Origin of the sequence: Colwellia sp. BRX9-1, assembly GCF_014077195.1 — a bacterium.
GTDB lineage: Bacteria > Pseudomonadota > Gammaproteobacteria > Enterobacterales > Alteromonadaceae > Colwellia_A.
On record NZ_JACGVM010000014.1, the window covers coordinates 1 to 115,343 of the forward strand.

General features: G+C 37.7%; 104 protein-coding genes, 1 tRNA gene and 1 pseudogene (1 of these 106 running past the window's edge). 65 read left to right on the forward strand and 41 right to left on the reverse strand.

Annotated features, from left to right (window positions below):
- Window positions 1-395: 395 nt before the first annotated feature.
- The 4 genes from H4J76_RS13170 (at window position 396) to H4J76_RS13185 (ending at window position 5,726) form a co-directional block, all read left to right on the forward strand.
- Complete coding sequence (locus H4J76_RS13170; protein WP_182216149.1) at window positions 396-2,216, forward strand: acyl-CoA dehydrogenase C-terminal domain-containing protein; 1,821 nt, start codon at window positions 396-398, stop codon at window positions 2,214-2,216.
- A gap of 729 nt (window positions 2,217-2,945) precedes the next feature.
- Window positions 2,946-3,959 (forward strand): M23 family metallopeptidase, encoded by a 1,014-nt coding sequence (locus tag H4J76_RS13175; protein WP_182216145.1) that lies wholly within the window; start codon window positions 2,946-2,948, stop codon window positions 3,957-3,959.
- Window positions 3,960-4,397: 438 nt separating this feature from the next.
- A complete protein-coding gene (locus tag H4J76_RS13180; protein ID WP_182216143.1) occupies window positions 4,398-4,850 on the forward strand; it encodes a hypothetical protein in 453 nt (150 codons plus the stop codon).
- A gap of 624 nt (window positions 4,851-5,474) precedes the next feature.
- Entirely contained in the window at window positions 5,475-5,726 is a 252-nt protein-coding gene (locus H4J76_RS13185) for a hypothetical protein (protein WP_182216141.1), read from the forward strand.
- A gap of 213 nt (window positions 5,727-5,939) precedes the next feature.
- Here H4J76_RS13185 and H4J76_RS13190 read toward each other — a convergent pair whose 3' ends face one another.
- Together H4J76_RS13190 and H4J76_RS13195 are read right to left on the reverse strand one after the other, a co-directional pair.
- Window positions 5,940-7,343 (reverse strand): hypothetical protein, encoded by a 1,404-nt coding sequence (locus tag H4J76_RS13190; RefSeq protein WP_182216139.1) that lies wholly within the window; start codon window positions 7,341-7,343, stop codon window positions 5,940-5,942.
- On the reverse strand, window positions 7,343-8,428 hold the full coding sequence (locus tag H4J76_RS13195) for a hypothetical protein (RefSeq protein WP_182216137.1): 1,086 nt from the start codon (window positions 8,426-8,428) through the stop codon (window positions 7,343-7,345). Before H4J76_RS13195 ends, H4J76_RS13190 begins: the two co-directional genes overlap by 1 nt.
- Before the next feature lie 245 nt (window positions 8,429-8,673).
- Here H4J76_RS13195 and H4J76_RS13200 point away from each other — a divergent pair, with 245 nt between their 5' ends.
- On the forward strand, window positions 8,674-11,457 hold the full coding sequence (locus H4J76_RS13200; RefSeq protein ID WP_182216135.1) for an AAA family ATPase: 2,784 nt from the start codon (window positions 8,674-8,676) through the stop codon (window positions 11,455-11,457).
- Window positions 11,458-12,305: 848 nt separating this feature from the next.
- On the opposite strand, the gene H4J76_RS13205 is transcribed toward H4J76_RS13200, so the two are convergent.
- The 3 genes from H4J76_RS13205 to fadE all read right to left on the reverse strand — a co-directional run bounded on the left by H4J76_RS13205 (window position 12,306) and on the right by fadE (window position 17,155).
- Window positions 12,306-13,673 (reverse strand): aldehyde dehydrogenase family protein, encoded by a 1,368-nt coding sequence (locus tag H4J76_RS13205; protein WP_182216133.1) that lies wholly within the window; start codon window positions 13,671-13,673, stop codon window positions 12,306-12,308.
- A 112-nt stretch (window positions 13,674-13,785) separates the two neighbouring features.
- Window positions 13,786-14,499: a TetR/AcrR family transcriptional regulator gene (locus tag H4J76_RS13210; protein ID WP_070373898.1), complete on the reverse strand. Its 714-nt coding sequence runs from the start codon at window positions 14,497-14,499 to the stop codon at window positions 13,786-13,788.
- Window positions 14,500-14,725: 226 nt separating this feature from the next.
- Window positions 14,726-17,155 carry an acyl-CoA dehydrogenase FadE gene (fadE, locus tag H4J76_RS13215; RefSeq protein ID WP_182230791.1) on the reverse strand — a complete coding sequence of 810 codons (2,430 nt, stop codon included), beginning with the start codon at window positions 17,153-17,155 and terminating at the stop codon, window positions 14,726-14,728.
- Window positions 17,156-17,312: 157 nt separating this feature from the next.
- Here fadE and H4J76_RS13220 point away from each other — a divergent pair, with 157 nt between their 5' ends.
- Window positions 17,313-18,113: a class II glutamine amidotransferase gene (locus H4J76_RS13220; protein ID WP_182216129.1), complete on the forward strand. Its 801-nt coding sequence runs from the start codon at window positions 17,313-17,315 to the stop codon at window positions 18,111-18,113.
- Here H4J76_RS13220 and H4J76_RS13225 read toward each other — a convergent pair.
- The 3 genes from H4J76_RS13225 to purM are packed head-to-tail and all read right to left on the reverse strand — an operon-like array spanning window position 18,110 to window position 20,600.
- Entirely contained in the window at window positions 18,110-18,850 is a 741-nt protein-coding gene (locus tag H4J76_RS13225; protein ID WP_182216127.1) for a DUF3108 domain-containing protein, read from the reverse strand. The two genes, H4J76_RS13220 and H4J76_RS13225, sit on opposite strands and share 4 nt — an antisense overlap.
- A 27-nt stretch (window positions 18,851-18,877) precedes the next feature.
- A complete protein-coding gene (gene purN, locus H4J76_RS13230; protein WP_259364965.1) occupies window positions 18,878-19,549 on the reverse strand; it encodes a phosphoribosylglycinamide formyltransferase in 672 nt (223 codons plus the stop codon).
- A gap of 4 nt (window positions 19,550-19,553) precedes the next feature.
- Window positions 19,554-20,600 (reverse strand): phosphoribosylformylglycinamidine cyclo-ligase, encoded by a 1,047-nt coding sequence (purM, locus tag H4J76_RS13235; RefSeq protein ID WP_070373894.1) that lies wholly within the window; start codon window positions 20,598-20,600, stop codon window positions 19,554-19,556.
- A 159-nt stretch (window positions 20,601-20,759) separates the two neighbouring features.
- Here purM and H4J76_RS13240 point away from each other — a divergent pair, with 159 nt between their 5' ends.
- On the forward strand, window positions 20,760-21,932 hold the full coding sequence (locus tag H4J76_RS13240; protein WP_182230792.1) for a DUF2066 domain-containing protein: 1,173 nt from the start codon (window positions 20,760-20,762) through the stop codon (window positions 21,930-21,932).
- Window positions 21,932-22,648, forward strand: a complete 717-nt coding sequence (gene hda, locus H4J76_RS13245) for a DnaA regulatory inactivator Hda (protein ID WP_182169642.1) — start codon at window positions 21,932-21,934, stop codon at window positions 22,646-22,648. Before H4J76_RS13240 ends, hda begins: the two co-directional genes overlap by 1 nt.
- Here the strand turns inward: hda and H4J76_RS13250 are convergent.
- The 5 genes from H4J76_RS13250 to H4J76_RS13270 form a co-directional block, all read right to left on the reverse strand.
- Window positions 22,640-24,490 (reverse strand): hypothetical protein, encoded by a 1,851-nt coding sequence (locus tag H4J76_RS13250; protein ID WP_182230793.1) that lies wholly within the window; start codon window positions 24,488-24,490, stop codon window positions 22,640-22,642. The two genes, hda and H4J76_RS13250, sit on opposite strands and share 9 nt — an antisense overlap.
- Before the next feature lie 52 nt (window positions 24,491-24,542).
- The gene (locus H4J76_RS13255; RefSeq protein ID WP_182230794.1) at window positions 24,543-24,941 is read right to left on the reverse strand and encodes a DUF2069 domain-containing protein; all 399 of its coding nucleotides are present in this window, start codon (window positions 24,939-24,941) and stop codon (window positions 24,543-24,545) included.
- Between the two features lie 64 nt (window positions 24,942-25,005).
- Window positions 25,006-25,344 carry an arsenate reductase (glutaredoxin) gene (gene arsC / locus H4J76_RS13260; RefSeq protein ID WP_070373889.1) on the reverse strand — a complete coding sequence of 113 codons (339 nt, stop codon included), beginning with the start codon at window positions 25,342-25,344 and terminating at the stop codon, window positions 25,006-25,008.
- Between the two features lie 98 nt (window positions 25,345-25,442).
- Complete coding sequence (locus tag H4J76_RS13265) at window positions 25,443-26,912, reverse strand: M48 family metalloprotease (protein ID WP_259364976.1); 1,470 nt, start codon at window positions 26,910-26,912, stop codon at window positions 25,443-25,445.
- A 5-nt stretch (window positions 26,913-26,917) separates the two neighbouring features.
- Window positions 26,918-27,553 carry a hypothetical protein gene (locus H4J76_RS13270; RefSeq protein WP_182216119.1) on the reverse strand — a complete coding sequence of 212 codons (636 nt, stop codon included), beginning with the start codon at window positions 27,551-27,553 and terminating at the stop codon, window positions 26,918-26,920.
- A gap of 153 nt (window positions 27,554-27,706) precedes the next feature.
- On the opposite strand from H4J76_RS13270, the gene H4J76_RS13275 reads away from it, so the two are divergent.
- Both H4J76_RS13275 and H4J76_RS13280 read left to right on the forward strand, forming a co-directional pair.
- A complete protein-coding gene (locus H4J76_RS13275; RefSeq protein ID WP_182216117.1) occupies window positions 27,707-27,952 on the forward strand; it encodes a sulfurtransferase TusA family protein in 246 nt (81 codons plus the stop codon).
- 9 nt (window positions 27,953-27,961) lie between these two features.
- On the forward strand, window positions 27,962-29,035 hold the full coding sequence (locus tag H4J76_RS13280) for an AI-2E family transporter (protein ID WP_182216115.1): 1,074 nt from the start codon (window positions 27,962-27,964) through the stop codon (window positions 29,033-29,035).
- A 21-nt stretch (window positions 29,036-29,056) separates the two neighbouring features.
- On the opposite strand, the gene H4J76_RS13285 is transcribed toward H4J76_RS13280, so the two are convergent.
- Genes H4J76_RS13285 through H4J76_RS13300 form a run of 4 tightly spaced genes read right to left on the reverse strand, consistent with a single transcriptional unit; the run spans window position 29,057 to window position 31,312 of the window.
- On the reverse strand, window positions 29,057-29,659 hold the full coding sequence (locus H4J76_RS13285; protein ID WP_182216113.1) for an AAA family ATPase: 603 nt from the start codon (window positions 29,657-29,659) through the stop codon (window positions 29,057-29,059).
- Window positions 29,660-29,718: 59 nt separating this feature from the next.
- Window positions 29,719-30,228: a YgjP-like metallopeptidase domain-containing protein gene (locus H4J76_RS13290; RefSeq protein ID WP_070373884.1), complete on the reverse strand. Its 510-nt coding sequence runs from the start codon at window positions 30,226-30,228 to the stop codon at window positions 29,719-29,721.
- Window positions 30,229-30,288: 60 nt separating this feature from the next.
- Complete coding sequence (bcp, locus tag H4J76_RS13295; protein ID WP_182222244.1) at window positions 30,289-30,762, reverse strand: thioredoxin-dependent thiol peroxidase; 474 nt, start codon at window positions 30,760-30,762, stop codon at window positions 30,289-30,291.
- A 22-nt stretch (window positions 30,763-30,784) separates the two neighbouring features.
- On the reverse strand, window positions 30,785-31,312 hold the full coding sequence (locus tag H4J76_RS13300; protein ID WP_182222245.1) for a glycine cleavage system protein R: 528 nt from the start codon (window positions 31,310-31,312) through the stop codon (window positions 30,785-30,787).
- A gap of 356 nt (window positions 31,313-31,668) precedes the next feature.
- Between H4J76_RS13300 and bamC the strand changes: the two genes are divergently transcribed.
- Window positions 31,669-32,754 (forward strand): outer membrane protein assembly factor BamC, encoded by a 1,086-nt coding sequence (bamC, locus tag H4J76_RS13305; RefSeq protein ID WP_182215752.1) that lies wholly within the window; start codon window positions 31,669-31,671, stop codon window positions 32,752-32,754.
- Between the two features lie 174 nt (window positions 32,755-32,928).
- On the opposite strand, the gene H4J76_RS13310 is transcribed toward bamC, so the two are convergent.
- The 7 genes from H4J76_RS13310 to H4J76_RS13340 all read right to left on the reverse strand — a co-directional run bounded on the left by H4J76_RS13310 (window position 32,929) and on the right by H4J76_RS13340 (window position 39,641).
- The gene (locus tag H4J76_RS13310) at window positions 32,929-33,159 is read right to left on the reverse strand and encodes a hypothetical protein (RefSeq protein ID WP_182215754.1); all 231 of its coding nucleotides are present in this window, start codon (window positions 33,157-33,159) and stop codon (window positions 32,929-32,931) included.
- On the reverse strand, window positions 33,152-33,844 hold the full coding sequence (locus H4J76_RS13315) for a M15 family metallopeptidase (RefSeq protein WP_182230795.1): 693 nt from the start codon (window positions 33,842-33,844) through the stop codon (window positions 33,152-33,154). The genes H4J76_RS13310 and H4J76_RS13315 overlap by 8 nt, the downstream gene beginning before the upstream one ends.
- A gap of 5 nt (window positions 33,845-33,849) precedes the next feature.
- Window positions 33,850-35,013 (reverse strand): succinyl-diaminopimelate desuccinylase, encoded by a 1,164-nt coding sequence (gene dapE / locus H4J76_RS13320; RefSeq protein WP_182230796.1) that lies wholly within the window; start codon window positions 35,011-35,013, stop codon window positions 33,850-33,852.
- Window positions 35,010-35,357: an arsenate reductase gene (locus H4J76_RS13325; RefSeq protein ID WP_182230797.1), complete on the reverse strand. Its 348-nt coding sequence runs from the start codon at window positions 35,355-35,357 to the stop codon at window positions 35,010-35,012. The genes dapE and H4J76_RS13325 overlap by 4 nt, the downstream gene beginning before the upstream one ends.
- Window positions 35,358-35,371: 14 nt before the next feature.
- Window positions 35,372-35,752, reverse strand: a complete 381-nt coding sequence (locus H4J76_RS13330) for an ACT domain-containing protein (protein ID WP_182215761.1) — start codon at window positions 35,750-35,752, stop codon at window positions 35,372-35,374.
- Between the two features lie 546 nt (window positions 35,753-36,298).
- Window positions 36,299-38,422 (reverse strand): phosphate acetyltransferase, encoded by a 2,124-nt coding sequence (gene pta / locus H4J76_RS13335; protein WP_182230798.1) that lies wholly within the window; start codon window positions 38,420-38,422, stop codon window positions 36,299-36,301.
- 4 nt (window positions 38,423-38,426) lie between these two features.
- The gene (locus H4J76_RS13340; RefSeq protein ID WP_182230799.1) at window positions 38,427-39,641 is read right to left on the reverse strand and encodes an acetate/propionate family kinase; all 1,215 of its coding nucleotides are present in this window, start codon (window positions 39,639-39,641) and stop codon (window positions 38,427-38,429) included.
- Between the two features lie 191 nt (window positions 39,642-39,832).
- Between H4J76_RS13340 and yfbV the strand changes: the two genes are divergently transcribed.
- Window positions 39,833-40,264, forward strand: a complete 432-nt coding sequence (gene yfbV, locus H4J76_RS13345) for a terminus macrodomain insulation protein YfbV (RefSeq protein ID WP_182230800.1) — start codon at window positions 39,833-39,835, stop codon at window positions 40,262-40,264.
- A 23-nt stretch (window positions 40,265-40,287) separates the two neighbouring features.
- Here the strand turns inward: yfbV and rlmA are convergent, their stop codons facing one another.
- Window positions 40,288-41,103: a 23S rRNA (guanine(745)-N(1))-methyltransferase gene (rlmA, locus tag H4J76_RS13350; RefSeq protein ID WP_182230801.1), complete on the reverse strand. Its 816-nt coding sequence runs from the start codon at window positions 41,101-41,103 to the stop codon at window positions 40,288-40,290.
- Between the two features lie 16 nt (window positions 41,104-41,119).
- A complete protein-coding gene (gene xthA, locus H4J76_RS13355) occupies window positions 41,120-41,926 on the reverse strand; it encodes an exodeoxyribonuclease III (protein ID WP_182215767.1) in 807 nt (268 codons plus the stop codon).
- A 204-nt stretch (window positions 41,927-42,130) separates the two neighbouring features.
- On the opposite strand from xthA, the gene H4J76_RS13360 reads away from it, so the two are divergent.
- Window positions 42,131-42,676, forward strand: coding sequence for a VC2046/SO_2500 family protein (locus tag H4J76_RS13360; protein ID WP_182222253.1), 546 nt, complete (start codon window positions 42,131-42,133; stop codon window positions 42,674-42,676).
- 206 nt (window positions 42,677-42,882) lie between these two features.
- Here the strand turns inward: H4J76_RS13360 and H4J76_RS13365 are convergent, their stop codons facing one another.
- Window positions 42,883-43,392: a YchJ family protein gene (locus tag H4J76_RS13365; RefSeq protein WP_182222254.1), complete on the reverse strand. Its 510-nt coding sequence runs from the start codon at window positions 43,390-43,392 to the stop codon at window positions 42,883-42,885.
- A gap of 95 nt (window positions 43,393-43,487) precedes the next feature.
- The gene (locus tag H4J76_RS13370; RefSeq protein WP_182222255.1) at window positions 43,488-43,979 is read right to left on the reverse strand and encodes a hypothetical protein; all 492 of its coding nucleotides are present in this window, start codon (window positions 43,977-43,979) and stop codon (window positions 43,488-43,490) included.
- Between the two features lie 527 nt (window positions 43,980-44,506).
- Between H4J76_RS13370 and H4J76_RS13375 the strand changes: the two genes are divergently transcribed.
- The 6 genes from H4J76_RS13375 to H4J76_RS13400 are packed head-to-tail and all read left to right on the forward strand — an operon-like array spanning window position 44,507 to window position 49,229.
- Entirely contained in the window at window positions 44,507-45,166 is a 660-nt protein-coding gene (locus H4J76_RS13375; RefSeq protein WP_182215775.1) for a response regulator, read from the forward strand.
- A complete protein-coding gene (locus H4J76_RS13380; RefSeq protein ID WP_182215776.1) occupies window positions 45,166-46,581 on the forward strand; it encodes an ATP-binding protein in 1,416 nt (471 codons plus the stop codon). The genes H4J76_RS13375 and H4J76_RS13380 overlap by 1 nt, the downstream gene beginning before the upstream one ends.
- Before the next feature lie 32 nt (window positions 46,582-46,613).
- Window positions 46,614-46,988, forward strand: coding sequence for a cupredoxin domain-containing protein (locus H4J76_RS13385; RefSeq protein ID WP_182215869.1), 375 nt, complete (start codon window positions 46,614-46,616; stop codon window positions 46,986-46,988).
- Window positions 46,988-47,785, forward strand: a complete 798-nt coding sequence (locus H4J76_RS13390) for a hypothetical protein (RefSeq protein ID WP_182215778.1) — start codon at window positions 46,988-46,990, stop codon at window positions 47,783-47,785. Before H4J76_RS13385 ends, H4J76_RS13390 begins: the two co-directional genes overlap by 1 nt.
- A complete protein-coding gene (locus H4J76_RS13395; RefSeq protein ID WP_182215780.1) occupies window positions 47,782-48,486 on the forward strand; it encodes a hypothetical protein in 705 nt (234 codons plus the stop codon). The genes H4J76_RS13390 and H4J76_RS13395 overlap by 4 nt, the downstream gene beginning before the upstream one ends.
- Window positions 48,486-49,229, forward strand: a complete 744-nt coding sequence (locus H4J76_RS13400) for a DUF1461 domain-containing protein (protein ID WP_182215782.1) — start codon at window positions 48,486-48,488, stop codon at window positions 49,227-49,229. The genes H4J76_RS13395 and H4J76_RS13400 overlap by 1 nt, the downstream gene beginning before the upstream one ends.
- A 206-nt stretch (window positions 49,230-49,435) precedes the next feature.
- On the opposite strand, the gene H4J76_RS13405 is transcribed toward H4J76_RS13400, so the two are convergent.
- From H4J76_RS13405 to H4J76_RS13425, 5 genes are all read right to left on the reverse strand, one after another.
- Window positions 49,436-49,837, reverse strand: a complete 402-nt coding sequence (locus tag H4J76_RS13405; RefSeq protein WP_182215784.1) for a lysozyme inhibitor LprI family protein — start codon at window positions 49,835-49,837, stop codon at window positions 49,436-49,438.
- A gap of 71 nt (window positions 49,838-49,908) precedes the next feature.
- Window positions 49,909-50,211, reverse strand: a complete 303-nt coding sequence (locus H4J76_RS13410; RefSeq protein ID WP_182215786.1) for a YciI family protein — start codon at window positions 50,209-50,211, stop codon at window positions 49,909-49,911.
- A 42-nt stretch (window positions 50,212-50,253) separates the two neighbouring features.
- Window positions 50,254-50,820 (reverse strand): septation protein A, encoded by a 567-nt coding sequence (locus tag H4J76_RS13415; protein ID WP_182230802.1) that lies wholly within the window; start codon window positions 50,818-50,820, stop codon window positions 50,254-50,256.
- Between the two features lie 166 nt (window positions 50,821-50,986).
- On the reverse strand, window positions 50,987-52,219 hold the full coding sequence (locus H4J76_RS13420) for a Xaa-Pro peptidase family protein (protein WP_182215871.1): 1,233 nt from the start codon (window positions 52,217-52,219) through the stop codon (window positions 50,987-50,989).
- 131 nt (window positions 52,220-52,350) lie between these two features.
- Window positions 52,351-53,178: a tetratricopeptide repeat protein gene (locus H4J76_RS13425; protein WP_182215789.1), complete on the reverse strand. Its 828-nt coding sequence runs from the start codon at window positions 53,176-53,178 to the stop codon at window positions 52,351-52,353.
- A 220-nt stretch (window positions 53,179-53,398) separates the two neighbouring features.
- Here H4J76_RS13425 and H4J76_RS13430 point away from each other — a divergent pair, with 220 nt between their 5' ends.
- The 17 genes from H4J76_RS13430 to H4J76_RS13510 all read left to right on the forward strand — a co-directional run bounded on the left by H4J76_RS13430 (window position 53,399) and on the right by H4J76_RS13510 (window position 76,700).
- Window positions 53,399-53,674: a lipid asymmetry maintenance protein MlaB gene (locus tag H4J76_RS13430; RefSeq protein WP_182215791.1), complete on the forward strand. Its 276-nt coding sequence runs from the start codon at window positions 53,399-53,401 to the stop codon at window positions 53,672-53,674.
- 78 nt (window positions 53,675-53,752) lie between these two features.
- Window positions 53,753-54,115 carry a response regulator gene (locus tag H4J76_RS13435; RefSeq protein WP_070373857.1) on the forward strand — a complete coding sequence of 121 codons (363 nt, stop codon included), beginning with the start codon at window positions 53,753-53,755 and terminating at the stop codon, window positions 54,113-54,115.
- 5 nt (window positions 54,116-54,120) lie between these two features.
- The gene (locus tag H4J76_RS13440; RefSeq protein ID WP_182215793.1) at window positions 54,121-56,241 is read left to right on the forward strand and encodes a chemotaxis protein CheA; all 2,121 of its coding nucleotides are present in this window, start codon (window positions 54,121-54,123) and stop codon (window positions 56,239-56,241) included.
- Window positions 56,241-56,765, forward strand: coding sequence for a chemotaxis protein CheW (locus H4J76_RS13445; protein WP_182215795.1), 525 nt, complete (start codon window positions 56,241-56,243; stop codon window positions 56,763-56,765). Before H4J76_RS13440 ends, H4J76_RS13445 begins: the two co-directional genes overlap by 1 nt.
- Before the next feature lie 15 nt (window positions 56,766-56,780).
- Window positions 56,781-57,269: a chemotaxis protein CheW gene (locus H4J76_RS13450; protein ID WP_182215796.1), complete on the forward strand. Its 489-nt coding sequence runs from the start codon at window positions 56,781-56,783 to the stop codon at window positions 57,267-57,269.
- 67 nt (window positions 57,270-57,336) lie between these two features.
- Window positions 57,337-60,030: a methyl-accepting chemotaxis protein gene (locus tag H4J76_RS20195; protein WP_310733737.1), complete on the forward strand. Its 2,694-nt coding sequence runs from the start codon at window positions 57,337-57,339 to the stop codon at window positions 60,028-60,030.
- A 12-nt stretch (window positions 60,031-60,042) separates the two neighbouring features.
- Window positions 60,043-60,888 carry a protein-glutamate O-methyltransferase CheR gene (locus H4J76_RS13460; protein WP_182215798.1) on the forward strand — a complete coding sequence of 282 codons (846 nt, stop codon included), beginning with the start codon at window positions 60,043-60,045 and terminating at the stop codon, window positions 60,886-60,888.
- A gap of 28 nt (window positions 60,889-60,916) precedes the next feature.
- Window positions 60,917-61,582: a chemoreceptor glutamine deamidase CheD gene (cheD, locus tag H4J76_RS13465; protein ID WP_182215800.1), complete on the forward strand. Its 666-nt coding sequence runs from the start codon at window positions 60,917-60,919 to the stop codon at window positions 61,580-61,582.
- Between the two features lie 270 nt (window positions 61,583-61,852).
- Window positions 61,853-62,938, forward strand: a complete 1,086-nt coding sequence (locus H4J76_RS13470) for a chemotaxis response regulator protein-glutamate methylesterase (protein WP_182230803.1) — start codon at window positions 61,853-61,855, stop codon at window positions 62,936-62,938.
- Window positions 62,928-64,127: a methyl-accepting chemotaxis protein gene (locus H4J76_RS20200; RefSeq protein ID WP_182215804.1), complete on the forward strand. Its 1,200-nt coding sequence runs from the start codon at window positions 62,928-62,930 to the stop codon at window positions 64,125-64,127. Before H4J76_RS13470 ends, H4J76_RS20200 begins: the two co-directional genes overlap by 11 nt.
- A gap of 22 nt (window positions 64,128-64,149) precedes the next feature.
- Entirely contained in the window at window positions 64,150-64,458 is a 309-nt protein-coding gene (locus H4J76_RS13480) for an STAS domain-containing protein (protein WP_182215806.1), read from the forward strand.
- A gap of 9 nt (window positions 64,459-64,467) precedes the next feature.
- The gene (locus H4J76_RS20205; RefSeq protein WP_310733516.1) at window positions 64,468-66,195 is read left to right on the forward strand and encodes a SpoIIE family protein phosphatase; all 1,728 of its coding nucleotides are present in this window, start codon (window positions 64,468-64,470) and stop codon (window positions 66,193-66,195) included.
- Between the two features lie 43 nt (window positions 66,196-66,238).
- Window positions 66,239-67,162 carry a diguanylate cyclase gene (locus H4J76_RS20210; RefSeq protein WP_182215808.1) on the forward strand — a complete coding sequence of 308 codons (924 nt, stop codon included), beginning with the start codon at window positions 66,239-66,241 and terminating at the stop codon, window positions 67,160-67,162.
- A gap of 46 nt (window positions 67,163-67,208) precedes the next feature.
- Window positions 67,209-68,369 (forward strand): response regulator, encoded by a 1,161-nt coding sequence (locus H4J76_RS13495; RefSeq protein ID WP_182215810.1) that lies wholly within the window; start codon window positions 67,209-67,211, stop codon window positions 68,367-68,369.
- The gene (locus H4J76_RS13500) at window positions 68,366-70,939 is read left to right on the forward strand and encodes an ATP-binding protein (RefSeq protein ID WP_182230804.1); all 2,574 of its coding nucleotides are present in this window, start codon (window positions 68,366-68,368) and stop codon (window positions 70,937-70,939) included. Before H4J76_RS13495 ends, H4J76_RS13500 begins: the two co-directional genes overlap by 4 nt.
- A gap of 235 nt (window positions 70,940-71,174) precedes the next feature.
- Window positions 71,175-75,365: a response regulator gene (locus H4J76_RS13505; RefSeq protein ID WP_182215814.1), complete on the forward strand. Its 4,191-nt coding sequence runs from the start codon at window positions 71,175-71,177 to the stop codon at window positions 75,363-75,365.
- 21 nt (window positions 75,366-75,386) lie between these two features.
- A complete protein-coding gene (locus tag H4J76_RS13510; protein ID WP_182215816.1) occupies window positions 75,387-76,700 on the forward strand; it encodes a diguanylate cyclase in 1,314 nt (437 codons plus the stop codon).
- 110 nt (window positions 76,701-76,810) lie between these two features.
- Here H4J76_RS13510 and yfaE read toward each other — a convergent pair whose 3' ends face one another.
- The 4 genes from yfaE to H4J76_RS13530 form a co-directional block, all read right to left on the reverse strand.
- A complete protein-coding gene (gene yfaE / locus H4J76_RS13515; RefSeq protein ID WP_259364623.1) occupies window positions 76,811-77,122 on the reverse strand; it encodes a class I ribonucleotide reductase maintenance protein YfaE in 312 nt (103 codons plus the stop codon).
- An 82-nt stretch (window positions 77,123-77,204) separates the two neighbouring features.
- Window positions 77,205-78,335, reverse strand: coding sequence for a class Ia ribonucleoside-diphosphate reductase subunit beta (gene nrdB / locus H4J76_RS13520; protein WP_182215818.1), 1,131 nt, complete (start codon window positions 78,333-78,335; stop codon window positions 77,205-77,207).
- 134 nt (window positions 78,336-78,469) lie between these two features.
- Window positions 78,470-80,743, reverse strand: a complete 2,274-nt coding sequence (gene nrdA, locus H4J76_RS13525; RefSeq protein ID WP_182215820.1) for a class 1a ribonucleoside-diphosphate reductase subunit alpha — start codon at window positions 80,741-80,743, stop codon at window positions 78,470-78,472.
- Between the two features lie 577 nt (window positions 80,744-81,320).
- On the reverse strand, window positions 81,321-82,232 hold the full coding sequence (locus H4J76_RS13530) for a LysR family transcriptional regulator (RefSeq protein ID WP_070373843.1): 912 nt from the start codon (window positions 82,230-82,232) through the stop codon (window positions 81,321-81,323).
- A gap of 179 nt (window positions 82,233-82,411) precedes the next feature.
- Here H4J76_RS13530 and H4J76_RS13535 point away from each other — a divergent pair, with 179 nt between their 5' ends.
- The 3 genes from H4J76_RS13535 to H4J76_RS13545 all read left to right on the forward strand — a co-directional run bounded on the left by H4J76_RS13535 (window position 82,412) and on the right by H4J76_RS13545 (window position 85,515).
- On the forward strand, window positions 82,412-83,098 hold the full coding sequence (locus tag H4J76_RS13535) for a type 1 glutamine amidotransferase domain-containing protein (RefSeq protein WP_070373842.1): 687 nt from the start codon (window positions 82,412-82,414) through the stop codon (window positions 83,096-83,098).
- A gap of 76 nt (window positions 83,099-83,174) precedes the next feature.
- Window positions 83,175-84,332 carry an iron-containing alcohol dehydrogenase gene (locus H4J76_RS13540; RefSeq protein ID WP_182215821.1) on the forward strand — a complete coding sequence of 386 codons (1,158 nt, stop codon included), beginning with the start codon at window positions 83,175-83,177 and terminating at the stop codon, window positions 84,330-84,332.
- A 139-nt stretch (window positions 84,333-84,471) separates the two neighbouring features.
- A complete protein-coding gene (locus H4J76_RS13545) occupies window positions 84,472-85,515 on the forward strand; it encodes an NADP-dependent oxidoreductase (protein WP_182215823.1) in 1,044 nt (347 codons plus the stop codon).
- A gap of 147 nt (window positions 85,516-85,662) precedes the next feature.
- Here H4J76_RS13545 and H4J76_RS13550 read toward each other — a convergent pair whose 3' ends face one another.
- Together H4J76_RS13550 and ubiG are read right to left on the reverse strand one after the other, a co-directional pair.
- Entirely contained in the window at window positions 85,663-86,322 is a 660-nt protein-coding gene (locus H4J76_RS13550; RefSeq protein ID WP_220465306.1) for an HAD family hydrolase, read from the reverse strand.
- A gap of 15 nt (window positions 86,323-86,337) precedes the next feature.
- A complete protein-coding gene (gene ubiG / locus H4J76_RS13555) occupies window positions 86,338-87,060 on the reverse strand; it encodes a bifunctional 2-polyprenyl-6-hydroxyphenol methylase/3-demethylubiquinol 3-O-methyltransferase UbiG (RefSeq protein WP_182215825.1) in 723 nt (240 codons plus the stop codon).
- Window positions 87,061-87,521: 461 nt separating this feature from the next.
- Here ubiG and H4J76_RS13560 point away from each other — a divergent pair, with 461 nt between their 5' ends.
- From H4J76_RS13560 to H4J76_RS13615, 12 genes are all read left to right on the forward strand, one after another.
- The gene (locus tag H4J76_RS13560) at window positions 87,522-89,861 is read left to right on the forward strand and encodes a S8 family serine peptidase (protein WP_182215827.1); all 2,340 of its coding nucleotides are present in this window, start codon (window positions 87,522-87,524) and stop codon (window positions 89,859-89,861) included.
- 203 nt (window positions 89,862-90,064) lie between these two features.
- On the forward strand, window positions 90,065-90,616 hold the full coding sequence (locus H4J76_RS13565) for a DUF962 domain-containing protein (RefSeq protein WP_182215829.1): 552 nt from the start codon (window positions 90,065-90,067) through the stop codon (window positions 90,614-90,616).
- A 204-nt stretch (window positions 90,617-90,820) separates the two neighbouring features.
- Entirely contained in the window at window positions 90,821-93,544 is a 2,724-nt protein-coding gene (gyrA, locus tag H4J76_RS13570; protein WP_182215830.1) for a DNA topoisomerase (ATP-hydrolyzing) subunit A, read from the forward strand.
- Window positions 93,545-93,819: 275 nt separating this feature from the next.
- Window positions 93,820-94,908: a 3-phosphoserine/phosphohydroxythreonine transaminase gene (serC, locus tag H4J76_RS13575; RefSeq protein WP_182215832.1), complete on the forward strand. Its 1,089-nt coding sequence runs from the start codon at window positions 93,820-93,822 to the stop codon at window positions 94,906-94,908.
- A gap of 145 nt (window positions 94,909-95,053) precedes the next feature.
- Window positions 95,054-96,397, forward strand: coding sequence for a 3-phosphoshikimate 1-carboxyvinyltransferase (gene aroA / locus H4J76_RS13580; RefSeq protein ID WP_182215833.1), 1,344 nt, complete (start codon window positions 95,054-95,056; stop codon window positions 96,395-96,397).
- Window positions 96,398-96,443: 46 nt separating this feature from the next.
- Window positions 96,444-97,124, forward strand: coding sequence for a (d)CMP kinase (gene cmk / locus H4J76_RS13585; protein ID WP_182215835.1), 681 nt, complete (start codon window positions 96,444-96,446; stop codon window positions 97,122-97,124).
- Between the two features lie 122 nt (window positions 97,125-97,246).
- Window positions 97,247-98,908 carry a 30S ribosomal protein S1 gene (rpsA, locus tag H4J76_RS13590; RefSeq protein ID WP_070376968.1) on the forward strand — a complete coding sequence of 554 codons (1,662 nt, stop codon included), beginning with the start codon at window positions 97,247-97,249 and terminating at the stop codon, window positions 98,906-98,908.
- A 109-nt stretch (window positions 98,909-99,017) separates the two neighbouring features.
- On the forward strand, window positions 99,018-99,305 hold the full coding sequence (gene ihfB, locus H4J76_RS13595; RefSeq protein ID WP_070373831.1) for an integration host factor subunit beta: 288 nt from the start codon (window positions 99,018-99,020) through the stop codon (window positions 99,303-99,305).
- Between the two features lie 80 nt (window positions 99,306-99,385).
- Window positions 99,386-99,628 (forward strand): lipopolysaccharide assembly protein LapA domain-containing protein, encoded by a 243-nt coding sequence (locus tag H4J76_RS13600; protein WP_182215837.1) that lies wholly within the window; start codon window positions 99,386-99,388, stop codon window positions 99,626-99,628.
- Between the two features lie 5 nt (window positions 99,629-99,633).
- Window positions 99,634-100,803, forward strand: a complete 1,170-nt coding sequence (gene lapB / locus H4J76_RS13605) for a lipopolysaccharide assembly protein LapB (protein WP_182215838.1) — start codon at window positions 99,634-99,636, stop codon at window positions 100,801-100,803.
- A 171-nt stretch (window positions 100,804-100,974) separates the two neighbouring features.
- Window positions 100,975-101,670, forward strand: a complete 696-nt coding sequence (gene pyrF / locus H4J76_RS13610; RefSeq protein ID WP_182215840.1) for an orotidine-5'-phosphate decarboxylase — start codon at window positions 100,975-100,977, stop codon at window positions 101,668-101,670.
- A 142-nt stretch (window positions 101,671-101,812) separates the two neighbouring features.
- Window positions 101,813-102,118 (forward strand): helix-hairpin-helix domain-containing protein, encoded by a 306-nt coding sequence (locus H4J76_RS13615; RefSeq protein WP_182215842.1) that lies wholly within the window; start codon window positions 101,813-101,815, stop codon window positions 102,116-102,118.
- A 92-nt stretch (window positions 102,119-102,210) separates the two neighbouring features.
- Here the strand turns inward: H4J76_RS13615 and H4J76_RS13620 are convergent, their stop codons facing one another.
- Both H4J76_RS13620 and yhbY read right to left on the reverse strand, forming a co-directional pair.
- Window positions 102,211-102,564: a rhodanese-like domain-containing protein gene (locus H4J76_RS13620; protein WP_182215843.1), complete on the reverse strand. Its 354-nt coding sequence runs from the start codon at window positions 102,562-102,564 to the stop codon at window positions 102,211-102,213.
- Between the two features lie 179 nt (window positions 102,565-102,743).
- Complete coding sequence (yhbY, locus tag H4J76_RS13625; RefSeq protein WP_070373826.1) at window positions 102,744-103,040, reverse strand: ribosome assembly RNA-binding protein YhbY; 297 nt, start codon at window positions 103,038-103,040, stop codon at window positions 102,744-102,746.
- A gap of 117 nt (window positions 103,041-103,157) precedes the next feature.
- Between yhbY and rlmE the strand changes: the two genes are divergently transcribed.
- From rlmE to H4J76_RS13695, 14 genes and pseudogenes are all read left to right on the forward strand, one after another.
- Entirely contained in the window at window positions 103,158-103,784 is a 627-nt protein-coding gene (rlmE, locus tag H4J76_RS13630; protein WP_182215844.1) for a 23S rRNA (uridine(2552)-2'-O)-methyltransferase RlmE, read from the forward strand.
- A 131-nt stretch (window positions 103,785-103,915) separates the two neighbouring features.
- Window positions 103,916-105,877, forward strand: coding sequence for an ATP-dependent zinc metalloprotease FtsH (gene ftsH / locus H4J76_RS13635; RefSeq protein ID WP_070373824.1), 1,962 nt, complete (start codon window positions 103,916-103,918; stop codon window positions 105,875-105,877).
- Window positions 105,878-106,058: 181 nt separating this feature from the next.
- Complete coding sequence (gene folP, locus H4J76_RS13640; RefSeq protein ID WP_182215879.1) at window positions 106,059-106,841, forward strand: dihydropteroate synthase; 783 nt, start codon at window positions 106,059-106,061, stop codon at window positions 106,839-106,841.
- A 46-nt stretch (window positions 106,842-106,887) separates the two neighbouring features.
- A complete protein-coding gene (gene glmM, locus H4J76_RS13645) occupies window positions 106,888-108,225 on the forward strand; it encodes a phosphoglucosamine mutase (RefSeq protein ID WP_182215846.1) in 1,338 nt (445 codons plus the stop codon).
- Window positions 108,226-108,339: 114 nt separating this feature from the next.
- Complete coding sequence (tpiA, locus tag H4J76_RS13650; protein WP_182215847.1) at window positions 108,340-109,110, forward strand: triose-phosphate isomerase; 771 nt, start codon at window positions 108,340-108,342, stop codon at window positions 109,108-109,110.
- 4 nt (window positions 109,111-109,114) lie between these two features.
- Window positions 109,115-109,510 (forward strand): preprotein translocase subunit SecG, encoded by a 396-nt coding sequence (gene secG / locus H4J76_RS13655; RefSeq protein ID WP_182215881.1) that lies wholly within the window; start codon window positions 109,115-109,117, stop codon window positions 109,508-109,510.
- A gap of 12 nt (window positions 109,511-109,522) precedes the next feature.
- Window positions 109,523-109,607: transfer RNA gene (locus tag H4J76_RS13660), tRNA-Leu, on the forward strand.
- A gap of 495 nt (window positions 109,608-110,102) precedes the next feature.
- Entirely contained in the window at window positions 110,103-110,420 is a 318-nt protein-coding gene (locus tag H4J76_RS13665) for a VF530 family DNA-binding protein (RefSeq protein WP_182215849.1), read from the forward strand.
- Window positions 110,421-110,548: 128 nt separating this feature from the next.
- Window positions 110,549-110,761, forward strand: a pseudogene (locus H4J76_RS13670) (transposase); the annotation flags it as partial.
- Window positions 110,762-110,863: 102 nt separating this feature from the next.
- Window positions 110,864-111,253: a BlaI/MecI/CopY family transcriptional regulator gene (locus H4J76_RS13675; protein ID WP_182215851.1), complete on the forward strand. Its 390-nt coding sequence runs from the start codon at window positions 110,864-110,866 to the stop codon at window positions 111,251-111,253.
- Window positions 111,250-112,218, forward strand: coding sequence for a M56 family metallopeptidase (locus tag H4J76_RS13680; RefSeq protein WP_182215853.1), 969 nt, complete (start codon window positions 111,250-111,252; stop codon window positions 112,216-112,218). Before H4J76_RS13675 ends, H4J76_RS13680 begins: the two co-directional genes overlap by 4 nt.
- Window positions 112,219-112,265: 47 nt before the next feature.
- Window positions 112,266-113,681, forward strand: coding sequence for a TolC family protein (locus H4J76_RS13685; RefSeq protein ID WP_259364933.1), 1,416 nt, complete (start codon window positions 112,266-112,268; stop codon window positions 113,679-113,681).
- A gap of 2 nt (window positions 113,682-113,683) precedes the next feature.
- Complete coding sequence (locus H4J76_RS13690; RefSeq protein ID WP_182215855.1) at window positions 113,684-114,919, forward strand: efflux RND transporter periplasmic adaptor subunit; 1,236 nt, start codon at window positions 113,684-113,686, stop codon at window positions 114,917-114,919.
- 72 nt (window positions 114,920-114,991) lie between these two features.
- Window positions 114,992-115,343, forward strand: the 5' end (the start) of a protein-coding gene (locus tag H4J76_RS13695; protein ID WP_182215857.1) for an efflux RND transporter permease subunit. 2,792 nt of this gene lie beyond the right edge of the window; 352 of the gene's 3,144 nt are visible here — the first part of the coding sequence; it begins with the start codon at window positions 114,992-114,994; the stop codon falls past the right edge of the window.

Consider the following 115,343-nt stretch of genomic DNA (forward strand, 5'->3'; position numbering starts at 1 on the left):
CCTCAAGACCTCAAGACCTCAAGACCTCAAGACCTCAAGACCTCAAATTCTATAAAACAAATGACTAAACATATAACCGTTCAATTTGATTTCCTTCCTATATGCGAAGCAGCCTGTTGCAGCGATTGTTGTTATCACGGCTTAAAATACAAGCTACAGAGCTAATATTATTGTTAATATGCTATTTATTTCTTATATAGAAAAGCTTAAATTTTTATTATTAATTAAAATTGCACACACTTATTCCCTTCAATAAATTCAGTTGTCTTCTACACTTAAGTTCTATTTACAAATATATAAATATTTATTAGCAAAAAACAGTGGTATGACCAGTTGGTTTTCTGTTATATTCGAAAGAAGTTAAATAAATAGTTTAAAAAGCACTGGAGAGATACATGCTCAGTTATAAAGCACCGATCACAGACATGAAGTTTTTATTTGAAGATGTCTTTAATTATTATGACCATTATAAGCAGTATCCAGAATTTGAAGAAGCGACACCTGACTTGGTTGATGCGATATTCCAAGAGTGTGCAAAATTCTGTGAAAATGAATTATTACCAATAAATCAAAGTGGCGATAAAGAAGGCTGTACTTTTGATAATGGTAAAGTAACCACGCCTACAGGCTTTAAAGAAGCTTATCAGAAATATGTTGACGGTGGTTGGCAGAGTTTGTCTCACCCTGTTGAACATGGTGGCCAAGGGCTTCCTGCTTCGCTAGGCATGGTAAAGTCAGAGATGATGGGTACGGCAAACTGGTCGTGGGCTATGTATCCTGGTCTAAGCCACGGTGCTATGGATACGGTACAGTTACACGGTACTGAAGAACAGAAGCAGCTTTACTTAACTAAGCTTACCGAAGGTACTTGGACCGGCACTATGTGTTTAACTGAACCACAATGTGGTACAGATTTAGGTCAAGTTAAAACAAAAGCTGAGTTAAACGATGATGGTACATTTAGTATTAGTGGTACTAAAATATTTATTTCAGCTGGTGAGCATGACTTAACTGAAAACATAGTTCATATCGTTTTAGCAAGATTACCCAATGCGCCAAAAGGTACGCGTGGTATCTCATTATTTATTGTTCCTAAGATGCAAGTTGATGAACAAGGTAACATTGGCGAAAGTAACAATGTTGTTTGTGGCTCTATTGAAGATAAAATGGGTATCAAAGGTTCAGCTACCGCTGTTTTAAATTTTGATGGTGCAAAAGGCGTACTTATCGGTAAAGAAAATAAAGGTTTAGAATGTATGTTCACCTTTATGAATACCGCACGTGTTGGTACCGCTTTACAAGGTATCTGTGCTGCAGAACTTGCTTATCAAAACTCGTTAATTTACGCAAAAGAACGATTGTCGATGCGTTCACTTACCGGTGCTAAAAAACCTGAATTAGTTGCTGACCCAATTATTGTTCACCCTGATGTTCGTAAAATGCTAATGACGCAAAAAGCGATCACTGAAGGTGGCCGTGCTATGATTTATTATACGGCGAAGATAGTTGACGACATCCAAATGTTGAAAGATGATAAGCAACGCCGTAAAGCTGATAACCGTTTAGGTTTTATTACGCCAATTCTAAAAGCATTCCTCACTGAACTAGGTTCAGAAAGTGCAAATCATGGCTTACAAATATTTGGTGGTCATGGCTTTATCAAAGAGTGGGGTATGGAGCAAATTGTTCGTGATACACGTATAGCTACTTTGTATGAAGGAACAACGGGTATCCAAGCACTTGATTTATTAGGACGTAAAATCTTATTAAATCGCGGTAAGTATTTAAAACACTTTACCATGGAAGTCTTAGGCTTTTGTAAAGAAAAAAGCATGATTTCAAGTAACCCTCATAAACGTCAGATGAATCAATTTATTTGGCCATTGAGCAAAGCTGTTGCCGGCTGGCAGAAAAACACGTTAAGTTTGTCATTAAAAGCAAAGAAAAACCGCGATGTGGTCGGATCTGCTTCGGTTGACTATTTAATGTATTCTGGTTACATCGTTATGGCTTATTTCTGGGCACAAATGGCGCAGGCGGCTTATGAAAAATTAGCAACTGATGTTGAGAACAGAGACTTCTACCGTGCAAAAATTAAAACCGCAGAGTTTTATTTTGAGCGCATGTTGCCAAGAACTAAATCGTTAGCAATCACCATGATGGCAGACCCTAAAACGTTAATGCAGTTAGACGAAGAGTTGTTGTCATTTTTATAAACACTGACTGTTAAGATAACCACCAATAAAACCTTTTACAGTTTTCTGTAAAAGGTTTTATCATTTTAAATGACCTCTAAAGACCTCTAAAGACCTCTAAATAGCGATAACCCTTTATCTTCATTATGGCAACTTCATGTCATCGAGAAGTATTTTAACTGTCGTATCTCTGAAGTTACCGTGGCTGTTGCTATTTTACTTTTCATCATTAGATGGGATACATTAGAACGACTATCTGTTGGGCTTGTATTTTTATTGGCACACGAACTGGTTAAACTGCGAATAATAGTCGTCGCTCTTTATTTATCCAGCGATTACTAGAAAACGCTATGTGAATAGACATTACAAATGAGGTTATCTCGACAAGTAGGACCATTAGAATCAACACCTTCAGTAGATGATATTTTCGAACCAAATCTATCTTTAGTCAACGGGTTGATGCTCGCTGAGAAATTGTCGAGACTGAAAAGTATTAACGATCACTTTGTGCTCACAGCGGACATTACAGTTATAAATTTAGCGATATATTTTCTAATGAATCATTCCTGTCATATTACTAAGGAGTCTCAGTAATATCCAAGCACTTACAAAAACCAAACACTTTTAGTATCTAAAGGATTGAAATTGTGGGATATTACTCCGAATTAAATTAAGGTTATGGGGCTGACATTACTGAGAAGTATCCATAATAAGCTGTTGACCACGAAATCACTGCCATAAGGAGATGGGATGAAAAAATTTAGACTGATTGTATTGTGTTTACCGGTTGTTCTATTAGCGTTTTCTACGCTATCAGGAATGCTAATTAACTACTTATTTGTATTCCTGCTCTTATCTGCAATAACCATGATAGTGACGTTTATTGTTTCTCTTGTAAAAAAACAGGTTGATTGGGGTTTTTCATATAGAGGGCAAGGATCGGGCATTTACCTTCGTCAGGGTTTTCTAAGGAATGCGACTTGGATTATTATTGGCTATTGTATTTACACAGCAGTTATACCGATTCAATTTTCGTCTACTGATTTTACTGTCATCACAGTCATGATATGGGGTTCAGTGGTTACACTCTGTCTTTTGGATTGGGTGCCTCGGAAACAAATAGGTAAGTCGCTCAATGTTACCCTTTCCATATTTTTGATTTTTTTAATTTATCAGCTCGCCATAATATATTTTCCGGTAAAATCTACTAATAGTATTGTACTGATTCCTCCATTCAAAGGCGATTGGTATGTTTTTCATGGTGGCAATAGTCCGTTAATAAACCATCACCATTTTGTAGGGTCGCAAAAATACGCTATGGATATTTTGGCTCCTGAAGATGGAAAGCTACCATTTGAACAAATAACTGACTTACAGAAATATAAGACGTTTGGTAAATCTCTTTTTTCTCCCGTCGATGGAGTGATCGTATCAATTGAAAATTCACTTCCAGATCAAAAGATAGGTGAGACCGATCGACAAAATATTGCGGGTAATCATGTGGTCATTAAAACAGAAACTGATATATTTATACTAATGGCGCATCTTCAATATAACAGCTTATTAGTAGCTGAAGGAGATAGCGTTAAAATCGGGCAAGAAATCGCAAAGATAGGCAATTCGGGGAACACCTCTCAGCCTCATTTACACATACAAGCAATGACAGCCATAAATTTTATGGACCCGAAAACCAAACCTGTCCCCATATCTTTCAAAATAAGTAAACAAAAACCAGTGTTTTATAAAAGAAATGATATTTTTTAAGTCTATCGGGCTAACAAGTCGTGCAACGCAGCCGATTTTGAGCGTTACCAATACAAAATCTAATCCAAATCAACTTAAAGCCTTCACAGGTTGATGTCAGCTGTGTGGCAAAAGTAATCATAAACCGACTACCCCAATATAGTTCATTTAAAACGACTCTGACCCCTTTTATTTCACTTTATACATAAGCGGTGGTAAGTCAATTCCTGCTAAAAACCTTCCTTTCAAACGATAGCCTTTACTAATATCCCTTTAAATATAGTTAGATTAACACCGTATTGTAATTAAATGACGTAAAAAAAGAACAAAGCACAGCGAAACACAAATAAAATCACGAAATAGTGGTTTTATTACGAGATTTATTTACATTAGAGTTTTAGCTCTATACACTCGTCGGTAATTAAAGCATTCCAAACTTTTTAAATTTCTGAGGTACTTATGAAAACTTTACTTATACCAGCACTTACTGCCATTGTTTCTTTAAACACATTTGCGACAACGTCTAATGTAAAGTTTATCGCAACTGACTATTCAGCTGAAACTCAAGTTTGTCTAGCTGCAGCGCAAAATGGCTTAACTTCAGCAGAAGATAAAGCCAAAGAATTAGGTATTAACTATAGTGGCCTTCAATACATTATCCAATGTAACGGTAAATCATTAATTCAGTTTTCAAAAACGCCTAAAAAAGTAGCTAAAATTGCAGAAATAGAATTAGTTGTAACAAAACCACAATATAAATTTGTTACAACAAATAAAAATAAGGCGTCAAAAATTTGTGCAGATGCGGCGATTAATGGCTTTAACTTCGTTAATGAAAATTACAGTGATGTTAGATACATAGTTTGTAATGGCCAAAACATAGTTCGCTTTGCTAAAAAATACAAAAGCTAATTTTTTTATTTTTTAAATGTGTAATATCGGTTTTGACTTTTATTAACACGTAGTTTGATTGATTCCCCAACCAATTAAACCTTTCGCCTCGCAATTTGCGGGGCTTTTTTTTGTTTAATATTCGTAACCAATAGAAGCATGTTCCACTTAATATAAAAGCAAGTTACTTTATTAAGTGGCTTGGTAGAACTATAAGCTATTCAAGTGGGACAAATTACAGTTGGCAGGTACCGCTCCGCTTCACACCTTAGCCAGCTACAATTTCCCCCTTTACAGGGCGCTATCCATGCAAAAATCTAATCCAAATTAACGTTGCAGATTGAATCCTAATGTCTGTAATGTGGCAACTAGTGACCTTAGAACAATGATCACTGGTAGCTTTGCCCTCACCAAAAGCTAACGTCAAAAAAGTGCGCATCGTTGACGTTAGAGTTTGCTTTGCTAAGTGCAGCTCCAAGACTTAAAGCAGTCGTTAGCATCTTTGATGCCCTTATGACTTCTGCTCCGACATAGCGGTCATTGTTGCCTATGAAAGATGGCACGGCTTACATCGTGATAATTTACGTAAGTTAATTGTGCAATGGTTTAGTAAAGTGTGGGTTATTAATAAAGATAAATTACGCGATGATTTTTGCATTAGATTGCGAGCCAACTTGTGATTTATATGCCATTGAAAATGGTGCTAGTGTAATACAAGTAAAAAATACCATTCAAATATATGCCGCATTATCGGAACAGGTCAAGCATGCAAGTGATAAAGATATTATTCATAAACGCATCAACTTTTTATCTGCTTCCATAGCCCCAAGAGCATGTGGGCTGAAAAGGTTATGCAAGTGTTTTAGTAATCGTTGGATTTTCTACGCTATTTTTTAGTCAAATAGTGTTATCCACCATGACCTATCATTTAGGGTTAGATAATCTTTTTTTAACCTGAGCTTAAACTGAAAGTTTAGCTAAAACCTAACCCTGAACTAGGTTTTTAGTATTTTTGCGGATTTTAAATATGTGTTCTAAAGAAATACAGCCAACCCAATGGTTGGCTGTATTATTCATTTTAAATAAGACCTCTAAAATAATGTATTTTAATTATTGTTTTTCTGAAGAGTTGCTGTCTTTTGAGTCATTACTCTTACTGTCTGCCGATGAACTTTTCGTATTTGTTGGGATTCTTTTGTCTTTTGACTGCTCGAAGCTGTCAAGTGTTGATGCTGTACCTTTTAGATCGCTATTTTCATCTATCAATTTAGCTTTATTCTGTTCTGAGCTCACCCCTGTACTTTTTGTCATTACATCTAAATAGCTTAAATTGTTATTACATTTTTCTATCAAGCTACTGATTTCTGATAACTCTTCCGCTTTTACGTAAAATAAGCGCTTTGCCAATTCGCTAATCTCCCTTTGCATAAAGGCTCGACCTTCGGCAGAGTAATCGTCAAATACTTCGGGCTTTTTCGTATCTAGATACGTTTTTATGACCTCTTCCGTAGGAAGAGAACCAAGAATTAAAGCCAGAATCACAAAACCATCATTTTGGCTAATATATGAATTATCTGGTTTATTTCTAGAAAGCAATAAACCAAGTAATATCCAAGCAGCATCAGCTATTTCAAGATGGTTGTTATCTTGTTTACTATCCTCTTTCTGAAAAGATGTAATACGCATAAGATCTTTATAGAAGTGCTCAAACAATGGCATAGCACGTAATTCCATCAAGCCTATACCAAAGTTTTTTGCACCTAGACTACTAATAATCTCTAATATATTAAAAAACTCGGTGTCTTTACTGACTATATTGATCAAATCTTCTCGTGTTGCTTGGTCTTGAAAATATCGTGAGGCAAAATCTTCATCACGGATCCTTGATTTATCAGAACATGGATTAGTCTTTGAAATAAGGCCTAATACAGAACGATAGACGGAATCTTTAAAAGCCTCTTCAATAGTTTCTATCAGTATTTCAAGCTTTTCTTCAAGCGTCTTTTGAAGTTGATCTGCTATGTCTTCAGGTTTTTTTGTTTGCTTTATTATCGACGTAAAAGCATTATTTAGCGTCAGTGTATTATTTACTCTGCTCACTTCCTTGGTATATAGTAATACCGCGGCACAAGCTCTTTTAGTATCAGTAATAGAGCGGGTTAATTTTGAGTTTAACTCTGAAATACGGTCGACATGTTTTTCCCAAAGGTTAACGTGCTCTCGTATAGAATCATTCTCTTGAATTTTTTTTGCGACACCGGCGATACGAATAGCAACCAATGCCCCGGCAAAACCTAACGCCCATCCACCAAGCGCATCAAAAAGACCAGTACTCTCTTGGGTTAAATAAGGCTGTAGGAGCGATGTAGGTAACAGTTGCCACTTTATCGTCAACCAGAAAAAAGCAAAGGTAACAGCACCAAAAAATAGTGTTAGATATATTAATTCACCAACAGGATTAAACAGCGCCCGCTTGAACATATGAAAGGTGTTTTTTTTGGGAATGCTCGTCATTATATTCCACCTTTGCCCGTCGAACTTTCACTTTGATTTAGAATATTCTCAATAGCTTGTTTTTGTGCTTCAGTTATCCCTTGCATCTTATCTTCAAGTGATTTTAACCAACGGCCTGTTTCTATTTCTTGCTTATAGTTAGCAATTATCTCTTTGAGCTTTTTCTCGCTTTCATTGGGCTCACTTAACATCAAAGAAAATAATTCTTGATAGCTGTCTTCGGTAAATTGTAAAATGAAAGACATAATTCTATGAACTTGGCTTTTGTGTAAAACACCGTCTGCTAGAGGAATATCAATAGAAATTCTTAGTTCACCATCGCTAGGATCAAGTGACATTGACAAAAATTTGTATCTAAATTGAAACCATGCAACCGCCGAAGCAATTAAACTGTATTGGGTTTTATTTAAATCAAATTTATACAAAAAAGGCGTTAAAAAGCGCAATAGCCCTTTGTCTGAATAATCAAGCACAACATTAAAACTAGGATCACCGTTATCGTCTAGGTAATGTTCTGTGTTAAAGCCTAAAACAAACCGTTGTTTATCTTCTTGGTATTTGTATTTATAATCCTTTTCGGTAAAATATTGTTTAAGTACATGTTCTATTGACGGTTTTTCAACTTGTTCCGTTTGAGTGTTTTCTATTGAAGGAACATCAGCATTTTCAACTGTTTGGTACGCGTCAGCCACAACCGTCATTAATAGAGCATCAGCTGTTTCAGCAATGTTTTCAAATTGTGGTGTAAAATCTTCAATATTGGTTTTGGTTGCATCGTAAACCACGGCAAAACCATCAGAATCAATAATAATAACCAAGCCTGACTCTTCATCATTCGTTTGAATTTTATCTTTATTTTGAACGCGTAAAAATTTCTTAGCTAATTCAGATAGTGCATTATCGTTATATAAGTTAAAAAATAAGTGGGCTTTACTTTCACTACCAAATACAGAGATTGACAGTGGTCGCACTTTTTCTTCAGCTTGGCGAGAGATGGTGAAGGGAGATTCTGAGGTCGCAGACCAATCTTCATGTTGTTCTGCGATATCGGCTAGAAGATCAGAGTAAGTTTTTTTTAAATTCATAAATGAATCCTTTCAATAATAAAGTTATGCCATTAGTGACAACAAAATGGTGAATTCCTTTGAGGAATACCAGATGTACAATAAGTATTTCATTTTACTAATAAAAATAACAGCACTAACTTAAAGTATATGATTCTCCCCCTCATTAACAAAGTTTATCGCCGGATAGCAGGCAAGTACTGTTAAACCCCCCAGTTCGTGATAGCATTAATTATGCTTGATATACACGAACAGGGAAGAACCTCGTGAGAACATTACTTTTTTTTACCAAATATATCTCACTCAACGAAAAGAGTGACAAGATAAATCGTGAACACATTTTATCTGCTTTCCAGTGCCTTATACCTTTTTCAATAGATAATAAAAACGAAATATATAAAAAATTTAATAACATGTTGTTACCGGTAGCCCCTACTGTTGAGCTGTTAACGGATAAAAACCGAAGTAATTTACGACAAGGGGTAATAAAAGAGATGATGAAACACCCTGTTATACCTTTTTCTTCACAGGTTTCATCACTACTTGATAAAATTAAACCCATAGCAGCAAGCGATAGCTGGATAAATGATATTGAGTTGTTTAGTTTACCGGATGCTCCTTCTGATTATCGTGATAACCTTAAAGCGCTTGAACAACTTAAAAAAACCTTGCAGGCCGAAGTTTATGGTCAAGAGCACGTTATAGAATATTTAATCGATAGTATGGTTAAAGGATTATGGCAACCTCAACAAAGCCGACCACAAGGCTTGTTCTTTTTTGCGGGGCCTCCAGCTTGTGGCAAAACCTTCTTAGCTGAGCGTTTTGCTCACCACCTAAAAGATGACTATCAATGTAAAGTGTTTGATATGACTCAATATACTAATAGTAACGAAAGTTTTGGCTTGGTAGGAGCAAAGAAAACTTACGATGATTCTGCACCCGGTGATCTCACTGCTTTTGTCAAAAAACACCCTAAATCTGTGATAGTGTTTGACGAATTTGAAAAAGCTCACATACAGGTATTGTTAGCGTTATTACGTATGTTATCTGCCGGTTTTATTACCGACGAATACTCACAAGAAGATATTGATTTTAGGCAAACGATTGTCGTGTTTACTTCTAATTTAGGCAGTGCGGTTTATAACAAGCCAGATTATCTTAGCAGTATTAAGAACAACCCCGAACAAGCGCGTGGGGCGATGATCACACAGTTGCGTAGCGAAATAAAAATTGAACAGGGTAGAGAAGTAAAAGCTATTCCCGCTGAATTACTGTCTAGATTATCGCAAGGTAGTATTGTTTTATTTAAAACACTTGGTGTAGCAGAGCTAACACAGGTAGTAGAAAAACAACTCGCGATTGATCTTAAACACTTCAATGAAAAAAGTCAGATCCAATTTCAACCGGTTAACGACAATACTGTTAGAGTGTTACTAACAACTTTTGCGCCATTTTTTGATATTCGTGATATTAAAGCTAATATAACCGGAAAAGTACTTGATCCGATAACAGACTTTGTTCGATTAAACCCACAAACAGAGTTTAACCAGGTATCTATAGTGCTCGATAATGATATCGCTACCTTGCTTAGGAATGAAACCTGCGAAGCACAAATTCAAGCGTTAAAAATTCGTCACGAAGTTTTATTCTTAGAGTCATCTTGTCATTTAACTGACAAAACTTTAACGCTCACCTTTTCTAAACCAAGTCGTGAGCGATTGCTACACATAGAAGATGTTGGTGAAAGTGGGGGGATTGTGCTGGATATGCCAGAGATCCAATTTGCTGATATTGCCGGTCATGACACCATTAAAGCCCGACTAAAAGAAACTATTAATATTCTCCGTCATAGTGAACAGCTCAGCCAAGCTGGCGTTTCACCACCTAAAGGTATGGTGCTTTTTGGTCCGCCTGGTACCGGAAAAACCACATTAGTTCGCGCATTAGCAAGTGAAGCCGGTTTACCTATGGTTACTTGCTCTGGCAATGAATTGTTATCGGGTAGTTTTATAAAACCTTTATTTCAACGGGTGCGTAAATATGCACCGTGTATTTTATTTATTGACGAAATTGATGCGCTGCCTAAACGAGGTGATGCCGGTCCTAAAGCTGATGCTTTGATAAATCAGCTACTTAACGAAATTGATGGTTTTAATCAAGCCAGTGCACCTGTCTTTATTGTTGCCGCCACTAACCGATTAGAAAAACTTGATGATGCTTTATTGCGCTCAGGAAGACTCGACTTACATGTACATGTACCCTTTTTAGATAAAGATGCCCGTCGTTGGTTTATCAATAAATTTTTACGTTATGAGGGCTATGACGACGCTATCAACGTGGAATTAATCGTCTCGTTGACGGCCGGTTTAAGTGGTGCTGATCTAGAAAAGATTCACCGAGAATCCGTATTACGTGCATTGAGCGAAGGGAATCGTAAAATAGATCAAAGTACTTTAGTTGAAGAAGTTAATATTCTGAAATATGGTGCTAAGCGCTCACTGGACTCTTGTGAAAAAACGCTAGCAGAAACCGCTTATCATGAAGCGGGGCATGCGGTTATTTCTAAATTTTTAATGCCAGAACGAATTATTGAGCAAATTAGTGTCGTACCACGAGAACAATCATTGGGAATGGTGGCATACAGTACAGATCAGCATATAGATTATACCAAGGAATTTTGGTTTTCTCGTACTTGTGTAGCATTAGCAGGTCGAGCAGCTCAGGTTAAGAAATTTGGTGATGAAGGGTTAGATACTGGCGCCAGTAGCGATTTAAAAAATGCCATGTGGTCGGCTTGGTCGGCTATTGCAAAATATGGTATGCATCCCGATAGCTATAATATGGACGTGACCGCATTGCAAGAATGGGGCGGAGATACATATTTTCAAGTACACACCGAAAAACTGATTCAGCAATGGGTGAAAGACGCGACCTTAAAAACCTCACAATTAGTAGAGCAGCATTGGCAGCATATTGACGCTGTAGCGAAGGCTTTGCTTGATAAGGAAGTCTTGTCTGAAATGCAATTTATGGACTTGTTAGCTAAATAATTACCATCCTCGGATGGGCTTATCGAGGCCCGTTATTTAAAGCAAAAATTAAAGCTAAAACACAAACGTAAAGCCTAGAACTCGATCAGATACCTCGGGAATGACTGTGCTTAGCTTAAAATAACCTAAGTGTGAAAATTTGTCGCATTGAGTCACAACGCGATAAAAATGATAATAGGATCATTAAGTTGAGTTGCAAAAATTACGGCTTACTTGGTACTTTGTGACACTTGGTTAATTTTCTACCAATGACACGGTTTAAGCTGCGGCTAATGTAACTGTATATGTAGCTGTTAATTTTAATGTGAATTTTGCGATACCCCAGTAAACACAAGCTGTTCGCATTTTTTTTTATCAACATTTACATAAGTACCAATTACCTTACCAACGACTAAGAGAAAGTTATGGGATCACTTATTAATACTAAAACAGGGTACTTATCATTAGCCACTACAACTGGACTCATAACCGTTAATGAGTGGCATAATACGAATGGCACCTTTGGAGGTCTGCTTCAGGCTCATTGTGACCGCTAGGTATAGTGATTCTACTCTCAATTTATGACCGCTTACTGTCCATCAGCTGTCGTTATGGTACTAAAACCTTAGGTCTTCAAAGTGGCATTAGTGAATATAAGAAAAATTCTTCAATCTCATTTAGTGTCTGAAAATCTAATTAGTCATGTCTATTCACACTATCATCTAATTCGGGTAATTAAACCAGCTAGCTAAACTAGATACGAGCAGATAAAAGCGTTTTTTTTTATTATCTTTAGTGAGTAGATAGATTAAAAATGGTGGCAGAGGATGTAAGATATTTCATCCTCTGAGAAACATTTAGGGAGATTTTTATCGGATGAAACGTAAGAATTTAAGTTTCCATTTTGAATAAGGTGCGAAGCGTACCGGGATATCTTTAATAAAAGGGCGTTTGAGTACTGACTTTAGATGACTAAAATTATCAAAACCGGCTTTGCCACTATATTGGCCAATACCGCTAGGGCCAGTGCCACCAAAAGGTAAGTCAGGTACTGCATTAAACATGATTACATCGTTAATACATTGACTCCCCGAACTTATTTCATTTACCCATTGTGCTACTTGCTCGTTGTTACGGCTAAAGATATAAGCAGAAAGTGGTTTTTCTCTTTGTTTGACAAATGATTTTGCTTGATCAAAATCTTCAATAGTGACGATAGGTAAAATGGCGCCAAAAATTTCTTCTGTCATTAAAGGACTATCTAAAGCGGGATTAATGATAATAGTTGGCGCGATATAGCAGCTTTCAATATCGCTTTCACCGCCAACCATAATTTTACCATCGTTAAAATAAGTGGCTATACGCTGACAATGGCGCTGGTTAATTATACGGCCATAGCTGTCGCTATTTTTTGGGTTTTCACCAAACATAGCGGTTATTTGAGCTTTCAACGCTAGTGTTAATGGCTCAACTAGGTTTTCTTTTACTAATAGATAATCAGGCGCTATGCAGGTTTGCCCTGCATTCATCCACTTGCCCCATGCAATACGCTGTGCTGTTATTGTTAAATCTGCACTTTCATCGACGTAAACAGGACTTTTGCCGCCAAGCTCTAATGTCACTGGCGTTAAGTGCTTTGCGGCTGCGGCCATGACAATACGAGCGACTTGACCATTGCCAGTATACATAATGTGATCAAAGTTTAAGGTAAGTAATGCGGTTGTTTCTGTAACACCGCCTTCAACCACACTAACGGCGTTATTATCTAAATACTTAGGAATAAGTTGGCCAATAAGTGCAGAAATAGCAGGAGCAAGCTCTGAAGGCTTGATGATGGCACAATTACCGGCAGCAATAACGGCAATTAAAGGGGCCAATACTAATTGTAAAGGATAATTCCACGCGCCAATAATTAATACAGTGCCTTGTGGCTCGGGTTTAATAAATGATTTCCCCGGTTGTACCACAATTGGGGTACTAACGCCCCTTGGTTTAGCCCATTTATTGAGGTGTTTGCACGTGTGGTCAACATCACTGGTTATGTATGATATTTCAGTGATCCAAGCTTCTAGAGTCGGTTTTGCAAGGTCATCTTGTAAAGCCTGTAAAATATCTTTTTCGTTTTCAATAACAAGTTTTTTTATAGCTTGTAGTTGCTGTTTACGCCATGAAATATCTCGAGTGACATTAGTATCAAAATACTGACTGTGTTTTGTGAGTAATGCTTGGTAGGGCATATTTAAACCTTATTGTTGTTATTGAGTCTTATAGCTTTATTGGTACGACCAGATATAGAAACAAATTTACAACATTTACAGCTCATCTACAAAACAATCAGATAATTATCTTTTAAGAGGTAAGTGCTAAACTTTTTAAGTTCATTGCATAACCAATGACTCGGCTAACGATGGCTTGAATGTTATCAGTATCTAATTGCTCAACAGGCACATTGATATTGCGGTATTCTATTTGCGTAAAAACCGTCGCAATAATATCAGCATCGATATGTGGGTCATGAGCATTAAAAAATTCGCATAACTTAATAATGGGTTTTAACGAGGCCGCACGGTGTATCTCAGCTAAAGGGGCTAATTTACGGTTTACGCGTACTTCGGTAAAGAGTAATTGTTGAACAGCGAGCTCTACGGGTGAGTCTATTATTCTTTTTACTAAGTATTGGGTCGCCATTATGGCAAGTTTATTACGTAAATTTTCTTTTTCACTTATTTTACGTAAACTTGTTTTATTTACATTGGCGAGTAGTTCAACGGCAGGCTGCCAAGCTAAGCTTGTTTTTGTGGTGATTTGTGAAGAACACAAGGTAAATGCTTGATGAACTAACTCTTGTATATCTTTAAAATAATAGGTGGTAAGAGAGAGTTGAATATTTGCATGACTCGCTATGGCTCGATGAGTCGTGCCTTTTATTCCATTTTTTGCTAATACTTCAATGGCTGATTGTAATATCAGTAAACGTGTTTGTTCACCTTTGCTCCGTCTTTTTACAGTGGGGCTTTCCTTAGTAGAAAACATATTATTTTGTCGTATAATTTTAGTTAACATAAAGTTAACTTATTTTTAATGGTATTTCAATCTAGGCAGGAAAATTATCAGCATTTTTTGTTACAAAAAGTAATAGGTGGGCGCTAGAATTATAAAGTTTGTGAAGACATTAACGATAAAAAAAATGAGTCCAACACGTTTGCTGGGCTCATTTATGATGATAATACGGCTTTAAACACATTGAAACCTACATCCTTGTAGGCGATTTCTATGGCGTGTTGATAAATTAATGACTAGCGGACTGTGCTCTTAATTCGTCAGAGTCAAAGTCATCTACATTGATAGCGACTTTTCTGCCCAATTCAGCCTTGCATAACAACTCGGCTTCTACAGCGTTAATAACATTAACGGCTAAGCCTTTTTTAGCAACTTCATCGAGGGCATAAAAAGGCAGATCTTCACCAATAGCCTGACAAACCTTCTTAAATATTGGTTCACAAGCAATAATGTCATCTAACGTTTGCTCAAGTTGACCTAAAACATTTTCTGGATCTCTGCTTAAATATTGACCTTGTCCTAAGCGTTCTCGAGCTTTACCAGGTGTTTGTAATATCTGTGCAACTTTATGGTCGGTAATATCAGAAGGTTTTTTCAACCATTTGCCCACTGGAAATATCATAGCTCTTAGGAACAGTGCCACTATCTTATTAGGAAAGTTACTGATCAACGCGTCAATAGCTTGCTGTGTTTCATACAAGCTATCTTCAAGTGCCCATTGTAAAAGCGGTAGGTCATCTTGCTGACGACCTTCGTCGTTAAAACGCTTTAAGGTTGCCGAAGACAAATATAAATGGCTAAGTACATCACCTAAACGCGCCGAAATTCTCTCTTTGCGCTTCAAATCGCCACCCAGTGTCAGCATCGATATGTCTGATAGCATAGCTAAGTTACTACTAAAGCGAGTGAGCAACTGATAGTAACGAGAGGTTTCGTCTCGAAAAGGTGCCTTTAAAATTCTAGCGCCAGTTAATGAAAACCAAAGGCTGCGGACAACATTGCTAATGGCAAAGCCAATATGGCCAAACAAGGCGTGATCGAATTCTTTTAATGCAATAACATCATCAGTTTGGTTTGCTGCGGCTAACTCCGCTAAAACGTAAGGATGACAACGAATAGCTCCCTGTCCGTAAATAATTAAACTACGTGTTAGAATATTTGCGCCTTCAACGGTTATTGCAATCGGAGCACCTTGATAGGCACGAGCAAGGTAGTTACCTTCGCCCATACAGATGCCTTTGCCGCCGTGAATGTCCATAGCGTCATTAACACAAATACGCATTTTTTCAGTTAAATGATATTTTATAATGGCTGAAATTACCGAAGGTTTCTCACCTAAATCGATAGCACCTGTAGACATGGTAGTTACCGCATCCATTAAATAAGCATTGCCACCAATGCGAGCGAGGGGTTCTTCAATACCTTCCATTTTACCGATAGGGATCTTGAACTGACGACGAATTCTACTGTAAGCACCTGTAGCAAGTGCAAGTGACTTTATACCACCAGCACTATTAGAAGGAAGTGTGATCGCACGCCCAACAGACAAACACTCCATAAGCATGCGCCAGCCTTGGCCTGCCATTTCTGCGCCACCAATAATATAGTCAAGCGGCACAAAGACACCATTACCTTGTGTTGGACCATTTTGAAAAGGAACATTAAGTGGGAAATGACGACGGCCAGTGATAACACCCTCTAAGTCTGTAGGGATCAATGCACAGGTAATGCCTAAATCAACCGTTTCACCCAGTAAATGGTCAGGGTCTTTTAGTTTAAAAGCCAAACCTAGTACTGTGGCAATGGGCGCTAGCGTAATGTAACGTTTGTCCCAAGTTAATCTCATACCAAGCACTTCTTTACCTTCAAACTCACCGTGACAAATAATGCCTTCATCGGGGATCGCACCAGCATCTGAACCGGCTTCCGGACTAGTCAACGCAAAGCAGGGAATTTCATCACCAACCGCTAAACGAGGAAGGTAATGGTCTTGCTGCTCTTTTGTGCCGTAAAGTTGTAATAATTCACCTGGGCCTAAAGAATTAGGAACTCCAACGGTGCTTGCTAATACGGCACTCACCCCTGATAATTTTTGTAAAACTCGTGACTGTGCATAGGCACAAAACTCTAAGCCGCCATATTTCTTTTTGATAATCATTGCGAAGAATTTATTATCTTTCAAAAACTGCCAAACTTCTGGTGATAAATCAGCATCGACATGAGTCGTTTGCCAATCATTGGTCATTTTACAAACTTCTTCTACGGGACCATTTAAGAAACTTTGCTCTTCAACGCTTAAGCGGGGTGTTTCATAGTTATGTAGTTTTTTCCAATCTGGGTTACCACGAAATAGCTCTGCTTCAAACCAGGTCGTACCAGCGTCGATAGCCTCTTGCTCAGTTCTCGACATTTGCGGCATGATAGATCTGAACATTTTTAGTAAAGGGTGAGTAATATACTGCTTTCTAAAGTCAGATATATTCAAGGGCAATGCAATGATTGCAAATATTATCCAACTGAAAAATGACAGTGCATCAAAGATAGTACCTACCGCCATTAATGCGGCAAAACTTAAGGTAAAAGTTGAGAGCGCGGCACGGGTGTATGCCATGAAGCCGGTTAAAATAACGGCATAAATGAACCATGTAAATTGTTCCATTAATTTTCCTTTTAAAAAATAAAAACCTAAAGATAAAAATAAAGAGGTCTGACCATGTATTTAGCTTAAATCTATGTACAATAAATTACAAATATATTTATCGTTGTAACCTTATTTATAGGATAATAACGTTAATTATCTATTCGGAAATTAATTTATGTGTGAATTACTGGCAATGAGTGCGAACGTCCCCACTGACATTTGCTTTAGCTTTAGTGGTTTAATGCAGCGTGGTGGAAATACTGGGCCGCATAAGGATGGTTGGGGCATTACTTTTTATGAGGGTAAAGGCTGTCGAAGTTTTAAAGACCCTTTACCAAGTTCACAATCACCGATTGCCGAGTTAGTCACCAATTATCCAATAAAAAGTGAAGCGGTTATTTGTCATATTCGACAAGCAAACTCTGGCGGTATTTCTTTGGAGAATACTCATCCTTTTACCCGTCAAATGTGGGGAAGAAATTGGACTTATGCACATAATGGACAATTGAAGAATGTCCAGGTTGAACTGCCTGTTAAATTACACATTCCTGTTGGGGCTACCGACAGCGAACACGCGTTCTGTTGGATCTTAGACCAACTTCATTTTAAGTTTGCGGATAAAGAACCAGCAGCAACGGTACTCTTTAAATTTATCGCCGAGTTGAGTGTCAAAATAAATGCGCTGGGTGTATTTAATGTCAATATCACCAATGGCCAGTATTTATTTGCTTATTGTGCAAATAACCTACATTGGATAACACGTAGAGCGCCGTTTGGTAAAGCCAGTTTGATTGATGCTGAAGTAGTTATTAATTTCACCGAAGAAACCACAGAAAATGATGTAGTTACGGTTATCGCCACTCAGCCATTAACGGATAATGAAACTTGGCACAAAATGACCAAAGGGCAGTGGCACTTATTTTGTCTGGGTGAGTCTATTGCTTCAGGGCAAGAAGTGTTGAAGGTTGAATATTAATGTTCTTCAAGTGAAGTCAATTGTGCATCAAACTGTTCAACATCAGATTTTATTTGTTGTATTTTAACCAACAAGTAATTTAACTCTGGAGCGAACCAAGCGTAGGTGATTTTTTTCTTTTCAATGACTTCTCTTTTTAATCTAACCGCTTTTATCATACCAAAAGGCAGCATTAATTCATCTTCACCATCATACTGGTAAACATAATTTTTAACTTTACCCGAATGATTCATCACCGGATACACAAAAAGTTTTTGCTCAGGATTTTTAATTAAATTTAAACGATTCTGCAAGTGATAGCTGAGTGAGTCTTGAATATTGACAGGAAAATCAATATTAACCTCTGAATTGTCTTTGAGGTTCTTCGCAATATTATTCTGAATATTGAACTGCCAAGCATATTCTTTATCAGGTCCGGTGCCGTCTCGTTGGAAATTATATTGCTGAGGTGTCACCTTATGGTGATCGAGTTTAACGAGTGATACTTCTTGACGGTTATCTGAAAATATTAACCATTCAATATCTGTTTTATAACTATATTTAGCTTGTTCAGGTGTTAAGTATTCTAACGTTCTTGTCGCACTACCTAAAATATCAGCAGAACGTATCAAATTATATTTAGCAGTAAAAGGCTGAATAACATGTTGCTCTGCTTGAGTGGTTTTTGCTTCATTGGCGAAAACTAAACTACTCTGTGAGGCTAATACTAGAGCAATACAACATAATTTATTCAGCATTTAATTACCTATCATTTAATATTTTATTTATTCACTCGCATAGCCAGAAGCAGGGAGCGCTTTACCTTCAAAAAGTACAGTATCATTGTGCATAGAAATGCGCTGATTACAACACCATTTTACCACTAAGGGATAAATTCTATGTTCCTGTTCGTGAACTCTTAGCGCAAGTTCCTCAGCGGTATCACCGGCAAAAATAGGTACTTTCGCTTGCAATATTACTGGGCCACCATCAAGTTCTTCTGTAACATAATGTACACTAACACCATGGTCAGTATCACCGGCATCAATCGCCCGTTGATGGGTATGTAGACCTTGATACTTAGGTAATAAAGAGGGATGAATATTGATTAACTTACCTTGGTAGTGTTGCACAAACTCAGGTGTTAATATTCTCATAAAACCAGCCAGAACAACAACATCAGCTTGGTATAAATCAATTTGCTTGATCAACGCTTGGTCGTAAATTTCTCTACTGCTAAAATCTTTATGAGAAAGTACGCAATGGGCTATGCCAGCGTTTTTAGCGCGAGTTAAGCCGAATACATCGGCTTTATTTGAAATAACCCCAACCACTTTTCCTGGATAATCTGCAGCTTTACAGGCGTCTATAATCGCCTGTAAATTAGTGCCGCCACCAGAGATTAGCACAACAATATTGCTGGTTAAATTATTGTCTTGCATGTTACTTGATGGCATAGAATTAACCTTTATTAATCACAACTTGTTCAGCGCCTGCTTGCATATCAGCGATTTCACCAATGTGCCATGCATTCTCACCGTGAGCCGATAAAATTTCAATACTTTTTGCAAGGTCAGCAGCAGGTACAACAATGATCATCCCAACACCGCAGTTGAAGGTACGGTACATTTCGTGGGTAGTAATGTTGCCATTATCTTGCAACCAGTTAAAGATCGCTGGCCACTCCCAGCTGTTACCGTCAATAATGGCTTGAGCGCTTTCTGGTAATACACGAGGAATATTTTCCCAAAAACCACCGCCAGTGATATGTGATAAGGCATGGATGTCAACTTGCTTATGTAATTCTAAAACAGATTTAACATAAATTTTAGTCGGCTCAATTAAATGATCACCGATTGACTTACCATTTAATAATTCGTTGGTATCAGTCTTATTAACTTCTAATACTTTACGAATTAATGAAAAGCCGTTTGAATGCGCGCCAGAAGAAGCTAAAGCGATTAATTGGTCGCCTGATGCTACTTTTGTACCGTCAATTAAACGGGATTTTTCAGCGATACCGACACAAAAACCAGCGATGTCGTAATCACCCTTGTGATACATACCTGGCATTTCAGCGGTTTCGCCGCCAACTAAAGCACAGTTTGATAATACACAACCATCAGCAATACCAGCAACAACTGCCGAAGCAACATCTACATCAAGTTTGTCTGTCGCGTAATAATCTAAAAAGAACAAAGGTTCAGCGCCTTGAACGATTAAATCATTGACACACATAGCCACTAAATCAATACCTACGGTATCGTGCTTGTTTAAATCAATTGCTAAGCGTAGTTTTGTACCTACGCCATCTGTTCCCGCAACCATTACAGGTTCTTTATAACCGGTTGGTAATTGGCATACTGAGCCAAAACCACCTAAGCCACTCATCACTTCAGGACGAGTTGTACGTTTTACTGCACCTTTAATGTTTTCTACTAGGGCGTTACCTGCATCTATATCAACGCCAGCATCTTTATAGCTTAGAGACTGTTTTTGTTCGCTCACGGGGGAAACCTCAATTAATTAGCATAAGAACTTTAATGGCGCATTCTACCAGCGCAATGGCGTGGTGAAAATCTTTATAATAAATTATTTTTTATTAGTGTTTAAAATGATTAACACTATGATAAGATCTTATACATAAAAATAATCAACTTAAAAAATATGCTTAGATATCTTATTGTATTAGTTGTTGTTTTAAGTAATTTCTTTGCTTCAATGACCGCTTTGGCTGTTGAAGTTAAAAACTTATACAACGCAAAGGTTATCGTTAACTCACAAACCGACTCAGAGCGAAAGCTCGCCTTGCAACAAGCAATGAGCGCGGTGGTGCTTAAAGTGGGGGGACAACAAGCGCTGTTGTCCAACTCAACCATAAAAAGTGGCCTTAGAAATGTCAGTGGCTATGTTGTAAAATACCGTTATCAACGTAATGCTGAGCAGACTGAGCTTTTAGTTACTTTTGACGAAAGCAAAATTAATCAGTTGTTTGAAGATGCCAACGCCCCAATTTGGGGAAGTTTACGGCCACAAATTTTATTGTGGCTCGTTGAAGAGAATGGTTTACGCCGTACGACTATTTCTAATGCAAGCCACTCGTCTTTTTCCAATAATGCAACACTACAAGTGAGTTACAATTTACCTAATAGTGTCGAAAAATTTTCAGCGTTAAGGGGCTTACCTATTTTAATGCCCTTAATGGACTTAACCGATGTAAATACCATCTCTACTTTTGATGTTTGGGGACGCTTTGCCAAACAAGTACAAATGGCATCACTGCGCTATAATCCAGAATCTATAATAATTATTCGTTTATCAAACAGTAGTTTATTACCTCAACAAGAAAGTGATGAACAGGTTGATGATTGTTTTTTATGCCAAAAAGAACGTCAACAATACGCACTAGACTGGAGTTTTATCGCCGATGCCCAAGACTACAATCGCGATACAATCACCGGACAAATCTTTGGTGAAATCAGCTACGGTGACGCTCCTGACAAGTTATTAAAAACTGCGCTTTCTCTTATTAGTGATATAATTTATCAAAAATATGCTTTAAATAGTGATATTGATAACAATTATATTATTGATGTTGCCAATATATCATCACTAAAAAGCTTTATTGAATTAGAGCGATTCCTTGAACAATTATCATCAGTTAAATCGGTAAAATTACTCAGCGCTTCGGGGAAAAATCGCCGCTTTGAATTGGTTTTAAAGAGTTCAGGACAAGCCTTTCTCGCTTCATTAAAGCTGAATAAGCAATTAGACCTTTTTGATGACCCGCTTGCCGAAAAAGTGGTCGGTGCTGTCCCTGTTTTTTATTGGAAACCCTAGTGAAAGTCACTTCTCAATTAACCTTGTCAGTTCAATTACCCGATGATGAAACGTTTTCAAGTTTCCAAAGTATTGCTAATTATTCGGCAACTGAGCAGTTAAAGTCGTTTATTAAAGCCAGTCAACATTCGGTAGAGTCTGCGCACGTCAATAGTTTTTACTTATTCGGCTTGTCAGGTGTTGGTAAATCACATTTACTTCATGCCAGTTGTACTTTTGCTGAGAAATTAGGTCTATCATCCGTTTGTTTATCTTTTTCTGAATTAAAACAGTTGTCGGTTGAAGTACTTGATGGTTTAGAAAATATTGATTTGATTTGCTTAGATGATGTGCAATTAATTGCTGGGGACAAGCTTTGGCAACAAGCGGTCTTTGATTTATTTAACCGTGTTATTGAGCATAATAAACGCTTGATTATTACTGGAGATCAAAGTGTTTCACAATTGAAACTTGGCTTAGCCGATTTAGTCTCTCGATTATCTTGGGGAATGACAGAGCAAATCAAACCCCTAGATGATGAAGAAAAGTTAATCGCCTTAAAATTTAGAGCGCAACAACGAGGTTTATTATTAAGTGATGAAGTGGCTAAATACTTACTGAGTCACTTATCACGTGAAATGAGTCACTTGATCTTAGCTTTAGCCGAGCTTGACGAAGCATCAATAAGAGAACAACGAAAAATCACCATCCCATTTATTAAAGCTATTTTATTTTAAAGGGCTGGGCTTTTCATAAAACTCATACTGAATAAAGCGTCTATCTTTGGGTTGAGCAGAAACGTTTTGCAATCCTGCTTGCTCTTTGTTAACGGGGCTTATATTTAAGTTATTAGCCCAACTTTCACCAGCGTTCATCATGATTGGACTCGGTAAATTATTTACTAAGTTTTCAATGTCACTTACTTCCGGCAATATATGACTTACGGCATATAATACTCGAGGTTTAATATTTTCATCGCCAATACGGCCGCGCTGTCCCCAATTAACGATATAATTTTCATTCGCAATTTTAGGGGCGTTAGTTATAGCGACATCTCGATTAATATCAAAGCGAGTTTTCATCATAAAACCATCAAAAAGCATAGCGTAATCTTCGCGAATACTTGAGTAATTATAAAACTGAGGCGCAGCTTCGCCACTAAAAAACGTTTTAATATCGCTGGGTTGATAAGCGTTTTGTGTTTTTGATGCGTCAACCCCCTGAAAACGTACCTGAGCTAAGGCGTACATTTCCTCACCCAGTAAGGGAAGGGTGTTGTTTAGCTGATCAGATTTAAAGCCACTATTATCTGCTATCTGTTGTGCGGCTGATAATATTGTTTGGTCTCTGTTTAAAGCTGACCAACTAGTGCTCGGGAAAATGTCGTTGGCATGGGCAAGTTCGTGGTACATCAAAGACGTTAAACTGTATAAAACATCGTTAGGTTGGCGAGTAACCCTGTCATTGTCAGATATAAAAGTAGTGGTGTAATTATTATTTTTTACATAACGCCAAGGCATAGCAAAATTAAGATCTCCACCAAAGGACGCTCTATAGTCAGGTGCTTGATTTATGGTATCTCGCTCATCAGGGGTCAACCAAAAATAATTAGCATCTAAGTGAATAGCGCCACTGACCACCCAGTAATATGAGGGTCTAATGTCATAAGAAATTACAATGGCAGTATTTGCTCTTAGTAAATTTTTGAAATCATTGTAGGGGTCATAATTTTCAAGGAATTCTCGAAATCTTTTTCCCATCCAATAATGAGAAACGATCACTCGGTCCATTATGTCATCAACCGTTGGTGTGGTCGTATCATGTGCAATTAATGGTAAGGTATTAAATGCACATGTTCGCGCAAAGTTAATTTTATTACTATAAACACAATCGACGAGTACATCGGCATAAGACGAGTTTGCAACAAAGGGGAATACCCGTGCTAAACGCTCAGTATAAGCGGTATTATCTGAAGTTGGGACAGGTTCAGCATTTTCAATAAGTACCGCTACTTTGTCAGAATAGCTCCCTGAGGATACGGTGAATTCTACTACCGTATCCCTAGTAACTTCCGGCGCATTAAAGAATACTGCATAATCACCCTGGGTATTTTCAGCCGTAAAATTGACCTCTGGACCGGCAGTTTGTTGCCAAACTAAACTATCGCTTAAAAGCTTACTTGTTAACGAAGCGCGCAATGACACTTTACTACCTTCTAGAGCAGCATGACCCAGACGCGCAGAAATCTCTCCTTGTTCATTGGTTACACTAAGAGAGTGGTTAAGTGACTCTCTGCTACCATCTTCTAGTGTAAATGAAACATTAAAACTATATGCGCCTGCGGTGTTAGGTGTGAAAGCGATAACCTTGCTGGTGTAGGCTAAAAACACCACGGGCTCGCCAGCCGTCTGCGTCCAAATAATGTCAGTCACCTTACTCGAGGGAGCGAGTAAAACTAATTCGATCGCCTGAGCAATTTTCACTTCATCGTCGACGGTGATAATTTTAGTGACCTCACCATTATTGTTACAAGCAAATAAAATAGGTATTAGCAGTAATATATGCAGAATATTTTTCATTTTCAGCCCTTAACTATAATGGTGGTTACGTTATAAAATTCTTATTGAAGCGTTACGCTTTATCTTTAGCCTTTCTAATACTCAAGCCTAGTTCTTGACCTCTATATTTCGCGTAATAACTGCCACCAATAAACATCATTGTGGCAAATATAAGCTCTAATGATGCCCAAACTACATCTGCTGGAGATACCCACAGCGTGGTTAAACTGTGTAGGAAATAAATCATAACGACAAAGCTCGACCAAGCATAGGTATAAGGATTACCTGCCAGTAATCCTTTTAGAGGAAATAACAGTGGTACTGTGAATAAGCATAAGCTTAATATCGGCGACAAACCTTGTGAAGGGTTTAAATAGATTAGCCAAAGCGGCATAAAAAATAATAAAGAAAAATAGCCAATTAAGGTTGTTTTTTTAAATGTTGAAGTTGAAAATCTTTGTGGCTTGGTCATGAAAGGTATCCTGTTGGTTAGCAAATTGTTTCACTAACTTGTTGAATTAAATTTTAAATTGAAATTAAAAGAGTGTTAAAACGTTTTCAGGAGGTCGGCCAATGATAGCTTTCGTTTGCGTAGTAACAATTGGTCGCTCAATAAGTTTTGGGGTGTTCACCATAGCTTCAATGAGTTGCTTGTCGGTTGCTTGAGCTAATGCTTGTTCTTTAAATTCACTTTCTTTAGTGCGCATCATTTGAATAGGGGAAACATTTAAACGTGATAAAAGTGACTGGATAGTGCTTTCATCCAGTGGTTTTTTTAAATATTCTACAATGCAAACCTCTTGGTTGTTTTCTTCAATCAACGCCAAGGTTTGGCGGCTTTTAGAACAGCGAGGGTTATGATAAATCGTTAACATGGTTAGATCTCAATGGGTGCTAAAATTAAATAATTTTACGGGTTAATCGATAGAATAGGCCGTTATAGCACCTATTCTAAACGCTTCTGTAATATGGATTATAGTCTTTTAAGTTTTTGTTCTTGATCTTGAAATTGCAATATTCGTGCTTTGATACGTTTTTCGACTAACGGTTGATTATCTGTAAAATTGTAGCCTGTTTGCAATTCGTCGACCGCGCGAGAGTATGCACCTAAAAGTGCAAAGATTTCGCCTTTTGTCGCATGCATCAGTGCTTTTTTATCTTGTTTTTCATAGACAGTCGTTAATATATCATAAGCGATAAAATTACCTGGTTTAACTAACAGGTAGTCTTGTAAAAGCACTTCAGCTTCTGAATATTGACTGTTTTCAACGAGAGCGTTGGCAAAGTTTAAGGTAACAACTTGGTTATTTGGCATCAATAAATTAAGGGCACTGAGCATAGTCAGCGCTTTATTTACTTCTTTTGTTTTAATATAAACATCGGTTAGTGCATCTGCATAGAATAGATTGTTTTTATCTTCAATGAGCAATCTTTCAAGTATTTTTTTAGCCGCTTGATACTCTTTATTTTCAAATAATGATAAAGCTAAGCCATAGTCAACAGCGGCTCTATAAGTGTAGTTTTGTTTTTTTATACTATCTTCAAAAGTTGCAATGTTTTCCAGGGCCGTTGATTCGTAACGCGCTTGAATACGCGCTTTTGCGAGCGCAAAGTTTAAACTAGGAGCTGAAGGACGACTTTCTAAACCATGAGCACGGACACGCGCTTCGGCAATGCGAGATTCAGGCACCGGATGAGTTAATAGCATTGCTGGTGGCTTTGAAGTATAACGATATTTCACTGCCATTTTTCCAAAAAAATCGGGGGCACCTTGCGGATCAAAACCGCTTTGTGCGAGTAGGGCAATGCCAACACGGTCGGCTTCTTGCTCATTGCCACGGGTAAAATTAATACTTGATTGTTTTGACGCCGCCATTGTTGTGGTTAATGCAGCCATACCAACAGATGGGTTAACTAATGCCAGTAATACCCCTGAAATTAATGCTGCAGTGGCTAGTGGTTGATTTCTACTTTGAGCCTCAAGCCTTCGGGCCAAGTGACGCTGGGTTACATGAGATATTTCATGACCGATTACTGAGGCTAGTTCGCTCTCTGTATCAGCGAGGGTAATTAAGCCACTATGAATACCAACATGGCCCCCAAAAAAGGCAAAGGCATTGATTTCTTTATTTCTAATGATAAAAAATTCGAAGCTGTAATTAACATCTTGGGCATTCTTGACTAAACGGTTGCCTAAATCGTTAATATATTCGATTAAAACAGGGTCATTGACCAACGGCTGAGAAGCGCGAATATGACGCATCATTGCGTTACCTATCTGGCGTTCTTTATCAACAGATAGAACGCTAAATCCAGCCGTGCCAATTTCAGGAAGTTTATTTTTATTATTTTCTTGGGAAAAGCCGTATGGGCTAGCAACTAATGTTGTTAATGCGCAGGTAAATAATAATGATTTTATTTTAAGCTTACGTTTATAAGGCAAATTAATTATTCCGTATTTATATCCGGTGTATCAAGTAAATCAGCTATCGTGAAATTTGGTTTTCCTCGATATAACTCTTTACAAAAATCTGCAATGGAATAACCCACTACATCGACTATTTCAAATGATTGGCTCAGTTGAGCTATTAGCTCTTGCACACGTTTATGTGAGTACTTTATTAACGCTAAATCTGCTGGATCACCACTTTTAAAAGTAAAAACGATAAAGGAAATTAAACTACTGATCCTAAATAGCATTTGCATGTTTTCGGGTGACCATTGCACAAATGGACATAAGGCACTTTGTGATAATGGTGTATAGAGTCGTTCACCTTTGACTATCGGATAACAGTGAAGTTCATAATTTTGTTCATCATAGCAATGGCGTAAGGCTATTTTTGGCTTTTGGGTAACGTTAATAGTGCCATCGTTATCAGCCGTCGCCTCTAAAAAGGCATAGTTCCAATTACGTTTATCAAATAATTGTTTATAGGCACTATCAAAACCATGCGTTAAAATCCCGTCCATATCACTAATTGAAGATGCCGCCATATGATAGATAGCAGGTACATCACCCCAATTAAGTTTCTTTTTATGAGCAGTAATTTCTTTTAAACTAGCTGTTATCGGTAACTCTTTCATTTCACCTCAGTACTTATTTGCCAACAAATCAAAATAAATAATACAATAACATTGTAATCAATTGTCGCAAATTAGATAATCAAACAAAAGGTTTGTTTACTGTTATTGGTGACAATTATTGTTATCTGATGATTTTTTAAGTGGTATGTAGTGATGATCTATGAATATGATGCCAGTTCGGAAAAATGTCCTGTGCCATTAGTACAATTGCGATTATTGTTAAAAAAAATGTCGAATGCTGATTTTTGTTTACTGAGAATATCTGACCAAGGCTCTATCAAGGATATTCCTAAACTATTAACGAAACAAGGTTACCACTATAAAGAGTCTTGGCTTGAAAAAGACACCCTTGAACTTTTTATTAGTAAAGCCCCTCAACCCCTTTCATCCAACAGGTAAGTTATATAAATGGTTTCATTATTTTCTCAATGGTATAAACGTAAGTTTTCTGATCCAAACGCAGTAACTTTAATGGTTATTCTTTTGTGTGCCTTTCTTTTTGTCTTTTTATTTAATAACTTACTTATGCCGGTCTTTGTTGCTATTGCGATCGCTTTTTTATTAGATTTACCTGTCCATCGTCTAGTCCGTCTTGGCTTATCAAGAACATTTGCCGTGGGTATCGTTGTAGCGGGGTTTATCGGCATTTCTTTAGTCGGTATTCTTGGGCTAATGCCCGTTATTTGGCAACAAAGTAGTAATTTATTACAAGAAGTACCGCAAATGGTGTCTCAGGGACAAACCTATTTGTTGACGCTTCCCGAGTTGTATCCTGATTTAATTAATGCCGGACAAATAGAAACATTAATTTCTGCCGTCAATGATAAGTTAATTGAATGGGGACAAGTTGCCTTAAAAGCGTCTCTTAATTCTATTTCTGATATTGTTGCTTTGATGATTTACTTAATTTTAGTGCCGTTAATGGTGTTCTTCTTTCTAAAAGATAAAAAAGTATTAATTTCAAATTTTACCTCATTTCTTCCTAAAGAACGTTTAATGGCGACGAAAGTAGGCGATGAGATGTATCAACAAATCATGAATTATATTCGTGGTAAGGTGATTGAAATCCTTATTGTTGGTGCTGCATCGACCATAGCCTTTATCGTCCTCGGCCTAAATTATGCGGTATTACTTGGTGTTTTAGTGGGGTTGTCTGTACTTGTGCCATATGTAGGCGCTACTATCGTCACTTTTCCTGTCTTGTTGGTGGCTTTATTTCAATTTGGCACCGGTAGCGAATTCGGTTATGTAATGATAGCTTACGGTATTATTCAAGCTATTGATGGCAATATTATTGTGCCATTATTATTTTCAGAGGCGGTAAATCTCCATCCAGTAACGATTATTGTTGCTGTTATTTTATTTGGCGGCATGTGGGGTTTCTGGGGAATATTCTTTGCTATTCCCCTAGCAACTTTAGTTAAGGCCGTTTTAAATGCTTGGCCATCAAATAGTGACTTTCCTGAACAGGGTACCGCTTAAAGAGGTGCTCTAAGGTAAACTTTACCCTGAGTCTTTTTGATACTGCTCGATAATTTCTTCAATGGTCGTGATACCAAACATAACTTTATTGATAAAAGATTCAGCACTGTGGATTAAGTTAAAATTAGGATGTTGTGACCAAATAGTCTGTAGTTTATCGTCAAGAATGATAGCCGCTTTTTCTGATTCATTGCGAATGGGATTATTACTTTTGATACTTTCACCTGATTTTGCTGCACTTTCAAAAAAAATGACCGCATCGTAACGTGCCAACTCATCAGCAAGCGTGGTATCCATCGCTTGGAAAAACTCATCATCATTGCCTGGCCAATAAGCTAGGCCGTCTAAAGAGCCTCGGTCACATAAAATAATACTGTGCTCAAAAGTCGCTCGCTGAATATCTTCTAAATTTTTTTGTAAATTAAAAATAGCAGTTTGTTGTATTTTTAGTACATGATTATTATTTGAACGAGCAATGCCGCCACTGAAAATCATCGTTGCTGCTTCGGGGACGGTCGCTATTTTCCCTGAAAATTCACGGCGAATAAGATCAACGGCTGTGGTTTTACCGCCACCAGGGCCGCCAGTAAGTACGATACGTTTTTTTACATGAGTAATATTCATCAGCATTTATTATAAGGATATTTTCATTACTGTAGCTTGCGTTAAAATAGGCTTCAAGCTTAATTGTAAATATCGCCAAATAACTCTACTTGGGTCAAGTAAATGCGTAAATCTAGTTCTACTTGGTGATAATCTGCTTGCATATGCTGACAAAGTTTATAGAAATTTTTGTTATGATCTTTTTCTTTTAAATGGGCAAGTTCGTGAACAACGATCATTTGCAAAAATGTTTCTGGCGTTTTTTTAAATAAAGCGCCAATGCGTATTTCATTTTTACTTTTCAGCTTACTGCCTTGCACCCTTGATACATAAGTGTGCAGGCCTAATGCGTTATTAATAACATGAATTTTATCGTCGTACTTTATCTGGCTTAATGGTTCAGACTTCTTTAAGTACTGATTTTTAATATCCATTACATAGCTGCGCAGGGCTTTATCGTTATATATTTGATGGGTAACAGGGTATTTTGCCAACAAATAGGCAGATAACTTCTTGGCCGTTATCATTGCTTGTACTTTATGTTGAATATCTAAAGAATAGGCTGAAAGGTATTTTAAAGGAGCAGGCATTATAGCATTCTATTTATGCGGCTAGCCTAAAACAAATAAGCTAACCGTTACGGTTAATTTTTAGTCGTTAGTGTTTAAAACGTCTAAAACAACTTCATGGTGGTTTTTTGTCTTGAATTTATTAAATACGTGGCTAATTTTGCCATCTAAGCCAATTAAAAAACTTAAACGATGGATGCCGTCGTATTCTTTTCCCATGAACTTCTTTAATCCCCATACGCCAAAGGCGTCAGCAACACTGTGATCAACATCTGACAATAACGTGAAGTTTAATGCATCGCGCAGACAAAACTTAACTAACTTCTTCGGTTCGTCGGGACTAATGCCAAAGACTATTGTATTTAATTGTTCAAGTTCGCTTTTACTGTCTCTTAGGCCTTGTGCTTGCACAGTACAGCCTGGGGTCATGGCTTTAGGGTAGAAATAGACCAGTACTTGTTTTTTACCAATATAATCAGCTAAAGCGACTTTATCGCTATTTTCATCAAGTAAAGTAAATAGTGGTGCGGTTTCGCCAACAGTTATTGTTTTCATGGGTATCCTGCTTGTATGTAGTTTATATAAGGTTTGAATTCACTTTTTTAATGCAGCCTTGCACATCAACTTGTTCGCATAGTTCAAAGTAGTCGCTTTCTAGCTGTGCAATACTTGTGTCTTCGGTTAAGGCTATTAAAATGGTCGCGCGCATTTGATTAGTGACGGGGTCAATTTCTGATTTTAACGATGATAAGTCAATATTGCGGGTGGCAAAAAATGCGGTCACCGCTTTTAATAAACCAGGTTGGTCGATACCGGCATAATCAACTTGATAATGATGGGTGAACTCTCTTTTTTTATAACCAGAGGTTCTTTTCATCATGGTGGTTAATTCAAGCTTGACTGCCACGGCAGGTAACTTATTTTCAATTTGATTAATCGCTTTCGCACTACCATTTAATAACATAATCAAAGAAAACTCTAGGCCAAATATCGCCATTCTACTGTCAATAATATTACAGCCGCATTTACTCGCCAGCTTAGTGAGCTCACTTACACTTCCTGTTCTGTCTGCGCCCATTGCTGTGAGTACTAAATATTGAGACATAGTTAGCCTAAGTAGTTTAAAAAAGTGGCTATTGTAACGTATTTAAAGCAGATAAAAACCGCTATTAAAGCGAGAATATATTTATTTGTTATTTTTCGAGTTGAATTCTTGTGTTTGTAAAAACAGCCAAGTACCATGGTGCCCATTAATTTGTCTGATAGTATACTTGTATATGCTGATCAATAAAATCTATAGATAATATTGGAACTTAATACAGATAATTTACTCAAAGAGCAGATTAAAGTTTTCGTTGTCTACATTTAATCTACATTTAATGGTTTCAAAGTTAACTTTTATGGTCAGTTCAATATAAGAACCAACTTTTAAAGATTCAGATTGTATCCTCAGGAGTGTTAATGAATCGTCGTATATTTTATTTTTCCTTGTTAAGTCTTGCAGTAACAGGTTGTGGCAGTGTTAATAACAAAAGCGCTATGGGCGATTTTGAATACGCCAAAGTTAAAGAAGCTAAACAAATAGGTGTTCCTACAGGTTTGAATAAGCCTGAAGTTAATGCAAAGTTTTTTATCTCAGACGCCATCAATAATAAAGGGCCAATTGGCCAAGATGTTGATGTTAGAGCGCCTTCATTGGTTCTTCCTGTCGCTTCATCTTCACGTGTTGTTCCAGGTACAATGAACGCTAAAATTTGGTTTGACCAAATATTAGAAGATACCGATTTGAAAGACTTCATCACTGAAGCACTGCGTGAGCAACTCGCGAGTGATGGTGTAGAGTTAACGGCTATCGGTACTGATGATAATGTATTTGAGTCGGCTTGGTACCATGAAGAAGACGTTTCTGGTTATTGGTTATTTAAAACGGTAGATAGCAGTGAGAGCATGCGCTTTAACTATCAGTTTGAAAGTAAACCTCATGGTCGAAGTGTCGCTTTAAGTGTTAAATTAATTGATTACATGCGTACCGACAAGAACGGCGCAAGTAAAACAATGGACATCATTGACAAACAACGCGCAGAAATGGCGATGCTTAATGAGGTTGTTGCTCAGGTTGATTTTAAATATCGATTGCAGCAACGTGAAAACCGTTTAATGCGAGCTAATCAAAAATTTGTCACTATTGGTGAAAACGCTCAAGCAGAGCCAGCATATATTGCTGAAATTGATATTGAAATGCTTTGGTCAAATATGCCATTGTTTTTTACAGATTATGGCTTTGAGATAACAGATCTTAATGAAAGTAAGAAAATATACTTTGTTGATTTTGCGAAGCCTGAAAATAGCTTATGGTCAGTTATATGGGGAGATGACGTTCCTGTTATTGATCTTGACCAAGCTAAGTACCAATTTGTACTTAACGACGAACAAGGTAAGACCTCAGTAACTATCTATGATGCTGATGGTAATCCTTTACCCGTTGAAGTACTAGAACGTATTTTTCCAGTAATGGAAAGAGGCTTATCTTTTAGAGATGCTTTTTAACTTGCTTTAATCGTGCTTATTTAAAATAAAACGCCGCTAAATTTTTTAGCGGCGTTTTTTTTACAAGTCAATTATCTACAGTGTATCTTAATGGTATTTGAAATTATAAAGGTAGTTGTTCAAGTCAGTCTTTATCAAGACTTAATCTTTCTTAAAATAGACTGCTTGGCTATTTCATCGATTTAAATGGCTATTTCGCTTTTTTTCTTTTGACTCTATCGGTTCAGCTGAAACGATAGTTGGCATTTTATGGGCTTTGTTATGACTGCGCGGCAGTGTTTCTTCTAAATCATTTAAGCCTTGCTTTCGTAAAGGTGTATTAGCATTTTGTTGAACAACACTAAAATTACCAATTATTAAGGCGAAAGCTGCAATAATAATAACGATGACTAACCAATTATCCATAGTGAATACTCCCAACATTTTGAATATATTGCTGATAAATAGTTGATAGGTTCTGAAGAATCTCTTCTTTCCCCAAGATATCTGAGCTTAAAAGAACCGAATTAAGCAGGTTCTCAGTTAATAACCTTTCTCCATGTTGCGCTATTGGCCAATAAGATAAATGCCAAGGCTCTATAGCGACTCCACCGCGAAATTTATCGTAAGGAAAGTAAAAGCCAAAGCGACTAGCATGTTGAGTGAGCCATTGGTTTAATGCATAAAAAGGCCCCCCAACAGCAAACTCCCATGGTTCTAACTGTAGCTTTTCATCGTCAGCTAATAAATTTTTAGCATAGATATCGATATCGCATCCCCAATGATGACGGCTTGCCCCAGGAAGTGCCGAAAAGTATAAAATAGCCTGAATAATTTCTTGTTCCGTTATTTTATTAATATCTAGGGTTGACCCTTGCTTATCTTTAATCGCGAGCTGACCTGAAAACTTTCGGTTCCAAATAGTTAATTGTCGAGTGAAGTTTCTATATCCACTGGCAATTTTCAGATCAAAGCCTGCTAACTTTGCTTCATCAGACATAGCTTGCCATGCAGTTAACGCTTGGTGATGAATTCCTGTCTGGTCATCTAACCAAGTAATATGGCTATTGTCGTGGCCAGTTAATTGTCTGTTAGTTAATATTTCAGTCATTAAAGTTAAGCTGTGGTTGTTGGGTCAGTGAGTGCATTAACCAGTGTATGATAATAAATATCAGTAAGTAAAATTAAATCATTACAGCTGACACTCTCGTTGACTTGATGAATAGTGGCATTGCACGGCCCAAGTTCAATCACTTGTGCACCCGTAGGGGCAATAAAACGGCCATCTGAAGTGCCACCAGATGTTGATAATTCAGCATCAATATTGGTGACTGTCTTTATAGCTTTTACCGCAGAGTCAAGCAAAGCGCCAGGTTCAGTAATAAACGGCTTACCATTAAATGTCCATTTAATTTCATAGGTTAATTGATGTTTAATAAGGACAGCATCAATTTTATCGATAATATTTTGAAAATTTAATTCGGTACTAAAACGTAAATTAAACCATGCGGTTAAATGACCAGGTACAACATTAGTTGCGCCAGTACCCGATTCGATGTTTGATAACTGAAAACTCGTTTTAGGAAAATAGGCATTACCGTTATCCCAGTGCATTTGACTAAGTTCGGCTAAAGCAGGCATAGCTAAATGGATAGGGTTTTTTACATGGTCAGGATAGGCAACATGGCCTTGTTTACCGTGAATGATTAGTTCACCAGAGATAGAGCCCCGGCGACCATTTTTAACGATATCACCGACCCTATCTGAACTGGTTGGCTCACCAACAATACAATAGTTAATTTTCTCATGACGAGCTTCAAGCGTATCGATAACACGCGTGGTGCCATTGATAAAAGGCCCTTCTTCATCACTGGTAATAAGGTAAGCTATTGAGCCCTTATGGTCGGGATGATCATTTACAAAGCGTGCTGTAGCAATTAGCATTGCGGCTAAACTGCCTTTCATATCTGCAGCACCGCGCCCGTACAACATGCCATCAATAATGGTTGGCTCAAAAGGGGGAGTATGCCAAAGCGCTAAGTTACCTACGGGAACAACATCAGTGTGACCGGCAAAGCAAAATACTGGCTCAGTCGTGCCGCGTCTCGACCATAGATTGGTCGTATCTTCGAAAACCATGGTTTCATTGTTAAATCCCAAAACGCCTAGACGCTCTGACATCATTTTTTGACAACCAAAATCTTCAGGGGTTACTGACGGGCGGGCAATTAAGTCTTTCGCTAACATGATAACGTCATGTTCTGCCTTTAAGTTACTCATGATAAAAATAGTGCTTGATATACTGGCTCTTTAAAACCCACTTCAAAGGCGTTGTTATGAGCGATTAAAGGTCTTTTGAGTAAGGTCGGTTGAGCCAAAACTGCTTGGAAAATAACATCATCAGTTAAATTGCTCTTAATCGCTTCGGGTAGGTTTCTAAAAGTGGTACTACGTTTATTGAGTAAAACTTCCCAAGAGCTGTTGCTGACAAATTCATTGAGTAACTCAGGCGTTAATGTTTGTTTCTTAAAATCAAAAAAAGTGTACTCAATATCTTGTTTATCAAGCCATTTCGTTGCTTTTTTAACCGTGTCGCAATTATTTATGCCGTAAATAGTGGTCATGAACATCCCTAAAACTAAATTATTTGGTAATCGTTAGATATCAATGCAGTGGTTGCAAGAGATACATTATTTGATTTTACTAAAATATAATCAGTATCAAAAGTAGATATAGCAAAAATACTGATTTTTTCTTTGGCTAAAATTGTTGATATTTTCGATAGAATACCCGTTAGCGTAAAATCCAATGGGCCGACAACTTCAAGTGCTTGCCAGTCTTTTTCAACCTCATCACTCACAATGTTGATACTTTGAGGTAATACAATGGATGTTTCTTCATAGGTTTTTGCAATAAAAAAGATTGGCGCATCAAACACAGCTTTTGGTATTTCGATATCGCTGGCTAAACTATGAATAGCAAACGTTTCTTCAAGTAATTTGAGGGTAAGAGTGCTCATTGAACGTGACCATTAGGAAAAAGGTCACTATAGCGTTTACTGGCTAATTGTTAAAGCAAGGATAGTTATCTTAAACAGATTAAGTATCGTCAATGCCTTGCTTTAGCAATGAACAGCAGATATTAATAAGATAAAGCAAGTTTACTTGATCTTGTCTCGCGACTCCCCATCGCTTGATAATAGATAAATAATATGATGTTTATTTAGATTTTATTGTATTTTATGGCAATAATAACTTGTTATTTATAAAAACAGCATCAAACGTGGAAAAGTTAATGTATTCTTGCTGGTTAACCTGTTAAATCCTCATCAATAGTTATTAATGATATCCACAAAAGCTGTGGGTATCATTGTGGGTAACTATTGCTTTAATGGTTATCTTTATGTTTTTAAAGGTTAATTTTAGCTGGTTGTTTTTTGTCTAGTGGCTAAAAATTGATTGAATTATAAATAGTTATTAAAATAGTCAACTGTATATAAAAGCAGTCTCAAGCCAATAAAAATATAAGCTAAAAGGTTAATAAACTAACCTTTTAGCTGAGTAAACTATACTTTTGCTTGAATGGCTGTTAAGGCAATTGTATAGACGATATCATCGACTAAAGCACCACGGGAAAGGTCGTTAACCGGTTTTCGCATGCCTTGTAACATTGGCCCAATACTGACTAAGTGTGCAGAACGTTGTACCGCTTTGTAGGTGGTATTACCGGTATTTAAATCAGGAAAAATGAAGACATTGGCTTTACCCGCAACAGGGCTGTTAGGCGCTTTTTTCTTGGCAACATTTTCCATAATGGCGGCATCATATTGCAGCGGTCCATCGATGATCAAATCAGGTCGTTTTGCTTGCGCGAGTTTGGTTGCTTTTGCTACTTTTTCTACATCGGCACCAACCCCCGAACTGCCCGTGCTGTAACTTATCATGGCTACCTTAGGGTCAATGCCAAACTTTATTGCTGAGTCGGCAGATTGTATCGCTATCTCAGAGAGTTGTTCCGCAGTTGGCTCAGGGTTTATTGCACAATCACCATATACTAGAACTTGCTCAGGTAATAACATAAAGAAAACAGATGAAACTAATGAACTTCCTTCAGCCGTTTTAATTAATTGCAGGGCAGGGCGAATCGTATTTGCAGTGGTATTAATAGCTCCAGAGACTAAACCGTCCACTTCACCGAGTTGCAACATCATTGTTGCTAAGACCACGTTGTCTTGTAGTTCTTGTTTTGCGACCACTTCGGTTAATCCTTTATGTTTTCTCAACTCAACTAAAGGAGCAATGTAGTGGTCTCGAATTAAGTTGGGGTCGGTAATTAATAGTCCTTCTGGTAATTGAATACCTTGTTGCTCTGCAATCAATAAAATACTTTCTTTATCGCCCAGTAACTGACAACGAGCAATGCCACGTTCAACACATATTGCAGCAGCCTTAATGGTTCTGATATCTGTGCCTTCTGGCAAAACAATGAGTTTATTTGCACTACGAGCAAGTTCTGTGAGCTTATGCCTAAATGCTGGTGGAGACATTTGGCTACTTTGTGCTACATTTTCAGACAGTTGCTGTAACCAATTCGCAGACAAGTTATCAGCGATATATTCTCTTACTTTTTCATGACGTTGAATATCATCTGCAGGGGTTTCTGGGTTGTAGTTCATTAAATGACGAGACGTTTGCCAAGTATCCCAAGGCACAGAAAGCACCGGTAGGCCAGCGTCTAAAGCTTGTTGACAAAGTGTCATCACTTGTTCGTTGGGTTTATAGCCGTTAGTCAATAATAATGCGCCCACTTTTGTACCATTTAAAGCCGATAAACAGGTGGCGATAATAATGTCGGTTCTGTCTCCAGGAGTAACAATTAATCGACTTGGTTGTAAATGGCTCATTAAATTGCCAACGCTGCGTGCACAAAAACTAATACTGCGGATACGGCGATGCGACATATCACCTGCATTTAACACTTCAGCATTGAGATAATTGCAAATATCCATGACCCGTGGCGCGATTAAGTCCATTTCCCATAAGACAGTACCTAACAAGTCAAAATGACGATTTTTAAATATCGATAAATTAATTAGCGTAGCAAGATCGAACTCACTATTAAAATCACTTTCACGAGGCAGTAATCCATACTCATCTTTGTCGGGACTATTAATCTTATTAATAATACAACCAATAAGGCGTTTGTTTTTTATTCCGCCAAAAGTTTCCGCACTAACTTCTAAACGGTCCTCAAACTCTTCAGCGCTATCGTTATCGGGCGCTGCCACCAAGACTATATCTGCTGATAGGGCTTGAGCAACATCTCGGTTGATTCTGCCCGCGTAAGGTTGGCGTGTCGTTGGTATCAGTCCTTCAATAATCACCACATCATGTTGTTTTTCAAATTGATTGAAATCTCCAACAATCTTTTCTAAAACAATATCATGCTTGCCATCGCCCATTTGTTGTTCAACATAAGCTAATGATACCGAAGTCCCTAAATTTGGAGTATTGAGCTTACTTTGAACCGTATTATTTTTGTGAGCTAATAAACGACGAGCGGGTTGACTTATTGGTTTAAAATGGCCGACATTTATACCTTTTTGCTGACACGCATGAAGTAAGCCTTGCACAACACTGCTAAGTCCAACGCCAAAACCTACTGGGATCAACATGATTCTATGTGACATGACTTTATTCCTTAGTTGAGCTGTTATTAAATAAAAGTTGTGAGGTTTGCTCGGCAATAACCCACTCTTCATTTGTTGGAATGACTAAAATAGGACGAGAGTTTTTTGTACCGATATTACCCGCCTTGCCAGAGCAGCAGGCATTATTCTTATCAGTTGCAACAAAGAAATTAAGTAGGCTCAATTGATCAATAATATTGGCTCTAATTAGCGTCGAATTTTCGCCAATACCGCCGGTAAATATTAAGGCATCGATTGATGTTAAGCTGGCAGTAAAAGAAGCAACGGACTTTGCAACACGGTAGCAAAATATATCTAATGCTAACTTTGCTCGTGGATTTTTATCCTTTAACCAAGCTTCTTCTATTTCACGACAATCGTTGCTTAACCCCGAAACCCCTAATAGGCCGCTTTCTTTATGTAACAAATGGCTCACTTGCGCTGTGGTATAGCCGAGTTGATTGATTAGGTGAAAAATAATACCCGCATCAACATCGCCGCTGCGTGTGCCCATCATCACTCCTTCGAGCGGTGTTAAACCTAAGCTAGTATCGACACTCTTACCATTTTTAATCGCAGTAACACTGCAACCATTGCCCAAGTGAGCACTGATAAAATTACTTTCATTAATGGATTTATCGAGTGTTTTAGCCGCTTGTTGTGCAACAAAATAATGGCTTGTACCATGAAAACCATAGCGTCGAATACCATGCTCTTGATAGAGAGCGTAGGGAATACCATAAATGTAAGCTTTTTCTGGCATCGTTTGGTGAAAAGCTGTGTCAAAAACGGCAACTTGCGGCACATCAGTAAAAACCGTTTCCGCGGCGTTAATACCCATCAAATTTGCTGGGTTGTGTAATGGGGCAAGCTGAGACAAGTTACTGATGGTGTTTTTTACTTCATCAGTAATTAACGTTGGCATACAATAGTGTTCACCACCATGGACAACGCGGTGGCCTATGGCACATATTTGTAAATTTAATTGTTGTGAAACTAAGCTGTCAACTAAAGCCATTATCGCTGTTCGATGATCAAATGGATGAGGTATAGCCGTGTGCTTTTTTTGTCCCTTAACGTTAATCTTGATGCTTGCTTGTTCGGACAATAAGCGCTCAGCGAGTCCTGATAGTAATGTTTCGCCGTTTTCTGGTTTAATTAAAGAAAATTTTAAGGATGAACTACCGCAATTTAACACTAAAATTAGATTTTTTTTCATGGTTTTATTTAATGCTCATTTATTAGGTGGTTAATTGTTTTATTACAATACGTTAATTGGAATGATTATAGACCAAATATAGCGTTAAAATATTGATATGAACTAAGGAAGTTAACTTTAGGGAGACTTGATTAAAACTAGTTACAACTTTGTGCTATCTTTTAAATAACCGTTGTTATAGTGTGTCGTTTATGAATATGAGTTTAGTAGAACTAATTAAGCTAGGTCGAGAGTATATGCGACTTTGGCCGCAGCGAGCAGAGTTAGGCAATTATTTTGCCGAGTATCAAGCTGTTCAAATTTGCCGTTTGGCTTTTCGCTATTTACCGGGTATTGCGTTGTTTTCTTTTATTATGCAACTTTACCTAGGATCGATAACATTATTACCACAAGCGTTAGTTTATAGCTTATTTATTTTAAGTATTCCGCTACAGGCATTGTTAATGCTTGGCGTTAAAGCCGATAAGTTTTTGCCGCTGGCACTCGCCTCTTGGTACAAAGAAAGTGTTGCTAGAGTCAACGAAGCGGGTGGTTCGATAAAATTATCACTGCACAAGCCACGTTTTATTGATTTAGCAAAACTACTTAACATCAGTCATCAGTCACAAAATTCTAAATTCTAACCGCTTAACAATTGAGTTAAACGTTAATTGACCGTGTTTTTATAAAGACGTATCAAAAAATCAGCTTGGCAAGTGAAATTATTTCTTGTTTTTAAATCGTTAAGTAAGGTTTCAGTCGTTTTAAAAGCAAAAGGGGTCATTGCTAATAAGTTAATAATATCTTCACCTTCAGCAAATTTCATCTCATAGTTCACTTCTTTTTGTGCAATCAATGTTAAATTTTCAATAGGACTTTTAGTCATATCATGTTGTTGCGCTGTTCGGTATATTAATGCTTTTAGTTCAATTAAATGATTTTTTGCCGGCGTTACTGTGACTAAATAGCCATTATTAGCTAGTACCCGAGTGAATTCTTCTTCAAGAATTGGTGCGTAAATAGAGTTGATCCAAGAAAAGTAGTTTTCACTAAAAGGTAACAGCGACAAGGTGGCAACACTAAATTGACAATCTTTATATTTTTTAGCGGCATTTTTAACCGCATTTTTTGCAATGTCAATACCATAAACACGGTTGGTAGGCCTTACATACTGTTGAGTATAAAAACCTTCACCACAGCCAGCATCAAATACCGGCTTTGTTAAATCACCATATTGTTGATATAGAGATTGTAATTCATCAGCGAGCGGTTGATAAAAGCCTTTATCTAGAAATTGACGACGTGCGTTAACCATGGCTTTGTTATCACCAGGGTCTTTTGAATGTTTATGTTGAACGGGCAATAAGTTTACATAACCTTCTTTTGCTTCATCAAAGCTATGGTTGTTCTGACAACGATAGCTTTGGTTAGCTAACACTAATGATTTTTTACAAATGGGGCAAACGTATTGAGCAAGGAACATAGTATTTACTCAACAGCTACTTAAAAGTAGACCAAATCGGCGCGTGATCTGAAGGTTTTTCAATAGCACGTAGTTCGTAATCAATATCGGCTTCGATACACGTTGCCGCCATCTTGTGCGTTGCCAAAACCACATCGATGCGTAAACCACGATTATCAACAAAACCTTTAGAACGATAGTCAAACCAAGAATAACGTTCCGCTTTTGTTGGATGCAATTCTCTAAACGTATCTTTAAATCCCCAAGCCATTAAAGTTGCAAGCCATTCTCTTTCTTCTGGTTGAAAACTACACTTACCAGTCTTTAACCAACGCTTTTGGTTAGGCTCACCAATACCAATATCTAAATCAGCAGGTGAAATATTAATATCGCCGATAATGACTACGTGCTCATCTGGGGTATGGTTATCATTTAAATAGGTCATCAAGTCTTTATAAAATTGACGCTTATAGGGATATTTTGTTTCATGAGCGATGTTATCGCCTTGCGGGAAATAACCGTTTAATACCGTTACTTTTTCACCTTGTTCATTGGTGGTCTCAATCATCACCATACGTTTTTGAGACTCTTCAGTATCGCTAGCAAAGCCCATTTTAACAATATTGGCTGCTTTTTTACATAACATAGCCACACCATAATGTGCTTTTTGACCATGAAAATAAACGTGATAACCCATAGCTTCAACAGCTTCAACGGGAAAAGCATCATTATGAACTTTGATTTCTTGTAAGCCAATAATATCAGGCTGGTGCTTATCAATGATGGCTTGAAGTTGGTGTAAACGCGCACGAAGGCCGTTAATGTTAAAGCTAATGATTTTCATAAAAGACTCGATATTGATTTTTTCCACATGCTACCAGAAGTTATCAGAGAAGGTTATTATTAATTGCTAGTGAAGTGAATTAGGTACTTATTAACATCAACTTTTTAATAGACAGGTAAATGTGTAAATAAATAGAAATTAAACTCAACTAAATTAAAGGATTGCCGATATAAGCTTTAGAGAAAATAATAAAGTTGAAGTACATTGCTTACAGAGTCAGTTGACAGTCAAATTCTGGTACACGAATTACAATTAGGTGAACAACTTAATGTAAGTGTGCACAGCGCTCGACGAGCTGACTTTTCACTCTTATTGGCAATGCTAAGTGATGACGTACCTAGCCATAGTCAATTTTCTTTGCCAAAAACTGTCGTTGACACTAAAACGACTAATGATGCAAGCTTACGTAAAGAGTTTGACCTTCCTGATAAAGCACCTTTATCTCTGAATGAAAATCACAGCACAGCAATATTTGATCAAGCAGAACTTATTCAGCAGAATAACCTAGCAGAATTACGTTTATCAAATGCTTTGTTGCCTAAACCGCTTGCTTTTCGAGATGATAAAAAGCATATCAGACAAGAAGTATTAAATAATACCTCGCTGTACTGCCAGAAAAAATTTAATCATACAAAGAATAATACGCCGCAAGACACCGACAGTTCAAGATTATCATTCGATACTAAAGGTTGGCTTAACGCCGTGCATAACACTATCGTTAAAGCGCCGTTACTTGATGCTATAGCATAAGGTTATTGCATTAGCATGCCAATAAAATCGTGCGTTTGTGTTGACGTTATTTGTGATTAACTTTTTCAGTTTACTGGCCTGAGCAATGTTTAAACTTGATTGTTAATTGTTGAGTTTACTTGCTACAGCATTGTCTAAATTTTTATTGCTATGACAAAAGCATCGCTGGTTTCTTTTGGGAAGAACTTGATTGTTAATTGTCGAATTTACCGGCCACAGCATTGTTTAAATTTTTTATTACTATCGCAAAAGCAAGCTTGGTTTCTTTTTGGTGCTATCAGCGCTTCATTGTTACTGACTTCACCATCTAAATATCGCCATTGCCCCTTTTCAACAACAAAGCGTGATGTTTCCTTCATCAGAAAATACTCACCTTGATGTTGGTAATAAGCCGAAAAGCAAACCGTCGGTAAGTGTTGCTCTTTATTGTCAGCGTTTACAGCATTTTGATCATTAAGCTCGGTATAATCACTGGCAGCATTAATGGTTAGTTTTAACCATTTGGTTTCTTTGGCCCATGCTGATATATCAGCGATTGATTGTAAAGCTCTGCTAGCTTGAGCATAAGTCTGATAAATATAATCAGCAGCCTCTGTTGCATAGGCGCTATAGCGAGAACGCATCAATTGCTCTGGTGATTGTGCACAGGTCTCTTGATTTATTAATAAGCAGCAGCATTGCTGAAAACTAATATTTGAACCACATGGGCATTGCATAAAGTCGACATTATTTTAGAAAAGTAGTTGATCTATTTTAGCAGAGCAAAATTTTATTTTCTGTTTTAATAACGGCAAAATCGCTTCAAACTCAATTAATGTAACAATAAAGAAGAATCCGAAAGAGTGACGTAATTTTTTAGTCGTTGCTGGTTTAAACGTTTTTGAGTTTGCTTGGTTAAAATAATGCATTGAGTTTGTCCTTTTTCTGCGAATTGAGTGAGTTGGCTTAATTGTGATTTATCTAAGGTGGCATTACACAAAATAACAGCCGAACAGTGACCTTTTTCTAAAGCATCTTTAATGGTATTTAGTGAGATATTACGTTGATGAAGATTAACTTTTAAGATTCTTTTAGGGTCTATTTTTCCTTGATCAGACAATTGCTGAAGCGGCTTCTCTTCAGGGTTTATCATCAGGATCCATTTGTTATCTAAATCATGATTTTTGAAGATTTCAGTATACTGCTGAGATAGTTCTATGGCATTAGCAATACTTCTAACATCACACCATTTGTGTTTTTTGATAGCCATAGTTGTAGTTTTTAACGCTAAGGTGTTGGTATTAATGTGATTTATTGAATTCATTTTTAAAACCTCGATATACTGTATGTATGTACAGTATATCGTTTTTGGTGTTTATTCAAGCACTTTTTATGATTAATATTAATTGATCCTACTGAAGGATCTAATGTAATAAACGCCAGTAAATGAGGGGAATAGCACCAACAGTATTGAAGATACCACTAGTATTTGTTGGCCCAATGCTATGCTAGGGGATTTTAGCGATAAACAATTGTTAGCTCTTAAGCTTTCCTTAATAAAAGTTTGTTATTTTCATTCACTGAATATTTAAGGTAAATATCCCCCTATGAATAAACAGGTCATTTGATGAATAACCGCTATTAACGTTCATTTTTTTATGGCGAATATTTCTGTAATAACCGACAATAACTTTGAGATAAAACACCTTGAGTCGTTCATACCTATGGCATTGTTAAGTCTTATCTTCACTGTTGATGGTTTTCGACCGTCAAGTATTAATAACCGGCCTTGGAAAAGGCTAGATAATATAAAAACCGTTAATAGTCATTTTAAATTGTTATAGGAAAAATATGCGCATATTGTTAGTTGAAGACGATATCCCCCTGGCTTTGGGATTGCAGCAGTCACTTCGTCATGAAGGCTTTGTTGTTAACCATGTTGATAATGGTAAAACGGCAATTTCAGCATTGTCTGTGTCAGATCAAGACTTAGTTATTCTTGATCTGGGTTTACCTGATATTGACGGATTGGAAGTGCTAAAGCGTACTCGTGATCGTAAGCTAGGTATTCCTGTTATTATTTTAACCGCAAGAGACGCGCTTGAAGATAAAGTTAAAGGCTTAGATTTTGGTGCAGATGATTACCTGGTAAAGCCTTTTGAAATTAGCGAATTGTTAGCACGCCTTCGCGTGATTGAACGGCGTTTAGGCACGGCAAAGTCGGCATTGATTATTTGCTCAGACGTGGCAATTGATACCGCAGCACATAAAATCCTTATTAAAGATGAAGAATTAAAAACGTCAAAAAAAGAGTACATGGTATTAAAAGCATTGATGGAAAATGCCGGTCGAATCCAATCTCGGGAACAAATTGAATCGCGTTTATATGAATGGGGAGAAGAAGTGGCCAGTAATGCTGTTGAGGTACATATACACAACTTAAGAAAAAAATTGCCAGAACAATTTATAAAAACAGTCAGAGGCGTTGGTTATACGGTTAATAAAACCTAATGTCGATTCGTCGCTACTTAGTCCTTATTTTACTATCCATCATCACTTTGATGACATTTTTTGCTGCCATACAGGGCTATAAAGCCAGTATGGAACAAGCAACTAGCTTATTTGATGAGCAATTAGTTATTGTCGGTAAAACCTTGTTAGCGACCTCTGCGACTCTTTCTGACAAGGGTGCCGAAAATCGATTAAGTGCAGCAACAGTGGTCCCTTCTAACCATATTGCTTATCAAGTCTTTAGCAATAATACTTTATTACTACGCACAGATAATGCTCCTGAACAGTCAATTACTGAGTTACCTGCAGGGTTTACGGACCTTAATTTTATTGGACAGCGTTGGCGAGTATATATAGAAACATCAACAAACGAACAGGCGCAAAGAAGTCAATTAAGAGTGCTGGTTGCCCAACCGCTTGAACAAAGATTTTCACTGGCTGAACAAGTTATATTATCTGCTGTGACTCCTATTATTTTAGTTATCCCTTTGATTGCCTTGTTTATTTTTATGGCGATTCGTCAAGGCTTAAAACCGTTAACTGTTTTGCGCCGAGAATTGTCAGAAAAGAAAATTAATGACTTATCAAAGCTTTCTAGTGAGACATCAACAAAAGAACTACAACCGGTTATTCAGACACTAAATCTGTTATTTGAACGCTTGTCGGCAGCTTTTTCAAGGGAACGTTATTTTGCTTCTGACGCCGCTCATGAATTAAGAACGCCGTTAAGTGTGCTCAAAATTAATGTTCACAATTTACAAATAACCCAAAGTGAAAACCTTGACAGCACCGGGCAGGCTTCGTTAATGCAATTAGGTCAAAGTGTTGACCGAATGGCTCATGTTGTCGATCAAATATTAACGTTAAATCGTACTAATCCTGATCAACTCACCATGGCAGTCACTAAGCTTGAATTACAAGGATTGTTGCAACAAGTGATCAGCGACTTATACCCTGAAATATTGCAGCATCAGCATGATATTTCGTTAGAAAGTGAAGCCACAATTATTTATGCTAATGAATTTGCTTTATTGACCTTAGTGAAAAATTTAATTGGTAATGCCTGTAAATATACTCCTAAAGGCGGGCATATTTTGGTAAAAACGTTGATTGATGAAGACAGTTTCACCCTGATTGTTGAAGATTCTGGCCCCGGTATTGACTCCAGCGAATACCAGCGAGTTTTCGATCGTTTTTATCGTGTGGGTGGAGATAGCCATCACTCTACTGTGGTAGGATGTGGCTTAGGTTTAGCGATTGTTCAGCATATTGTTAAATTACATCATGCGAGTATTATTTTAGCAAAATCGACGAAATTAGGTGGCCTTAGCGTGTCAGTAAGGTTTCCACAAAAGACTCAAGCGATTGACTTACATTTACATCAGTTTGAACAAGAATGGGAGGACAATAAGTGAAAGCACCTGCTATTTTTATAAAAAAAACCAGCATTATTAGCCTCTTTATCTCTTTAATCTTTAGCCCAAGTGTCTGGGCTGAACGAGCTGAGTATGTCGTAGAATTGAAAGATCATTTGTTTTTTCCTGCGGTTATAAAAATTCCACCAAACAAAAAAGTTAAACTTGTTATTTATAATCGAGATACAACCCCTGAAGAGTTTGACAGTTTTGACTTAAATCGAGAAAAGGTTATTTTCCCCCATAAAAGAGCGGTGATTTTTATTGGTCCATTACCCGAGGGAAAATATAACTTTTTTGGTGAGTTTAATCCTAATAGTGCCAAAGGGACCATTATCGTTACCCCGTTGCCTGAGCGTAAAAAAGCAAGTAAAGCTACTGTTCAAAACATAACAGGAGGTGCTTAATGTTAATTAATACCGTGCTTTTGTTTTTGAGTAACAGTTTAGTTATTTTTATGGTGTTAGCCTTGTTGTTATCGATTAAAAATAAGTTTCAACTCTGTGGTCTTACCCTTATAAGTGGTGCGCTATTGGGTATTTTGTTTATGTTACTACTTTGGATTTATATCGATGTGATCAGCCAAATGTTTGATGATACCGGGCTTGAATGGTTCTATGCGAGTATACATGTTCTTGTATATATTCTAATTTTACATTTTATTCATCGCTCCCATATCAGCGTTAGTACCGCCAATAACAGTCAGCTATCTTGGTATGCTGGCGCAATACTCGCGTTAGTTATTATGCTACAGGGTACTAACTTCCTCATTTACTTTATTGGATATTGGTCGCAAACCGATATGGTTAATTCACTTTTTATTGGCGTTGTTTTAGGAACAGGAATTTGTATTAGTATCAGTATACTATTGTACTTTTTTTGCTTGTTTCTCAATGAGCGTTTGTATGGTCGAAGCACCGAAATTATTTTTGTTTTCTTTGCTTGTGGTTTATTTAATAAAACCAGCGATTTATTACTACAAATTGATTTTTTACCCAGTAGTCGTATGATTTTTGATGTTAATTTTATTGTTAGAGAAAAGTCTGAATTAGGACATTTTTTGAAAGCTTTATTTGGTTACGATGCAAGCCCAACCCTATTACAAATTGGACTTTATCTTTGCGCTTTATTTATCGCACTTTATTGGTGTCAGTTTCCCCAAAAACTTTGGCGGATCCCTCGCTTTAAGCAGGTTGTATCATGAAAAAAATATTTTATGTTTTAACGTTACTCTTGTACAACCTTTACAGCGTTATTGCTTTTGCTGATGGGGTAGTGGTGGATAAAGTGTATCATCCGTACGTGTTACCCAATGAAAAAGAAGTTGAATGGCGGTTACTGTCTCACCAAACGGAAAAGACCAATGACTTAGCGCAGCGCTTTGCCTACGGGCAGTCTGTACTTGACAACCTGATGGTAGAGTTTTATATCGTTGGCGAACGCGATATTGATGGAAATTTTGGTTTATCTGCTTACGAAATAGAAACCCGTTGGATGCTAACGGAGCAAGGTCAGTATTGGGCGGATTGGGGCATGCTTTTTGAATTTGAAAAAGAACATAATAAAGACAGTTGGGAAGTGACTTCAGGCTTGCTGTTTGAGAAAGAAATAGGGCGGACCAGTTTAAGTATTAATGCATTTTTGATTTACGAGTGGGGAAATGACATTAAAAATGAAATAGAAATGGAGTTTCGCGCTCAGTATCGTTATCGCTGGCTACCGCAATTTCAACCCGCAATTGAGTTATATTCAGGTGAAGATTATGTCGGTATTGGTCCAGCTTTCATGGGAATTCAACGCTTTGACCGACAAAAGCAGTTGAAATGGGAACTCGCCTTTATCACTGGACTGAATGGCGAAAGCAAAGATCATATTTTGCGCGCGGCTATTGAGTTTGAATTTTAATGAACCGCATTTTACCACTAAATAGACGCCACTCAGCGACCTTCTTATGGCTATGTTGTTGTTGTTTCTTATTGCTTTTTTCGCTGGGGCTAAGTTGGCAAGTCAATAAAAGTGTTAATTTTTTTTATAAGTTTTGGTACTCACCATTAAATATTGAACAAACGATAAAAACTTATGCACCACAGAATACACAAGGTAAACAGGACTTTGCCCAGACAAGTCGTGAGCAACATTTACAAAGCTTTAACGAAATAGTTGATGAAATTCATAATAACGGCGAGGGTCTGGCAAGGTTAAGTTATCTCAATAACGATAACCAGCGTCGCGCTTTACTGACCAAACCTGAGGTCGTACATTTACAAGATGTCAGTGTTTTAATTAACCAATTACGTACAATATCAGTGATTAATGTCTTATTACTACTGATTACGATTGCTGGTGTATCTCGTTTCAAACAGCCAAAGCCAGCTAAAAAAGAGCGCTATATGGCGGTAATTATTCCCACTTTTTTATTTATAGCTGTGTTTTCACTGTTTGGTTTTACCGATGTCTTTTACTATCTGCATACGGTGGTCTTTCCTGATAATCATCAATGGTTTTTTTATTATCAAGAGTCATTAATGAGTAGCCTAATGAAAGCACCCGACTTATTTGCTGCAATAGCATTGTCGCTCAGTGTTATCGCAGCGGGGATTTATATGTTAATTTATCGATTATTAATGACAAAAATCTTTAGCAGCTAATCGTGTTCGTCGGTGCGTTGACAGGTTATATATGGAATAAATGATGATGAGCATTGAAGTGAATTGTTTGAAAGTCAGTAACTAAAAGCAAGTTTTGGCGAGCATAAAATCATCAATGTTCAGACGATTACCGCTGGTGGTAAGGCGGGTTATATTTCAGCCAAGCAACTGTTTATATAACAGTGTACTGGGCTGAAATAGTAGTACTAGGGGTTAATTGATTCTAATTCTTTAATACGGCTTTGACTCACTAAAATATAACACTTCTTGTAGGCAGAAGCCGCACCCGTTCCCGGTGAAATAGCAAGGTACTGCCATCGACAGTCATTTTCTCTAAAGGTAATAAAATTACGTTGTGAGCGTTTAAACATGTTTAATGCCGCTTTTCTTCCGGTTACAGAGGCAAACTCTTCAAGGATGAACACTTGATTGTTTATCCATGTTTGTAACTCTCTATCTACCGCTTGTTTAACTATGTCTAGACAGCCTGATAAGCCTGAGGTTGTTTTTTGGGTCAGCTCACATTCATCAATAGACTTTTTTGCGTAGCTAACATTGGATAAAAAACAAAGGGCTAAGGTTAAACAATAGAAAGAAGTTTTGCTCATGATACTTTTCATTATATTTATAAGTTTATAGTTAATCATCGGATCATAGGTAAAGTAATAATAGCTCAACTTTATGCGGGTAGTACTTTTTTATAAGGTTTTACGGTCACTTTTTTATAAACACCCGCGCCAATATAAGGGTCTTTATCTGCCCATACTTGGGCTTGCGTTAAACTATCAAATTCAGCAACGATAAGCGAACCTGTAAAGCCTGCATCACCAGGGTTTTCATTATCGATTGCGGGACAAGGACCTGCCATTAATAATCGCCCTTGGTCTTGTAATTCTCGTAAACGTGCTAAATGTTGCTCACGTACTGACATTCTTAAAGCTAAACTATTTTCTACGTCTTCTGAATAAATAAGATAAAACATGTCGTTTCCATAAAGTTTGAGGATTATATATAGGTTAAGTGATTACTTTTTTTCTTCAATTGGTCTGTCACTTTCTTCATCATCATCGGGTAAATGTTTTGATAATAATAAAATTGAGGCGATTGAAAAAACAAACATTAAGCCGGTTAAACCGAATACTTTAAAGTTGACCCAAGTGTCTTGGTCAAAATTAAAAGCGACGTATAAATTTAATATCGCGCAAAATGTGAAAAAGAGCGCCCAAGCTAAGTTTAATTTACGCCAAATATTCTCAGGTAAAGTTAATGACTCATCGAGGAAGTCTTTGATGATGTTTTTATTAAAAATCTTATCACTGACCATAAGTGCGATTGCAAACAATAAATTGATGATGGTGACTTTCCATTTGAGAAAAGTATCGTCATGTAAAAATATTGTTAGCCCACCAAACACCGCAATAAGGACAAAAAATATTAAGGTACGTTTAGGGATGGGTTCTTTTTTGTAAATATAGTAAATTATTTGCGCGGCGCCAAGGATAATTAAAGCGCCAGTTGCCCAATATATATCAACAAATTTATAAACAATAAAAAAAACAACGAGGGGGAGATATTCAAACAGAGCGTGCATAGTATTAAATCTCCAACCAACCTTCGTTTATAAGTGAGTTAATTCTACTCAATGCTTAAGCATTAGCCAAACAATTATTTGGCTAATGTGAACTAATAACGTGAAATACAAGCGAAAACGTTACAAATTATTAACTGAAAGGATTAACTTTTTTAATTAAAATTAACTAACCCTTCATTAATCCGAACGGGTCATCGATAGAATATGATGGTTCAGTAAACCATTTTGCTCCATGCTCACTCATATAAAAATGATCTTCTAGGCGAACACCAAATTCGTCTGGCACCACTAACATCGGTTCATTAGAGAAACACATACCTACCGACAAGGGGGTTTTATCACTGCGAACTAGATAAGGCCATTCATGAATATCTAAACCTATGCCGTGGCCGGTTCTGTGGGGACAACCCGGTGTTTGATAATCAGGTCCCATTGCTTGGCTGGCTAAATAATCGCGAGCGGCAATATCAACATCACCACAAGGTACGCCAAGTATTGCTGCGTTAAATGCACTTGCTTGGGCATTTTTTTCAATCAACCACATTTGACGCTGACGTGGGTTAGCTTCACCAAAAACATAGGTTCTGGTGATATCTGAATTGTATCCTTCTAACTGACAACCGGTATCAATAAGCACTATATCGTTAATGTCTAAAGTTTTTGGGTTTTTTACCCCGTGTGGAAAAGATGAATCTTCACCAAAGAGCACAATACAAAAGTAAGATCCTGCAGCGGCGCCAACCTTTATGTGGGCTTGATTGATAAAGTCAGTAACTTCTTGCGTACTGATCCCCTGATATAATATTTTAGCGACGGCTTGATGTACTGCCATCGTCATATTTTTAGCCTGTTGTAGCAACGCTATTTCAGCTAACGATTTTTCACTACGACAACCAGCCGTAATTGCTTTTGCATTGATCAGTTGGTAATTGTTTGGGCTACTGTCGGCACATTGTTTAATACCATCAGCAATGAAGAATGCGGTTGACTCGTCAAGCGCAATATTGCCTGAGTCAATCCCCATATTTTTTAAGGTTTCAATAAATAATTGATAAGGATTTTCATGTTCTTGCCAACCATTAACTTTACCTTTAATGGTCATATACTGACGTAAGGTATTGACCTCAAAGAAGGGGGTAATGTATTGAATTTCGCCTTGCTGTGGGATTATTGCCCCAACCATACGTTCACTGGCATACCATTTTGTGCCCGTAAAATAATAGAGGTTAGTGCCAGCATCTAAGTAAGTTGCCTCAATATTATTATCTTTCATTAATTGCTGAGCTTTAGCGATACGTAACTGAAACTCGTTTGAAGAAATAGGCTCAACATCGCCGGTCATATTGTTAAGTTTGGCTAGCTCTGTTTGTGCATCAGAGCCTCCTACACCTATAGTCATTTTTTGTGTCATTAGCGTCCCAAAAGTAATGTATATTATTTCGTTATTATGACATGAATTGTTTATTTTATACAATATACATTGCTAAAGTGGCTATTTTTACATGTTATAAAAGCCAAGTTATCGCGCTATTAATATTTAAGGAATATTGGGTCTGCTGATAGATTAAGTGCCTGTAAGTAAAGCTCAGGGTTATTGTCTTGAAAAAACTTTACCCGAGCAACCGCTTGCGGTAGATCTTGATTTGCCGCATGAATAAGCCAGGCAAGTCCAAGGCCATGATCTTCTTCTGTGCCTTCAGCTAAGAAAAAAGCACGGCCCATCGCGCCCATCGCTTTTGCATGACCAAGCTTTGCCGCTTGTTCAAACAATTGAAACGCTTGTTCAACATCGCCAGACTGTCTTTTTATGAGAGCTTTATCAAACAAGTCGTTATCACTTTCGCTTAAGGGCGAAGTCGTTATGTCGGGCTCATTATTTAACTCATTTTGCCGTTGCTGTTTAAAGGGGTCATCAACAGCTTTGTTATGGTGAGTTTCTAAGTATAAGTCTTCAATAAGCTCGCTGTTTTCATCTTCGTCGTCTGAAAAAATATCTTTAATGTCTATGTCTTTTCTTTTTTCAGTTAACAAACAACTCATCACTGCATCATAGCGACTATTAAGTTGCTCTATGGTTTGTTGTTGTTTACTGATTTGTTTTTTGTAATAGCTTGCATCTTCAGTTAATTGTTTGATATGAGCATTTTGTTGGTCAAGATGTTTTTGATGAGACTGCTTTAAGTTATCAATGTTTGATTGATTAGCGAGATCAATTCTTAATTGTTGGCTATGACTATATTTTTCGAATCGCTCTAATACACCTTGAACACTCTGCTCGTAGTTAGTTTTCATTTTTTCAAACCAACGAAATATTTGGCTGGGCACTTTTTGATTATCTTCTGGCATAGCTGTTCTCAAAACATATCCTTTTTTTAACCATAATAATTGTAAACAGGGAAAGCAATATATTCATTACGAAAGCTCACTTTATTTATGTTTATTTAAAAAAAAAGCAATAAATTTATGCTAAACACCTAAAAAATGGCGGGTTTCTATTAAAATAAACTTGCAGTTAATTTTTTATGGTTTATCTTTATTGCTAAGAATTCTATTTTTATACGAATTTATAAGGGATTAAATGTTCATATTACCGGCTCTGCTAACCATTGCTCAAGTGGATGACTGTAAAAATCAGTTACTCGATGAAATTGCTAAAAATGATGTTATAACTTTTGACGACAGCGCTGTTACCCATATAGATACCGTTGGTGTGCAATTATTATTAGCGGCGGTAACCTACATCGCAGCACAAAATAAAGTACTCAATTGGAATTCTACCTCCCGTGTTATTCAAGAAAGCGTTAAGCAATTAGGGCTTAATGAAGCCATTTTAAATCAATATCTAAATGCTTAGAATCAATTTTTTAGTGAGATATCCTCTAAATATTATTAAGCTTTTGCTGTTTATATTTACCTTAAAAAGGAAATACCTATGACCAAAATTTTGGTTGTTGATGATTCTAACTCTATTCGCGATATGGTTAGTTTTACATTAAAAAGTGCCGGTTATGAAACCGTTGAAGCAAGAGACGGACAAGAAGGTTTGAGCAAAGCTCAGGGTGGGGCGTTTGACTTAGTGATCTCTGACGTAAATATGCCGATTATGGATGGTATTACTTTATGCGAAGAGTTACGTAAGTTACCCCCTTTTAAGTTTACTCCTATTTTGATGCTAACGACCGAAAGTTCTGGTGATATGAAAATGCGTGGCAAAGCAGCTGGTGCTACCGGATGGTTAGTTAAACCTTTTAATCCTGAAAAATTATTAGCAACCATTAAACGGGTTGTTAGGTAGCTATTATGAGCGTAGATCTCACACAGTTTATTCCAAGCTTTTTAGAAGAAAGTTTTGAAGGTCTCGAATTAATGGAGTCGAGCTTGCTAAATTTAGAGCAAGGTGATGATGAAACGATTAATTCAATATTTCGTGCTGCCCATTCCATTAAAGGAGGTGCTGGTACTTTTGGCTTTAATCATGTCACAGAGTTCACCCACTTGGTTGAAACACTTCTTGATGAAATGCGTGATGGCAGGCGTAATATTGAACAAGATGACGTTGAATTATTATTAGAGTCTGTTGACTGTATGCGCTTGTTAATTGAGGCAATAAGAGATGAACAAGAGTGTGATAGTGAAAAAATAGCTGAAAACTCAACGCGCTTAGAGGAAACATTAGCCTCAAGTGGCAATGGGAATACTGAAGCACTACTTATAAATGTTGATGACACCACAGACAATAACAATGATATAACAAGGTGGCAGATAAAATTTATACCAGAGCATCATTTAGTGCAAACCGGTAATGATCCTCTACTCCTCTTTAATGCCTTGGCTGATTTAGGAGAAATTTCTTTAGTGGCTGATGCTAAAGACCTACCAGCATTAAGTGATATTGATGCCGAAGAACTCTATTTAAGTTGGCAGTTAACATTGTGCTCAAATGCCAGTGAAGCGGATATAAAAGAAGTCTTTGAATGGGTTGAAGATGAATGTGAATTAATTATTACCAAAGAAGATCACATCCCAGAAGTCAACGTTGAAGAGGTGATTGAAGCCAATACCCTTGACGAGTCAAGCCAAGATGAAGCGGCTAATATAACAACGCCAATCGAAGACAGCTTTCCTGAGCCTACGCCAAAAAACACCCCAGATAAGCCGGCAGGTAAGTCTAAAAATGATCTCGGCTCTATTCGAGTCGGTGTTGATAAAGTTGACAGTTTAATTAACCTGGTTGGTGAATTAGTAATTACTCAATCTATGCTGTCTGAGTTAGGCAATGATTTTGACTTATCAAAAGTTGAGCGCCTAAATGCGGGGTTGGAGCAGTTACTGCAAAATACTAAAGAATTACAAGAAAGTGTTATGCGAATTCGCATGCTACCGATTAGTTTCGTTTTTAATCGTTTTCCAAGGTTAGTACATGACCTGTCTAAAAAAACAGGAAAAGAAATTGAGCTTATTCTTAAAGGTGAGCAAACAGAACTCGATAAAACTGTTATGGAACAAATTGGCGATCCGCTGGTACATTTAGTGCGTAATGCCGTTGATCATGGTATTGAGTCTGCACAAGTTAGACTCGCTAATGGTAAGCCTGAAAAGGGTTCTATTGTGCTTAATGCCTTTCATCAAGGTGGCAGTATTTGTATTGAAATTAGTGATGATGGTGGCGGCATTGACCGCCAAGCTGTTTTTAATAAGGCACTTGAAAAAGGCCTCGTTGATGAAAAAACCACCTTGTCTGATAGCCAAGTTTTTGATTTACTTTTTGAACCTGGATTTTCTACTGCTAAAGAAGTCAGTGATATTTCTGGTCGTGGCGTCGGTATGGATGTGGTAAAAAAGAATATTCAATCATTAGGTGGACGAATACAAGTCGAGTCTGAACAAGGCAAGGGGAGTACCTTTCGGGTAAACCTACCCCTTACCTTAGCGATACTTGATGGTCAGTTAGTTCGGGTGGGTAAGGAAGTTTATATCATTCCTTTAATTACTATTGTTGAATCTCTGCAGCCACAAAAAGAGCTTATTAATCGTGTTTCAGGTGACATGCTGCTTTATCGACTCAGGGAAGATAATGTACCGGTTATCCCTATTTATCAGTTATTTAATATTCCTTGTGAATTTGAACATATCGAAAGTTGTTTGTTGGTTGTGGTTGAAGCAGACGGACAAAAAATTGGTTTAATGGTTGATGATTTACTTGCCCAGCAGCAAGTCGTCATTAAGAGCTTAAATGATAATTATCAACAAGTTCAAGGTGTCTCAGGAGCCACTATTTTGGGTGACGGTTCTGTGGCTATGATTCTTGATGTACCAGGTATTATTGAAATGGCGTTAACAAAAGCACAAATAAATCAACACCACCAGTCAAGTGTTCAATCTCAAATTACCCAGTCAATATCGACAGGAGTGAACACTTAATGGATATTCAAATGTTAGCAGCAGAGGTGCCAGTTGAGGGAGAGTATTCCTTAGAGGGCATCGACTTTATAACCAGTGGTGACCAATACCTCACTTTTTTATTAGCCGATGAACAATATGCGGTTGATATTTTATGTGTCGAAGAAATACGTAGTTGGGAAAACCCAACCCGCATCCCTAATTCACCTTGTTATATTAAAGGGGTTATAAATATGCGCGGTATTATTGTACCGATAGTTGATCTACGAATGAAATTTAATATCGGTAGTGCTATTTATTGTGAAACAACGGTAGTGATTGTTTTAACTGTGGAAACCGAAGACAAAACGCGCACTATAGGTTTTGTGGTTGACGCCGTCTCAGATGTGCTCAATGTAGAAGCTAGCGATATAAAACCTGCCCCAGCATTTGGTGGCTATGTACCACAAAATTACTTACAAGGTTTAGTAAATGTTGGCGAAAATGTTGTCATTTTACTCAATGTTAACGTTTTACAAGAAATTGAAAAACATCAGTTAATATAAATAAAGGAAGATACCATGGAACAAGAGCAAGAATATCTCACCTTTATGTTAAATGGCGAAGAGTATGGTGTTGATATTTTATGCGTACAAGAAATACGCGTGTGGAGTTCAGTTACTGAGTTACCGAACAAGCCAAATTATATCAAAGGGGTCATTAACTTACGTGGCATTATTGTACCTATCATAGATTTACGCCAACGTTTTGGTCAACAACCGCTCGTATATAATGAGCAAACAGTGACCATTATTTTACGAAAGCCAAATAGTCAAAAAAACATGGTAGTCGGTATTGTGGTCGACGCCGTGTCAGAAGTGTACAAGTTTGACAAAAAATCAATACGGGTCCCTCCTACTTTTGGTAATAAAATAGATCGTTGTTTTTTACAGGGCTTAGTGTCAATTGACGACAGGCTTATTATTTTACTTGATAGTCATAGTTTATTAGATCAGGACGAACTCTACGACGTAGACAATCACCTAAAAAGTTCACAGCAAAACACATAGAAAGCAGCGTTAATTGTTGATAGTTATTGAATAAACGACAATCTCAATAAATAAGAGCATTAATATAATGACAGGTAAACAGATCAATTTAGTTCAGCAAAGTTGGCAAAAAATACTGACACTTTCACCCAATGTTGGCGATTTGTTTTATCAACAATTATTTGTATTACGACCGGAATTAGCAGCATTATTAAAAAATGATAAGCAAGATAAAATCCGGGCTAATAAAGACTTTATCTGTTTATTAAGCCATGAAATAAATTTATTACAGCCAATTGAACTGACTAAAGAAAAAATTAATACATCAGTCACTATTAATGATGTTAAAAATTATCAAGCAGATGTTGAAAATGCCTTGTTGCTAGCATTAACAATGATACTAGATAAAGAGTTAAAAATTGCGCTCAAAAGAGCTTGGATCTCGACAATTAAACGTTTAGTAGGAAGCATTGTTATTGAGTTAGTGCTTAATTCTATAAAAATAAAAGATAACATTCAATCGATAGGGAAGAATACTACCATGGGTAAAGATACCGAAATTTCAGTTGAGCAGGCTAAAGAATTGCAATTTGCAGACATGTTAGCTCAGATAGAAGCACTGAATAAAGTTCAAGCGCTAATTGAGTTTAATATGGACGGTACTATTATTACCGCCAATGAAAACTTCTTATCGACCTTAGGTTATAGCTTAGAAGAAGTGCAAGGTAAGCATCACAGTATGTTTGTCGAACATAGTTTTAAAATAAGTGAAGAATATCAAAATTTTTGGGAAAGCTTGAATCGTGGTGAGTTTGAATCAAAAACTTATAAACGCATTGCTAAAGGCGGCAGAGAAGTTTGGATACAGGCGTCTTATACCCCTATTCTTAATACAGAGGGTGTTCCTTATAAAGTGATGAAATTTGCAACGGACATTACTGAACAAAAATTAGCCAACGCAAACTTTTTAGGTCAGATCGAAGCGATAAGTAAAGCGCAAGCTGTGATTGAATTTAATATGGACGGCACAATTATCACCGCGAATGAAAACTTTTTATCAACGCTCGGCTATACCCTAGAAGAAGTAAAAGGCCAGCATCACAGCATGTTTATTGAGCCAGAGCTCAAAGGGAGTGTTGAATATAAACTCTTTTGGGAAAGCTTAAATCGCGGTGAATACGACTCAAAAGAATATAAACGCATCGGTAAAGGTGGTAAAGAAGTTTGGATACAAGCTTCTTACAATCCTATATTAGACTTAAATGATAAACCTTTTAAAGTGGTGAAATTCGCCTCAGATGTCACCAAACAAAAATTAATAAGTGCTGATTATTCTGGACAAATTGCCGCGATAAGCAAATCTCAAGCGGTGATTGAATTTAATATGGACGGTACTATTATTACCGCCAATGACAATTTTTTATCGGCGTTAGGTTATACACTTAGTGAAATACAGGGGCAACACCATAGCTTATTTGTTGAGCCTGCTCATAAGTCGACTATTGAATATCAACAATTTTGGCAAAAACTGAATCGCGGTGAATTCGACAGTGGCGAATATTTACGCATAGGCAAAGGCGGAAAAGAAGTTTGGATTCAAGCGTCTTACAACCCTATTTTAGATTTAAATGGCAAGACCATGAAAGTCGTTAAATATGCCGCAGATATCACCGGAAGAAAGCAAGCTATTGCTCAAATTAAAGAAACGTTAATGACCTTATCCGACGGTGATTTAACGCAATACATTGAAACAGAGTTGGTAGGTGAATTTAATATTATTGGCACTTCTATTAATGAATTTATTGATGTATTGAGTAATATGGTTGGTGATATTCGCAGCGCGTCAACCAATGTTTTTGATTCGGCTCGTGAACTTGCTGAAGGAAACAATGAACTTAGCCACAGAACAGAATCTCAAGCCTCTAGCCTTGAAGAAACAGCTTCTGCTATGGAAGAACTAACCAGTACTGTGCAGCAAAATGCAGAGAATGCATCTGAAGCGAGTAAGTTGTCAGCTTCGGTCATGGACAAAGCAACTAATGGTGGCGCAGTAGTAAAAAATGCTATCACGGCGATGAGTGATATTAATAAGTCGAGTAAAAAAATAGCTGACATTATTAGTGTTATTGATGAAATTGCCTTTCAAACCAACTTGTTGGCCTTAAATGCTGCAGTTGAAGCGGCAAGAGCGGGTGAACAAGGTCGTGGTTTTGCGGTGGTTGCTGCAGAAGTTCGCAACTTAGCGCAACGTTCAGCCGGTGCCGCTAAAGAGATTAAAGGTTTAATAAACGACAGTGTTGAAGCGGTAGGTCAAGGGACTAAGTTAGTTGATGAAACCGGTCAAACTTTTACTGAATTGGTTAATGCTATTGAAGAAGTCAGTAAAATGATCAGCGATATTGACAGTGCGGGTAAAGAGCAATCGGCCGGTATTGGCGAAGTCAGTGCAGCCGTTAGCCAAATGGACGAAATGACTCAACAAAATGCTGCATTAGTCGAAGAAGCGGCAGCGTCGAGTAAGTCAATGGAAGAACAGTCACAAGCACTCCTTGATCAAGTTGCCTTCTTTAATAATGGCGAAGATGATGAACAAGAGATTCAAACCCCCGTTCGTCGCTCACAACAAACAAGTAGAAGACCAGCAAGTAGACAGCCTGCAAGTAGACAGCCTGCAAGTAGACAACCAACAAGAGCCGCGAGCAGACAACCAACCAGACCAGCGCCCAGAGCAAGGGTGACTAGAACCAAAACTGAATCTGATCAAGAGTGGGAAGAGTTCTAGGGCATACTATTAATGACAGAGCGTGATAAAGCGTTTCAATTAAGTGGCGATAACTTTGATTATCTTTGTCAATTTGTTTATGACACAGCTGGTATTGTACTCAATGCCAGTAAAAAAGAGATGGTGTACCGTCGTCTTACTCGTATTATTCGTGAGCGTAAACTTCCCTCCTTTACGGCTTATTGCAACTTATTAAAGGCAGATACAGAAAAAGAGCAAGATTACTTTATCAATGCGATTACCACGAATTTAACCAGTTTTTTTCGTGAGCAACATCATTTTGATTATATGACGCAAGATGAACTACCTAAGTTACTCGGTAATCGCCTATCGCATGATAAACGTCTGAGAATTTGGTCGTCTGCAAGCTCCACTGGAGAAGAACCTTACAGTATTGCTATTACGGTGCTCGAAGCAATGAAAAGCCAATTAAGTCAATGGGATGTAAAAATATTAGCAACAGATATTGACAGTAATGTGTTAGCTGTTGCTAAAGAAGGGACTTATGATGAACGCCGCATAGAAGATGTTCCCAGGAAGTTTAAGGAAAAATATTTTACCAAAGGCATTGGCATTAACGAAAGTAAAGTAAAGGTAGGTAAACAGTTACAAGCACTTATTACCTTTAAAAAATTGAATCTATTACATGAATGGCCAATGAAAGGGCCATTTGACATCATTTTTTGTCGAAATGTGATTATATATTTTGACAAAAAAACGCAGCAAGAATTATTTGCCCGGTATTATGAAATGTTAGCACCAGGCGGTTTGCTTATTTTAGGGCATAGTGAAAATTTAGGTCAATATCAACAACATTTTGAAAGTGTCGGACGTACCATTTTTAGAAAAGCATTTTAGCCGTTCTATAATAAGTGAACAAATAATCATGGTTTTAAATCGACAAGATAATATTTATGTTAAGCAATGCTTAAAACAATGTTTAGCAGAGTTTGCCCATATAAATCATTACTGGGATGCAAAAAGACAACAAGTTATCGCTAAAATTCTTCCGGGTGAGTTTTATATGACTCGAGAAAATGTTGCTATAGCGACCACGTTAGGGTCTTGTATTTCAGCCTGTATTTGGGATGAACATAGCGGAATAGGTGGCATGAATCATTTTATGCTACCGCTAACCGATAAAGAAGCCCATGAAGTTGATTGGGGACAACGTGGTATGGCATCTGATGCAACGCGTTATGGTAACTTTGCAATGGAACACCTCATTAATATGATATTGAAAAATGGTGGTCGAAAAGTAAATTTACGCGCTAAGGTATTTGGTGGCGGTAAAGTCTTAAAACATATGTCTGATATTGGCGAAAGAAATATTAGCTTTGTGATGAAATATCTTGCAGATGAAGGGATACCCGTTGAAGGTTCAGATTTAGGTTCTTTTTTTCCTCGCAAAATTTTGTTTGAACCGCTAAGTGGCCGAGCTTTTGTTAAAACGATTGATAATTTACATAATGATACTATTGCGCGCCGTGAAAGTGCTTACAGAAACCGTATAGACCAAACACCTGTAGAAGGTGATGTGGAATTATTTTAGTGATTATTAAAATCCATATAAACCAAGCACATGCTGAGCTTGTGACGTAGAATTATTTTATTGATAACAATTAACCAATGAAAGTGTTGAATATTAAAACCGTATAGACCAAACACCTGTAGAGGGTGATGTAGAATTATTTTAGCGATAATAATCAACCGATGAAAGTGTTGAATAGTAAAACCGTATAGACCAAACACCTGTAGAAGGTGAAGTAGAATTTTCTTAGCGCTATTTATTAGCCACTATCGAGCTTAGGATGTTATTTATATGAAGCCAATTAAAGTATTAATTATTGACGATTCCTCGGTTATCCGAGCGGTTGTTAATGAGGTTTTAAAAGATGATCCTGAAATTGAAGTAGTTGGCGAAGCTAAAGACCCTATGATCGCTCGAGAGCAAATCAAAAAGCTAAATCCTGACGTACTGACTTTAGATATTGAAATGCCAAAGATGGATGGTATTACCTTTTTGAAAAACTTAATGCGACTGCATCCTATGCCGGTAGTGATGCTATCAACATTAACGACTAAAGGGGCTGATATCACCCTACAAGCTTTAGAAATAGGAGCTGTTGATTTTATTGCAAAACCTAGTTTTGAAGCCTTGATTGCTAATAAGTCTACCTTTCAAGAGACTTTATTGAGAAAAATAAAATTTGCCGCAACGGTTGATAATAAAAATTTTCGACTTAACAGCACGTTATCAAAACCTCTAGCGACTGGTCTACTACCCTTTAAAGGTTGCCAGCGCTCGAATCATTTAGTGGCTATTGGCGCTTCAACAGGAGGCACTGAAGCAATTAAAGCGATTATTACCGCTTTGCCAAGTAATTCTCCAGCTGTGGTTATCACCTTACATATTCCAAAAACATTCAGTGCGAGATATGCACAACGGATGAACGAAATTTGTGCCGTTGATGTGCAAGAAGCAAGGCATGGCCAAAAGATTAAAGCGGGTAATGTTTATATTGCGCCAGGTAATCTTCATCTAAAAGTAGAAAGTAAAGGTGGAGCACTTTTTTGTATTTTAGAAGACTCACCTGATGTTAACCGCCACAAGCCTGCCGTTGACATTTTGTTTAATTCCTTACTACCACTTGCTAACAATGTTCAAGCGGTATTATTAACCGGCATGGGACAAGATGGAGCCAAAGGTTTATTAAATTTAAAAAATGCTGGCGCTATGACTATTATCCAAGATAAGGCAAGTAGTTTAATTTGGGGTATGCCAGGCAGTGCTCATGCATTAAATGCTCAGGTAAAAGAGTGCTCATTAGTTAATATACCTAAGGAAATTTTAGCTCATGCTGCACTGGCTCGACAGAGTAAAAAAGAGGTGTTTTATGAAAAATAAAGCCATGCTGTTATTAAAGACTGGGCTGGTGATTGTTGGCGTAATACTGATGGACCTTTTATTTTTTCAACTGAGTTACTTATCAATTACGCTGACATTATTACTGTCGTTTGTCTTGATTATCTTATATAAAAATAATCATGCTTTGCTAACATTATCTAGTGCAAGTGATGTTGAGGGGCGCAATGGGCTTAATGTAAACAACAATGAAAAAGAAATAAAAATAACCCTGACAAAAATTGTTAGCTTACTTAGCCAGCAAATAGCCATCGTTGATACAGAAGTTGACCGGGCCAGTATCTTAATTCAAGAGGCTACGACTGGGATTGCAGATAGTTTCAAGTCTTTAAAAAGCTTAACGGATGAACAACAAGTCATGCTTAATGTTGCTATTGGTAATCATCGAGGTGCTGTTGATGAAAACGGTACCACGATAGAGTCTTTTGTTCACGACTCCAGTGAGACTTTAGATGATTTTTTACAGGTGATTATGACCACTAGCAAGCAAAGTTTAGCCGCCGTGTCATTTAGCGATGAAATGAGTAAACAGCTCGACGGTATTTTTAGCTTATTGGGACAAGTAGAAAGTTTAGCGAGCCAAACTAATTTATTAGCCCTTAATGCCGCTATAGAAGCAGCGAGAGCCGGAGATGCCGGTAGAGGTTTTGCTGTAGTGGCCAATGAAGTCAGGGCGTTATCAGTTAATTCTACCGAGCTCAATGATAATATTCGTGAAGAAATATCATTGGCACAAATTATCATTGAAAAGCTAAGAAACTCAATTCAAGTTATGGCTTCAGCTGATATGACCGCAACACTTGAGGCTAAAAGTCGAGTCAGTCTTATGGTTGAGCATGTGGGTGAATCTTCTTCACAAACCAATGCCATTGTTGAAGAGCTTGCTGGATTATCACCAAAAATTGCTGAAACAGTCGCTACAGGCATTCGCTCGCTACAATTTGAAGACTTAACGTGTCAAGCCCTTGCAACCCTTAAACATAATACTGAAACTATTACGGCTCTCAATCAAGTTTTAATGGAATTTGAAATCAATAATAGTAATACTCCACAAGCATTACAAAAATTACAGCATCAATGTCAATCGCTTATCGAACAATCTCATCATCAAAATGAGCAGCGCAGCGTATCTCAGTCATCTATGGATGAGGGTGTTGTTGAGTTGTTTTAATTATAAATTATTAGGAACGACTATGAATGTTATAAAGCAAGTATCAGAAGATAAAAAAAATATAGAAATTAGTATTGAAGGTCGGTTTGATTTCTCACTGCATCAACACTTTCGAGATGCCTATATTAACTGTAAAGAAAAAAACTCGATGTTTACTATCTGTTTATCAAAAGCGACTTATATGGATAGCTCTGCTTTAGGCATGATTTTATTACTTAAAGATCATGCTGAAAACTATTCAGGAAAAGTTGTGATTAGTAAGCCAAGCGATTCAGTGAATAAAATTTTAGAAATCGCGCAATTTCACCGTTTACTCACCATAGAATTATAGGTTATAGCCGTGTTAGCTGGAAAAAATGATGTTAAATTAGCTTTAGTTGTTGACGACTCTGCCATGCAATGCAAAGTCTTAAGCGTCTTATTAAAAGAGCAAGGTTATCGTGTTTTTACAGCTAATGATGGTGCTCGTGGCGTGGCAATGTATGTTAAATATAAGCCTGACTTAGTGTTAATGGACATTAATATGCCCATTATGAACGGCTATGAAGCAGCAAGAGAAATTAAAAGTTTATCGCAAGATAATAGCTTGTGCCCACTGATTTTTATTACCAGTATGGATACAGATGAAGCCTTTATTGAGTGTGTTGATGCTGGCGGTGACGGTATATTGGTCAGGCCGTTTTCACCCAAAGTTTTTAAAGCTAAAATAAAGTCAATCCAACGAATCAGTGATTTATACGCACAAGTTAAGATTTTACAACAAGAACAACAAAAAGATGCCGAGCTTGCTGAACAGTTAATGTCGGGCGTTATTGAGGCAAGAAACTTCTCGCTTGACCGCATTGGCATTATTAAAAAACCCGCCGCGTTATTTAGTGGTGATATACAACTAACGGCTTTATCTCCTAATGGTGACGTTAATGTTATGTTGGGAGATTTTACTGGCCATGGACTGCGTTCATCTATTGGTGCTATTCCCTTAGCGGAAACCTTTAGAGCAATGACCAAAAAAGGTTTTTTGTTATTTGAAATTATTAATCAAATTAATCATCAACTTTATGATTTACTGCCTGCAGATTTATTTCTTGCGGCGGGGTTTGCCAGTATCTCTAGCCATGATAAATCTGTTTATGTTTTTAATGCGGGCTTACCCGATGCTTACTTGTTTTCTGAACAAGGAAAAATAAAACATCAAATATCGTCAAGTCACCCACCGATAGGTGTGCTTCCAAAGCTTTTACCCGATAGTAAATTAACCGTATTTGGTATTGAAGAAACCGATCGGATGATCTTAATCAGTGATGGTATTGTCGAGGCGAGAAATGAACACGGGGAAATGTTTGATTTTGACCGATTCGAACAGGCGGCAAAGCATGGCGTAATCACGCATAAGGTTAGTGAATGTGTGCTTAACGCGGTTAATGACTTTTGCCAAGCTATGCCACAAGAAGATGATATTTCATTGATTGACATTCCTTGCGGAGGTTGGGAGCACGTGCTGGTCGCCAGTCATGGCATTACCAATATTTCAGCTAAGCAACTTGACGATATCTATTTGGCAACAGAGCCAGCATGGCACTGGCAACTAACCTTAAGTGGTAAGCGCTTAGCCTCTATAAACCCAATTCCTATGGCTATGAATCAAATAAATGATATAGAAGGTCATGCAGAGCATTGGCAAAGTTTATACAGCATACTCACTGAGTTATTTATTAATTCACTTGACCATGGTGTCTTAGGCTTAAGCTCTAAGTTAAAAGCCAGTGCAGATGGTTTCTCTCAATATTATAAAGAACGAGAATTGCGTTTGAAAAATTTAGCGCATGGCTTTATCGAATTACAAATATGCCATTACCCCTTTCCAAATGGCGGTCGAATTATGATTAAAATACAAGATAGTGGGCAAGGATTTGATATAAAAAAATACTATGAGCAACGAGTGAACAAGCCAGCAAATAAACTCGAGCTTAGCGGTCGTGGTATTGAGTTAGTTGAGCAGCTGTGTGACAGCTTAGACTTCCAAGATAATGGTAATGTTGTCGAAGCATCATATGTTTGGGCATCGTAAACATCAATATTTTAATTTATGGCCCATGTAATAAGGCATTAATGTGAACATTTTAGTTGTGGATGATAATAAGTTTATCAGAGAAGTTGTTAGTGCGATGATCATTGACAGCGGCCATATTGCCGTCGTTGCTAATGGTCATGTGCAGGCGATGGCAGCATTAAAGAAAGAAAACATTGATTTAGTGCTTATGGATATAGAAATGCCCGAGGTTGACGGTTTTGCGCTAACAAAAATGATAAGAAAAGAATACCCCAAATGGTTCCCTATTATCTTTCTTAGCTCCAACGACAGCGAAGAGTATTTAACTCAAGGTATTGATGCGGGTGCTGACGATTACTTAACAAAGCCGATAAAACAAGTGATTTTGAGCGCAAAATTAAGAGCGATGGAACGTATTACCAAAATGAAAGGAGCGCTTGAACGCGCCAATAAACAACTAGAAATACTCAGTAGTATTGACCCGCTAACGCAGATACTTAACCGAAGAGGGTTAGAAGAAGTCCTCGCTAGTGCTTGGCAAATTAATGAGCGACAACAAGGGGAATTATCAATATTGATGATAGATATTGACTTTTTTAAGCCTTATAACGATAACTATGGTCACCCACAAGGCGATAAGTGTTTAGTTCAGGTTGCTAATACGCTTAATGAAACGCTTAATCGAGCCACTGACTCATTAGCTCGTTATGGGGGAGAGGAATTTATTGTTGTGTTGCCTTTTACGCCAGTCGAGGGCGCTAGATTTAAAGCAAAAGAATTAAGCTTAGCGCTATTAAGCCAAAAAATAAAACACGAATATTCATCAATATTTCCTTATGTGACGGTAAGTATTGGTATTGCAACAACAAGCGCTGCCGATCACGTATCCAATGCAAGTGAATTAATAAAACAAGCTGATATCGCTTTATATCAAGCAAAAGACCAAGGGCGTAATCGTTCTAGTGTTTTTCAAAAAAGTGCTTAACAACTGCCTTTACTAAGGTTGAAATCTCATAAAAAAAGGAATTATTATGCCTAAACCCCGTTTGTTAATTATTGATGATGACAAAGATTACCTTGAACTGCTTCATGAAGCATTAACCGAAAGTTTTGAAGTAACGTGCGCGACTAATATTAAAGATGCGGATAAGTTAGTCAGCGACAATCAACTTTTTGACATCGCCTTAGTTGATGAAAATATTGGCGAAGACAAAGGGTCACAATGGATAAAACGTAACGTTGAACAACATACCGTCGCAACCTCTTTTGTCTTGTATTCTGGCCTAGCCACCGAAGATGCTGTACTTAAAGGTTTAGAGTGTGGTGCCGATGATTTCCTTGCAAAACCTATTTCTTTATTAGCTTTGGATAAAAAGCTAAAAAAACTTATTTCTTATCAAGATAAAATTCATAGCTTTGAAACAGAAATTAGTTCAAAAGATCGAGTTATTAATATTTCAATGGCACAAGCGGCTAAATATGGCAGCTGTATGCAGCTAACATCTCGACTTAATCATTGTTTTACTTTAGAAAAAATTAGAGATGAAGTGTTTTCATTTCTTTATACAATGAACTTAGATGGCTGTATTGCTTTTTACCCGATCAATGAAAAATCACTTTTCTTTAGTTCTAAAAATGGCTTTTGTTCTCCGGTAGAAATCGATGTAATGAAACTGTTAAGGGTTAAACCTCGCTTATATCGCTTTAGTTCTAGAACTATTTTTAACCACCCACTGTGCTCAATCCTTATTTTAAATTTAGTAGATGGCGCTATTGATACTGATATATATATTGATGCACTCGCCTCTGTTATTGAATGCATCGGTGCTCGTATTGCTTTTATTACCTATAAAAATTCACTGGTGCAAGTACAAAGTAAAATTCAGCAAGCTGTTTCTACTACCAAAAATATGATTGCCATATCTAAGCACCATCAACAGGAAGTGATGAATGAGATAGTCACTAACATAGGTATGAGCTTCCATGTCCTAGAGATGTCAGATGAACAAGAACAATATCTGACCAACTTGGTTCATGGTGCTTTAAAAAAACACTCACAAGATGATATAAATTTTCTTGAAGTTACCGATTTACTTGATGGCGCCTTAGCCAGTGTTGATGAACTTGAAGTCCTTAATCAACAACAAGAAGAGGAAGTAGTTGATTTTGATGATGAAGATGAACTATTTTGAACGCTACCTCTAACGATTTAACGGTATCGATCAATAGTATTCCTTTTTCGGTTATTCAATTAGATCATCAAGGGATTATTACCGGTTGTAATCGTTGGGCAGAAAGTTTTTCTGGTTATTGTTTAGCAGAAATTAAAGGGCAACCGCTAGAAATGCTCTTGCCCAAGGAATTTGCTAATTCGCATCTAAAGTTTTGTCATAACTTCCAACGTGGATCAGGTGTTAGAGATGTTGTCTTATTGAGTAAATCAGATGAGATGCTCAATTGTACAATAAAAACAAGTGAAGTTGCTGGCGGTTATACCGTCTACCTTTCGGATTCATTGTTAAACGATAGCTCTGACGATAAAACGATTAATGAGCGGGAAAAGCTAGCAGAAAAAATAGAATCTGCAGCGTTATCAAAACACACCCATAAAATATTAAACACCATAGAAGAAGCTTTTTGGGAGTGGAATATTATTGAAGGAACGCTACTTTATTCCGCACAATTTATGGCTATGTTGGATTATTCTGCAGAAGCATTCTTAGGCCCACTTTCTTTTGGTCAAAAATGGTTAAAAGAAGAAGATTTAGCCCGCCTTAACCAAGAAGCCAAAGCGCATTGTCTTGGTGAAATACCCAGTATAAATTTAACGCTGTCAATGACTACAGAGCAAGGTGCTACGAAGTGGGTAACTGTTTTTGGTAAAATTATCGAATACAGGGCTGAGCGTGCTTATAAAATGTTTGGCTCAGTTAAAGATATCACCGCGCAACATCAATTAGTCGAAAAGCTAAAAGAAAGAAATAATTATCTGTTGCTAGCGGAAAGTTTAAATAAATCAGGGCATTGGCGTCTAGATTGTATTGATAATACCTTATATTGGTCAACTGAGCTTTATAAAATTCATGGTGTAGACGCCACTAATTACCAACCAAAGGTAGTTTCGGCCTTAGACTTTTACCTGGTAGAAGAACAGGTTAAGGTACGAAATTATTTAGATAATGCCATTGTCAATAAACAAGGCTTCTACTTTAAAAGTGCTATAAGAAATAAACAGGGCAATAAAGTGAAAGTGGAGTGTTTTGGTGAGGTTGAACTCAATACTGCGGGTGACGTTGTTGGTGTTTTCGGCGTATTTAAAGATATTAGCCAATCAGAAACTATTTTTGAAAAATTAAAACTGCTCGCTATGGTCAATTATACAATAAAGGTACCGGTTTTCTTTATTGATGACAAAGATAATGTCGTTTATCAAGATCTAACACCAAAAACTGCCCACAGTAGCGCCGTGCTTTTTAATTATATTAATTTCAGTATTACCGACTATCTTGCGTTTAAACGAAAAGCAAAAAAGTGTGGTCAACTTAAAGAAACTCATATTAGTTTTGATGAATACAATAGTGTTTTTGATTTATCGGTAACCTATGAAGCCGATGAAGGAATATTTATTTGGATTGTTGAAAACGTTACTGAGCAATTTCGTAAAGACCAACAACAACTTATTAGTAATCGACTCGCTTTACTGGGTAATACTTTTGGCAATGTTTCACATGACATCAATAATGTACTGGGCGTCGCTTTAGGCGCTACCGAAATGTTAGAGATTAAGTTCGCCCAAGGTGAACGTGATATTTCAAGGTATATTGAGCGGGTCAAGAATGCGATAGATAAAGGTAAAAGCGTTACCGAGCGTTTATTAGCTTTTACGCGTAAACCTACCATCAAAGTGGTTCGGTTTGACCCGATACAGGATATTATTGATAACCAATATCTTTTTAAGCAATTGTTACTTCCTACCATAGACTTTAGCATTCATACCAATGAACTATGCTGTAAAATAAAGTTTCCTCAAGGTGAATTTATTAATATATTGCTTAACTTAGTGTTAAATTCTCAGGATGCGATCCGCGAAAGAGGCTTAATTGGACAGATAGAAATATCAGCCAACATTAATGATCAGCAAAATTTAGAAATTCATGTCAAAGATAGTGGTGTGGGTATTGAGCAAGGTAATTTGACTAAAGTGTTTGATCCCTTTTACAGCAGTAAATCAGTTAATAAGGGCAACGGTATTGGATTAGCTAATGTTTATAGCACAATATATAAGCATAATGGTCATATACGAGTTTCAGGACATGGCAGTTTGGGTGGGGCGCACTTTACCTTAGTCTTTAAGTGCCAGATTTTAAAAAATCCCCCGAAAAAAAGTCCCTTAACGCTTAAAAGCCAATTAAATATAAAGGGAAAGCGCGTACTTATTTTAGATGATGAGATAAGTATTGCTGAGTTTGTTTCCTTGTATTTAGAAAACGAAGGCGTTAAAACTGAACATACCAACAATAAAATGGGTTTAATGAACATTTTAGCGACTGAGCAACCTTTTGATATTTTTATTACCGATATGATATTACCCGATATTTCAGGTCGAGAGGCTGTGGAATTAGTGAAAGCAAAGTTTCCTAATATTCGAATCTTTTCAATTAGTGGTTATATTGCTGAGGAAGATAAACAATGGCATTACCCCGTTTTAAGAAAACCGTTTAATTCAAAAGAATTGGCAAATTTTTTAATTGAAAATAATTAAATTGCAGCTCGAATATTTCTAATGATTGTTAGCCGCTTAGCAAGTAATTGTGACTAATTTAGTGATATTTTATCAGTAAATGCTCTGTAATATCCTAAGGTTTAGTTATCAGTGTTATTGTTGTTGATCTACCACAATTGCATATAAGCGTTGGTTCTAGTATGTTATTTGATAGCCAATTGAATATTTAGCCTTTTCTCAAAAATATTGTTTCAGACTCTATTTTTATCGGCGTATGAATAGATTCACCAAAAGAGAAGTAGCACTTATCAAAAACAATCATTTACAAGATAATAATGGCGCATCTAAAGAACATCATCATACTGCGCAGCCATTAACTAAAGCCAGTAAAAGCTTCTCTATCGGAAAAGTTTTTAGCTCATTAGCTTTTAAAATTCCATTTGCTGGCTTTTCTTTATCACTCCTTATTGCTTTTGCGGTTGGCACTGTATTTTATATTGAAAGCCAGCAGTTGGTTAAAGAGCAGGCGTTTGATGAACTCAATATTAAAAGTAAAATTGTAAAACCATTAATAGCCTATTTCTATCGAGAAAGTGCCAACGACTCAATCTTCCTCAGTAAGACCGCGTCAATACAAGGTGTTATGGAGTCTATCAAATCTGATGATGAACAAAACCTGTTATGGCGGAAAAAATTACAGGGGATATTCAAAGAATTTATCAAAAACCAACCTATTTATAAAAATATAAGTTATTTAACAACAGAGAAACATGTTCGCAGTATTGTCAGTGTTGACCATGAAAATGACCAAGTGAAGGTCATTCCTTTTGAGCAATCTAGTCAAAATATAGCGCTTGATTCATTAAAAGCGGCATTATTAGTTAAAAAAGGTGAAGTGTATTTTTCAGAGATATATTATCAAAAAAATACTCAGGGCAAGCCTTTACAGAGTTCTTTATTTATCGCTACCCCTATTTATACGGCTGATAACGAACTTTTTGGCTCAATAACAATAGAAGTTGATTTTTCTTTATTTATTGAACGGCTTAAGGAAAATGCTTTAGAAAAAGTTACTTTTTATCTTGCTAATTCAGCGGGTGATTTTATTTATTTTCCAGCCGATCAAAAAGTTGATAAAAACAATATCAAGGTGATTGAAAAGTTTCCGTCGCTGAGTGTTATTTTTTCCTCAATACTCACTAGCGATAAGCTAGTGCAAGATAAAGAGATAGATGTTGATAATAAATTAGCCTATTACTCTACTGTTCAGTTTGCCGAATTTGGCCAAGTAAATCCATTACACTTAGTTATTGAAAATAAAAGTAATATTTATTTGCAATCATTAGAAAGTATGAAAAACCGGGCAATATTATTTAGCTTTATCTTAGCCATATTAAGTCTAGTGTTTTGTATTATGGCGTCTAAGCGGATAACACGTGCTTTGTTGTTGATGACTAAAGGTGTTGCCCAATTTGAAGAGCAGGGTGTTATCGGTAAGTTACCGGTGCAAGAAAATGATGAAATTGGCGCTTTAGCAAGAAGTTTTCAAAATTTATTAATGCAAATAGAGCAAAAGTCGATTGTCCAAAAAAGTGAAACAATACGTGCAGAAGATGCGTTAGCAAAGCTTTATTCTATTTTAAACTCAATTGCTGATGGTGTTATAAATATTGACGGGAAAGGTAATATTCTCGCTTTTAATCATGCGGCTGAAAAAATATTTGGCTATCAAACCAATGAGGTCCTTGGTAAAAACGCACTATTTCTAGTGCCCGTAGATAATACTATTAACCCAGTGGACGAATTTAAATGTTTTTTACAACATACTTCAAGTGAAGTAAAAGGCCGCACCCTTGAACTGACAGCATTAAGAAAAAATGGCGAAAAGTTCTTTATGCATTTAAGTGTCAGTAAAATAAATATTTCTGGTGATGTTGTTTTTACCGGATTAATACGTGATATCACTGAAAACAAGTTGTTGGCAGCAGAAAGTATCCGCAGTATTGAAGAAGCTAAAGATATGGCATGGCGTTTAAACTTTGCCTTGTCAGCCCCAAGAATAGGCGTTTGGGACTATGATATTCAAACAGGGCTAAGTCTTTGGGACAGTCGAATGTATGAATTGTTTGGTTATGATAAAGATTCAACAGTACCTACAGAAAAAATTTGGCGAACTGCTATACACATAGACGATCTTAAATTTGTCGAAGAACAATTTATCCGTGAAGTTAAGAAAGGCATAGTAATTAATTTTGAATATCGTATCACTTTGCCTGATGGAACTATTCGATATATTGAAACACATAGTCAAATGGTTAATCATAAAGATCAAAAAAACTTCAGAGTGGTGGGAACTCATCGTGATATAACCGAGCAAAAAAACTTAGGTACTTTAAAACAGGACGCTTTAGATATGGCAGAGCACGCTCTGTTGCTGCGCTCGCAGTTTCTTGCAAGTATGAGTCATGAAATACGTACCCCGATGAATGGCGTCTTAGGGATGTTAGGTTTACTTCAGCAAAGTAATATCGATAAACAACAAGCTCATCATTTGCAATTAGCCAGTTCAAGTGCTCAATCTTTATTATCTTTGATTAATGATATTTTGGACTTTTCAAAAATAGAGGCAGGAAAACTAGAACTTGAAATACTTGATTTTGATATTCGAAGTCAGCTTGGCGACTTTGCTGAGTCGATGGCGATAAAAGCGCAGGAAAAAGGCTTGGAATTGATACTGGATGTTTGCGGTGTTGAACAATCTTTAGTTAAGGGTGACCCTAGTCGTTTACGGCAAATACTGTCAAATTTAGTCAGTAATTCAATAAAATTTACCGAGACCGGTGAAGTACTCATTAAAGCCTCGATTAAGAAACATCAACATCAGTTGCAATTAACATGCAGCATATCAGATACGGGTATTGGTATTCCTGAAAATAAAATGATTACATTGTTTGATTCTTTTACCCAAGTAGACGCCTCTACTACACGAAAATATGGAGGTACAGGCTTAGGTTTGGCCATTGTTAAACAATTAGCCCAACTGATGTCAGGGGATATTAGCGTAACAAGTGCCGAAGGTCAGGGCAGTGTGTTTACTTTTACCATACTACTTAACGAAAGTGATAATTCTCAAATAGTCATGCCTCAGGTAGACATAAAAGGTAAGCAAATACTAATAGTTGATGATAATGCGACAAATTTGGCGGTATTAAAAGGACAGTTAGCTATTTGGGGGGCAGAGGTTACGCAAGCAAAGGATGGCGCTTGTGCTATCGAGCAGGTTGATAATCACCCGGTTGATTTTTTTGATGCGGCAATTCTTGATATGCAAATGCCTGGCATGGACGGCGTTACTTTAGGTGAGCGCTTGAAGGGTCATCGACATACACAAAAAACTAAACTTATTATGATGACGTCGATGAGTGATAGAGGAGATGCTAACTTTTTTGAACAACTCGGCTTTTCTGCGTATTTCCCCAAGCCAGCAACAACCGCAGATTTATTTGCTACGTTAAGTCTTGTTTTAGACGAAGAAGGCACTTTGAATGTCAATAAACCCTTTGTTACCCAACATAACGTGCATAAGTTAAAACATTCAAATGCTAATCGCGTCATTGCCAAAAAAACCCGCATCTTATTGGTTGAAGATAACCGTATTAACCAAGTGGTCATTTTAGGTGTACTAGCCAATATTGGTTTGTCAGCTGATGTTGCTGGTAATGGTATCGAAGCCCTGGCTGCTTTAGATTCTTCACCAGACGATTCTCCCTACCAAATCATTATTATGGACTGTCAAATGCCTGAAATGGACGGCTACGATGCAACAAAAGCAATAAGGGCAGGAAAGGCTGGTGTTGTTCATCGTAACATTCCAATTATTGCCATGACTGCCAATGCGATGAAAGGTGATAAAGAAAAATGTTTAGCGGCAGGCATGAGTGATTACGCGACTAAACCGGTAGATACCGATATTTTACTTAAAAAAATATCGGCATGGGTTGGGCTAGATAGCTTTGAAACCGTGTCTGATGATAACAGTAACGAGATTGTAGAGCCCCTAACCCAGACTAGCCATGGTGATAACTCCAAAAGTAGTCATTCAAAGACAAATGAAGATATCATTTGGGATAAAACAGGTTTTTTAAAGCGTATTAGAAATAATGACAAATTAAGTAAACAGCTTATCAGTTTATTTATTGAGGATATGCCTGCGCTTAAAAATGAGTTAGCTATCGCTATGGAAAATAAATTATTTGATGATATTATAGCTTTAGCACATAAAGTTAGTGGTTCGTCAAAAAATTTAGGTGGCATTAATCTTGGAAAATTAACGCGACAAATTGAACAATCGGCTAGAATAAAAAATAGCGTTGAATTGTTATCGCTTCAAAATGATTTATCAAGGGAATATGATTTGTTAATTAATATCTTACAAAAACACCTAACAGCTAAAGATGACGAATAAGCCTTCCAATGGGAATAAACTATGAATACAAAGAAAAAATATAACATTCTCGCTGTTGATGACGCTAAAGACACGCTCATGCTATTAGAGTTTGATTTAGGTGAAGAAGGTTATAATGTGTTTACCGCCGAATCTGGAGAAAAAGCCTTAGAGGTTTTAGAAGAGCAAGCGATAGACCTCATTTTATTAGATATGTATATGCCGGGTATCTCAGGCTTAGAGATGTTACACAAATTAAAAAATCATCCTATTATTTTCAATACGCCGGTCATTATGTTATCGGCTTCAGATGATGAAGATCAAATTGTTGCTGCTCTAGAATTTGGCGCAGATGACTACGTAACTAAACCTTATATTCCGAAAGTGTTATTGGCTAGAATACGAACCTCGCTGCGGCTTTTAGAGAAAACTTTAGAGCTAGAGTCTCTAGCTAATACAGACTTCTTAACCGGTATTCGTAACAGAGGCGCTTTTGAAGACTTAGCGGGTAAAGCGATTAGCCAAGCAAAACGCACTAATAAACCACTTGCTGTGGCAATGCTCGATATAGATTTTTTTAAAGCGGTTAACGATAATTATGGTCATGATACCGGTGATAAAGTCCTAGTTGAATTTGCTGATATCATCTGCGATTGTTTTCGAGATAATGATATTATTGGTCGAGTTGGTGGCGAAGAATTTGCGATATGTATGGCAAATACCTCTGCAGAGAATGCGCTTGTTGCCTGCGAACGCTTAAGAGAAAGAGTAGAACATAGTAAAATATATATTGATGATACTAATGATGAAAAGGTGTCTGTAACAGTCAGTATTGGCTTATCATTAGGCAAGGGCGATGAGATGAACTTAGAAGGCTTATTAAAAGAAGCGGATCTTAGCCTATATGAAGCAAAGCACAGTGGTAGAAATAAAGTGAAGGTGCATCAAGAATCAAATACGGTTGCCGCTGAGGGTATTATCGATGAGTTACCGGTGACCAGTGAAGACGAATATCCAGGTATTGATGCTGAAATAGGTATTGGTAATGTGCTTGGAGATGAAGATCTTTTTGCTGAAATACTGGTGATGTTTTATGAAGACCATTCAAAAGACAGTGAAAAGATTCAACAAGCGATCAGTACTGATGATCAAACTGCTTGTAAACACTTAGTACATACCTTAAAAGGTGTTTCTTGCTCAGTAGGAGCTATGCAACTGTTTGAATTGACTAAAGCGCTAGATGAAGCGGTAAGTGTCGAAGATACTGCGCGTTATCAACAATTGTATCAACCGGTTGCCGCAGAGTTAACTAAGGTTTTAGGCGGTATAGAAGTTAGGTTAAGCGCGCAATTATAAATATAAGACTAATAGATGTTGATGATGAGTGACGGGTATATTTGTCGCTCAACATCTATACACGTTGATTCTCCAATCTTTAAAGACCCGTTAATAATGCTAGTATTAAGTTATTCAACGATAAGTTTGATGTCACTCTTTGGCACACAACAGCAAGAGAGCACTTCTCCATCGCCAATAAAAGCGAGTGGCTCTCCTTGAGGGTAGCTAATTTCGCCTTCAACTAAGGTTACTCGACACGCCCCACAAAAACCGTCACGACAATGATAATGCACTTCCACATTAGCCTTTTCTAAACACTCTAGTAAACTTTTATCGTTGGCTTGAAAGGTAATGGTTTTATTATCGACAAAAATACGATGAGCTTTCTTACTTTCAGACAATTTTTGCGGGCACATAGCCATATCATTAGCACTTTTCATTTAAAAAGGCTTAAACGCAAAATGTGCTAATGATGTGATAAGAAAGCATGATAATCGCTTCTTTATCTGGAGGTTAAAACCATTAAAGGTCAAAGCCATCAAAATCATCACTTGATACAGAAGAGTCGACTTGACCAACTAAGTAACTCGATATCTCTGTTTCTTGTGGAGCGACCTGAACATTGTCTGATACTAAGTAAGCATTCATCCATGGTAATGGGTTACTTTTTATATCAAAGGGTGCATCAAAACCAATAGCCGTTAAGCGTTGATTACTAATGTACTCAATATATTGATTTAATATTGCCGCATTCAAGCCAATCATTGAACCGTCTTTGAATAGGTACTGAGCCCATTCTTTTTCTTGTTCAACAACATCAAGAAATATCTGTAATCCTTGCTCTTTCATTTCTTGAGAAATGATTTTCATTTCAGGATCATCTCTACCGGATAACCAGTTATTTAAAATATGTTGAGTACCGGTTAAATGCAAAGCTTCATCTCGAGCAATAAGCTTAATAATTTTTGCGTTACCTTCTAATAACTCACGCTCGGCAAAAGCAAATGAACAGGCAAAGCTGACATAAAAGCGAATGGCTTCTAAAGCGTTGACCGAACAAACAGCCAAGTATAAGCGCTCTTTAAGCTTGCGAGTTGATACTTCAATCATTTCACCATCGACTTCATAGGTACCGTCACCTTGTGACTGGAGTAGTTGTGTGGTGATGATCACGGCATCAAAGTATTTAGAAATACTGGATGCACGCTTTAAAATAGCTGGGTTAACAACGATGTCGTCAAATATTTCACTTGGATCTGAAAACAAGTTTCTCAAAATATGCGTGTAAGAGCGAGAATGAATGGTTTCACTGAAAGCCCAGGTTTCTATCCAAGTTTCTACTTCTGGTAATGAAACCAGCGGTAAAAACATCGCATTCACCGAGCGTGCTGCCATAGAATCAAGCAAAGTTTGATATTTTAGGTTGGAAATGAAAATATGCTTTTCTGAAGGCGTTAAACTTTGCCAATCAGATCTGTCTTTTGATACATCAATTTCTTCAGGACGCCAAAAAAACGATAACTGTTTTTCAATAAGTTTTTCAAAGGCGATAAAACGTTGTTGGTCATATCGTGAGACATTGACACTGTTACCTAAAAACATTGGCTCGAGTAGCGCATTATTAGGAACTTGATTAAACGTGGTGTAGGACATCTATTACTCCTTGATAACACGCATGAAAGTCACAGCCTGTTATCGAAATTTTGTTTTTAAAAATTATAGGTATGACTGATTATGCTGAAAGCTCCATTGTTAAAAAACAATGAAGCTTTTTTTTGTGCGCACAATTAAATTTTACATGCGCCGCCTTCACAGTCTTCTTCTTCTAATCCGAGCATATTCTCAGACGCACCATCACGGGTGTTATGGTAATACATGGTTTTAACGCCTAATTTATAAGCGGTTAAAATATCCTTTAAGATTTGCTTCACCGGTACTTTTCCGCCTTCAAAGCGTGCAGGGTCGTAGTTAGTATTTGCAGAGATGGTTTGGTCAATAAACTTCTGCATGATACCCACTAGCTGCAAGTAACCTTCGTTATTTGGAATATTCCAAAGTAACTCATAGTTACCCTTTAATCTTTGATATTCAGGTACAACCTGTTTTAAAACACCATCTTTACTAGCCTTTATACTGATTAAACCTCTTGGTGGTTCAATTCCATTTGTAGCATTTGAAATTTGTGATGAAGTTTCAGATGGCATTAACGCGGAAACCGTTGAATTTCTTACGCCATGTGTCTTGATACTCTCTCGCAAAGTTTCCCAGTCAAGATGAAGGGGTTCACCGGTAATGTCGTCAATGGTCTTTTTATAAGTATCAATCGGTAAAATACCTTGTGATAAACGTGTCTCATTAAATTTAGGACAAGCGCCTTTTTCTTTTGCTAATTCATTTGATGCTTTCAATAAATTAAATTGAATGGCTTCAAAGGTACGGTGAGTTAAATTGTTAGCACTGCCATTTGAATAATACACGCCGTTTTTAGCTAAGTAATAAGCATAGTTTATTACGCCTATACCTAATGTTCTTCTGCCTATAGTGGCATTGTAAGCAGCTGGCATCGGGTAGTTTTGATAATCAAGTAAACTATCAAGCGCTCGAACTGCAAGGTCTGATAAACCTTCTAATTCATCTAAGCTTTCTATTGCGCCTAAGTTAAAGGCTGACAAAGTACAAAGGGCAATTTCGCCATTTGGATCATTAATATCATTCATTGGTTGTGTCGGTAGCGCAATCTCTAAACACAAATTACTTTGGCGTATTGGTGCTTGTTTCGGATCGAATGGGCTGTGCGTATTACAGTGATCAACATTCTGTAAATAAATTCGACCTGTGCTGGCACGCTCTTGAGCAAATAAGGTGAATAACTCAATAGCTTTAATGCATTTTTTACGAATTGAATCATCAGCTTCATATTTTACATACAAGGCTTCAAATTTCTCTTGGTCTTCAAAAAAAGCATCATAAAGGCCAGGAACATCGCTCGGGCTAAAGAGAGTAATAGACTCTCCTTTGATTAAGCGTGTGTACATAAGCTTATTGAATTGCACGCCATAATCTAAATGACGGACACGATTTTCTTCAACACCTCGGTTATTTTTAAGGACCAGTAAGCTTTCAACTTCTAAATGCCAAAGTGGGTAGAATAACGTAGCTGCGCCGCCTCGAACTCCCCCTTGTGAACAACTTTTAACAGCCGTTTGAAAATGCTTGAAAAACGGAATACAACCGGTATGAAAGGCTTCACCATTACGTATCGAACTACCTAAAGCGCGAATACGGCCAGCATTGATGCCAATGCCTGCTCGTTGTGAAACATATTTAACAATAGAGCTAGAAGCCGCGTTTATTGAGTCTAAACTGTCACCACATTCAATTAATACACAAGATGAAAATTGACGAGTAGGCGTACGTACCCCTGCCATAATAGGTGTAGGTAACGATATTTTGAAGGTTGAAATCGCGTGATAAAAACCTTCAACATATTTTAAACGTGTTTCAACAGGATATTTAGCAAATAAACAAGCGGCCACTAAGATATATAAAAACTGAGCACTTTCGTAAATTTCACCCGTTACCCGGTTTTGGACAAGGTATTTACCTTCTAATTGTTTGACTGCGGCGTAACTAAAGTCTAAATCGCGAGGATGAACAAGAAATTTTTCCATTTGTTCAAACTCTGCTTCGCTGTAATCAGCTAGAAGATGTTCATCATATTTACCATTTTCTACCATACTAACAACATGGGTAAATAATTTAGGCGGCTCAAATTGGCCGTAGGCTTTTTTACGTAGATGAAAAATAGCCAAACGTGCTGATAAATACTGATAATCAGGTGTCTCTTCTGAAATAAGATCAGCGGCGGCTTTAATGATAGTTTCATGAATGTCAGCAGTCTTGATACCGTCGTAGAATTGAATATGAGATTTCAACTCAACTTGTGACACCGAAACGTTATCAAGGCCTTCAGCAGCCCAAGTGATAACTTGATGAATTTTTTCTAAATCGATGAGTTCTTTTTTGCCGTTACGCTTACTTACAAAAAGATTATTAGTCATGAAGAGCCTGTCATTTATTAATTATGCTGGTCGCTTTATTTACCTAACGTTGTCAACTAAAGAAAACGTTAAGTGAACACTTATCAGTATTATATTTCCCTAAAATGTAAATTAGCACAAAAAAACATCTGAACAACAAATACACTATATATAGGGGTTTTCTAAAAACTGATCACAAGATAATGAGGTTTGGCTGTTTTTGCAAGTGATAAAAAGCATAGTTTTTAATAACTTTCTTTAGAGTAAAAGTTCAGTTAGTAACGACTAACTTAGTAGTGCTTTTTATTTTTGATATTACAAAAACGCAACGTTTATTTTAATTAATTTTTGTGGGTAATTTATTTTTAAATAAAATTACCCGTTTATTGGTTGTTTTTGTCAGCTAAAACTTAATTTCTAATAAAAACAACACGTTGCTTTTTTTTAAGCAGGAAGGGCACTAAATGAACAATAATGCTGATATAGACTGTTTAGGTTAAGCGTTACGATGACAACTTGTATAAAGTTTATCCGCTAGTTATTAGTAGATCATAAGAGCGGTTGGTCCACACAAAAATATATACATTAATAAGTGGGGTTATTGCTTTTTTATTATACTTTGGCTGGTGAAATACTCTTTTAAGAAGTTAAGTAATAAGCGCAGCTTTTTGGAATTGGCTGTACCAGGCGGGAATACACCAAAGACATTAATGTCGCTAAAAGCATAATCATCTAGCACTGTTTCTAAAGTGCCTGCTTTTATTTTTGGCCAAGCATCGTAAATAGGAATACGGCCCAGACCATGTCCTGCTTCAACAAAGGCAGTACGTGCGGCGGCATTATTGGTACTAATACTGCCTTTTGTGGTGACACTGAACGAACGACTGCCCTTAGTCAAGGTTAACACTCCAGAGGTTAATTTATAAATAACCCATTGGTGGTCGCTTAAATCAGCCGGTTTAGTGGGGCGGCCAAATTGCAGAAAATATTCAGGTGCGCCACAAAGGCATGTTTGTAGCGTCGCCAGTTTAGTTGCTTGTAAACCAGAGTCAGGTAAGGGGGCACCGCGAATCGCTAAATCGATACCTTCTTTCATAATATTAACGACCTCATCAGTTAACATCACATCGAGTGCTATTTTGGGGTAAATTTTTTTAAATTCGTTCAGCGCCGGCACAACGGTCTGCAAACCAACATTTACCGGGCACGTTATTTTAAGTAAGCCGATAGGTTCATTTTTGAAATTTTCAATTTGCTGATTAGCGGCACTGGCTTGCTCAGCAATAACTCGACAGCGTTCATAATAGGCTTGACCCGCTTCGGTCAGGTTAATCGCACGTGTTGAACGATTAAGTAACTTTACCTCGAGCTGCGCTTCAAGCTTCTTCAAATGATAACTTACTACTGCTCTTGATAGTCCTAAATGTTTAGCGGCTGCACTTAAGCTACCTTGTTCAATGACTTGAGCGAATACAACCATACTTTTGAGTTGTTCAAATGAGATATCCATAACAGCACCTATTGAGGTAATAACCAGTTAATCATTTACTTTGCTAATCATTGTATCAATTATTGATACAATGATGTCAGTTTTATCTGCATTGTTCATTTTTGTTCTTAGGCATATACTAGCTACATTGAATAAACGAACACCTAAACTCACTTATATAACCAAACGGATGAATGATAATGACTAAACAAATATTAATGGTACTTACTTCACATGATGAGCTTGGTAACACAGGCCAAAAAACCGGTTTTTGGGTTGAAGAATTTGCCGCCCCTTATTATGCTTTTATCGATGCTGGTGTCGAAGTTACTTTAGCAACACCTAAGGGTGGACAAGCACCAATAGACCCAACCAGCACACTTGAAGACTTTCAAACAGCTGCGACAGACCGTTACGATGCAGATAGCGAAGCACAAGCTAAAATCGCTAATACGCTAATATTAGCTTCTGTTAATGAAGCTGACTTTGATGCAGTATTTTATCCTGGTGGTCATGGTCCATTATGGGATCTTACCGACAATACTGACTCAATTACCTTGATTGAAAACTTTCTTAACGCCGGAAAAGCTGTTGCAACAGTTTGTCATGCAAGCGCTGCCTTGTTAAATGTAAAACAACCTTCTGGTGATTTTGCTGTTAAAGGCAAAGCCGTAACCGGTTTTACTAACAGTGAAGAAGAAGCGGTTCAACTAACTGAAGTTGTGCCATTTTTAGTAGAAGATGAATTGATTAAACGTGGCGGCGAATACCAAAAGGCTCAAGATTGGCATGCCTTTGCAATTCAAGATGGCCTCATTATTACCGGTCAAAACCCAGCTAGCTCGGCATTAGCCGCTGAAAAATTATTAACTCACCTTTCAGCATAGTTACTTAGAACAGACAACTCGATTAGCTAACCTGTTTAGCTAATCGATTTAACGCTTTACCTTTAAGGACATATAAATGTTAAATTTTAATTTTCAAAACCCAACTAAAATTAATTTTGGGCCGGGAGAAATTCAAACCATTTCAAAAGAAATACCATTAGATGCAAGAGTACTCATTGTTTACGGTGGAGGTTCAATCAAAGGTAATGGTGTTTATAAGCAAGTTATTGATGCGCTTAAAGAGCACACTTACTTTGAATTTTCAGGCATTGAACCTAACCCAACTTACGACACTTTAATGAAAGCGCAAACGATCATCAAAGCTGAAAATATTGATTATTTACTTGCTGTTGGCGGTGGCTCTGTTGTTGATGGCGCTAAATTTATTGCCGCTGCGGCATTATTTGAAGGTGATGACCCTTGGGATATTCTTGCCAAACAGCAAGCGTTCACTAAAGCTTTACCCATTGGCGCGGTGTTAACTTTACCTGCCACTGGCTCAGAAAGTAATGGTAATTCCGTGGTAACACGAGACGGTAATAAGCTCCCTTTTTCTAGTCCTTTAGTGCGTCCATTATTTGCGGTGTTAGACCCAAGTGTGACCTTCTCATTATCAGATCGTCAAATTGGTAATGGTGTTGTTGATGCTTTTATTCATACCATTGAACAGTACTTAACTTACAGCGTTAATGGCAAAGTACAAGACAGGTTCAGTGAAGGTTTATTACAAACCTTAATTGAAGAAGGACCTAAAGCCTTAGCCCCGGCAACTAAAGATGATTTAGACGTTAGAGCAAATATTATGTGGTCGGCCACTATGGCACTAAACGGTCTTATTGGTGCTGGAGTACCACAAGATTGGTCAACACATATGATAGGCCATGAATTAACAGGTGCCTTTGGTATTGACCACGCTCGAACCTTATCTATTGTGTTACCTGCCGTGATGAAAGTACGTCGTGAGCAAAAGCGTGAAAAATTACTTCAATATGCAACACGTGTTTGGCAGATAACTGAAGGTGATGATAATGCACGTATTGATCAAGCTATCCGTTTAACAGAAGAGTTTTTTGAAAAGATGCAGGTACCAACGCGCTTATCTCACGTTGATCTTGGTAGCGCTGATATTGATTCCCTTGTCGAACGATTAGAGCAACATGGCATGACAGCACTAGGTGAAAACAGTGATATTACTCTAGCAATAAGCCGAGAGATTTTAACGCAAGCCTTGTAAAGATAAAATAAAAATGAGTGGCTTGTTTAATTGACACGCTGCACTTATTGATAAAAGGTCGATATATTTCTCTTATATTGGCCTTTTTTAATCCCAACACACTTAGCGCTTTTACTGGCTCTTTACAGGAGTAACTCTTATGACTCAAACAACAGATATCAATCGCCAAATGGTGCTAGCATCAAGACCCGTTGGCGCGCCAAAAGCAGAAAACTTCAATCTCGTTACTAGTAATAAACCCATCCCTCAAGCTAACGAAGTATTACTTCGTACGGTTTTTCTTTCACTCGACCCTTATATGCGAGGGCGAATGAATGATGCTAAGTCTTATGCCGATCCCGTCGCTTTAAATGCAGTGATGGTGGGTGGAAGTGTTTGTCGAGTAGAAGAGTCAAATCACAATGATTACACAAAAGGTGATTGGGTTGTCGCTTTTGGTGGCTGGCAGGATTATAGCGTTATTCATGGTAGTGAATTGCTCAAGCTTGATAATGATACGGTTAACCCGTCTCATGCCTTAGGTGTTTTGGGTATGCCTGGGCTAACGGCTTACATGGGTTTATTGGATATCGGTCAACCAAAAGCAGGTGAAACGGTAGTCGTTGCTGCGGCAACAGGAGCGGTTGGAAGTTTAGTGGGTCAAATAGCTAAATTAAAAGGCTGTAAAGTGATCGGTATTGCTGGCGGTGAGACTAAATGTACCTATGCAGTTGACAGTTTAGGGTTTGATCATTGTCTTGATCATAAAAGTGATGATTTAGCTGAGCAATTAGCGGCCGTTTGTTCATCAGGGATTGATGTCTATTTTGAAAACGTTGGCGGTAAAGTCTTTGACGCTGTTATGCCACTATTAAATAGCTGTGCCCGTATTCCTTTGTGTGGCTTAATTTCTCAGTACAATGCGACAGAATTACCTAGTGGACCTGACAGACTTTCTTCATTGATGGGAACATTACTTGTTAAGCGTATAAAAATGCAAGGCTTTATTGTCTTTGATGATTATGGTCATCGTTATAACGAGTTTAGCGAGCAAATGGTAAAATGGTTAATAGCAGGTGAGATTAACTATAAAGAGCATTTAATTGCCGGGCTAGAAAATACAGTAAATGCTTTTATTGGTTTATTAGAAGGTGAGAATTTTGGTAAGTTAATTGTGCGAGTAGGCCCTGACAATATTGACTAACAGTTAACCAAGCTCTACTTTATTATGGGTGTTTTATTAAGAAAAAAGCCACGGTTGAGTGGCTTTTTTATGTGTTGGTTATAGCAAGTTAAGGACCTATATCACTGGATTTAAACCGTTACTTTATTCGCGTTTGGCTTAACATTATTACAGTAATGATAAGATATCTAAGGGGGTTTCAGCGTGATAGTCCGCTTGCCAGTTTTTACAATCTTCACCAGCGATAATATAGCCCCACTTTGCAATGACGGTAGTTGCTTGAGCACTATTGCCGGCTTCAATATCACGCAAAGCGTCTCCGACATACAAACATAGCTCACTTGGCACTGATATTTGTTCACAAGCTTTGAGGATAGGCTCTGGGTGTGGTTTTCGGTTGGTGAAAGTATCACCACCAACCAGTGATAAACATTTTTCGAATTCACTATAATAAGGCAATAATAGTCTTGTTAAACCTTCTGGCTTATTCGTGACAACACCCCAAGGAATGTTTCGTTCATTCAACGTCAACAGTAATTGAGCTACGCCAGGATAAAGACAGGTATGTACCGCAATATTTTCTTGGTAATAAGCGAGAAATTCCGCACGTAACACTTCGTAATCATAGTTTTTCAAAGCTTGTGCAAAACCCAGTGTTAATAACCCTAATGCGCCATCAGAAGCGATTGGACGATAATCTTCACGGGCTACTTCTGCTAAGTTATATTTTCGTAAAACGTAGTTAAGTGCAGCACCTAAATCATTGGCGGTATCTAATAAGGTACCGTCAAGATCAAATAATACCCCTGAAATTTTAGTATTTTGCAATGTACTTTCCCTTATTTATATTTTTTGACAACAAAGAATATAATTCACATCTAGTGATGAAATAAGTTTGTGATTCTCTGTCAGCGGGTTGTAATGAATGCCTGCGGCATCAATGCATTTGAGATCAAATGATTCAGCCCAGCCAATTAAGGTCGATGGACGAATAAAACTTTTGTGGTCGTGTGTACCGTCAGGGACTATTTTAAGGACTTTTTCGGCGGCAACAATAGCCAATAAATATGACTTTATTGATTTGTTTAAGGTTGAAAAGAAGACATAACCGCCGGGTTTTACCATTTGAGCGCAAGCTTCTATAATTGAAGCGGGATCGGGTACGTGCTCAAGCATTTCCATACAAGTGACTACATCAAATTTTTCGGGTTGCTCAATCGCTTTGTCTTCGGCAGGTATTTTTTGATAATTGACCGTTAATCCACTCTCCAGCGCATGTAATCTTGCTACATTTAATGGTTCTTCGCCGAGGTCAATCCCAGTAACATCGCCACCAAGTTTGGCTAAACTCTCAGCTAAAATACCCCCACCACAGCCAACATCAATAATTTTTTTACCAAAAATGTCGCCGACATGCTGACAAATAAATTGTCGTCGAATAGGGTTTATTTGATGCAATGGTTTAAAATCACCATCAAGGTCCCACCACTGGCTTGCAACCTTTTCAAATTTGGCAATTTCTTCTTCATTTACGTTAACAGCTTTAGTGTTGTTAGTTGTCGACATTACATTTTCATTATTTTAATCAATTATTGTCAGTAATTCTAAACTAAAGTAAATGGTTCGCCTAGTACTGAACGTTGAGTTTGTTATCCTCGTTAAAAGTGGATAAGTCATATGCTAATGCAGACGAGCCAAGGCTGAGAAAAGTAGGGCACATTAAGACTTTTTATCGCTACTATCTTACTCACTACTGATTTTTATCGGCTATAAATACCCTTGATTTAAGCCTTTATCCACTAACATCGAGCAGTAAAAAGAAAGTTTAATATTATAACTCGTTGCTTTTTATGTAATTATCACTCTTATTGTTGTTTCTTTTATTTAACATTTAAATAACATGCTTGTAATATATTAAACCTTGATGTTATGGTCATTGCTGCTTCGATAATGATGTATCACTCTCATTTGAAATTCCCCCAGCAAAAAAATAATAATTAAAATTAACTTAATAGGTAGGAATATAGATGTCGAATAAGATAACAAAGAAATCATTAATATTGACCACTGCTAGTATATTGTCGGTATCAATATCGACAGCACTTTACGCTGCCCAACCGCTTAGCGTACAAAACGCAGATAATGTATTATCTGAAGTGACCAGTTCACCTTTACCCAAACGCTTTATTATCAAATACAAGCAAGCAGCTAATAACCAAGCAGCCAGCAATCAAGCAACGAGTTTCATTGGTAGCCAAAACGCCTTTGTTCGTCTTGCCGCTGTTAAGGAAAAATTAAAGAAATTGCGGGTCAATGTTAAAGCCGAATTTCCAGATGTAAATATGATCAGTGCTGAGCTATCTTCATCACAAGCGATGAATTTAGCGATGGACGATAATGTCGAATACGTAGAAGAAGATCTACCACGTCGCTTTATGGCACAAACGGTGCCTTATGGTATTGGTATGGTTCAAGCCGATCAAGTTGACGATATGATTGCTTCTGCCAATGCTGGCGGTAAGAAAATATGTATTATTGATTCAGGTTTAGACCTACCTCATGAAGACATGGGGGCACAAGGAGGCACAATAACTGGCACAAGCAATAGTGGTACAGGTAACTGGTATGATCAAGGTGGTCCACACGGTACTCACGTAGCAGGAACAATTGCCGCGCTTAACAATGGTATTGGTGTTCGCGGTGTTATTGGCACCGATCCTAATTTGCACATTATAAAAGTATTTAATGCCGCGGGCTGGGGATATTCTTCAACACTTGTTAGTGCTATTAATGATTGTGTCAGTAACGGCGCAGACGTTATTAATATGAGCTTAGGTGGTTCTGGTTCAAGTACCAGCGAACAAAATGGTATTCAAGCGGCCTATGATGCAGGCGTTTTACTTATAGCTGCAGCCGGTAATGATGGTGTTGCTACAGCAACTACTGATTTAGAAAGCTTTCCTGCTTCTTACGATGCAGTGATGTCAGTTGCTGCTGTTGACAGTAATAAAGCCTTAGCTGACTTTTCACAAAAAAATAGCCAAGTAGAGATATCTGGTCCAGGTGTTGATGTTTATTCTATTTATCCTGAAGGTTTAGGTTCAGTCGTTGAAGTATCTGTCGCTAATGTCGGTTATACCGCTAATGCGATGGAAAACCAAGGTCAAGCAACGGGTTCTCTCTATGATTTTGCCACGGGCGAAACTATAGATACAGGCGCTGCAGGTAGTGTTTGTTTAATTCAACGTGGCAATATTTCGTTTTACGATAAAGTTAAAGCTTGTCAAGACAGCGGGGGTGTAGGCGCAATTCTTTATAACAATGCACCGGGAAGCTTTGGTGGCACATTAGGTGACGCAAACGCAACCTCTATCCCAAGTGTTACCGTATCTGATACGGACGGCGCAGCGATGAAAAATAATATTGGCTTAAGCGCCAGTATAAATATTGGCGCGGGTAATTATGGCAAAATGAGTGGTACTTCAATGGCATCTCCTCATGTTGCTGGTGTTGCTGCCTTGGTGTGGAGTCATCACCCAAGCTGTACTAACGTTGAAATTCGTAACGTATTAAATAGTAGTGCACAAGATTTAGGTGCTGCGGGTCGCGATGTCAAATTTGGTTATGGTTTAGCCCAAACTAAAGATGCGATCGATTACATTACCGCGAATGGATGTGATGGCTCTGGCGGTGACACTGGCGGTGGTGGTGGAACAATACCAGATACTGTCCTTGAAAATGGTCAGGTTAAAACTGAGTTAACGGCTGCAACGGGTAATGATTTAGTTTTCACCATGGAAGTACCTGCTGGCGCAACAGATATTAATTTTGCTATGACAGGTGGTAGTGGTGATGCAGATTTATATGTGAAGTTTGGTGCTGAGCCAACCGACAGTGTTTACGATTGTCGCCCTTATAAATCAGGTAATGTTGAATCGTGTGCAAGTACGCAAGCCGGTGGCACTTACTACGTAAGACTTAAAGCCTATAGTGATTTTGCTGGTGTTAGTTTAACGGGGAGTTACACTGAACCTACTACGGGTGGTGGTAATACGATTAATCCGATTGATAGCACAATTAATAATGTTACTGTTGCAAGAAGAACATGGAAACGTTACACCCTTGACTTAGCCGATGGTTATGCCGATTTAACGGTTACACTTTCAGGTGGTTCAGGTGATGCAGATTTATATGTAACACAAGGTAAACAGTCAACAACGTCTGTTTATGATTGTCGTCCTTATAAAAATGGTAACAATGAAGCTTGTAACTTTACCGACCCAGCTAAAGGTGTATGGTATGTGGATATCTACGGTTATTCAGCAGCTTCAGGGATGACATTAAATCTACAAGCTACACCCAAATAACCTAAAGAAAGGGGCAACCCGTTCACTTTATGTTGATAAATAAAACCCTGCTTCGGCAGGGTTTTTTATTATGAGCAACCGAATCAATAGAACAATATAGCGACTTGGCGTAAAATGCATTGTAATTGTATCTTGATGTTGAGTAGCTATAGCGATAAATTATTGCTTAACAAGTAAGATGAGATAAACCCTAAGAGGTCATAATGAAATCAGTAGTAGAACAACTATCCACTTATAAAAGTGTCCATTTAAATAGAAAAAACATTAACAGCCACTTTATTGGTGTGCCGATGATTATTTGGTCAATTGCCTTATTACTGGCCAGTGTTTCCTTTGAAATTGAATCAACATTTATTAATAATTACTTAGGTATTGAACAGGTTAACTTTACTTTGGCAGGCATAGTACCGGTTATTGTGCTGTTTTATTATCTATTGTTATCGTTGCCACTGGCACTATTCGCGTTTATTTTATTTGGCCCTTTAATGTGGAGTGTTCATGAAGTTGTGACAGCAGAACATCATATTCTAATTGCTATCGGCGTTTTCGTTATTGGTTGGGTTATCCAATTTATTGGTCATCACTATGAAAAAGCAAAACCTGCTTTTCTCGATGATATTAATCAATTACTTATTGGTCCATTGTTTGTTATCGCTGAAGTTTATTTTTTACTTGGCTTGGGTAAAGTTTTAGATAAAACTATTACTGAAAAAGCGATTGCAAAACGCCGTGTTTTTGAACAACAAAAATCTTAACAATATTGAGGCAGATAAAATGCTGAACAATAAATAACCACTTGGGGATTTGTGACTTTTCAGCACGGCCATTTTTAGTGCTTTTTAGATAATAAAGCGGTATGGCATCTCATTAAAACTATGCTAGTATGCTGTGTTAATTAATAATTATAATTTCGAAAAAACTTTCAAAATTCTTGCTAAGTTAAGGGATACCATCGACTTATGACCGATTTGTCAAACAATGTTGTACCTGTCAATATTGAAGATGAGCTAAAAAATTCTTATCTAGATTACGCTATGAGCGTAATTGTAGGTCGTGCATTACCAGATGTACGAGACGGCTTAAAACCTGTTCATCGCCGCGTATTATTCGCGATGAATGTACTTGGTAATGACTTCAATAAACCTTACAAAAAATCAGCACGTGTTGTTGGTGATGTAATAGGTAAATACCACCCACATGGCGACACTGCCGTTTACGATACAATAGTACGTATGGCGCAACCATTTTCATTACGCTACATGCTAGTAGATGGTCAAGGTAACTTTGGTTCGGTTGACGGTGACTCTGCAGCAGCAATGCGTTATACCGAAATCAGAATGTCAAAAATAGCACATTCTATTTTAGCCGATCTTGATAAAGAAACGGTAGATTTTGTACCTAACTATGACGGTACTGAATATATACCTGTTGTTATGCCAACGCGTATTCCTAATTTATTAGTGAATGGTACCTCAGGTATCGCGGTAGGTATGGCAACCAATATACCTCCTCACAATTTAACAGAAGTGATAAACGGTTGTTTAGCACTGATTGAAAATAGTGATTTGACCTTTGAAGAGATATTAGAACATATACCTGGTCCTGATTTTCCGACAGCCGGTATTATCAGTGGTCGTGCCGGTATCGAAGAAGCTTACCGTACTGGTCGTGGCAAAATTAAAATTCGCGCCCGTGCCGATATCGAAGTTCATGAAACAACCGGTAAAGAAACGATTGTTGTTCATGAGTTACCTTATCAAGTAAACAAAGCGCGCCTTATCGAAAAGATGGCGGAGCTGGTAAAAGAAAAACGCCTTGAAGGTATTTCAGCGCTACGCGATGAGTCTGATAAAGACGGCATGCGCATGGTTATTGAAATTAAACGTGGAGAAGTCGGTGAAGTTGTTTTAAATAACTTGTACAAACTTACCCAAATGCAAGTTTCTTTTGGTTTAAATATGGTGGCGTTAACTAACGGCCAACCTAAATTATTTAATATCAAAGAAATGCTTGAAGAGTTTATCCTTCATCGCCGTGAAGTTGTTACTCGTCGTACTATCTTTGAATTACGTAAAGCACGTGAACGCGCGCATTTACTAGAAGGTTTGTCGATTGCATTAGCGAACATTGACCCGATTATTGAATTAATTAAAAATTCACCAACGCCAAGTGAAGCAAAAGAAAAACTGCTGGCTCGTGGTTGGGATTTAGGTAATGTTGCCGATATGCTCAGCGCCGCTGGTGATGACGCAGCACGTCCTGAATGGGTTGAAGAAGGTTTCGGTATTCAAGACGGTCAATACTTCTTAACTATGCAACAAGCACAAGCGATATTAGATCTTCGCTTACATAAGTTGACTGGTTTAGAACACGAAAAAATCTTATCTGAATACAAAGCATTACTCGATATTATCGCTGAGTTATTACATATATTAGGTTCGCCTGAACGTTTAATGGAAATTATTCGTGAAGAGCTAGAAACTATCCGTAATGATTTTGGTGATGAACGTCGTACTGAAATTACTAATGCTTCGCATGACTTATCGATGGAAGACTTGATCACAGAAGAAGATGTTGTGGTTACGTTATCGCATGAAGGTTATGTTAAATACCAAGTGTTAAGTGACTATCAAGCACAACGCCGTGGCGGTAAAGGTAAAGCAGCGACTAAGATGAAAGAAGAAGATTTCATTGAACGTTTACTCATTGCCAATACCCACGATACTATTTTGTGTTTCTCAGATCGCGGAAAACTCTACTGGTTGAAAGTATTCCAATTACCTTTAGCGAGTCGTACTGCTCGTGGCCGACCTATTGTTAATATTTTACCGCTTGATGCAGGTGAACGTATTACCGCAATATTACCGGTTCGTGAATATGCAGAAGACAAGTTTATTATCATGGCAACGGCTTCAGGTACTGTTAAGAAAACAGCACTTACCGCTTACAAAAACCAACGTGCTAACGGTATTATAGCCCTTAACTTACGTGATGATGACACCTTAATTGGCGTTGCTATTACCGACGGTTACAACGATATTATGTTGTTCTCGGATGCGGGTAAAGTTGTTCGTTTTAATGAGAAACTTCGTGACAGTGAAACGGGTGAAATTAAATTAGACGCAGAAACAGGTGAAGAACGCTGGGCATTAAAACCTATCGGACGAACCGGCACTGGTGTTCGTGGTATTAAGTTAGAAGGTGATCAAAAGGTTGTGTCACTTATTGTGCCAGTTAATGATGGCCCAATATTAACAATAACCGAAAATGGCTTTGGTAAACGTACCGCGTTAACGGAATACCCAGCGAAAAGTCGTGCGACTAAAGGTGTTGTTTCTATTAAAGTCAGCGACCGAAATGGCCCAGTAGTTGGCGCTGTTCAGGTTGAAGATTTAGATGAAATAATGCTTATCACTGATAACGGTACTTTAGTGCGTACTCGTGTTAATGAAGTCAGTGTTATTGGTCGTAATACTCAAGGTGTTCGTATTATTAGAACGGTTGAAGGCGAACATGTTGTTGCATTGCAACGTATTGACGAAATAGAAGAAGAAGACGTTCTCGAAGGAGCGGAAGAAACTTCTGAGCAGTTAATAGATTCGACAACTGACAGTACTTCAACAGAGGTATTGCCAGAAGCTGATAGTGATGAAGAACAACTCATCGAAAGTGATAACGAATAGTTACCGCTAAAAATTCAGTTTAAAGGGCGGCTAATCACCGCCCTTTTTATGTTCAGGACGAACGGTATGTCACGATCACATGGATGTGAATGAGTGACGATGTTCAGGACGAACGGTATTAAGCAAATGCAGGAGCATATCTCCATTTGATGAGCAGTCTTATTTTACCCAAGAGAATGTTGACCAAATTGATGTTTATAATAAAAATAATTAAAACAGTTTGACCAAGTGCATCGACAAACGTATTTAAAACTTTATAGAAGGTGTTGTGTTATATGTCTCAAGTATTTAACTTTTGTGCCGGTCCTGCGATGTTACCTGTAGAGGTAATGAAAAAAGCACAAGTGGAATTTGTCAATTGGCAAGATACCGGTAGTTCAGTGATGGAGCTGAGTCACCGCAGTAAAGAGTTTTTGGTAGTAGCAGCAAAAGCCGAAGCGGATTTACGTGATTTGATGGCAATACCAGAAAATTACAGTGTCTTGTTTTGTCATGGTGGTGGTCGAGGTCAATTTTCTGCGGTCCCTTTAAATTTACTACCAAAAGGCAAATCAGCCGATTATATTATTTCTGGCTCTTGGTCAAAAGCTGCCGCTGCAGAAGCTGAGCATTATGGTGAAATAAAGGCGATCAATGTTGTCAGTAAGGTTGAAGGCGAAACTCACGTATTATCAAGTAACGAGTGGGGCTTAAACCCTAACGCTGCCTTTGTACATTACTGCCCGAATGAGACCGTTGACGGTATCGAGATGTTTGATATTCCAGAAACTCATGGGGTGCCACTGGTTGCTGATATGTCGTCAACCATTTTGTCTCATGAAATTGATGTTAAAAAATTCGGTCTTATCTATGCCGGTGCGCAAAAAAATATTGGTCCCTCTGGTCTAACTATTGTTATTGTACGTAATGACTTATTAGGGAATGCTCAATTAACAACCCCGTCAATCATGAATTATCAGGTGTTAGCAAAGAACGATTCAATGTACAATACGCCGCCAACCTATGCATGGTATTTAGCCGGCTTAGTGTTTGAATGGTTAAAAGAGCGTGGCGGTGTTAAAGAAATTTCAAAGATAAACAAACAAAAAGCTGAGGTTTTATATGGTTATATTGATGAAAGCGCGTTTTATCAAAATCATATTGAAGCAAAGTATCGTAGTCTAATGAATGTTCCCTTTTGGTTAACAGATGAAAGCTTGAATGATGAGTTTTTAAAACAAGCAGAAGCGCAGGGATTAATGGCTTTAAAGGGTCATCGTATGGTGGGTGGTATGCGTGCCAGTATCTATAATGCTATGCCATTAGCAGGTATAACTGCGTTGGTTGCTTTTATGAAAGAATTTTCCGCTAAAAACAGCAAGTAATAACAGCAAGTAATAACAGGCAAAGTAATCGTTTTATCTTTGTTTCATCGCTCGTTTATAGTGCTGGCGAGCAACATAAGTAATTATATTTAGTAAAAGTGATTGAAAAATTGTCATAAAACAACATTAATTTAATGGAAAAAAAATGTCTCAAGTAAATAAAACATTAACTATCACCACAGGCCTTGCCGGAAAAGTATCCGGAGATATCATTGTACCAGGTGACAAGTCATGTTCGCATCGCTCTATTATGTTTGGCTCTTTAGCTGAAGGTACCACGCATGTTTCGGGTTTCTTACCTGGAGACGATTGTTTAGCAACAATGAATGCATTTAAGGCGATGGGCATAAAAATAGAAGGCCCTGACAAGCAACAAAATGTTGTTATTCATGGCAAAGGTTTGCGTGGTTTGACCGCACCTCAAGAAGCTTTAAATATTGGTAATTCAGGAACAACTATCCGATTAATGTCGGGATTACTCGCCGGACAAAATTTTGCTTGGCAAATGGCTGGTGACAGTTCTTTAAATAAACGTCCTATGGCACGCGTTGTTGACCCATTAAAATTAATGGGTGCAAATATCTCTGCTGCCGAAAACGGTACGCCACCGGTTATTTCACAAGGTATTGATGAAGGTCAAACCTTAACCGCGATTCATTACGACTTGCCAATGGCCAGTGCGCAAGTAAAATCTTGTGTATTACTTGCGGGAATTTATGCCGACGGCATTACCTCGGTAACCGAACCCGGTATTACTCGCGATCACACTGAACGCATGTTGACCGCTTTTGGTTATCCGGTAAAGGTTGAAGATACCCCGATGGGTAAAAAGGTTTCCATTGAAGGCGGCCATCAATTAACGGCTTGCGACATTCAAGTACCTGGCGATATTTCATCAGCAACATTTTTTATGGTTGCGGGTTTAATTGCTAAAGAAGGGCAGTTGACTATTCGTAATGTGGGTATGAACCCAACGCGTATTGGCGCTATTAATATTTTACAGCAGATGAATGGCGATTTGAGCATCATTAACGAGCGTATGGCGGGCGGAGAGCCTGTTGCTGATGTTGTGGTTAAATCATCACCATTAAAAGGTATTGATATTAACGAACGTGATGTACCGCTTGCCATTGATGAGTTCCCGGCGATATTTATTGCGGCTGCTTGTGCTGAAGGTACAACACGGTTACGTGGTGCAGAAGAATTAAGAGTGAAAGAAAGCGATCGCATCCAAGCAATGGCTGATGGCTTAAAAGAATTAGATATTGACTGTACTGTTTATGATGACGGTATAGATATTGTTGGTGGGCAATTAACATCAGGGACTATTCATAGTCATGATGACCACCGTATTGCCATGTCTTTTGCGATTAGCTCATTACGAGCTACTGGCGAAATTCAAATTTTAGAGTGTGACAATGTAGCGACTTCGTTCCCTAATTTTGTCACCTTAGCAAACCAAGTGGGACTAACACTCAATCAAGCTTAAATTAAGTGACTAACTTAGTTTAACTAGCTTTAGTGTAGATAAAAATATGATAGAACAAATACCGGTAATAACTATAGATGGACCTAGTGGAGCAGGTAAGGGCACAGCCGCACGTTTAGTTGCAGAGCAACTTGGCTGGCACTTGCTTGACAGCGGAGCTATTTATCGTGTGCTTGCAGTGGCGACATTGCATCACCATTTAACTATCGAAGATGAAGAATCCTTGATCCCCATTGCTGCTCATTTAGACGTGCAATTTGAAATAACCAGTCAAGGTGAAGGAAAAGTTATTTTAGAAGGCGAAGATGTTAGTAATAGCATACGCACAGAAGAAGTCGGTGCTATCGCTTCTAAAATAGCAGCCTTCCCTCGAGTGCGTGAAGCGCTTTTACGTCGCCAACGTGCTTTTAAAGTCGCTCCTGGGCTTGTCGCTGATGGAAGAGACATGGGAACAATCGTTTTTAGTAACGCACCGGTTAAAGTATTTTTAACCGCTTCTGCAGAAGAACGAGCACAACGTCGATTTAATCAGTTGAAAGAGAAAGGTTTTGATGTTAAAATCGGGCGCCTTTTGGATGACATACGTCAGCGAGATGAGCGAGATCAGACCCGTACGGTCGCTCCCCTTATCCCAGCAGAAGGTGCGTTAATTGTTGATTCTACTGATCTTTCTATTGATGAAGTGGTCGCTAAGATTTTAACATTTGCCAATGGCAAGTTAACGTAAACGAAGCTATATAGCTTCAAAAATCAACCTATAGCCTACTGTACGGATGCACTGGGCACTATTAAATAACCCCATGAAACATTGATGTTGACTGGATTAATAACTGAGTTTATATGCAAGTTATGACTGAAAATTTCGCACAACTATTTGAAGAAAGTTTAAAAGAAATCGAAACACGCCCTGGTTCAATTATCAAAGGTACGATTGTCGCTATTACTAAAGACAATGTTATCGTTGATGCTGGCCTTAAATCTGAAAGTGTTATTGACATTAACCAGTTTAAAAACAACGCTGGTGAAGTTGATGTAAGCGTTGGCGATGAAGTCGACGTATCTCTTAAAGCTACAGATGACGGTTTTGGTGAAACTATTCTTTCACGTGATGACGCTAAACGTCATGAAGCGTGGCAAGTGCTTGAGAAAGCATATGAAGAAAAAGAAACTGTTATCGGTGTTATCAACGGTAAAGTTAAAGGTGGTTTCACGGTTGAAGTTAGCGATATTCGTGCTTTCTTACCGGGTTCATTAGTAGATGTTCGCCCAATTCGCGATACAACTCACCTTGAAGGCAAAGAATTAGAATTTAAAGTTATTAAGCTTGATCAAAAGCGTAATAACGTTGTTGTTTCTCGTCGTGCCGTTATCGAATCTGAAAGCAGCGTAGAACGTGATGCATTGTTAGAGTCATTAGCAGAAGGCCTAGAAGTTAAAGGTATCGTTAAGAACCTTACTGACTACGGCGCATTCGTAGACTTAGGCGGCATTGACGGCTTACTACACATTACAGATATGGCTTGGAAGCGCGTTAAGCACCCAAGTGAAATCGTAAATGTTGGTGACGAAATACAAGTTAAAGTATTGAAGTTTGACCGTGAGCGCACTCGTGTATCTCTAGGTATGAAGCAGTTAGGTGAAGATCCATGGGTAGCAATTGCTAAGCGTTACCCTGAAGGCGCTAAACTTACTGGTCGTGTAACTAACTTAACTGACTACGGTTGTTTTGTTGAAATCCAAGAAGGCGTTGAAGGTTTAGTTCACGTTTCTGAAATGGATTGGACTAACAAGAACATCCACCCGTCTAAAGTTGTTAACTTAGGTGACACGGTTGAAGTTATGGTATTAGAAATTGACGAAGAACGTCGTCGTATTTCTTTAGGCCTTAAACAGTGTATCGCTAACCCTTGGGAAGAGTTCGCTAAGAACTTCAACAAAGGCGACAAAGTATCAGGTAAGATCAAGTCAATTACTGACTTTGGTATCTTTATTGGTCTTGACGGCGGCATTGATGGTCTTGTTCACTTATCTGATATTTCATGGGCTGGCGGTGAAGAAGCTGTTCGTGAATACAAGAAAGGTGATGAAATATCAGCTGTAGTTCTACAAGTTGACCCTGAGCGCGAACGTATTTCTTTAGGTGTTAAGCAAACTGAAGATGATCCGTTTAATCAGTACCTTGCAGATACTAAGAAAGGTGCTATTGTTACAGGTAAGGTTATCGAAGTAGATGCTAAAGGCGCTAAAATTGAATTAGCCGAAGGCGTTGAAGGATACCTACGCGTATCTGATATTTCTAGTGAGCGTATCGAAGATGCGTCAACTGAATTATCTGTTGGTGATAGTGTTGAGACTAAGTTTATGGGTGTGGATCGTAAGAACCGTGCTATCAGCTTATCAATCAAAGCTAAAGACCAAGCTGAAGAACGTGAAGCTATGGATAACCTAAACCAAGTTGAAGAAACTGGTTTAAGTGCAATGGCTGCAGCGTTTAAAAACGCTAAAAACTAATTTAGACACTTGAAGGTGAGAAGTGTTTGAAATATAACGCTTCTCTTCGTTTAAAATCCATTGGCGAGAAGGTACTATTAACTTCAAACTAGTGAACACAGGAGGTCAAATGACCAAATCTGAACTTATTGAAAGATTAGCCGATAAATTAAGTCATTTATCAGCGAGAGATGTTGAACAGTCTATTAAAGAAATCTTAGAAATGATGGCACAAACCTTGTCAAAAGGTGAGCGTATTGAAATTCGTGGTTTTGGTAGTTTTTCATTACATTTTCGTGCTCCTCGTGTTGGACGTAACCCTAAGACTGGCGAATCCGTTGAGTTGGCAGGTAAATACGTTCCTCATTTTAAACCTGGAAAAGAGTTACGTGAAAGAGTAAATCTTTCAATAGCGTAATTGATAAATTATCAATAAAACGGCATGCTATAATGGTATGCCGTTTTTTTTAACTTAATTTTCATCATAGGTAACTTATTTTGCGTATTTATATTACAGCGTTTTTCCTGTTCAGCTTACTAGTCATCGCTTTTATTTTTGGTAGTCAAAATGAGCAGACCTTAACATTGAATTATCTCATCGCCCGAACTGAATTATCAGTTGCTGCGGCTGTCAGTTTATTTACCACTTTGGGCTTTGTACTGGGCTTACTCTTTGCATTATTGTGGAAGTTTGTTCGAATGATAAAACCTAAAAAATCATCCTCTAAAGAATCAGTGTAAATTATATGTTAGAACTATTGTTCTTATTACTCCCTGTTGCAATGGGCTATGGCTGGTTCATGGGTCGTAATAGTGTTAAACAAAATGATCACTCAGCTAAACAAGCCTTGTCGATAAAATATTCAACAGGCTTAAATTACCTCCTATCAAATCAACAAGATAAAGCGATCGACTACTTACTAGAAGCCCTTAAAGTTGAAGATGATACTGTTGAAGCACATTTTGCCATGGCTAATTTATTTCGTCGCCGTGGTGAGCTCGACCGCGCATTAAAAGTGCATGAGCACTTAGTTAGACAGAAACATCTACCCGCTAAAGATAAGCAACAAGCTGCTTTTGAGCTAGGTAAAGATTTTTTTAGTGCCGGCTTATACGACCGCGCTGAAACCATGTTTGAAAAGCTACTTAAATCAAAACACTATGGCTTAAAATCCCTTGATTATTTAATGCGTATTTACCAGTCTACTAAAGATTGGTCAAAAGGCATCAGTCATAAAAAAGCCATTGTTAAAACTAAAGATAAAAAACTTCTTCATAACTTAGCTAATTTTTATTGTGAATTAGCGACAACAGCCTTAGCAGAAGATAACTTTATTGAAGTCATAGAGTTATTAGAGTTGGCGTTGATTTATGATGCTAATTCTTGTCGTGCTAATTGGTTATTAGCTCAAATTTATGAAAAGCATCAACAGTTCAATGAAGCCTGCGGATGCTATCAAGACATCTATCTTCAGGATAAAGAATTCTTTCCTGATGTTATTGATGAAATGCAAAATTGTTATCATCAGTTAGATGCCGACGATGAATATTTTAAATTTATTAGAAAAGTTTATGATGAAACCGGTGGTTCGAGCGCACTGATAAAATACTTAAGTCACCTTGAAGCTAAATATGGCAACGAAAAAGCGAAAGAATTTATTTTACTTGCTTTGAAAAAGCGTCCAACCATTAAAGGCTTTAAGCATTTTATTAAGATGCAAATGGTTAACTCTACCGAGCATGACAACACCGAAAATTTAGAGATGATCAAAGAATTGATTGGCGCTTATTTGAATCTAAAACCGCGTTATAGTTGTCGAACCTGTGGTTTTAATAGCAGTAAACATTATTGGGCGTGTCCTTCATGCCATGACTGGGAACAATTGAAACCAGTGCGGGGCCTTGAAGGAGAATAATTACCGATTTCTTCGCCCTAAGACTCAATAGCGTCTTCAAAAGTACTCATTGACTTTCGTCAGCTCCGTGCTTTTTCTTTGCTCTTGAACCTTAGGACTTTGAACTCAAAAATTATTAAAGAATTAAGAATTAAGAATTAAGAATTAAGAATTAAGAATTGAGGATTGAGTATGAATGATGCAAAAGTAGTTGTTGCCCTAGATTTCGATAAAAAAGCGGATGCGCTTGCATTCGTTGATAAGATTCAACCAAAGGATTGTCGTTTAAAAGTGGGTAAAGAAATGTTTACTCATTTTGGACCTGCGTTTGTTAAAGAATTGACGGGTCGCGGCTTCGATGTCTTTTTAGATTTAAAGTTCCACGATATTCCTAACACCGTAGCAAAAGCGGTAACCGCTGCTGCAGAGATGGGGGTGTGGATGGTTAATGTTCATGCCAGTGGTGGACATGAAATGATGGTTAAAGCTAAACAGGCATTAGAAAAATACGGTGATAACGCCCCATTACTTATTGCCGTCACTGTTTTAACCAGTATGAGTGAAGAAGATTTACTGGGCTTAGGTATTACGCGAACGCCAGCCGAGCAAGTGATGCTGCTAGCAAAGTTGACAAAAGAAGCTGGCCTTGATGGTGTTGTTTGTTCAGCACAGGAAGCTCAAAGCCTGAAAAGCGCTTTAGGTAAAGACTTTAAGCTTATCACGCCAGGTATTAGACCTGCAGGTGCCGCCAGTGATGATCAAAAACGTATTATGACGCCAGAGCAGGCAATGGCCGTTGGTGTTGATTATTTAGTTATTGGCAGACCTATTACTCAAGCTGAAAACCCACAGCAAGTTTTGCAGTCGATTAATTTATCGCTTAATTAAGGTCAATTAGCATAATTTTATTAATGGCTATAAATTGACAAAAGTAAAATTTTATCCTAAACCTATTAACGTCTTATTAATAATAAATTAACAGTTTATTGTTTGTGAGGCGTAATGGAATTTACAATAAAAGGATATAATCATGATTAATTTTTCAAAAATCTTACTTATTTGCCTGACCTTTACTTTTTCGTCATTAAGCTTTGCTGAAAGTGTCGGTGGTAATGAGCCCAATGCCAATGTTAATCAAATTGACGAGCGTATTGATATAAACCATGCTGATATTAAGACCTTATCCTTATTAAAAGGCATAGGCATGAAAAAAGCGGCAGCCATTGTCAAATACCGAAATGAAAACGGTAAGTTTATCTCGGTCGAAGACTTGTTGAATGTTAAAGGTATTGGCGGGCAAATATTAGCGTTAAATAAATCAAAACTAACGATCTAGTATTCCTTGAAGAGATAAAAAGGCTAAACAAATCAATTGTTTAGCCTTTTCAATTTTACTCTTAAGTAAAATGTAGGGTTATTGTCGCGATGCTAACTTTTTTCTTGTGCAGAACAAACATCATTATGCTGACATATAATAGCCCAAACATTTTTATAGCCTAAACGGTTTAATTGTTCAGCAGCAAGACTCGCCCGGCCGCCGGTTGCACAATGAAGATATATACGCTGGTCTTCATCAGTCGTGCAGCTACCAATATTCATCTCTAAAACACCACGTGGAATATTAACTGAATTTATCACTGGGCTAGTGGCAACTTCTTGCGCTTCACGCACGTCAATAAAGAGGCTTTTCTCTTTTTTCGCACTTAGGTAAGCATCATGAGCCGATGTAGTTTGAATGTTTTTTCTAATTTCAGCTATCAGTGTCGGGATAGTTTTCAACATTTATAAATGCCTTAATATTTAATGATTAAAAAGAGTCAATATCGTTTTTCTATTACAGCTACATTAGGATATCCTAATATAGTTGTCAATAATGTAATCTTTAAATGTCAGTCTGCGTGTAGTCATAAATTTTAGACATAAAAAAAGAGCCGAAGCTCTTTTAGATAAGAATGTAAAAATTAAATTTTTGGAATTCTTATTTTCTTTTCTGGTGACTGACGATAAATAATTAATGTTTTACCAATTACTTGAACTTTAATTGACGCTGTTTCACGGCAAATAGCTTCAACAATTAATGCTTTACTGTCACGATCATCGGTTGGGATTTTAATTTTAATTAATTCATGATGATTTAATGAATAATCAATTTCGGCAACTACTGCCTCTGTTAAGCCGTTGTTACCCAATAAAACCACTGGTTTCAATGGGTGCGCAAGACCTTTTAAATACTGTATTTGTTTTTTATTTAGGCTCATTAACAATTTTCGTTACAAGTTAGCTTGAATTAATACTATTTTACCTCCATCTACTCTGTAATACTAATAAAACGTTAAATCGTTTTGCATTATTAACAAATTAATTAAGTTAAATTAATGAGTAAAAAGAAATTAAGTAATAGTAGTACCCGTTGGATGCAAGAACACTTTGATGATGAGTATGTAAAAAAAGCTCAGAAACTCGGTGTGCGTTCTAGAGCATACTTTAAAATTGAAGAAATAAACGTTAAAGATAAGCTGATTAAAAAAGGCATGAAAGTGGTCGACCTAGGTGCTGCACCAGGAGGTTGGTCAGAATATGCGGTCAAAGCCGTTGGAAGTGGCGGGCAAATTATTGCTTGTGATATCCTGGCAATGGACCCTATTGCTGGTGTTGACTTTTTACAAGGCGACTTCAGAGAAGAACCGGTACTTAATGCATTACTAAACCGTATTGGCGGCAAAGATATCGATGTTGTTATGTCTGACATGGCCGCTAATTTTACCGGTAATGACGGTGCCGATGCCGCAAGAAGTATGTATCTTGTTGAATTAGCATTAGACATGTGTAATCAGGTATTAAAGAAAAATGGCGCATTTGTTGTTAAAGTCTTTCAAGGAGCAGGATTTGAGCAATTTATGCAAGACTTAAGAGGAGCATTTAAAACAGTAAAAACCCGTAAACCAGATTCGTCACGTGCACGTTCACGCGAAGTATATTTGGTTGCTACCGGATTTAAATAGCTCCGAGCGTTAAATTATAGTAAATTACGACTCATCAACTTAAAAGTTTAGGTTGATTTCAGAACTAGCCGTTTATCTGTGCTAGTTGACGGTTAAGTAAAAGTTCATTCAAAGTACAAGAGGTCATTAAGTTGAGCGATATGGCAAAAAATCTTATTTTATGGTTGGTAATAGCGGTTGTTTTAATGTCGGTATTCCAAGGGTTCACTCCGAGCACCACTACTGAACAACAAGTTGATTACACGCGTTTCATTAAAGATGTCCGTCAAGGACAGATCCGTGACGCAAATGTTGATCGTAATGGTGTTATCAAAGGCACAAAACGTAGTGGTGAAGCCTTTGTTACTGTTATTCCTGGTGGTTTCGATCGTGATTTAATTAACGATTTAGTTAAACAAGGCGTTAATGCTTCTGGTGAATTGCCGGAAGAAACTAGCTTTCTAACCACTATTTTTATCTCTTGGTTCCCAATGATTTTGTTGATAGGTGTATGGATATTCTTCATGCGTCAGATGCAAGGCGGTGGTGGAAAAGGAGCGATGTCTTTTGGTAAGTCTAAAGCGAAACTTTTAAGTGAAGATCAGATAAAAACAACTTTTGCTGATGTTGCTGGTTGCGACGAAGCGAAAGAAGAAGTTTCTGAGCTTGTTGATTACTTAAAAGAGCCAACTAAATTCCAAAAACTTGGTGGCCGTATTCCTTCAGGTGTCTTACTTGTAGGACAACCGGGTACAGGTAAAACCTTGCTGGCAAAAGCTATTGCTGGTGAAGCTAAAGTACCATTTTTCACTATATCAGGTTCTGACTTTGTTGAAATGTTTGTTGGTGTTGGTGCATCTCGTGTGCGTGACATGTTTGAGCAAGCTAAAAAATCAGCCCCTTGTATCATCTTCATCGATGAAATCGATGCGGTAGGTCGCCAACGTGGCGCAGGTATGGGGGGTGGACACGACGAACGTGAACAAACACTTAACCAAATGTTGGTTGAAATGGATGGTTTTGAAGGTAATGAAGGCGTTATCGTTATTGCCGCAACTAACCGTCCAGACGTTTTAGATCCAGCACTACTTCGTCCTGGTCGTTTTGACCGTCAAGTTACGGTTGGTCTACCAGATATTCGTGGTCGCGAACAAATTCTTAAAGTGCATATGCGCAAAGTACCTTTGGGTGACGATGTTAAAGCATCAGTTATTGCACGTGGTACACCGGGCATGTCAGGTGCAGATTTAGCTAACTTAGTTAATGAAGCCGCATTATTCGCTGCACGTTCGGCTCGCCGCACTGTATCGATGGATGAATTTGAAAAAGCGAAAGACAAAATATTAATGGGTGCTGAACGTCGTTCGATGGTTATGAGCGAAGAAGAAAAAGCCATGACAGCTTATCATGAAGCAGGGCACGCGATTGTTGGTCGTTTAGTGCCAGATCATGACCCCGTTTACAAGGTAAGTATTATTCCTCGTGGCCGCGCTTTAGGTGTCACTATGTATTTACCAGAACAAGACAGGTTTAGTCATAGTAAACAGCATTTAGAAAGTAATATTTCGTCACTTTACGGTGGTCGTATCGCTGAAGAAATGATTTACGGTTTTGAGAAAGTTTCTACCGGTGCATCTAACGATATTGAACGTGCGACTCAACTTGCTCGTAAAATGGTTACTCAGTGGGGCTTCTCACAAAAATTGGGTCCAATGTTATTTGCTGAAGAAGAAGGTGAAGTGTTTTTAGGTCGTTCATCATCTAAATCGTTGAACATGTCTGACGAAACTGCACAAGCGATTGATATTGAAATCAAAGCATTTGTTGACCGTAATTATCAACGTGCAGAAAAGATATTGAACGAGAACCGTGATATTTTAGAGACAATGAAAGATGCGTTAATGCATTACGAAACTATCGATGCTAGACAAATCGATGACTTAATGGAACGCAGAGAAGTTCGTCCGCCAATGGCTGAGTGGGATAATCACTCTGATTCAAAGAAGCCACCTAAAGCTGATGACAATGCCTCTTCTGATACTAAAGAAGATAAAGCTGAGAAAAAAGAAGTAGCGCCAGATCTAGATAAACCTAGTGACGCCTCTGCTGATTAATAGCCTTTAAATATAGCCTCGATTAACGAGGCTTTATTTTATAAAAGTTAATTTACTTTACTGACAGTAAGTTGTTTTTTATAAAATAAATTTCTATACAGAATAATCACAAAGAGCATAAGTTTTGTTGAAAAATCTACCTTGCGGTACACATTTTCTTAATATTGAAACCCCGCAGGTGATGGGGATTTTAAATGTAACCCCAGACTCATTTTCTGACGGCGGACAATTCTCTCGTATTGACTCTGCGTTAAGACAAGCTGAACAGATGATAGCCGATGGCGCCACCATTATTGATATCGGGGGCGAATCAACGCGTCCAGGCGCTAAAGACGTTTCTGTTAAAGATGAGTTAGCGCGTGTTATTCCCGTATTAAAAGCCATTAATGCGCGTTTTAATATCATTGTCTCTATTGATACCAGTAAAGCCGCGGTAATGTCTGAGGGCATCACTCATGGGGCAGGTATCATCAATGATGTTCGAGCCCTGCAAAATGAAGGTTGCTTACCGGTATTAGCACAAGATCAACGTGTTGGTATTTGTTTAATGCATATGCAAGGTTTACCTCGAACCATGCAGCATAATCCTCACTACGTTAATTTAATAGACGACATTACCACTTTCTTTCACGAAAGAATTTTAGCCTGTGCACAAGCGGGTATTAATACTTCGCGTCTTATTTTAGACCCTGGCTTTGGCTTTGGTAAATCGTTAGAACAAAATTATAGTTTATTGTCGAATATGGCTAAATTTCAATGCCTAGATTTGCCTATATTGGCAGGACTGTCGAGAAAATCGATGATCGGTAATCTTCTTAATCGAGAGGTTAATGAACGCTTAGCGGGTAGCTTAGCAACAGCCATTATAGCCGCTCAGCAAGGGGCAAAAATTATTCGTGTTCACGATGTAAAAGAAACAGTCGATGCTTTAAAAGTTTTACAAGCTACCACCATAAATAAATAACTCATCATTAAATATACTAAAAAAGTAAATATAAAGGACAAATAAAATGTCAGAAAGAAGATATTTTGGAACCGATGGCATAAGAGGCCTAGTAGGACAATACCCAATCACCGCTGAGTTTGTGATGAAATTAGGTTATGCCGCTGGCCGCGTACTAGCTGCCCAAGGCACAAAAAAAGTACTTATCGGTAAAGATACCCGAATTTCAGGCTACATGCTTGAGTCAGCCCTGGAAGCTGGTTTTTCTGCTGCAGGTATCGATATTGGCTTATTGGGACCAATGCCGACGCCAGGAATTGCTTACCTTACTAAAACTTTTCGCGCTGAAGCGGGTATCGTTATTAGTGCATCACATAACCCATTTTATGACAACGGCATTAAGTTTTTCTCACAAAATGGTGAGAAGTTACCCGATGATGTAGAACTGGCTATTGAAGCTCAATTAGATAAAGAAATGGGCTGTGTTGAATCGGCTAAATTAGGTAAAGCAACAAGAATTGAAGACGCTGCTGGGCGCTATATTGAGTTTTGTAAAAGTAATTTCCCTAGCCAATATTCCTTAAAAGATTTTAAAATTGTTGTTGATTGCGCACACGGTGCAACTTACCACATTGCACCTAACGTGTTTCGTGAATTAGGTGCACAAGTGATTGAAATTGGTACATCGCCTAATGGTACCAATATTAACGACCAATGTGGTGCAACATCAATGGACGCTATCAGTAAGGCTGTTGTTGAACATCAGGCTGATTTAGGTATTGCACTCGATGGTGATGGCGATCGCTTGATGATGGTTGATCATACCGGCTATGTGCTTGATGGTGATGAATGTGTCTACGTTATCGCTTCAAACGATTTACAAAGCGGCGTTATTAGTGGTGGTGTTGTTGGTACACTGATGAGTAATATGGGTCTTGAAATTGCGCTTGCAGATATGGGTATACCTTTTGCTCGCAGCAAAGTAGGCGATCGATATGTTACCGAAATGCTCAACAAAAAAGGTTGGCAGTTGGGCGCTGAAAACTCTGGCCATGTGATCAATTTAAAAAATACTTCTACGGGTGATGGTATTATCGCCGCGTTAAATGTATTAACCGCTGTTTGCAGTGGTGATAAAACCTTACATGAACTCCGCCAAGGAATGACTAAATTACCACAAGTGTTAGTTAATGTTAGGTTTACCGGTGACAATGACCCGTTAACGGCGCAGAATGTCGTCGCTGCTGTACATACGGTCAATGAGCAACTCTCAGGGCGTGGTCGCGTGTTATTACGTAAATCAGGTACTGAGCCTTTAATACGCGTTATGGTTGAAGGACCAGAATTAATAGAAGTTACTGAGCTAGCAAATGTAATTGCTGATGCTGTTAAAGCCGCTTGTTAACAAAATAGACGTCAGACGGTTGAATAATAAGCAAATGAACAAGATATTAAGTTAAACACTTGTATCTTGTTCGTAGGTTAGTTAATATCTCGCCGCTTTAATTAGGAAAGATAAATGAAAAGACAAGCAATAGTAGCCGCAAACTGGAAAATGAATGGAAGTTTCTCGCTGATAAAAGAAATGATTTCAGGATTAAATAGTGTCAAGCTAGCTAAAAATGTCGACGTTGTTGTTTGTCCTCCTGCTCCTTTTCTATCAGCATTTACAATAAGTGCTAAAAGTGAAAATTTACAAGCAAACATCCATTTAGGTGCGCAAAATGTAAGCGAGCATCAAAGTGGAGCATATACCGGTGAAATATCCACTGATATGCTCAAGGAAGTTTCTGTAAATTATGTTATTGTAGGGCACTCTGAACGAAGATGCATTTACAAAGAAACAAGTACACAAGTTGCTCATAAAGTTAAAGCAACATTGAATGCTGGTTTAACACCTATATTGTGTATTGGTGAAAGTGAAGATGAACGAACTGCTGAACAAACAGAGACAGTACTCGCTTCACAATTACAGCCAGTAATTGACGAAATAGGTATAGAAAAATTTACAGATGTTGTTATTGCTTACGAGCCTGTTTGGGCTATTGGTACTGGCAAAACAGCATCTCCAGAAATGGCACAAGCAACACACTTATTTATTCGTCAATTTTTAGCTAATGCTGATGATACTATCGCGAATAAAGTGCCATTATTATACGGTGGTAGCGTAAATGCTGCTAACTGTGAAGAATTATTTGCACAAACTGATATTGACGGTGGTCTTATTGGTGGTGCTAGTTTAAAAGTCGACGAATTCAAAATAATTTGCTCGTCAGCCAAAGGATCTTAAAATGTTGTATCAATCGTTAATTATTGCTTATTTAATTGTTTCAATTTGTTTAATTGGTTTAGTTCTAATCCAACAAGGTAAAGGCGCAGATATGGGCGCATCTTTTGGTGCCGGCTCTTCAGCAACAATATTTGGTTCAAGTGGCTCAGGTAACTTTTTAACTAAAGCGACTACATGGTTAGCTATCGCGTTCTTTGTTATCAGCTTAGTGTTAGGTAACTTGACGGCAAATAGAATTAAATCTACCGATGAGTGGAACAACTTAAACACTCCTGTAGAGCAAACTATACCAGGCGATTCATCAATCCCTAGCGAAAGTGTAGAGCCAGGTCAGTCATCAGAGAATAGCGATATTCCTGCAGCGACTAAAAAAGCGAGTGATAACGACATTCCAAAGTAAAGTTTTAAAAATGCAGATGTGGCGGAATTGGTAGACGCGCCACCTTGAGGGGGTGGTGACTTAGGTCGTGAGAGTTCGAGTCTCTCCATCTGCACCAACACTATGAAAAAGGCTTACAGCAATGTAAGCCTTTTTTATTGCGCTAAATAACTGAATTACTAGACGCGTTAATTTGAAGGGGGTGTTGACTTAGGTCGTGAGAGTTCAAGTCTCTCCATCTGAACCAATACTATAGAAAAGGCTTACAGCAATGTAAGCCTTTTTTATTGCGCTAAATAACTGAATTACTAGAAGCGTTAATTTGAAGGGGTGGTGACTTAGGTCGTGAGAGTTCGAGTCTCTCCATCTGCACCAATACTATAGAAAAGGCTTACAGCAATGTAAGCCTTTTTTATTGCGCTAAATAACTGAATTACTAAACGCGTTAATTTGAAGGGGTGTTGACTTAGGTCGTGAATAATATCTATGTCTGCTCATTGACAATATTAATTTTTCTATAAAGTTCTATCTGCACTTTTACCTGAGTTAAGCGCATAATTCTGTCAATATTTAGTAAACTTGTTACAATGCTATTTTTAAATTTAAGTAGACTATGAATAAAAGTAATGATCCACTCCACGGCGTGAAACTTGAACAAATCCTAACCGATCTAGAGAAGAAAATTGGTTGGGATAAGATGGGTGAGTTACTTAATATTCGTTGTTTCACCAATAAACCGCGCCTCAAATCAAGTTTGAAATTTCTGCGTACAACCCCTTGGGCACGCAGTAGAGTTGAAATTTTATACTTGAAAACATTTTGTAGTAAGCATAAAGAAACGGGGAAATTAATAAGGGGGATACTCGCCCAAAATACAGCAGTAGCAAAAACGACTTCCAACAAGCCCGCTCCCTTCGTTTGGCCAACATAGAAAAACAAATAGACTTATGCGACTTTAATATATTAATAGGACACCCAACCTAGTAATTTTAATAGAATTGCTCATCCCTACCGATGCACTACACTGAAATAACCAAGCGACATAATCACAGGTGATTTATGGCTACGCCAAGGAAACAACAAATCAGTTTAGTAGATACCCCTTATTATCATTGTGTTGTGCGTTGTGTTCGAGTTGCTTTTTTATGTGGCGAAGATGCCTTGTCAGGTCAAAGCTTTGATCACCGCAGAGAGTGGGTAGAAGAGAAGTTACACTTTCTTATCGAAGTCTTTGCGATTGACGTGCGTGCCTATGCTGTAATGAGTAATCATTATCTAAAGTAGAAGATTTAGTGGAATAAATCTAAAAACCGATTGCCACTCGGTTTTTAATGTGACAATATCACAATACTTAAATAGGGTAGTGAAAAGTCTATGCAACTCGGTGAACTAGAAAAACAAGTATTGGAATACCTTTGGAAGGCACAGCCTGCTGACGCTAAGCAGGTACATAGCTATTTCGAGAAAAATCGAGGCGGCTCTCTTAATACCATTCAAAGCACGTTAGATCGCTTATTTAAAAAAGATCTATTAAGTCGGGTAAAGAACGGCCACGCATATCTATACTTCCCTAAAGTTGCTCGTCAAGAATTGATAGGCCAACTCATTAAAAGTGTTACTCATGATTTTGTTGTTAAAGATGAAAATAGCGTTGTTGCGGCTTTTTCTTCAATTTCATCTGATCTAGATGAGGATCAGTTGGATAAACTTGAAGCTATGATTGAGCAACAGCGCAAAAAATTAAAAACAAAGGCCGAAAAATGATTTATGGTCATTGGGCGTTAGCATTTAATTTACTCACGATTGCCGTATTAGCTTTTATCGTTGCCAATGGCTTTATTTCGCTTGCTTTTTGGTCGGTAAAAAATAAAATTCAAAGTTACACTGTGCCTACCCGTAAATCGTTACTCTGGTTATGTGTGCTTTCACCTTGGATTATTGCATTATTTGTAACGCTGTTATTTAGCCCTCTTTTTCAATCAGGGGCAATGTTTGTATGGTTAACTGAATTAGCTCACTGGCATCATCCTAATATTTATTATTTTTTAAGCTGGCATAGTATTAGTTTAATTCTCTTCATCGGCTTCAGTCTCACTATTGCTGTTCGAAGTCTAGTTGTAGCCTACAAAAATCACTATCAGATAATTTTGTTGCGCACTTTAGCGACAAAGAAGAGTGAGAACGTCTTTATAATCAATTCATCGATCCCGACAGCATTCACAGGTGGGTTAATTAAACCATCGTGCTTTATATCTACAGGCTTGATGGAGCAACTAGATTCAGATGACATTGAAATCATCATTCAACATGAACTTGCTCATTTATACTATGCTGACCCGCTACAAAAGTGGGTGTTTTCATTATTGTCTTCTTACTTTTCACCTAATGTTAAGAAAATATTGAAATCGATGATGGCAATTACCATGGAGCAAGCGGCTGATTCTTTCTTCGTAAAAACTCAACAACAGGCGCACAATGTTGCTAGTACGTTAGTGAGATTTACTAAGTTAGCGGCTAAATATTCCATACATGAACAGTTCAAAAGCGAATTACTCGTTCACTTTTGTCGTCAATCCATTGAGCAAAGAGTATTAGAATTGCTCAATGATACTCAACTCAAACCTTTTCCAATGAAAGTGGTTTTACTCACAATAATACTATTAGCCGTCATATCAATGACATCAGTAGATAGCCTCCATCACGCTATTGAAACGCTATTCGATCATTAAAATAATAATTTAAGGCTTACTCCAAGGCTCACTCTAAGGTATTAAAAATGAAACTATTTACTCAATCATTCACAAATAAAAAACCGACCGCCAATCGGTTTTTGTCAAGGCGTTATGTAAAATTTAGCGCTGTGGTACTGATGATCACTTCAACACTTTCAGCTTATACATACTCAGGTTATGCATACTCAGAAGACAACCCCTTGAAATCGTTTGACTTATCTACGGCAATATCTCAAACAATGCATATGCACCCAGAGCTAAAAGTATTTGCTAATCAAGCTGATATTTATAAGGGGTATGCTCAACAAGCTGGTATTCAGGTTAGACCAGAAATTGGACTTACCATTGAGGATGCAATGGGTACGGGTGATCATAGTGGCTTTAAAAGTGCGCAATCCACACTATCTATCTCATGGATTTTAGATAACGCTCTAGTAAAAAACAGAGTGGCAAATGCTAAAATTCAGGGATCAACCGTTGCATTCGCGCGAGAAATTAAAGCGCTAGATTTAGCCGCACAAACAGCAAAATATTTTATCCAAGTATTGGTCAATGAAGAGCGATTAAAACTGTCAAAAATGAGCTTAAAGCAAGCGGTTAAATCATTTGAAGCCGTTACTAAACGTGTAAATGCAGGAAAGTCTTCTTTAGTTGATAAACTAAAATCACAAGCTGAAGTCGCTAAACGAGAATTAGTTGTTGAAGACTTAACTCATGAAGTAGATGCCAGTAAATATCAGTTATTGGCGCAGTGGCAAGGACAGGGGCAAAGCGAGCAACATAAAGAAACTAACATCATTGGGTCATTATTATCGTTACCCCATTTACCTTTAACCAATAGCACCGATGTTGATTCATTATTTACTCATCTAAAACAACTACCTTCGGTCAGTCTTTTCGCTACAAAACAGCGAATTGTCCAGTCTGAGATTGAACTTGCTCGTATTGAAACTAAACCACTATGGAAATTTACAACGGGATTAAGACGTTACGAAACAACCGATGATTTTGGTTTAGTCGCTGGAATTTCAATTCCTTTTGGTGATAGCAATCAAAATCAAGGGAAAATAAATGCGTTACACGCCTCTAAAACTGAATTAGAAACAGCGTCACAAGCACTCGTTCATCAATTGAATACCCAGTTGTATGTGCTTATTGAACAAATGAAACACAGCCAACATGTCATTCATGCTATGACTGAAAACCTTATACCTGTGCTTGAACAAGCTTTTGTTGAAGCTGAAAAAGCTTACAAAATTGGCCGATATAGCTATACCGAGTGGACAAATACTCAAAAAGAATTATTAGATGCTCAGTCAGACTTGATTGCTGCTTATCAAAATGCACATTTAAACAATATTGAAATAGAACGATTAACGGGTACGTCTCTAGTTGCCATTAATAAAAACGCTAATACACCTTTTAACGCTCAATCTATTGAAAAAAATAACGAGAAATAATCATGAAATCAACATTTAAAATATTAACTCTAATCAGCACACTGTGCTTTGTTAGCTTAAGTACAAGTTTCTCTAGCCTTGCCGTTTCAGAGCAAAAGGTAGAAGAAGCCGAGCCAGAGAAAGGGCCGAATCGTGGACGACTATTGAAAAAAGATAATTTTGCCATTGAACTATCCATTTTTGAAACGGGAGTACCCCCTGAGTTTCGTGTGTGGGCAACTGAGAATGGAAAAGCTATCGACCCTGCGAAAGTAGAGCTAAATGTAAAATTGACCCGATTAGGTGATGGTGTCGATGACATTAATTTTTTTCAAGAAGGCCAGTATCTTCGTGGTGATATGGTTATCTACGAACCTCACTCATTTATTGTCTCTCTAACGGCTAAATACCAGGGAAAAACTTACAGTTGGCAATATGACAATTTTGAAGGTCGAACAAGTATTGATGAAAAAATTGCAGAGGCAATGGAAATTAGTACTGAAGTTGTCGGGCCATCAACATTCCATGAAAGCATTGAGGTGTTTGGAAACTTAACGTTACCAGCCGATGCTAGCAGTAATGTTTACGCTCGATTCGATGGACTGGTTAAAAAAGTTCACGTCAAGCTAGGTGATGCAATTAAGAAAGGTCAATTGTTACTCACTCTGGAAAGTAATGAAAGTTTGCAATCTTATCAGGTGACATCAACTCAAAAAGGCATTGTGAGTGCGGTTAACGTTACTTCTGGTGAGCAATCTAAAGGCCGAATATTACTTACGGTGACTAATGATGAAACCTTAGTTGCGGAGCTAGCTGTTTTTCCTTTGGATTTAGCCAAAATTAATATTGGCGCAAAAACAACGCTTAACATTAATGGTGTTGAAGAACAGTACACAAGTAAAATTGATAGCCGAGTATTAAAAGTTAGGAATGATCAGGCGAAGCTATTTCGTGTCTTAGTAAACAATAGTGATTCCTTATTATCTGAAGGCTCTTTTGTAAGTGCAAGAATTGAAATTGGCTCATTTGACGTAGCGATGGCGGTAAAGCGTAACGCATTGCAGAGCTTTCGTGATTTTACCGTGGTTTATGCCAAGGTTGGTAATGAATATGAAGTAAGAATGCTTGAATTAGGCCGCATAGTGGGGGATGAAATTGAAGTGTTAGGCGGTATATCCCTAGGCACTGAATATGTCACTGAGAATAGTTATATTCTCAAAGCCGATGTTGAAAAATCTGGCGCATCACATGACCACTAAAGGTTTCCCTTTTAATTACAACAATCAGTAAAAAAGTTTACGCCTAAAAGACTTACTTTTAAAGGAAAAATAATGCTCGAATATTTACTCAGATTTTCTATTCGTAGAAACTCAATTATTATGTTGGCGGTACTCGCCTTCGCAGGACTTGGTCTTTGGAATTTTACCAAGTTGCCGATCGATGCCGTCCCTGATATTACCAACATTCAGGTAATGATCAACACCGAAGCCCCTGGATATACACCGCTTGAAGTGGAACAACGGGTTACTTACCCATTAGAAACCGCATTGGCAGGCATACCAAATTTAGTGAGTACACGCTCTGTTTCACGTTATGGCTTATCGCAGGTAACCGCCATTTTTAGTGATAATACTGATATTTACTTTGCCAGGCAATTAGTGAATGAACGCTTAGTCTCAGCAA

Coding starts and splice junctions, on each gene's coding strand:
- H4J76_RS13470 (WP_182230803.1), top strand. CDS start 61,853: ATGAAGCCAATTAAAGTATTAATTATTGACGATTCCTCGGTTATCCGA.
- pta (WP_182230798.1), bottom strand. CDS start 38,422: ATGTCACATAGAATCATGTTGATCCCAGTAGGTTTTGGCGTTGGACTT.
- H4J76_RS13480 (WP_182215806.1), top strand. CDS start 64,150: ATGAATGTTATAAAGCAAGTATCAGAAGATAAAAAAAATATAGAAATT.
- H4J76_RS13365 (WP_182222254.1), bottom strand. CDS start 43,392: ATGCAATGCCCATGTGGTTCAAATATTAGTTTTCAGCAATGCTGCTGC.
- pyrF (WP_182215840.1), top strand. CDS start 100,975: ATGAATGATGCAAAAGTAGTTGTTGCCCTAGATTTCGATAAAAAAGCG.
- H4J76_RS13225 (WP_182216127.1), bottom strand. CDS start 18,850: ATGCTGAATAAATTATGTTGTATTGCTCTAGTATTAGCCTCACAGAGT.
- H4J76_RS13290 (WP_070373884.1), bottom strand. CDS start 30,228: ATGCCTGCTCCTTTAAAATACCTTTCAGCCTATTCTTTAGATATTCAA.
- H4J76_RS13310 (WP_182215754.1), bottom strand. CDS start 33,159: ATGGATAATTGGTTAGTCATCGTTATTATTATTGCAGCTTTCGCCTTA.
- H4J76_RS13370 (WP_182222255.1), bottom strand. CDS start 43,979: ATGAATTCAATAAATCACATTAATACCAACACCTTAGCGTTAAAAACT.
- H4J76_RS13665 (WP_182215849.1), top strand. CDS start 110,103: ATGAATAAAAGTAATGATCCACTCCACGGCGTGAAACTTGAACAAATC.
- H4J76_RS13675 (WP_182215851.1), top strand. CDS start 110,864: ATGCAACTCGGTGAACTAGAAAAACAAGTATTGGAATACCTTTGGAAG.
- aroA (WP_182215833.1), top strand. CDS start 95,054: ATGTCTCAAGTAAATAAAACATTAACTATCACCACAGGCCTTGCCGGA.
- H4J76_RS13450 (WP_182215796.1), top strand. CDS start 56,781: ATGGAACAAGAGCAAGAATATCTCACCTTTATGTTAAATGGCGAAGAG.
- nrdB (WP_182215818.1), bottom strand. CDS start 78,335: ATGTCCTACACCACGTTTAATCAAGTTCCTAATAATGCGCTACTCGAG.
- cmk (WP_182215835.1), top strand. CDS start 96,444: ATGATAGAACAAATACCGGTAATAACTATAGATGGACCTAGTGGAGCA.
- H4J76_RS13540 (WP_182215821.1), top strand. CDS start 83,175: ATGTTAAATTTTAATTTTCAAAACCCAACTAAAATTAATTTTGGGCCG.
- H4J76_RS13185 (WP_182216141.1), top strand. CDS start 5,475: ATGATTTTTGCATTAGATTGCGAGCCAACTTGTGATTTATATGCCATT.
- H4J76_RS13505 (WP_182215814.1), top strand. CDS start 71,175: ATGAATAGATTCACCAAAAGAGAAGTAGCACTTATCAAAAACAATCAT.
- H4J76_RS13190 (WP_182216139.1), bottom strand. CDS start 7,343: ATGACGAGCATTCCCAAAAAAAACACCTTTCATATGTTCAAGCGGGCG.
- lapB (WP_182215838.1), top strand. CDS start 99,634: ATGTTAGAACTATTGTTCTTATTACTCCCTGTTGCAATGGGCTATGGC.
- H4J76_RS13255 (WP_182230794.1), bottom strand. CDS start 24,941: ATGACCAAGCCACAAAGATTTTCAACTTCAACATTTAAAAAAACAACC.
- H4J76_RS13545 (WP_182215823.1), top strand. CDS start 84,472: ATGACTCAAACAACAGATATCAATCGCCAAATGGTGCTAGCATCAAGA.
- ihfB (WP_070373831.1), top strand. CDS start 99,018: ATGACCAAATCTGAACTTATTGAAAGATTAGCCGATAAATTAAGTCAT.
- nrdA (WP_182215820.1), bottom strand. CDS start 80,743: ATGACTAATAATCTTTTTGTAAGTAAGCGTAACGGCAAAAAAGAACTC.
- H4J76_RS13275 (WP_182216117.1), top strand. CDS start 27,707: ATGATCTATGAATATGATGCCAGTTCGGAAAAATGTCCTGTGCCATTA.
- gyrA (WP_182215830.1), top strand. CDS start 90,821: ATGACCGATTTGTCAAACAATGTTGTACCTGTCAATATTGAAGATGAG.
- H4J76_RS13300 (WP_182222245.1), bottom strand. CDS start 31,312: ATGTCTCAATATTTAGTACTCACAGCAATGGGCGCAGACAGAACAGGA.
- H4J76_RS13680 (WP_182215853.1), top strand. CDS start 111,250: ATGATTTATGGTCATTGGGCGTTAGCATTTAATTTACTCACGATTGCC.
- bcp (WP_182222244.1), bottom strand. CDS start 30,762: ATGAAAACAATAACTGTTGGCGAAACCGCACCACTATTTACTTTACTT.
- H4J76_RS13195 (WP_182216137.1), bottom strand. CDS start 8,428: ATGAATTTAAAAAAAACTTACTCTGATCTTCTAGCCGATATCGCAGAA.
- fadE (WP_182230791.1), bottom strand. CDS start 17,155: ATGGAACAATTTACATGGTTCATTTATGCCGTTATTTTAACCGGCTTC.
- H4J76_RS13495 (WP_182215810.1), top strand. CDS start 67,209: ATGCCTAAACCCCGTTTGTTAATTATTGATGATGACAAAGATTACCTT.
- H4J76_RS13510 (WP_182215816.1), top strand. CDS start 75,387: ATGAATACAAAGAAAAAATATAACATTCTCGCTGTTGATGACGCTAAA.
- H4J76_RS13210 (WP_070373898.1), bottom strand. CDS start 14,499: ATGTTAACTAAAATTATACGACAAAATAATATGTTTTCTACTAAGGAA.
- folP (WP_182215879.1), top strand. CDS start 106,059: ATGGGGATTTTAAATGTAACCCCAGACTCATTTTCTGACGGCGGACAA.
- H4J76_RS13285 (WP_182216113.1), bottom strand. CDS start 29,659: ATGAATATTACTCATGTAAAAAAACGTATCGTACTTACTGGCGGCCCT.
- ubiG (WP_182215825.1), bottom strand. CDS start 87,060: ATGTCGACAACTAACAACACTAAAGCTGTTAACGTAAATGAAGAAGAA.
- H4J76_RS13460 (WP_182215798.1), top strand. CDS start 60,043: ATGACAGAGCGTGATAAAGCGTTTCAATTAAGTGGCGATAACTTTGAT.
- H4J76_RS13395 (WP_182215780.1), top strand. CDS start 47,782: ATGAAAAAAATATTTTATGTTTTAACGTTACTCTTGTACAACCTTTAC.
- H4J76_RS13690 (WP_182215855.1), top strand. CDS start 113,684: ATGAAATCAACATTTAAAATATTAACTCTAATCAGCACACTGTGCTTT.
- H4J76_RS20200 (WP_182215804.1), top strand. CDS start 62,928: ATGAAAAATAAAGCCATGCTGTTATTAAAGACTGGGCTGGTGATTGTT.
- H4J76_RS13315 (WP_182230795.1), bottom strand. CDS start 33,844: ATGACTGAAATATTAACTAACAGACAATTAACTGGCCACGACAATAGC.
- H4J76_RS13170 (WP_182216149.1), top strand. CDS start 396: ATGCTCAGTTATAAAGCACCGATCACAGACATGAAGTTTTTATTTGAA.
- H4J76_RS13380 (WP_182215776.1), top strand. CDS start 45,166: ATGTCGATTCGTCGCTACTTAGTCCTTATTTTACTATCCATCATCACT.
- glmM (WP_182215846.1), top strand. CDS start 106,888: ATGTCAGAAAGAAGATATTTTGGAACCGATGGCATAAGAGGCCTAGTA.
- bamC (WP_182215752.1), top strand. CDS start 31,669: ATGAATCGTCGTATATTTTATTTTTCCTTGTTAAGTCTTGCAGTAACA.
- H4J76_RS13175 (WP_182216145.1), top strand. CDS start 2,946: ATGAAAAAATTTAGACTGATTGTATTGTGTTTACCGGTTGTTCTATTA.
- H4J76_RS13440 (WP_182215793.1), top strand. CDS start 54,121: ATGAGCGTAGATCTCACACAGTTTATTCCAAGCTTTTTAGAAGAAAGT.
- tpiA (WP_182215847.1), top strand. CDS start 108,340: ATGAAAAGACAAGCAATAGTAGCCGCAAACTGGAAAATGAATGGAAGT.
- rpsA (WP_070376968.1), top strand. CDS start 97,247: ATGACTGAAAATTTCGCACAACTATTTGAAGAAAGTTTAAAAGAAATC.
- H4J76_RS13205 (WP_182216133.1), bottom strand. CDS start 13,673: ATGCCCTACCAAGCATTACTCACAAAACACAGTCAGTATTTTGATACT.
- H4J76_RS13435 (WP_070373857.1), top strand. CDS start 53,753: ATGACCAAAATTTTGGTTGTTGATGATTCTAACTCTATTCGCGATATG.
- H4J76_RS13420 (WP_182215871.1), bottom strand. CDS start 52,219: ATGACTATAGGTGTAGGAGGCTCTGATGCACAAACAGAGCTAGCCAAA.
- xthA (WP_182215767.1), bottom strand. CDS start 41,926: ATGAAAATCATTAGCTTTAACATTAACGGCCTTCGTGCGCGTTTACAC.
- H4J76_RS13405 (WP_182215784.1), bottom strand. CDS start 49,837: ATGAGCAAAACTTCTTTCTATTGTTTAACCTTAGCCCTTTGTTTTTTA.
- H4J76_RS20195 (WP_310733737.1), top strand. CDS start 57,337: ATGACAGGTAAACAGATCAATTTAGTTCAGCAAAGTTGGCAAAAAATA.
- H4J76_RS13325 (WP_182230797.1), bottom strand. CDS start 35,357: ATGACCACTATTTACGGCATAAATAATTGCGACACGGTTAAAAAAGCA.
- H4J76_RS13180 (WP_182216143.1), top strand. CDS start 4,398: ATGAAAACTTTACTTATACCAGCACTTACTGCCATTGTTTCTTTAAAC.
- H4J76_RS13250 (WP_182230793.1), bottom strand. CDS start 24,490: ATGAAAAATATTCTGCATATATTACTGCTAATACCTATTTTATTTGCT.
- H4J76_RS13410 (WP_182215786.1), bottom strand. CDS start 50,211: ATGTTTTATCTTATTTATTCAGAAGACGTAGAAAATAGTTTAGCTTTA.
- H4J76_RS13530 (WP_070373843.1), bottom strand. CDS start 82,232: ATGGATATCTCATTTGAACAACTCAAAAGTATGGTTGTATTCGCTCAA.
- H4J76_RS13415 (WP_182230802.1), bottom strand. CDS start 50,820: ATGCACGCTCTGTTTGAATATCTCCCCCTCGTTGTTTTTTTTATTGTT.
- purN (WP_259364965.1), bottom strand. CDS start 19,549: ATGCCATCAAGTAACATGCAAGACAATAATTTAACCAGCAATATTGTT.
- H4J76_RS13220 (WP_182216129.1), top strand. CDS start 17,313: ATGTGTGAATTACTGGCAATGAGTGCGAACGTCCCCACTGACATTTGC.
- H4J76_RS13565 (WP_182215829.1), top strand. CDS start 90,065: ATGAAATCAGTAGTAGAACAACTATCCACTTATAAAAGTGTCCATTTA.
- H4J76_RS13400 (WP_182215782.1), top strand. CDS start 48,486: ATGAACCGCATTTTACCACTAAATAGACGCCACTCAGCGACCTTCTTA.
- H4J76_RS13445 (WP_182215795.1), top strand. CDS start 56,241: ATGGATATTCAAATGTTAGCAGCAGAGGTGCCAGTTGAGGGAGAGTAT.
- H4J76_RS13535 (WP_070373842.1), top strand. CDS start 82,412: ATGACTAAACAAATATTAATGGTACTTACTTCACATGATGAGCTTGGT.
- H4J76_RS13340 (WP_182230799.1), bottom strand. CDS start 39,641: ATGAAAAAAAATCTAATTTTAGTGTTAAATTGCGGTAGTTCATCCTTA.
- H4J76_RS13280 (WP_182216115.1), top strand. CDS start 27,962: ATGGTTTCATTATTTTCTCAATGGTATAAACGTAAGTTTTCTGATCCA.
- yfaE (WP_259364623.1), bottom strand. CDS start 77,122: ATGAAAAGTGCTAATGATATGGCTATGTGCCCGCAAAAATTGTCTGAA.
- H4J76_RS13375 (WP_182215775.1), top strand. CDS start 44,507: ATGCGCATATTGTTAGTTGAAGACGATATCCCCCTGGCTTTGGGATTG.
- H4J76_RS13240 (WP_182230792.1), top strand. CDS start 20,760: ATGCTTAGATATCTTATTGTATTAGTTGTTGTTTTAAGTAATTTCTTT.
- H4J76_RS13330 (WP_182215761.1), bottom strand. CDS start 35,752: ATGAGCACTCTTACCCTCAAATTACTTGAAGAAACGTTTGCTATTCAT.
- serC (WP_182215832.1), top strand. CDS start 93,820: ATGTCTCAAGTATTTAACTTTTGTGCCGGTCCTGCGATGTTACCTGTA.
- cheD (WP_182215800.1), top strand. CDS start 60,917: ATGGTTTTAAATCGACAAGATAATATTTATGTTAAGCAATGCTTAAAA.
- arsC (WP_070373889.1), bottom strand. CDS start 25,344: ATGTTAACGATTTATCATAACCCTCGCTGTTCTAAAAGCCGCCAAACC.
- H4J76_RS13560 (WP_182215827.1), top strand. CDS start 87,522: ATGTCGAATAAGATAACAAAGAAATCATTAATATTGACCACTGCTAGT.
- rlmA (WP_182230801.1), bottom strand. CDS start 41,103: ATGTTCCTTGCTCAATACGTTTGCCCCATTTGTAAAAAATCATTAGTG.
- dapE (WP_182230796.1), bottom strand. CDS start 35,013: ATGAGTAACTTAAAGGCAGAACATGACGTTATCATGTTAGCGAAAGAC.
- rlmE (WP_182215844.1), top strand. CDS start 103,158: ATGAGTAAAAAGAAATTAAGTAATAGTAGTACCCGTTGGATGCAAGAA.
- yfbV (WP_182230800.1), top strand. CDS start 39,833: ATGAATATGAGTTTAGTAGAACTAATTAAGCTAGGTCGAGAGTATATG.
- H4J76_RS13270 (WP_182216119.1), bottom strand. CDS start 27,553: ATGAAAGAGTTACCGATAACAGCTAGTTTAAAAGAAATTACTGCTCAT.
- H4J76_RS13390 (WP_182215778.1), top strand. CDS start 46,988: ATGTTAATTAATACCGTGCTTTTGTTTTTGAGTAACAGTTTAGTTATT.
- H4J76_RS13620 (WP_182215843.1), bottom strand. CDS start 102,564: ATGTTGAAAACTATCCCGACACTGATAGCTGAAATTAGAAAAAACATT.
- H4J76_RS13685 (WP_259364933.1), top strand. CDS start 112,266: ATGAAACTATTTACTCAATCATTCACAAATAAAAAACCGACCGCCAAT.
- yhbY (WP_070373826.1), bottom strand. CDS start 103,040: ATGAGCCTAAATAAAAAACAAATACAGTATTTAAAAGGTCTTGCGCAC.
- H4J76_RS13615 (WP_182215842.1), top strand. CDS start 101,813: ATGATTAATTTTTCAAAAATCTTACTTATTTGCCTGACCTTTACTTTT.
- H4J76_RS13430 (WP_182215791.1), top strand. CDS start 53,399: ATGTTCATATTACCGGCTCTGCTAACCATTGCTCAAGTGGATGACTGT.